The following is a 115,343-nucleotide window of genomic DNA, read 5'->3' on the forward strand; positions in this document are numbered from 1 at the left end:
AGTTTTTCCAATCTTGAGGCATTAAGCTTGGATCATCTAAATCAACCACTTGCGAGTATCGTGAGTTCTTAGACAAGCTCATTGAATATGGGTCTGTTACCAAACGCGTTTCAACGACGCCAGTTGTTGGGTGGTATACCTTAACTTGGTAGCGATAGTATTTGTTGACAACGTTGCTTTGTGCCTCAGAAACCCAGATACCTGTTGCTGGGTCTTCCGTCATGGCAACGGTCGCTTCTTCTGCTAAGTTTTCATCGTAGATTATCAGATCAACATCTTGGGCAGTTGGTGCCCATAGTTTGAAGGTTGCGGCACCGCCTTCCACAATCGCACCGAGTTCTTGACCGATCGCGTTACCTGCCTTGGAATCGGCAAACACCGCATCCAAAACGCCCGGTTTTTGCACTTCAGTTGCAGAAATGACGTCACCATTTGCGTTGTAAGCCACCATAACGATTTGTGACTTCAGGATCGTACGCAAGGTCGCGTCATCGACATCGATACCCGCAGCTTGAAGGCTAGCAAGGTGACGGAAGCGTGATTTCAGACCATCAGACAACTCACCAGCTTTTGTCAGCTCAACCGCTGTACCACCAGAGATTTGCTTATCTTCATCCATTTTGATGTCATTGCTAAGGCTGTAGAACAGCTTCATGGAATCCGCACTGGTCGCCGCTTCCCATGCAATGGTGTTGGCGTCTAACCAATGGGCTTTTTGACCATCAATATCAACAGGGCGCTCTTCTATTGGCTCGTAGTAAAGTTCACTGCTGCCGTGGAAGCCAAACAAACCTTTCGATTCGCCGATTTTCGTCAACTCTACTTTTGAGTTTGCGCTGCCGAACGCTTTCTCATCACCTTTGTGCAGAATGAAGTTCATGCATTCGTGTGGGTCAGAGGCGTCTGGGTTTATTTTCAGTACGTAGTAAGCACCGTAGGTGTCGTTGATGCCATCGAATGGGTGTGGCGCAGACCAATCCGTTCCTGTTCCCGGAATGCCCATTGCGTCTAAATCTGTGCTGGTACAGCCCTCACCGTTCCATAGGTGCAAGCCCCAACCTTCGTAGTCGCTTGCTGTTGAAGCTGATGCTACATCACGTTTGTAATAAATGACGACTTCGTTCTCTCCCGCAGGGTACAAGCCTGAGCCAGGGTTCGTCGTATCTTCGTTCGTGCTATCACTACCACAACCGCTGATTACCGCGACGGAAATCAAAGGCAGTACGGTTTTGGCAATTGTTGATAATTTAAATGTCTTATTGTCCACGTTTACAAATCCATTGTTATTGAATTGATATTGAGCTGCGCGCTGCCTTCGCTGACTCAATCATCAAGAAGGTTTTGCACACGCTAGAAAGGCAGATGCCAAAAAAGGAAATGTTCAATTAGATGCTAATACACTGAATCATCAGCAAAATGTGAGAGCAGGCTGTTAAGTTTTTTACAGGTGCAAATTTTCTGTCACAGTCGATTTTGTTCACAAATTAAATAATAAAACAGGCGCATAGTGAGAGATTCTGCACATCATTAAAATGTAAATTTTTATGGGATGAGTAAGGGGGGATGATAGGGGATGAGAATGTCTCAGCCCCAAAACCGTGATTAAGTTCTATAAAAATGAGGGCTATATTTTTCTTTTAAAAATAAGTTGCAGTGATGTTGAATAAAATACCGCCATTAAGTCTTCGCAGCTTCAGATTTTCGCTAAGTGGTCGTTATATAATGAAGGTAGTCGGCGTTATGTCGGCGCGTAATCATAAGATTTCCCTGAAAGGGAGTTAAATTGGGCCCTGAAACCAAAAGAGGCTATTTATGAGTAGTATGGGCATTGCCATTGCGGCAACTGGCCTTTCACTCGTCCTGATATTTGTGTGGATGATCTCGTTGTCGATGCGGAAACAGAGACTCGAGGCAGAGAGGAAAGCTCGCGAAGCCGCTTATCGAAAGGCGATGCATAAAGCGCGAGAGCAAGAGCGTAAAGAGCGAGAGTTCAAAGCAGAAACCGGGCATATCCCCACCATTTTATTTCTAGCGAAAGAAGCCGAAAAGGACAACATTCGTCAAGCGCTGTATTGGTATGATAAAGCAGCTAAATTGGACAATGTGACGGGGATGTACGGCATTGTTCGCTTAAGTGAACGCATGCGCGAAGATGTGATTTTAAAAGAGCAGGCAAACTTCTGGCGTACCGCAATTGCGGGAATGGAAGGGGATACCGAAGCGAAATTTTCGACGGGCAAGGCCTTGGTCTTTGGTCGAGGAACTGAAAAAAATATCCCAAAAGGTAACCAACTGATTGAAACTGCCGCCGAAGAAGGCTGCATTGATGCCATGATTTATATGGGGGAATGGCAGCTTTCACCAGACAATAGTGCAGGACGCAGTGCAGATGCGCTTTACTGGTTTATGAAAGCGGCGGAAAAAGACAGTGCAGATGGCAAGATCCAAGTCGGCTTATGTTACCTAAATGGCATTGGTACAGAAAAAAGCATGGTTAAAGGTTGCTACTGGCTGGAACGGGCCGCGGAAGGTGGCAGTGCTAAAGCGATGTATCATGCTGGCGAAGCGTGGAAGGATAAAGGTAAAACGGGTAATGCAATTGCTTACGTTTGGCTGTTTCTTTCTGCCAATATGGGCTACCAACCTGCGCGTACGTTGCGTGATGAAGTGGCGACCAATATTGGTGTTGATGTTGTCGTTGGATTGCAGTCCATAGCGAAGCCGTTGCAAAGAAAGCTGGCCTCAGGAATGGTTAGAAAGCACTCTATTATTCGAGCCCTTAACAAAGTGTACAAACGCGAAGCGTATTTTCCTGCGGAAGAGGAGCTCAATGCGGTGTTGAATGATGAGAATAAAGACGCCTCCGAAGCTTGGGAGGAGACATCAACACTAGATTTTCAGCCTAAGATGACAACGGTAACAGCAGAAGACCAGGCAAGCACATCGCCCAACGAAAAAAAACTCTCTAAAGATGCGCTCGATTTCACTCAAAACTTCCTTCAGCCATAACCTATCTTATCCAGAAGCCTCAAGATTGAGGCTTTTCTTTTGCTCTTTTGCCAGTATCTCTATCAGTCACGACAACAGAATGTAAACTTACTTAAGCAGTCATTTTACTGATGTGCATACTATTTATGCGATTTTTCAACATATTTTTAGTACTTAACTAAGATGGGATCTGTTTACCTTAAAAAAGAGGTTTTTCCCTCTTTATTTACTTCCGCTATTGGGCTTAGATCAAGCCTTTTCAATTGATAGTAATAATGATTGAAGAGCAATGCTTGATGCCCCGATTTATAGGTGAATAGTACTCATTACTTTATCTAATAATGTAAATTAAAAAATGTATTATAAATCTTAAATTGTTCTTTTATATTTAGGTGTCGATTATTGATTTTATGATTAATTAGGCGCAAGATAACGTAAAAATAAAATAGCATAGTTAATATGCAGAATTACACTAGGAAGTAACTTTTTCATTACATGTTTCATAATAAATAGAGATAATTTTTTATCTCTGTTTTTATTTATATTAGAGATTTGTGTATGTTGAGAATCATTAGTGCAGATAAATTTATCTCTTCAAGGTTTATCTTAGAGTACAGTAAGGCTGAGTTCGCTTCTTTATTAGGTGTTTCCGTCGCTAAAATAAGTAATATTGAAAGTGGAAAATCTTCAATCCCCCCGGTGTATGATTACGCCATTAATTACTTGTTGAGTGAACATCCATTTAAAGATAGTGCTGTTGATGCTTTATGCTCTCATGAAACGTTAAACTTTGCTCGTCGTATTGATGTCAATACCAAAGTAAAACGCTTGTCCTGTAAGCGTTGCGATAGCCGTAGACTGCACGTTATGGCTGGCATGAGTGGCTTGTATTTTGTCGAGTGCATGGATTGTAAACACACTATGTACTCGTCAGGCATGTCTGTAAAACGTTATCAGCAATGGTCGAATGATGGAGTCAAACTAGATAGTCATTTATTTAATTGAATTGTGTTTCCTTTGCACCTAAAGTAAAAAGCCATCAATACATGTGTTGATGGCTTTTTTATTATGTGTTTAAATTTAGTTAAAATTAAAACATTTATCATTCCTAATAATATAGTCTTAATAATTATATAGTGATGGAAATCTCAAAAAATTATTTTCTTGATATTTCATTTCTAACAACAATGGCTGTGGTCACACAATTTTTAATTATTTTTCCTTTTAAGCCTGGTTTCAATATCATTGGGCTATCAATTGGAAAGTGATGAAGATCGCGAAATTTTAATTCGAGAAAATAAGACTTTTAAATATGAAAATTTAATCACGAAATTTGTTTTTTGAATTTTAAATATCGTTTTCGTTTGTAATATCTGTACCTGTCAATTTTAAAGAACAAAAAAGAGATATTCCAAATGAAACGTTTAATTATAGGTGTTAGTAATTACATGCCAGAAGACTTCAGTTTATTAGCTGAATCTTTAGATGAACAATTTAATCGTCATTTACAACCTTTAGAGCAAGTTGAATTAACCGACGTTGGTGCGGCTATTATTACTTCAGCAGACATTAAAGCAGGTCTGCATAAAATGATTTCTGAAACGGGTTACGGTATTCCAGTTTTCTTAGTAACGGATGAAAACCCAGTTTCGGCAGAAGATTACGTTTGGCTAACTGGCGTTATCGATTTAGAAAGACAATCTATTGAGTACTACTGTCGTCAAATCAACGAAGCAGTAACCAAGTACGAATGTCGTCTGCTTCCTCCTTTCTTCAAGCAATTAACGCACTATGTTGAGATGGGTAACTCAGCGTTTGACTGTCCGGGACACCAAGGTGGTCAGTTCTTCAAAAAACACCCAGCGGGTAAACAATTCTACGATTTCTTCGGCGAAAACCTGTTCCGTAGTGACTTGTGTAATGCGGACGTGGATTTAGGTGACTTGCTGATCCACGAAGGTTCTGCACACCAAGCGCAAGCGCACGCTGCAAAAGTATTTAACGCGGACAAAACTTACTTCGTACTTAACGGCACTTCTGCTTCAAACAAAGTAGTCTGTAACGCGCTGGTAACTGAAGGTGATTTGGTACTGTTCGACCGTAACAACCACAAATCGAACCACCACGGTGCGTTAATCCAAGCGGGTGGTATGCCAGTTTACTTAGAAACGGCGCGTAACCCTTGGGGCTTTATCGGTGGTATGGATGAACACTGTTTCGATGAAGAATACATTCGTGCTCAAATCGCGAAAGTGGACCCAGAACGTGCACGCGATGAACGTCCTTTCCGTCTTGCTATTATCCAACTTGGTACTTATGACGGTACTATCTACAACGCTCGCTACGTAATGGATAAGATAGGTCACCTTTGTGACTACATCCTGTTTGACTCTGCATGGGTTGGTTATGAGCAGTTCATCCCGATGATGAAAGACTGTTCACCACTGCTGCTGGATTTGAAACCAGAAGACGCAGGTGTGATCGTGACTCAGTCTGTTCACAAACAACAAGCTGGCTTCTCTCAAACATCGCAAATCCACAAAAAAGACCGCCATATCAAAGGTCAAGCTCGTTACTGTAACCACAAACGCTTTAACAACGCGTTTATGATGCACGCATCGACTTCACCATTCTACGCACTGTTCTCTGCGCTTGATGTGAACGCGAAGATCCACGACGGCGAAGCAGGTCTGCGTTTATGGCGCGATGCGGTTAAGACAGGTATCGAAGCGCGTAAAGAAATCCTTAAGAGTTGTGAATTGATTCGTCCGTTCATTCCAGATGAAGTCGAAGGCCAACCTTGGGGCAGCTACGACACTGACGTGATCGCAACGAACAAGAAATTCTTCATGTTTGAGCCAAACGCAAGCTGGCACAAATTCGAGGGGTACGGTGAAGGTCAATACTTCGTTGACCCATGTAAATTGCTACTAACCACAGCAGGTATTGCTGAAGATGGCAGCTACGCAGATTTCGGTATTCCTGCAACGCTTTTAGCGAACTTCCTTCGTGAAAATGGCATCATCCCTGAAAAGTGCGACTTGAACTCTATCTTGTTCCTACTCACTCCTGCGGAAGATATGGGTAAGATCCGTCACCTTGTGGCTCAAATTAACCGATTCGAAAAATTCATCCGTGATGATGCCCCTTTAAGTATCGTACTTCCAAGCGTCTACGAAGCGAATAAAGAACGCTACCGTGGCTACACCATCCGTCAGCTATGTCAGGAAATGCATGACATGTACAAAGAGCTGAACGTGAAACAGTTACAAAAAGCGATGTTCCGCAGCGAGTACTTCCCACAAATGGTTCACAAACCTGACGTAGCAACACGCAAATACTTCCGTGGTGAATGCAATTACCTACCACTTAAAGAGGCCGTGGGCTGCGTAGCCGCTGAAGGTGCACTTCCTTACCCTCCAGGTATTATCTGTGTGATCACTGGTGAAGTCTGGACTCAACAGGTGGTGGATTACTTCCTATCTCTAGAAGAAGGCATTAACCGCTTCCCAGGCTTCGCGCCAGAAATTCAAGGTGTGTACCTTGAAGATGTTAACGGTCGCACTACCGCACATTGTTATGTCCTAAAAGATTAATCTACCCGTTCGCACCACGCTCCGGCGTCGGTGCGAACCGCTTATTCGTGGAGAATAATTTATGAGTACTGAAACTAAAAAAATGTCGGTGGTGCAGTTAACCATTCTGACATTCATCAACATGGCCGGCTCCGGCATCATCATGCTGCCAAGTAAACTGGCGCAAGTGGGCACCATTTCTGTGTTGTCTTGGCTGATCACGGCAGCGGGCTCTTTAGCGTTGGCTTACGTGTTCGCAAAATGTGGTCGCTTTAGTAAACGTGACGGCGGTATGAACGGTTACGCGTCTTATGCATTTGGTAAATCGGGTGCATTTATGGCGGGCTGGACTTACGGTTTGTCACTCCTTATTGCGAACATTGCGATCGCGATTACTTGTGTGGGTTACGGCTCCGCATTCTTTGAAGTGACCCTATCTCCGGTCGAAACCTGTTTGTACACTATCGCCATTCTTTGGATTTGTACTTTCGCTAACTTCGGTGGCGCGAAAATCACAGGTCAAATTGGTACATTCACCGTGTGGGGCGTAATCCTACCAGTGTGTTCATTGGGTATTGTTGGGTGGTTCTGGTTTAACCCAACCATGTACATTGAAGCTTGGAACCCACACAGCTTGCCATTTGGTGAAGCGGTGAGTGCTTCTATTGCGATGACTCTATGGGCATTCCTTGGTCTTGAATCAGCTTGTGCGAACTCTGAAGCGGTAGAAAACCCAGAGAAGAACGTACCAATCGCAGTGCTAGGCGGTACGCTAATCGCGGCTGTGGTTTACATTGTATCGACAAACATCTGTTCTGGTATCGTTGCAAACTCTGAGCTTGCCGCTTCTACAGCGCCATTCTCAACCGTATGGACAGTGATGCTAGGTTCTGCTGCTGGTAAAGTGGTTGCGGGTATGGCGGTATTGGCTTGTGCGGGCTCTCTATTGGGTTGGCAATTCACTATCGCGTCAGTGTTCAAATCGTCTTCTGACGCGGGCTTCTTCCCTAAATTGTTCTCTCAAGTGGACAAACGCGGCACACCGATCAAAGGTATGATCGCGATTACTATCATCCAATCAGTATTGTCTCTAATGACGATTTCTCCAACGCTGAACGAGCAGTTCGAAGCACTGGTTAACCTAGCGGTAGTAACAAACGTTATTCCTTACATCTTATGTATGGGCGCAATCTTTATTATGCAGCAAGTGGCGCACGTGCCAGAGCGCGAGATGAAAACCACCAACGTTATCGCTCTGATTGGCTCTCTGTACAGCTTCTATGCGCTTTACGGCTCCGGCTACGAAGCGATGATGTGGGGCTCTATCGTAACCTTCCTAGGCTGGAGTGCTTACGGTCTGATTGCTGCGAAGCATGAGCCTTTAGCAAATTAAAAAACAATACAAAAAGAGCCTTCCCAAACGCGGTGTGGAAGGCTCTTTGTTTTTAGGCATTTACGCCAAACCCAAGTCAGCTCAACGTATTTGAGGCTAGACATCCAATGACGTGAAAACTCATTTTCGACATTTGGAGGACGAAAGATGATAAGTCAACCTGTTAAAATCGGTGACGACACCGCCGTAGTCATTCCAAGCGTAATCCTGGCTCAGCTCGGGATAAGGGAAGGAGATACCCTAGAAATCGCACTGAATAAAGACAAAATGGAAATTAAGAAGATGGTGTTGAAAACCAACGCTCCAACTTACTCTGAAGATATTGAGGAGAATTGAGTTAGAGAATCTTGGTTTGTCGGATACACTACTGGTTTCGCAAAACTGGCGCTTGCCGCTGTCTTTGAACTATCGATAACTACAATAAGAGGTAAGGTACTATGCAAGGTATCCTCTCTATACAATCTCATGTTTCTTTTGGTCATGCTGGTAACAGCAGTGCCGTTTTCCCAATGCAACGCATGGGCTTCGAAGTATGGCCGATTCATACCGTTCAATTTTCTAACCACACGCAGTATCAAGAAGGCTGGACTGGGCGAGCGTTTGCGGCTGAAGACATCAGCGAGTTAGTTCGTGGACTTGGTAACATCGGCGCGCTGGAAAAGTGCCAAGCGGTATTGACGGGCTACCAAGGTAGCGCAGAGCAGTGCCTTGCTGTTGAAGATACCGTGACGAAAGTGAAGCAAGCGAACCCGAACGCACTTTACGTTTGCGACCCTGTGATGGGCGCGCCAGACAAAGGCTGCATTGTGGCTCCGGGCATTGCTGAAAATCTTCTAACGCGTTTGATGCCAATGGCGGACGTGATCGTTCCGAACCAATTCGAGCTAAGTCAATTTGCTGAGATGGAAATCCACTCATTAGACGATGCGATCACCGCATGCCAACGTGCGCTAGAGAAAGGTCCAAAAGTGGTGCTAGTTAAGCACCTTTACTGCCTAGAAAATGGCAGCTTCAACATGCTATTGGCTACGCAAGAAGGCATTTACCTTGCGAAGCGTCCTCAATTTGAGTTTGCTAAACAACCTGTTGGCGTGGGCGATCTTATTTCAGCTATCTTTACCGCGGGACTCTTAAAAGGCTGGTCTCCTAAACAAGCTTTCCAACATTGTCACGACGCGTGTTACGGGGTGTTGAGTGCAACGTACCATGCAGGCGAATGGGAGCTGCAAACTATTGCGGCGCAGCAAGAGTTTGTTGAGCCAAGCAAACACTTCCCGATTGAAGAAGTGGCTCTGGTCACCGCATAATTGAGCGCAATTAAACAAAAAAGGGGAGCCATCATCGGCTCCCCTTTCTATTTGTTCTGTCAGTCTTACTGAGCTTTTTGCTGCTCTGATTTACAAACTGCTGCCGTAAAGACAACGTCTGTTGAGCTGTTTAGTGCAGTTTCTGCAGAGTCTTGAATCACACCGATAATGAAGCCAACCGCTACAACCTGCATTGCTACGTCGTTTGAGATACCAAACAGGCCACACGCAAGTGGGATAAGTAGTAGAGAGCCACCTGCAACACCTGATGCGCCGCATGCAGAAACCGCAGCTACAATACTTAGAAGTAGCGCAGTCAGTAGATCAACTTCGATACCCATAGTGTGCACAGCTGCAAGCGTTAGTGTTGTGATAGTGATTGCAGCACCAGCCATGTTGATGGTCGCACCTAGAGGGATAGATACTGAGTATGTATCCTCGTCCAGTTTTAGCTTCTCACATAGTGCCATGTTTACTGGAATATTCGCCGCACTTGAACGAGTGAAGAACGCAGTTACACCACTTTCACGTAGACAACGGAATACAAGTGGGTAAGGGTTTTGTTTGGTTTTAACGAACACGATCGCTGGGTTTACAACGAGTGCGATGATCATCATTGCGCCAAGAAGAACCGCCAGAAGGTGTGCGTAGCTTGCTAGTGCGCTAAAGCCCGTTGTCGCAAACGTTGAAGCAACCAAGCCAAAGATACCAAATGGTGCAAGACGAATGATAAAGCGCACAATGTGAGACACGCTGTGGCTTAGATCTTCAAATACGGCCTTCGTTGTTGCCGATGCGTGGTGTAGTGCAAGACCCAGACCCACACCCCAAGCAAGAATGCCGATGTAGTTTGCTTCTACTAGTGCATTTACTGGGTTGTCGACCAGTTTAAACAACAATGTGCGTAGAATTTCAGCAATACCTTGAGGAGGCGTTGCACCTTCAGCGCCGGTGACAAGCGTTAAATTGGTCGGGAAAAGGAAGCTTAGAACCACTGCTGATAGCGCCGCGAAGAATGTACCCATCAGGTACAGTACAACGATTGGGCGCATGTAAGTGTGTTGGTTTTTCTTTTGGTTTGCAATTGAAGCGGCAACCAAAATAAACACAAGAATTGGCGCGATCGCTTTAAGCGCACCGACAAAAAGGCTACCAATTAATCCCGCGCTTTCGGCATGGCTTGGAGAAATTGTCGCGAGCAAAATACCAAAGACGATACCGACAAGGATCTGGACGACGAGGTTACCACGAGCATATCGGGCAACGAGGCTGTTGTGTTGCATACATCATTCCTGCAATTTTATGCCAGAGTGGCAGGGCAATAGTCCATCATTACACGGCGATAATGCCCTTGTATTGCAAGGGGTGAGCATTGCTTCTGGTCACTAAGACACATGATTATCAATTATCCTGTTTTTATAAATTCAGCCATTTTCTTGCTGAATATCACATATCTTAGCTTGGTAATATTTTGTGTCTAGTTTTAGTTTGTTTTTGGATTAAATGTTTGCTCAATGTTATTTAAATAAGATTTTTATGTTGAAAATTATCATTAGTTATGAGTAATGGTTTTTAATAAAGTTGTTAAAAAGGAGACTTTCGTCTCCTTTGATTTTATTGACAACTCAAACGCAACAAATTAATAACTTTGTTGGCGCCTGCGCTTATCATTCATGGCATTGCGAGCAAGTTTACCGAATTGTCGACTTTGTGCTCGTTGCTCTGCCAAAGTCGCGCCGTTAAAGGCTTGTTCTCGCGTTAGTTTTTGATAGTTATTGAAACGACGAACCTCAAGTGTGCCATTTGCAATCGCAGTTTGAACTGCGCAGCCTGGCTCAGTTTGGTGCTTACAATTGCCAAAGCGACAACGCTGAGCGAGCGCCTCAATGTCAGAAAATGCCTCACTGACCCCCGATTCACAATCTGCTAGTTGAAGCTCGCGCATTCCCGGAGTATCAATCAAGATGCCGCCATCAGGTAATAGATGGATAGAGCGCGATGTAGTTGTATGTCGCCCTTTGCTATCGTCTTCACGAATATGCCCAGTTGCCTGTTCTTGTTGCCCGAGTAATGCATTAACAAGAGTTGATTTGCCAACGCCTGAAGAACCGATAAAAGCGAGGGTTTGTCCTTCTTTGCACCAGGTCATGAGTTTAGAAGCACTCTCTATTTCTAAGCCGTTGACTGTCTCTATAGCTAATAGAGGGTCGAGCTTCTGTACTTGGCTTTTTAGTTCATCAGTATTGTCACACAAATCGGCTTTGGAAAGCACGATGACGGGTTCGACTTCGGCTTCATGAGCCAAGGAAAGATAACGTTCAATACGACTTAAATTGAAGTCGTCGTTAAGGGAACAGACGATAAACACTGTATCCACATTGGCTGCGATGAGTTGCTCTGCCACTTTGCTGCCAGCGGCTTTGCGGCTAAAGAGGCTCAAGCGATCCAGTAAGCGAACAAATTGCTGATCTTCATTTAAGATTACCCAGTCTCCGACGGTCATATTGGGTAAAGAATGGTGGGCATTAAGATGAACTTGCCCAGTTTCTGTTGCCAATAAATAACCACTTCGGTGATGCGCAATTACACGAGCAAAGATAGTGTTGTCGTAATCGTCTAATGTCAGTTGTTGCTGAAAAAATGGTTTCCAACCCAATTGTTTTAGAGGGTTTGAAGTTGAAACTAATGTGTCACAAAAAGTATGTGTTTGATTCATTATTGAATTATCCCAGACGCAACAAAGCGCCTTAATACAAATCGCATTAGGGTCTAATTCGGATAGAGTTGACCCCGGTGAAGACCGGGCAGAGAAGGGGAAGTTGTGGTTATGCCACAGAGTTGGTGCTGTTAGGGTTACCCTTGCGATGCCCAGTTAGTGTTATTCAATACAATCATCTTGTGTCCTCTTCGTTGGTTAATAAATAAGTGAGTTAATTAAGCCAAAAGAGTATAGCCGCCGTTTTTTAAAGAGGGTAGCTATACTGCAAAAATATTAACTTTGTTTTGTGATGCGCTCTTCCACAATTTGCGAATACGTGTTGGCTTTTAAGCCGTATATAATTTGGACATGACGATCATCCAATATCACGACGCCATGCGCGCCATGATTTTTGAGTGCGTTCTTATCGATGACGGACGTCTCTCTGAGGGTAAGACGCAGCCGAGTCGCACATGCACCAGTTTCTAGCAGGTTCTCTATGCCCCCAATGGCGTCAATGATCGTGTCGACGTCTTGTTCGACATTGGGGTTGGTATGAGTTAGGAAATTGAAAAATTGCTTCAGCACTGACTTAACCGTCATTTGAAGAGTCTTCGGTCGTTAGTTTTGAAATGGCTTCAACAATCGGTGCCGGTGAGAGCGTATGTGGTACTTTAGTGATTAACGTGCCATCCGGCTTCAAGAAGTAAAAGTAAGAGCTATGATCCAGCGTGTATTTTAGTTCCGAGCCTTCCAATTCTGTCTTGCGGAAAATGACACCATAGTTGTGTGCCAAAGGTGTCGTTACATCAAGTGGTGCCGATAGGCCTTCAATCATTGGATGGAAGTAATGGGCATATTTTGCTGATGCATCGGCCTCATCACGCTCTGGGTCTAAAGAAATGAACATCGGGCGTAGTTGCGCTTTTTGCGCGTAGTCAATTTGATTCAGTGCTCCTGCCAGCATTGCAAGAGAAGTTGGGCAAACGTCTGGGCAGCGAGTAAAGCCAAAATAGACGACTCGGATGCGAGGGTCATTCACATCGAAGATATTGACGGCTTGGTTATTTTCCCCAAACAATACCGTTTGTTGAGAGGTGGAACTGTCCACTTGCTCTGGCTTCGTTTTTTGATTATCTAAATAGCTCTTTACGCCAAACCCGAGTGCGAAAGCAGCTACGAGAAATAGGGACCAATTGCGGCTCATAACGATTCCTTATCTTTGCATTTTTATAGCAGGGTAAACGGTACTCTCTCCATCACTGAGTTCACCAACCCAAGTCATTGCATCCTCCGTGCAAACCGGGAGAATGATGTCACCTTGATATTGGCCAGGAGCGATTTGCTTCAGCAAAAACTTAGGCTCACCCATCTCCATTTCTCTTCCTGAAAGACTTAGGATGAGTTGCTTAGCATCGCTTGTATGCCACTCAACATTTAGAGTGGTAGGAACCAAGGGTTGAGCAGTTTCTGAGTTTAGCGTCATCGTAACATTTTCTTGGACGCAAGAGGTTGTAGAGAGAAAGCAGTATTCATCTATTGACTTGCTTTGAGTGGAAGAAGAAAAGCTTTTTATTAGAGTCGGGGCATAAAATCCCGCAACTAATGCGGCTGAAACAGCGGCGATTTGTAACAGTTTCATTAAGGTTCAGCATTTATCACTTAACATTACGAGCATCGTAGCACAGATGCGCCGCTCGCCAACTCGTGACCTCGGTAAATTGTGCGTTATACCTCGGTGACCAGCTTCTTAGTAACGCGACGGACTTTATTGCATCAAATACAGCAGAGTTTTCAATTGAGATGTTTTGCCCTTAGCCAATAGATAAAAACGGAGCCAATTGGCTCCGTTTTTATTTGGTTCAGTATGTGTTTGATACCAAAGTTATTTATCTGAATCTGCGAATTTCTCTAGACCCAAAACCAGAGCAATGGCTGCAAGCATCATCACGACAGCAAGTACTAACTGAGAAGGTTGTGATGTCACGTGTTCAAATTCAAATGGTGATAGGTTGTGCTGTAGCAATGGCACTTGTTCGCCCTTCGAATTGGTGCGCCAAGTGATGGTTTCTTTCCATGGCCAAATCTTTGGCAACGTACCAATCATTAATCCAGTCAAAAACATCAGGGTGAAATCACGGAACTTGCGTAGTAACCACGACAATAAGTGAGAGAAGGACAGTAAACCGATCACGCAGCCAGACAAAAATAGCGCTAATGTATCGACTTGAAAACCTTTCACTGCGGCTAATACAGGAGCATACATGCCAATCAGCAGCAAAATAAAACTGCCAGAGATACCCGGCAAGATCATCGCACAAATCGCGATAGCTCCAGCGAATAAGGTGTTAATGGCCGTTGGTTCCATGTGTAAAGGTTTGAGCACAGTAATACTATAAGCAAACCCGACACCAACGAGCAGAATGACAAAGCGGACAAGATCGCGTTGCTCAACCTGACGAATAATGTGATACACAGAGACCAAAATCAGACCAAAGAAAAATGACCAAAGTGGGATCGGGTGTGTGTCAAGAAGCCAAGTAATCAACTTTGCTAGCGTTGCAATACTGGTGAAAATGCCGGCAAACAGAGCGATTAGGAAGAATCCGTTGATGTGATTAAACGCGGCTTTAACCCCTTCTTTTCGCCAGATAGAGAAAAGTGAGGGGTTAATGCGTCGAATGCTTTCAAGCAGCGTATCGTAAATACCAGTGATAAACGCGATGGTGCCGCCAGATACACCAGGTACAACATCTGCTGCACCCATGGCGATTCCCTTGAAGAAAGTAATTAAGTAGTTCATTGCTCTAATGCTAAGTCGTTTCGATGGCAGAGAGTATACAAACATTGCGATGAAAAAAGTATGAAATAGTGCTGTAACTACTTGGTTTTATATCCAATCTATTGCCTATCTTTATTACCCGCCAAGAGACAATGCCGCCGTAACGAGCTTTTAATGCTTGGTTTACATTTTTGAGATGATTAACTCTACTATCAATTATCAATCTTGCTTGCATTATGCAATTGCAATTGCAATTTGCATTATAGAATTGCATTTTGATAATTTGCGCGTGAATAAATCCAGCTTATATGAGATCTTGTGCCCAAAAATAAGTCTTTGCATTTTGGCATGATTAATGCATAATACTGCTCGACCCTTCTTAAGCCGAGGGTCACCTAGCCAACTGACGTTGTTAGTGAATACAATTTGTTCACACTAAATATAAGCCAATCGCGATTATTGCGGTTGGCTATTTTTTTATATGAACAACGTTACTTACGTGCTTTGCAAATTGCACTTCTCTTTCTGTCAGTCATAAAAAAGGGCTGACGTGTTACGTCAACCCTTGTGTTTTACTTTACGTTTTAACCCGTTTATCGAGCAGTTCAGTATCCCATTAACTGTAGCAAATTTTCAGCTGTCACAATGGCTTCTTTACGATTAGCAATATTAAGCTTTTGGTACAGGTTGCGAATGTGGGTTTTAATTGTCGTACCTGCCACATCCAGCTCTTGTGCGATTTGCTCGTTACTAAAGCCTGAATAAATCAGCCCCAGAACCTGCCATTCGCGTTGTGTTAATGGGCTAGTACGTACTAGCTCTGGCACATTAGGGTGATTCACCAACTTTTCAATAAAGTCTTCATCAAAGTGAATCGACCGGCTACGTTGATTCGATGAAATGTCCTTCATTAACTGTTGAGCACGGTGACGCTCAAGATCGCCCAGTTCATGGCGGAGGCTCAACTTCTCCAGCAGACCGCCAATGGTTGCACCATCAATCAGGAAGTTTCCGACCATGCCAGTTTGGTTCGTCATTACTAATGCTTCTTTTAACAGTGCCTTGGCTTGCTCCTCATCTTTTTGGCGAGCAGAAAGGACCGCTTCAACCACTAAGTTGCGATTAGTATCTGTGATTAGGTTAGTGCGACGAGCTTCACCTTGGAGGAAATCTAACGCAGCACGAGCGTCGGTATATTGGCCTAAGTTAATGTGGGCGCGGGCAATGTTACGCCATTGCAATTGAGAAAAGTGGTTGCATGCCGATTCAGGACGAACCGCAGTGTTGAGCCATTCTTGCATTGCATCGGTATTCCCGCGCGCTTGCCAAAATAGAATCAACGATAGTGAAGCGTTTGCAGTCCAATCTACGTGGTAAGTCGACTGTTTCATCAAGTGCTGTATATGCTCAATGAATTTACCGGCTTTGTCTAATTCACCGCGTCCAATCGCAATACGCGCCAACATCGAATAGCTATGTAAGTGCTTGCTTGGTGAATGGTTTTCGAGAATTTGCAGACCTTTGTACGCGCATTCTTCCGCTTCATCAAGTCGGTTCCAGCACCAAAGTACTTGCGCGCGAATACGCAGCAAAAATTCATGAAGAGGAACATGCTGAAGCTGCTGATCTTCAATCAGACGAAATGCGGAATCTTGTAGTTCAAAGGCAGCTTGCACGTAACCTTGTGCAATTAAAATCTCGCTTTGCTGCAATATTGCCCATAACGCTTGGTGATATACCTGATACTGACGAGCTAGCTTTTCAGTTTGTTGCATCATCGGCAAAGCACGGTCTAGTTTACCTAGCACGTGGTTAACTTCACCAACAACCGAAGTCGCCACAATTCGGCTACGGTAAATTGTGTTATCAAGTTGGCTAAGCGCTAGCTCCGCTAATTCGAGAGCTTTTTCTGGTTGGTTACTGTTGATAGCCACTTGAGCAAGCAACGCGTTTGCTTGACCTTGATAATGAATATCTAACGCAATGTTACGCTTTTTGTGTTCCTCTTCCGCTTCTTCAAGCAGGTGGCCCACTTGGTTATAACGATGCTGACTTTGAGCCAACCATGCTCGGAGCATCGTAAGTTTTGGGTGGCTGAACAACAGATCATCGTCCAACTTGTTAATTGAGCTTTCCAGTGTGCTGAGTTCGCCTTGGTTAAACATCTTCCAGCCGAATTCGTTTAGGATCTCTACCACTAAGTCCTTATCATTCGATTTTTGTGCATGATGAATCGCTTGGTGTGGTGCTTTTTGCTGTAACCAAGCGATAGCAGCATTGCGGTGGAGATCTTTTTCTTGCTGAGGAATACGAGCTTGGCGCTCATGAGACAAGAACTCGCCAAATAAGTTATGGAATCGGAACCAGTTCTGTTCCCCTTCGAGTGGGTAAATGAATAAGCCGTAACGGTTAAGCGATTCAATCATTCCCAGTGCATCTTCGCGTTGGGTAAGGGCAAACACTAGCTCATCATTGAAGTGGTCAAGCACGGATACTTGCATTAAAAAGTGACGAGTTTCATGATCGAGTAAGTCAAACACTTCTTCGACCAAGTAATCCCACAAGTGCGCGTGATTGAACTGCGATACCGACTCTACAGTTTGTGCCAATGTGCGGTTTTGATGTTGGGCTTGTAATGCGATCAACTGCATCGCCGATGGCCAACCTTCAACATAGGTTCTTAGGCTGTTCGCCATGTCTTCATCAATACCATCGGCGATACGCTGGTTAAAGAAGCGAGTGGTTTCTTCGGTATCAAACGCCAACATCTCGTTGCCGATTTCGATCATTAAATCACGAACACGTAAGTTTGCAGTGCCCAGAGGCGGCGCTGCACGACTGGTTACCACAACGGTGAGGTTGTCTGGCATGTGCTTTAAGAAGAAACGCATGGATTCATGGATTTCATCATTCGTGATTAAATGGTAGTCATCAAGTACCACGTAGCACTCTTGATGAAAGTCAGCCATTTCAGCGAATACTTCGCTAAATAGGGAGCGTAAAGACGAGATCTGACGTTTTTCCGCCAGTTTTTGTGCGTTAGCGCAACTGAAGTTGGTGGCTTTGTTTAATGCTTGAAGCAGATAGTTTACAAAGCGAAAGCCGTCGTTATCGCTGTCATCAATGCTGTACCAACCGACGTTTGGCTTATCGGATAGCCACTGCGCTGCCATTGTTGTTTTTCCGTAACCTGCTGGGGATCGGAATAAAACCAATTTGTAGTAAGGCGCTTGCTGTAGTAAGTCCAACACTCGTGGGCGCACGATGGCATTGTGCAGGCGTCCTGGTCGAGTAAGCTTAGATGGAATCCACATTAGTAGTTATGTCCTTATTTGTGTATACCCAAATGACTGCAACGTGATCATTCTAGTAAAGCCCCCCTTGAAAGCCGTCTTACTGAATGATGTCATCAGCATCAAAAACACTGTTTGAATGCCGGATAATGTCGCTACTGTTGGGGCTTGCGTCCGTCTGAAAAACCATTCCATACGGTCACTTAGATATAAAAGCTAGCGAAAACTAGAAATAACTCACATCGCCTAATTCTAGTTTGTATAAAAAGCGTACAATCCTGTGAGCTGAGTGGGATGTTACGACATCAGAAATGTTCGTTACTTTGATCCACTTCCTAATTCTCAAGGGTTGATGGATTTACCATCAACTACGCCCTTTATTTGTGATTGTCGTCACTTAAATATCGTTTGTTTCGTTAGCGTTAAGATCGCGTTGCACATAGATTACGAAAAGTTCTTCTACGCTGACCGAGTTAATGTGACCGATATTACAATTTTCACATCATCAGATGAGTGGACTATAAAAAGCGTCATGAACGGGTTTTAACCTTTCTCACATTCCATTGTGATCAAAATCACTAAGAACTGGTGCAAAGTTCACTTTGTTGAGATTTGGATCACTAACCTAGCAATGGTACCCCCTCTACGCCCTCAGCCCTCCTCCTTCAAAGGATGAGAATTAGGAGGATGTTTATTCACAGAGGTAAATGCACGATGTATGGCAGATGAATTACCAAAAGACGTGAGAATTTCGTAATGAAACCTACTCAACAAAAACAATTTGACAAGAAGTCGTTCCAAGAAAGCGTAAAGAAACACCTATCTGTAACTTACGCTCATACGATTGAAAACGCAGACAGCCGAGCATGGTACCTAGCAATGGGGCATGCTCTGGCTGAATTTACTACTCTAGATTTGCTTGCGACAGAAGAAGATCCGCGCATTAAAAGTGCGAAGAGCGTTAACTACCTTTCGCTAGAATTCCTTATCGGTCGTTTGACTGGTAACAACCTAATCAGCATGGGTCTGTACGAACAAGTAACAGAAGCAATGGCTGAACTAGGTTACAACCTAACTGATCTGCTAGAAGAAGAGCGCGACCCATCATTGGGTAACGGTGGCCTTGGTCGTCTGGCTGCGTGTTTCATGGATTCATGTGCGGCACAAGAATTCCCAACTGTCGGCTATGGTTTACATTACGAATACGGTCTATTTAAACAGTCATTCAAAGATGGTCGCCAGCAAGAAGCACCTGACGCATGGCGCGGTGTAGAGGGCTACCCCTGGGAAATTGCGCGTCCAGAACTTGCGCAAGAGATCGGTTTCTACGGTCACGTTGAAGTGATTAACGAGAACGGTAAAGAAGTTCGCAAATGGGTACCAGGCATGACAGTAAGAGCAATGCCTTGGGATCTGCCAATTGTGGGTTACGAATCAGACACGGTTTACCCGCTACGTCTTTGGGAATGTCAGGCGATTGCACCATTCTCACTAGCAAGCTTTAACAATGGTGATTACTTCGAAGCTCAGCACGCACTGATCGACGCAGGTAACATCACTAAAGTGCTTTACCCGAATGACAACCACGAGAAAGGTAAAACACTGCGTCTAATGCAGCAGTACTTCCACTCAGCAGCGTCTGTACGTGACATCCTACGTCGCCACGAAGCTGCGGGCTACTCGCTAGCGGATCTACCTAAGCAAGAGACTATCCAGCTTAACGATACACACCCAACGATTGCGATTCCTGAACTAATGCGCATCCTGATGGATGAAAAAGGTTTAGCTTGGGAAGCGGCTTGGGAAATCAGCTCTAAGACATTTGCGTACACCAACCACACGCTACTTCCAGAAGCACTAGAGACATGGCCAGAGTCGCTAATCCAGCACCTGCTACCACGTCACATGGAGATCATTTACGAGATCAACCACCGCTTCCTACAAGACGTACGTGCAATGTGGCCGGGTGATGTCGCGAAGCAACAGAAGCTTTCTATCATCGAAGAAGGTTTCCACCGCATGGTTCGCATGGCAAACCTATGTGTAATCGGCTCTTACGCAGTAAACGGTGTAGCAGCACTTCACTCTGAATTGGTTAAGAAAGACCTATTCCCAGAGTTCCACGAAATGTACCCGACACGTCTACACAACGTAACGAACGGTATTACGCCACGTCGCTGGTTGAAGTTCTGTAACCCAGGTCTGTCTCAGCTTATCACTGAGAAAGTCGGCCCAGAATGGCCAGCGAAACTAGAGCAACTTGAAGGTATTGCGAAGTACGCTACTGACGCGACATTCCAAAAAGAATTCATGGCAGTGAAGAAAGAGAACAAAGAACGCCTAGCAACTTGGGTGAAAGAGAACATGGGTATCGAGCTCGATACTAATGCAATCTTCGATGTTCAAATCAAGCGTCTGCACGAGTACAAACGTCAGCATCTAGACTTGCTACACGTACTGTCTCTGTACCACCGTATTCTTAATGAACCAGGTTTTGAGTGTACGCCACGCGTTGTGTTCTTCGCAGCAAAAGCAGCACCGGGTTACCACCTAGCGAAAGAAATCATCTTCGCAATCAACAAGATTGCAGACAAGGTGAACAACGATCCTCGCATCGGTAACAAGCTGAAAGTGGTATTCATCCCTGACTACCGCGTGAGCATGGCTGAAATCATTATCCCTGCGGCTGACGTTTCTCAACAAATCTCGCTAGCGGGTAAAGAAGCATCAGGTACAGGTAACATGAAGATGGCGCTAAACGGTGCCCTAACTATCGGTACGATGGATGGTGCGAACGTTGAAATTCGTGAAGAAGTGGGCGATGAGAACATCTACATCTTCGGTCTAGACGTTGAAGGTGTGAAAGCGCTAAAAGCTCAAGGTTATAACCCATTTGACTACTACAACGCGGATCACCTACTCAAAGCGTCCATGGACCTACTACTGGGTGAAGAATTCACTCTAGGTCAACCGGGCCTACTACGTGCAACGTACGATAGCCTGCTGGATGGCGGTGACCCATACCTATGTCTTGCGGACTTCGCATCGTATGTGAAAGCGCACGAAGACATGAGCGAACAATATAAAGATCAAGCTGGCTGGGCGAAGAAGGCCATTCTTAATACCGCCCTTGTTGGCAAGTTCACGTCAGACCGCTCAATCCGAGACTACGTGAACAATATCTGGAAACTTGAAGCGGTGAAACGCTAATAGAACCTAGTTAAGACCAAGGTAGCCAAGCGCTACCTTTGGTCATTTTCCAAAAGAAGTTATTGATAACAATAAAACCCTACATGGAAGGTGTTGGTATTACCTTCGGAGAAAGCGATGAAAGAACAAACAGCATTAAAGAAAGTCGCGGAAATGGCGAGATTGGCTGATAGCTATGTCAGTGCTTGGGGAGATGAGGCTAAAGTGTCTGAGGAGACGCTACGCCGCTTGCTCGCTTCGCTTGGCTACGATACTAGCAGTGATGAAAAACTACTGGCTTCTGCTGAAAAGAAACATAAAAAAGACGTACTAGCCCCTGTTCTTGTTTTACGCGACGGCGAACCAGTCGAAGTGGAACTAAACCTAGGTACGAGTGCTCGTGAGAGTGAATTCAGCTGGCGTTTAGAAACAGAACAAGGAGAGGTACTTGAAGGCTATCTTCAGTCCCAAATTGTTCGTGATGAGCGTGCTGAGGGTGGCCCTCTAGTGTTTGCATTGCCAAAGAACTTGGCTTGGGGTTATCACAAACTGATCATCAGTCGTAAGCGTCGTAAAACACCTTACGAGATGTCATTGATCATTACGCCGAAAGCGTGTTTCAAACAAGACGATCTAAACCAACACAAAAAGCTATGGGGTCCTAGTATCCAGCTTTACACACTGCGTACTCAGCATAACTGGGGCATCGGTGATTTTGGCGACCTAAAACAACTGGTGAGTGATATTGCCTCTCGTGGCGGTGACTTCATTGGCTTGAACCCTATTCACTCGCTGTTCCCTGCGAATCCAGAAGGGGCAAGCCCATACAGCCCGTCTTCTCGTCGTTGGTTGAACATCATGTACATCGACGTAAGCTCTGTACCTGAATTCGCGCTAAGTGCAGAAGCACAACAGCGTGTTGGTAGCGCAGAGTTCCAACAACGTTTACAAAAAGCGCGAGACTCTCATTGGGTGAATTACACCGAAGTTTCGCAACTAAAAATGAGCGTTCTTCCGCTACTATTCAGTGAGTTTAAAGCTCGCCATTTAGACAAAAACACCGATCGCGCTCGTGCCTTCTTGGACTTTGTTGAAAAAGGCGGCGACAGCTTGCTACATCAAGCTGCATTCGATGCACTTCATGCTGATTTACATGCAGAAGATGCAAACATGTGGGGTTGGCCTGTATTCCCTGAGAAATACCGCACATTCGACGCAGCTGGTACTCAGAAGTACATCAAGGATAACCAAGATCGTGTTCACTTGTACATGTACCTGCAATGGATCGCAGACGATCAAATCAAAGAAGCGCAAGCGCTAGCCGAAGAAAAAGGCATGGCTGTGGGTTTGTACCGTGACCTTGCGGTTGGTGTTGCTGATTCTGGTAGTGAAACATGGGCTGATGAAGGCGCGCTAGTATTGGATGCAAGCATCGGTGCGCCACCAGATGTTCTTGGTCCACTAGGTCAAAACTGGGGTCTACCACCGCTAAACCCACAAGTGTTGGAAGCAACTGGCTACGATGCATACATCAAGCTACTGCGTGCAAACATGAAACACTGCGGTGCGCTGCGTATTGACCACGTTCTTGGTCTACTTCGTCTATGGTGGATTCCAAAAGGCGAGAAAGCGACAGAAGGTGCTTACCTGTACTACCCAGTTGAAGACATGCTAGCAATCCTAGCGCTAGAATCTCATCGTCATCAGTGTTCTGTAATCGGTGAAGACTTGGGTACTGTGCCTGATGAAATCGTGGATATCCTTCGTGATGCGGGTGTGCATTCGTACAAAGTCTTCTTCTTCGAAACATCAAAAGACGACGGCGGTTTTATTTCTCCGAAGCACTACGCTGAGCAGTCTATGGCTGCGCTGTGTACGCACGATATGCCAACACTACGCGGTTTCTGGCACTGTGATGACTTGAAGATGGGGCGTGAGATTGGTCTGTACCCTGATGAGCAGCAGTTGGAAGGCCTATTCGCTGACCGCTTGAAGTGCAAACAAGGCATTCTAGACAGTGTTCGCTGGCATGGCTATTTGCCAGAAGGCATTGGTCATGATGCTCAGTACGTGCCAATGGATTCATACCTAAGCGAAGCGCTGCAACTGCACGTAGCCGCGGGTGACTCTGCACTGCTTAGTGTTCAGCTTGAAGACTGGCTAGAAATGGATCAACCGGTCAATATTCCTGGTACGGTGGATGAGTATCCAAACTGGCGTCGTAAATTGTCGATGAACCTAGATGAAATCTTCAGCCGTGAAGATGTGAACCGTATTTCTAAACGCCTTACTGAAGTTCGTGCACAGGCGAGTAAGTAAGATGCCTAGAGTGGCGTAGATGGACGAGCTGATTACCAATTTTGTTAGCTCAGAGGTACGAAAGTTCCGTCTAGGTCACTCATTCCTAAAACACAATCCGTTAGGATGAAGTACCGTTATTATGCCCGCGACAATAGCGGGCATTTTTGTATTTTGACGCCGTTTACGCAACGAACGTGAGAAGCGGAGTCTTTTTGTGAGTTCACAACGTTGGCTGTGGAGAAACCGATGTTTGATTCAGATCTCTGGTCTTGAAAAGGATGTTGGCTCTAGGGAGAAAGATTTGAAAACCACCAAAACCAAGAAAATAAAGAAACAACACGAACGCGCATACGAACTGCTTGCTGAGGCGGCTTACTCAGATCCATTTGCGGCGCTGGGTCCTTTCATTGACGACGAAGCTTCGCTGAGAGTTTGGATGCCGGGCGCAAACAAGGTTGAACTGCTTGTTAATGGTGAACCTCGCGTGGCGCTTGAGCGTGATGGCGACAGCGGTTTCATCTTAAAAGAGCAACGCGATTTACACCTGACCCACTACCGTTTAGCGGTCGATTGGAATGGTGTTGAACAAATTATTGATGACCCGTACCAGTACCACAATATCTACCAAGAGTACGAGCATCTGCATACGCCAAAAGACATGTATCACTACATGGGCGCACACTTTGTCACGCTAGAACGTGGCGGTGAAAACATCTCTGGTGTGCGTTTCCTTGTTTATGCACCACATGCATCTGCTGTTAGCCTTGTGGGTTGCTTCAACCAATGGGATGGCCGTCGTCATCCAATGCAACGCTTAGACTACGGTATCTGGGGCCTATTCATTCCTGGTTTGGAAGAGGGGGTACAATACAAATTTGAGCTCAAAGGGCCAAATGGGGAAGGGTTGCCACACAAACAAGACCCTTGGGGTTTCTACTCTGAGCAATACCCATCGTTCGCATCCATTACCTACGATCACAAGCGTTACCAATGGCAAGATGCGAAATGGCAAAACCGTGCAGTGACACAAAAGCGTGATGAAGCGTTATCGTTTTACGAGCTACATGCTGGATCATGGAAGCGCGACGAGAACGGTGATTTCCTGAACTACCGCGAACTCGCGGAGCAGTTGGTGCCATACCTTGTGGATATGGGCTACACCCACGTTGAGCTGATGCCTGTGTCTGAGCATCCATTCTATGGTTCATGGGGCTATCAACCTGTTGGCTTGTTTGCACCAACTAGCCGTTTTGGCTCACCTGATGATTTCAAATTCTTCGTGGATGCGTGTCACCAAGCTGGTATCGGTGTAGTGCTGGATTGGGTTCCTGCGCATTTCCCATCGGATGATCATGGTTTAGCTAACTTTGATGGTACGCCTTTGTTCCATGATCCAGATCCTCGTCGCGGTTGGCACCAAGATTGGAACTCCTACATTTACGATTTAGGCCGTGAACATGTACGTCGCTTCCTTGTCTCGAATGCGCTGTACTGGTTTGAACAATTCCATATTGATGGCATTCGTGTCGATGCTGTTGCGTCGATGCTCTATCTCGATTATTCACGTAGCCACGATCAGTGGGTCCCGAACGTTGATGGTGGCAACGAAAACTACGACGCAATCGCAACCTTAAAATGGATGAACGAAGAAGTGTACAAGCACTTCCCGAATGCGATGACGATTGCGGAAGAGTCAACGGCGTTTCCGGGTGTGTCTGCGCCAACCTTTATGGGTGGTTTAGGCTTTGGCTTCAAGTGGAATATGGGGTGGATGCACGACAGTCTTTCATACATCAAAGAAGATCCTGTTCACCGTAAATACCACCACAATACCATCACCTTCCCGCTGGTTTATGCGCACAGCGAAAACTACGTCTTGTCTCTCTCTCACGACGAGGTGGTGTACGGAAAAGGCTCTATCCATAACAAGATGCCGGGCGATGAATGGCAGCAAACCGCAAACCTACGTGCATACTACGGTTATATGTATGGTCAACCGGGCAAAAAGCTGAACTTCATGGGCGCGGAAATCGGCCAAACGGCGGAGTGGAACCACGATGATCAGTTGCAATGGTTCTTGCTGGAATACGAACGTCATCAAGGCGTTCAAAAGCTGATGCGCGATTTGAACCACTTGTACCGAAATGAAGCGGCGATGCACGATCAAGATTGTGTTCCTGCTGGTTTTGAGTGGCGTCTACAAGACGAGGCAGATGCAAGCATCCTAGCGCACGAGCGTATCAGTAAAGAGGGTGAGCGTATTCTCATCATCACCAACTTTACGCCCGTACCACACGAGCGTTTCCGTTTAGGTGTTCCAAATGCAGGTCAATACGAACTGCTGCTGAACACGGACGACAGCAAATACGGCGGAAGCGATTTTAAAGTGCTGACCAGTGTGAAAACGGAACAAGTCGAAAGTGAATCACTGCCTCAATCACTTGAGCTTCGTTTGCCTCCACTTTCAACCGTGTTCTACAAGCTGCACAAATAATTTAGTCTAATCAAATTCTAAGCCCGTTTTACATTGTAAATCGGGCTTTTTTTAACCAAGTTTTCACTAACGATAAACAGACTGCATACTCTATACTTGCATCATATTGTTTTATGAAATCAGGCTAGGTCGGACTTTGAGAAAGATTAAATCCCTTCTGTTCAATATCTTATTGGTGCTTTTGCTTTTACCAGTGATGCTCGTTGGCATAGTGAAATACATCGATCCACCAATTTGGGGATGGAAGATCAGCCGCATAATTTCTCCTCCTGAAGGATTTCCTGAAGAGAGTCAAAATGAATGGGTGCCTTTGAGTGATATTTCTAAACACATTCAACTGGCCGTGATTGCGACAGAAGATCAAAAGTTCCCGACCCATTACGGAGTGGATTTTGATTCCTTGTTTAAAGTGATCTCAGAGTCTGGCGAGAGCGGTCCCTCTCGCGGTGCGAGCACGATTACTCAGCAAACTGCAAAGAACGTGTTTCTGTTTCCTTCACACTCTTATGTGCGCAAAGCGTATGAGCTTTATTTTGCTCTGCTGATGGAAGCAATGTGGAGTAAAAAACGCATTCTTGAAGTGTATTTGAATGTGGTGGAGTTTGGTCCAGGTATTTATGGCGCGGAAGCCGCTGCGCAAAACTACTTTGGTATTCCTGCTAAACAACTTTCAACACGCCAAGCAGCAAGGCTTGCGGTGGTGCTGCCAAATCCGTATCGCATCAAAGTTTACCCTCAGACGTCTTACACCATCAGCCGCGTCAATTGGGCGATGAGACAAATGCGTAACCTTGGTAGCGTTCAGCTTTAAACTCCTTTTTACCCTGCTCATAAGTAGAACTACGCCCCCATAAAAGCAAAATGTGAAGCGTCACAAGCTTTAGGGCGTAGCTTTTCAGAATGATGCGCTCAGTTTTTCATCCATTTACTATTAGTGTGAATAAAACTACAACACGAATACTGCGCCTATGCGCAACCAATGGACTGAACGATGAAACTGAATCTGATTACGACGACCTTATTGCTTGCATCGGCAAGTGCCATCGCCGAGCCAAACATCACCATTTCTACCACGACCAACAGCCGTGACTTTCCTTTAAGTGCAGAGCAACCTTTGGTTGTGCCCTTAACCAAAGACGGATACACGCTCAAAATCACGGGTGTTGAAGGCGACTGTGTCGCGCCTGATGGTCAGAAGGTCAAATTCAACAAACCTATCGCGCTGAACTGCGGAAAACCAACAGAACTGCCGTTAAAAATCCGTTTTACTGGCGATTACTCTTTTGCTTTTGATGCGGAAGCCAAAACTCTACGCTTCAAGCGTGAACCTAAGAAAGCTGCCAAGACAGAATTCAAACGCCCAATCCCACAAGTGCAATGTGAGGTTTACCAAGGCGGCGAAGTCACCATCGCGCTGGGTGACAGTTTCCCCGATGGCACCAAGTTGCGTGATGCCTATTCTGGTCAAATGGTCGAAGTAAAAGATCAGCAAGTATCGCTGACACCAAGCAAAGATTCCGGCGGTTTGGTGCTACTAGAGCCAGTGAAGAAAACCAAAGAAGCAGTACCGTTTGATTACCGTAATGCCAACATTTACTTCGTGATGGTCGACCGTTTTAACAATGCCGATACCAGCAATGATAACAGCTATGGGCGCAAGAAAGACGGCAAAGAAGAGATTGGTACCTTCCACGGTGGTGACCTAAAAGGCGTGATCGAAAAGCTAGATTACATCAAGAGCCTAGGTACAGATGCAATTTGGCTGTCGCCAATCGTTGAGCAAGTGCATGGTTTTGTGGGCGGCGGCGATAGCGGCTCATTCCCATTTTACGCTTACCACGGTTACTGGACGCGTGATTTCACCAAGATTGATGAGAACTTCGGTAACGAAGATGACCTGAAAAAGCTGGTGGAAGAGGCACACAAACGTGGCCTTAAAGTATTGATGGACGCAGTAATCAACCACACCGGTTACTCAACGTTAGCCGATTTGCATTTTGATGGTATTGAGGTGTTAAAACCAAACGCTGAACTACCTAAGAAGTGGGGGGATTGGCAACCAAAAGCGGGTGAAAATTGGCATAGCTACCACCAGAATATTGATTACCAGAGTCCAAACTGGGCGAAATGGTGGGGCGGTGACTGGATAAGAACAGGTCTACCGGGATACCCAGCTCCGGGCAGCAGTGATATCACCATGTCATTGGCGGGTTTGCCTGACTTTATCACTGAATCAGACAAAGCCGTGAAGCCAGCTCAATGGCTATTGGATAACCCTGGCACTCGCGTTGAGGCGCGTGATAATTACACCGTCTCGGACTACCTAATTGAGTGGCAAACTGATTGGGTGAAACGCTTTGGTATTGATGGTTACCGTGTCGACACGGTGAAGCACGTTGAAGGCGATGTGTGGAAACGCTTGAAAGAAGAGGCATCAAGCAGCCTTGAGCAGTGGCGTAAAGAGAACGGCAAGTCAGGTCAGCCATTCTGGATGATGGGTGAAGTATGGGGACATAGCGCTTATCGCAGCCCTTACTTTGACGATGGCTTTGATGCGTTGATTAACTTCGACATGCAGAAGAAATTAGATAAAGGCGCGGCGTGTTTCAGCCAAATGGCAGACACTTACCAAAGCTATGCGGACACTATCGCCAATGAGAAAGACTTTAACCCTGTGAGCTACATGTCTTCTCACGATACCGAGCTGTTCTTCTCTCGCTTCAAAGATTACGGTATGCAGCGTAACGCCGCGAATGCACTGCTTCTGAGTCCTGGTGCTGTTCAGGTTTATTATGGTGATGAAATTGGTCGTAACATTGGTCCTTACGCGGATGATTTCCACCAAGGCACACGTTCTGACATGGTGTGGAAGCTATCGGATGAGAAGCAAGCGCTACTCAAACACTGGCAAACCCTTGGTCAGTTCCGTAAAGCGCACCCAGCGATTGGTGCAGGTCAACATCAAGTGATTGAACAAGAAGGTGCGTATGTGTTCTCTCGCTCGCTTGGCAATGACAAAGTCGTTGTGGCGTTTGTGGGTCGCGAAAAGTAGTTAGAACTTCGTTTTAAGCCTAGATAGAAAAAGCCCTTCCTTGAGTTATCAGGGAAGGGCTTTGTTGTTTTAGTTCGCCAGTTCTTGGTCGATGACTTGTTCTAGCTCGTCAAACGGCACATAGCCAGGAATGACTTGATCATTAATGATCAACGCAGGCGTGCCGCGTAAACCAAGTTGCGTGAAATACTGATAGTTTTTATCAAGCAACGCCTTGGTCTCTTTGTCGTCGACAAGCTGCGCTTCTGTCCCCGTTTTTTTCGCGATTTGATTTAAGGAACGTGCGTCATGTGCGCCCGGTTTTTTCACCAATAACTCATGCACTTGTTCGTACTTATCTCGCTGGTTTTGCCAAACATTTAATGCGTAACTTGCCGAGTTGTAGCCGTTTTTCTCGTATTGTTCTTTAAAAGAGACATTGAGGTTAAGCACTTTTACCTGCGGATATTCCTTACCAACTTTGACCAGCTCTCCTTCTAAACGTTTACAAAAAGGGCAGCTGTAGTCTGTTACGTTAATAATGGTTAACTCAGGGTTTTCAGCACCAAAAGAGGAATGTTTGCCATCACTTAGATATTGACGAACCTCCTTCAAGGTGTCGCCAAATGACTGTTGATACGCAATGTACTCTTGAAGGTTTTGGTGCAATGAATCAAGAATTTGAGGGTTATCTTTTAGTATCTGATTAACTTCCTCTAGCTTTTGTTCTGCGGTCTTTTCTGATGCGAAAGATACGGCAGGTACGATAGCCATCGTTAACGCCAAAAGTGTACGAGTGAATGTCATAATATTTCCTAAAACTTTTAAATTTCGTTGTTTGTTATGTGAAGTGAATAAAATATGTACAAAAGTCAGGCCGAAAGGTCTCTCGCCTTGCTGGCTTTATTCTCTAAACACGCAAAGTTTTAGGTGAACCCGATACTTTTCCGGTATCGGTTCTGTGTATTCCAGATAGCGAATTGCTGTGGTTGTCATCGGCAGCGCCACAATCAAAGCAAACAGAAAAAATGGAATAAGAATATGATCAAACTGATGTTGGTAAGCTTGAACCAGCTTTTCTGAAAGGTCGCAAGATGGTGATAAATTCACGCTTTCATCTTGCTGACTCTGTATTTGGTGAGCCTTCGGGCAGCTTTTCGAGAAACCAGAATTTTGGCTTAAGCATATCATCACCACCCAAAGCACGAGGGCGAGTGTCCATTTGGCTATTTTATATTGTGAGCGTAACAATGGGTCGTATAGTCCTGTTAATTCTGGTTTATGCCGTTTACATATGACCGGGCCATCCTAACCTAAATTTCGTGGCTGAATGTTACTTTCGAGTTAATCGATATTGCCTCAATGCCAAAGTATGAAGTACGTCATGAATGTTGTAGAAAGCAATATTCGTCAGAATAATTTGTTGAGTTGATGAAGAAGTCGTGAGCTATCGACATAGATTAATATACCTAATTGTTAGCACAAATTTTTATTATCTTTCAATTGTGATTGGAATCATAAAACAAAACTTCATAACTGAGTCGCGATAATGTTCGGCAGGCGGATTGATTTTGATCATCTCTCTAGCACATTATTCAGGTGAACATATGTGTTAAGTTCCACATGTGTAGGTAATGTTATGAAAATTCCTGTTCAAACTGAGCGTAAAGTTACACTGGGGTGCTACGTTGCTCTGGCGTTTGCGGTCGTGTTCTTTTCTGGCCTGATGCAATCTAGCGAATGGTACGGTGTATTCGATTTTACAACGCTCAATGGCTCTTTCGGCAAGGTGGCGTATGGTGTCACCGAAACGGCTGACGGTGTGCAAGTTGCAACAACGTCGCTTCGCGGTACTGGTGGTAGCGGTGCTCGCGACGGTTTCATTTTCGCACTTACTTTGATTCCAACTGTTATGTTCGCCTTAGGTATGATCAACGTACTTGAGCACTACGGTGCACTTGAAGCAGCTCGTAAGCTTCTTACTCCTCTTCTACGTCCTCTAATGGGCATCCCTGGTAACTCTGGTCTGGCTTTAATTGCTTCTCTACAAAGTACCGATGCAGGTGCGGCAATGACGCGTCAGCTAAAAGATGAAGGTCACCTAACTAAGCGTGAAACGGACGTATTTACCATGTTCCAGTTCACTGCAGGTGCAACCATCGTGAACTTCTTCTCATCGGGTGCTGTGCTGTTCACACTGACGATGGCTGACGGCTCTCTAGCAGTAACGTCTTCTATTGGTTTAGCAGTTGTGGTGATGTTCGCATTTAAGATCATCGGCGCGAACCTGTTCCGTATCTACCTGAACATGACGGAAGGTAAAGAAGACAAGCAAGACCAAAACAAATCAGAGAACCTAAAAGAGGAGACGGCATAATGGGTGACGTTAAAGCGAAAAAACCAATGGTGACGGATATCTTCGTCGAGGGTGCTAAGAAAGGCTGGGTAATTGCGACTACCTCTACGGTGCCTAACGTATTGATGGCGTTCGTTATCATCAAAGCGCTTCAAATCACTGGCGCGTTGGATCTGATGGGCACGGTGTTTTCTCCAATCATGGCGGTGTTTGGTCTTCCGGGTGAAGCAGCAGCGGTATTGATCGGGGCTTGGATGTCGATGGGCGGCGCGGTTGGCGTAGTGATTACACTGTTTGACCAAGGTATCCTGAACGGCACGCACATTGCGATTCTTGCGCCTGCAATTTACCTAATGGGCTCTCAGGTTCAGTACATGGGTCGAATTATGGGACCTATCGGTACTGAAGGTCGTTATATCCCAATTATGATTGCGATTTCCGTATTGAACGCATTTGGCGCAATGCTAGTCATGAACTTGTTTGTTTAGGGGGCAATCATGCAGTTTTCTCTCAATGAATATCTCGAAGAACTTCGTCCTCTCATCAATGTCGATTGTGGCACGTACACGACTGATGGCATTGAGTTTATCGCTTCTCAATTTGAAGAGAAGTACCAAGCGATGTCAGGTTGGAGCGTAAAACGCATCGACTGTGGCAGAGCGGGCATCGGTCTTGAAGTTCGAAACAAGCCTGAGGCTGAGCAAGTTGACGTGATGCTGATTGGTCACATGGATACAGTGTTCCCTGTCGGCACCGCTGGATTACGTCCTATGTCTCAAGACGCTGACAAAGCGTACGGTCCGGGTGTCTCGGATATGAAATCTGGCTTGCTGAATATTGTGTACGCGATGCGTAACCTCGACCAAGCGGTGTTGGATAAACTGTCGATTTGTATCTGCATGAACCCAGATGAAGAGACGGGCTCTCTGGACTCTGTGGATTGGATTCAATCAGTAGCGAAAAACGCTAAGAATGTACTGGTTGCAGAAGCAGCACGTGCAGATGGCGGTTTAGTGAAAGCGCGCAAAGGCATGGCTCGCTACAAAATGACCTTTAATGGCGTTGCTGCTCACGCAGGTAACGAGCCAGAAAACGGTCGCAGCGCAATCACTGAGATGGCGAATTGGATTCTCGCAGTCAATGCAATGACCAACTTTGAATCTGGTACTACTCTGAACGTCGGTATTATTTCTGGCGGCAACGGTGCGAACATCGTCCCTGAGCACGCTGAAGCGATCGTGGATGTACGTTTCTGGAGCAACGAAGAATACGATGATGTCGACAGCAAGCTAAACGGCATGCTGGAAACACCATTCGTTGATGGTGTGAGTATCGAGTTGGTTCGTGAAGCTTACAAACCTTCTATGGTGCCAAGTGCGCAAACGGAAAGCCTGATGGCATTAGTTGAAGAAGCCGCAAGTGAACTGGCTATCGACATCAACTGGAAAGAAGTGGGTGGCGGCTCTGATGCAAACAATACGGCAATTCTTGGCATTCCAACTTTGGATGGTCTAGGACCTATCGGTGCAGGTTTCCACAGTGACCAAGAGTACTTGTTGCTTGAGTCTATCGAACCACGTATCAAAATGCTGATGCGTGTACTGGAGAAGATAGCTCAGTAGCGCCCTCGGCAACTTAGTTCCCAACATCACGATCCCCAGACTTCGGTTTGGGGATTTTTCTATCTGTGTTTTTGTTTCACTTTACTATCATTTCTTGTTATTAATCTTGCGTTCAGGTTCGATTTATTAATATGTTGGCCACAGTCATAAATTTCGGAGGCAACGATGAGCACAACAATGTCTGTAAAATCGGCGCCGAAAGACGCCAAAGATCAAACGATGCAAGCGCCAGATGAGAAAACATTCTGGCGAAAAATGAAAGGGTCGGTTAAGAAAGCGGGTGAAGAAATTGCCGTAATGGGCATAAAATCATGGCTCGCGATGACAGATTCCAACACCGCCGTTCGCCACAAGGCTATACTAGGTGGCGCGCTGGCTTACTTCGTCCTACCAACAGATATGGTGCCAGACGTACTAGCTGGCGTCGGTTTTACCGATGATATGGCGGCACTTACCTTAGCCGCGAACTCAGTCGGTAATGCCATCACTAAAGAACACGAAGCACAAGCCAGAGAAAAACTGAATTCGATGTCTGATTAAGTTGAAAGTTTATTTTACAGCACTAATAGCCATTTGTGCTGCTCGATAAAGTTTTCCAAATACCATAAGAAAAACGTTTCTAATAAACTTTGCAGACATATCTTCAATTGCTGTTACTGGTTTTCCAATAAACACCAGCATATGGCCTAACAGCCCTTTGACTTGTGATTCTCTTACTTTAGAAGCTTTAGCTACTTTTTCTATATTTCTGGCGAGTATATCATAAAATGTCATTCCAGTAGATACTGTGGCTTGGGCTGCTATTGCTGCAAACAAGCCAGTATCTTTTAATAAGGTTATTAATGCTGCTTGAATTCTTTCTGACCAATATTCTGTAAATGATGCTTGGTTTCTGTGCTCAAACTTAAATCTAGTAGGTGTATACAAGTACTTGTTAGATCTGACTTTTATTGCTCCCCACGTTTCGGAGTTAGCATTATCTAAATACCCTAAGCTTGTTTCGCTAGACATACTATGAGCATTTAAATTAAAGCCAGTACTAGCGTCTAAGCGGTACTCATCGCCATTATGTGGAGCATGAATAAATGGCCAGACAGGTACTTTAGGCACAGGATCTGCGCCGTGAGTACAGCGGTATACTTTGTCGTTGCTTTTACTAGATTTACGGGAATATTGTTCTAAACCAACTCTAGGTGCGCCAAAAGTATATAAATTCACTCTTAATGAATATTCTTCTCTCAGCCAATCAGAACATAATGAAGCCAGAGCTCCTCCTAAGCTATGCCCAACACAATGAATACGGTTAGGTAAATTTTGGCATTGCTGTAAATATTGTTTTATGCTTGGTTTGATACTTGAAAATGAATTAATAAATCCAGCATGAGCGATAGAGCCATTTGGAGAGCCTTTAAGGCCGACATTTAGGTTGGTTACCCAATCATTGGCGTTTTGCGTCCCTCTAATGGAAATTACTAAATCTCCCTTATATTTTCCTTTCCCAATACCAATTACCGCAAATGCTTCAGATGTTCTCATTACACCAGGTACCACTTTTCTAAACAATGGTATACGATCTAATCCTGTGATGCCTCCAGTTCGGCCACTAAAAACATCTTGCTGCGAAAATGCAAAGTGTTTTTCAAAACCTCCTTCTCCCCTAAACGCTAGTCTCCCTTGTCCCTGGTATACTCCATACGGTATGTTCGCGATCTCTGATGCAAGTTTTGGTGTTAAAGACGGCATTATGTATCCTCCGTAAACTCTGTTTTATATAAAAATCCATTTAAATTGCAGTTGCTAATAACCATTAGATCTCGAGCACTTTCTAGATTGATATTTTTGAAAAAATATCGGAATTCTTTATTTTTAAGCTCACAGTAAAGGTTATTTAAGTTATCTTTTATAAATATAGGCGGTGAAACGTAGCTTAACTGAGACTCCCAAATGTACTTCTTTTCTTCATTTATATAGGTATATATTCCGATATATGAATATGTTTGATTCAAAGCTGATTCTTTAAACCGTTGAGAATGTATGACTGGCTTAAAGTGAAATTCACCTAACTCATTAGTAATTGAACTCCTTTTGTAAGCATTCTTTAAAAAATTAGCTTCTAAGTAAACGGTTAAATTTTTTAGAGGTCTTTGATCAAGAACTAAAGTACCTTTTATCTCTGGGCTTAATGTATATTTAAATTTCTTAAAAAAATCGAACATACTTTCGTTGAAACCTAATGCAAGTATTGGAAATGAGAATATGAATAAAAAAAGACTATTTTTAAACATGAAATTATGATGTATGTATCTTAGTACCAACTTAATTATCAGACTACTATCTATCGCGATTTGGTTTTGAACTTTAATTTGATAATGGAATTTGTATCTCTATATGATGAAAATGTCCCTTATATCATTTTCAAAGTGATAAACATAGGCGAGTTATCTTAACCCTCTAGATGAACTAATATAGAATCTAACTACTGACCTATTAGTAATTGAAACAACCTTCGGGGGGACGAGAATTTTATCTAAACCTTTTTGATTTCGGGTTAATTGGAAATAAAAAACCACCTTAGAGTAAGGTGGTTTTTGCTTAGACAGGATAATTTAACTTGGAAGTATTTAAGCTTCCGCGCGCTTCAGATGCACTTCCTCTTCGGCAACGCCTGCCATTGGGTCGTTGAAGCGAGCTTCATCCAATGCACCTTCTGATTTCGCAACGATGACGGTTACTGCACTGTCACCAGTGATGTTTACCGCGGTACGAATCATATCAAGAAGACGGTCAACACCCATGATGAGCGCGATACCTTCAAGTGGCAGACCAACTTGGTTCAATACCATAGCAAGCATTACTAGGCCAACACCAGGGACACCCGCAGTACCGATAGATGCAAGTGTTGCGGTCATGATAACCATCATGTAATCGCCCATAGTTAAATCAATATTGAAAGCTTGAGCAATAAACGCAGTTGCTACGCCCTGCATGATCGCCGTACCGTCCATGTTCACAGTTGCACCTAGAGGAACAGTGAACGATGATACACGGTTCTCAACACCCATGCGGTGCTTTGCTGTTTCCATTGTCACTGGAATCGTCGCGTTCGATGATGCTGTAGAAAAAGCAAACATGATCGCGTCTTCCATCTTGCGTAGGAACGTAATTGGGTTTAGACCAGTGAAACCTTTTAACATCAAGCTGTAAGTGACTAGACCGTGTAGGACAAGCGTACCAGCCAGTACTAAGAAGTACTCTGCCAGATTGACGATCGCGCCCAGACCAAGACCAGTGAATAGCTTCGCCATTAAGAAGAACACCCCATAAGGCGCCAAGTTCATCAAAATCGCGACCAGCTTCATGATCACTTCATTCAGATCAGAGAAGAATGCTGCGATGCGTTCGCCTGGTTTACCCGCTGCACTGATCGCGATACCGAATAGCACGGCGAACACGATAACTTGCAGAGTTTTACCTTCTGCCATTGCGCTGATTGGGTTGGTCGGGAACATATCGATGATCACCTGACCTAAAGATGGCGCTTCGGCTGATTTGAATGAACTTGCTGCCGTTAGATCTGCCCCTGCCCCTGGCTGGAATAGAGTACCCATAGTTAGAGCAAGCGTAATCGCGATAGCCGTTGTCGTAACGTAGAAAGCGAGGGTTTTACCGCCCATGCGACCCAGTGTAGAGAGGTCTTTGAGAGAGCTAGTACCACAAACTAACGAAACAAATACTAGCGGTACAACAAGCATTTTTAAGCTGGCAACGAAGATCTGTCCACCAACTTCGAATAATCCATTAACAATGTATGCGTCGACAAATCCGTTGTCGGCAAAAAGTGTGCGAATTGCAAATCCTGTCAAGATACCCGCAACCATACCTAAAATTACGCGGCTGGTAAGCGACATCGGTTTCTTGGTATTCATGAGAACACTCCTTATAGTTATGCACCTTGAGTTCACTTCAAAGCGGCGAGCAGATTAGCAGCGGAGTGAGAAAATACGAAAGAATAATCCTCTAAATGGTTAATAGATGTGAACTTTATCACTAATAAAAATGGGATTTTAACCAAATATTAACGAATTGGCCGGATGAAAAGTTTGTATTTTAACACTTTTATCGAATATACAACCGATAACAAAGAGGATTTACAATAAATTTTAATAAGAGATAGAGTGCATACTCTCTTTGAGTGGATGCATTTCTGCATAACTATTTAAGTTATATTCAGGCTAGCGGTCGCTTCTTTAGGGATAATTTAGTATTGAGTGTTCATCAGAGCCAACGAACCCTTTATGCTTTCATATTTGTCAATTCAATGATGGTTGGCAAGTGTAGTTAGTTGGAGGTGATCCCAGCTCCAATAACTTTGACTGGTATTTTTAATCCCTCCAACCCAATAGCATTGTTTCGCTCGTATTAAGCCTTCCAAACACTGCTTGCCAGCCTCAGTGATACGGACGCTTTGTTCCCACCAGTGCCTTTCACGTGACTCAATCGTGATCAAAGGTGTTTGACACTGTGCTAGAGGGAGGAGTAACGCGTAAAACATCACGTCTCCTAGGTAAGGAAGAGGTTCTAGTTGTTGATATTGCTCAAACCAATCTTTGATGGGAATTGAACGATTTTGCGAGCTCAAGACCTTTAGTGCGAGGTGTTGTGTCAAGCTCAATCCAGTTTGTGAATTAGGTAACTCTTGCAAATGGCGTTTAAGCACGTTGAATATATTGGGCAAGCAATCCAGGTTATGCTGCTGAATTAAATTAACTATGGAAATAGGTGTTGGTGATGTAATAGCGTGCCAACACCGTTTAGCCTGACTGAATAATTTTGCTGTCACAGGTTTACGGTATCGCCAACAAGAACGAATAGCTTCTTCAGGCAACTGCCCAAAGCCGATGAATCGTTCAGTGCCCGGGAACTGGTTCAACTCAATGATCTCTATCACTTTATTCTCTACATTCTCTAACTGTGTTAGAGCACGAATTAGCATCAATTGATCATAACTGTCATGTTCGACCCAAAAGACGATTCGTTCAAATACATCACTTTGCAACAGATCGAGGTTTGATTGTTCCAATGTGACTATATCTTGAACCGAGTCTTCACGCTTCATCACAGGCAGCAGAGTCTCTACGACATATTGGGCACGAATGGCAAGGAAGTTCTGCGGTGTTGCTGGTATGGGGCCAATACAAAGCGGATCGATCAGGGCTAAAAATGTCCCTTCAAATCCACTGGTTTTAAGCTGTTGTTGTATATCGTGACCGCAACGAACGTGTAGCGTTTTTACTTTCGCATCTAGGGGCGGTTTTTGTTGTTTGATGGCTAGTTTGTGCGCTTCTAGCTCTTCGACATGAGCTTTTAGTTTACTCCAACTGGATAAGCCAAGTTCTCTTGCGAGTGCATGTTGAACGTCAGCCAATTGAATTGTATTGGGAGCCAAAGATTCTGGTTTGGAGTGAAATCGCTTAACTAACTCCAACGTAGCGTCATCGTATAGGCGGATAGCTTTGAGCCTTTTTTTAGCAATGGATTTTTGCTGATTGATATTGATCGAGAAGCTATTTGTAGAGTTCATATTTCACCCTTCTTATTTCTTCCACACTCGCCTATATAGAAGCAAAAAAGAAGGTAAAAACAGATTGTGCCTGCTAAACCAAGCAGGTGAGGATATTGCCGTGAACCGAGTTCTTTCCGCGAGTGTTGGGTGCTTTAGGCATGAGCAGAGTGATAGTAGGTGGTCGCTATCCTTCGTGCAACCTTTTGTGAGAGTGTAGCGTCACAAAATGGCCGTTTCTCTATATTTAGGGAGAATCAATAGCCGATAACACTAGCGATTCAACTCAATACCACTGTTGCTAGACTCGAGTTTCTACACTTTTGAGTAAAGTACGATAAAGCGCTTGAGTCGCAGGACCACTTTTGGCTCCTTTGGGCAAAGTGAGGTGCAGCGCAACTTGATATTGATGGGAGTGTTCGATCTCCAATACGTTAATTTTATCGCTCTTGCGGGGTGCGACTAAGTGCGCTGGTAGCCGACAAAATCCAGCGCCTTGCTCTACGGCGTGAAAAGCGTGGTCGAAGTTATCGACGGTAATACGCTGACGTGCGCGTAACCAACCCACATCTCTTTTCGTTTTGTCTGAATCACCTAAGTCACGGATGACAATTTGGCTGGTGGTTGCAAAATCGTCGATGGAAACATGCGGCTTTTTAGCGAGTGGATGGTGTGCTGCGATTACAGGCAGCATGGTTGTTACGCCAAATGCTTCGGCAGGGTAGTTGGTTATCGGTAAGTTGATGATTGCGATGTCAGCGAGCTCATTTACGACCATTTCGGTTGTTTTGCTCAGTGACGTTTCGACCACTTGAACGGAGGTCGTGTTGTTGTCCTCCAAAAATTGACTGAGTGGTGCATAAAGCCAACAAGGGTCACAAAGATGATCTATTGCGACCGTGATTTGAGATTCCACCCCACTTTTTAACTGCTCGCTGATGACTTCTAGTTCCCGCGCTTGTTCAAGCATGGATTGTGCACGACGCAGTATGGTTTTGCCGTGCTCTGTCAAACCCGCTTTGCGCCCTCGTACTTCGATAAGTTGAATACCAAGTTGGTCTTCTAACTTCCTCACCGAGTAGATCAATGTGGTATGGCTCTTGTTGAGCAGTAAAGCTGCGGATTGAATGCTGCCTTCTTGATTAATCGCTTGTAGCGTTTGCCATTGTTCTAAGGTCGTTTTTAGTCTCATGAGTCAATTTTTTAGACAGTTAATGGCGAAATTATGAACTTTTCTGTCAGTTTTATAAAGGTAATAATCTTGTCATCGAAAACGAGTCAATAAGAAGAGGAGACTCAAGATGGCGAAATTATTACAAGTTGATTTTGAATTTCATGGTCCGTTTGGTGAAGAGATGTCGAATGCTTTGGTCGACTTAGCTAAGTCGATTAACCAAGAGTCGGGCATGATTTGGAAAATCTGGACGGAAAGCGAAAAAGACAAACTCGGTGGTGGTATCTATCTTTTTGAAGATGAAGCCACGGCGCAAGCGTATCTCGAAATGCATGCCGCACGCTTACGAAAAATGGGCGTAGTCGAAGTACGAGGTCAAATTTTCGATATCAATGTGCCGTTAACGACGCTCAATCAAGGGCCTATTAGAGGATAAGGAGATGATGACCAACCGCACTTTTCTAACCGTTCATGGTGTCGTATATACGGTATTCGCTTTTGCGTTGTTTTTTGTACCAACCATAATGTGGCCGATGTATGGAGTACAAATTAACGACCAGTACGCGCTGTTTTTATCGCAGCATACTTCGATCTTTTTAGGTGGAATCGCTGCGGTGAGTTTGATGTTACGTAATGTGGAATCAGGGCATACTGCGAAACAGCTGTTTAAAGCATTATTGATTACTAATGGCTTAGGGGCAGTGATTACTACCTATGCCGGCATTATCGGAGTATTTGTCGGTTTTGGTTGGAGTGACCCAATATTCTTTGTCTTGCTTAGTTTGATTACGTACAAGCAATTAAGAGTGCAATAGAAAAAGCCCTGCTGTTTCTAGCAGGGCTTTGTCATATTTGGTTTAATTAGCGATCTAAATTCAACTTATGATTCGCTTTTGTACGCGTAGTTATAGTAGCCGTATCCATAGCCGTATGAGTTAGATGCCTTTTTCTCAACTGCATTGAGAATCACACCTTTAACTTCAACGCCTGATTGCTCGAAGCGACCTTGCGCGACTTCAATCTCCTTCAAAGTCGTTTGATCAAAACGAGCGACCATCAGAGTTGTTCCTGCAAGCGCGCCAACAATGCTTGGGTCGGTAACTGCGAGTACAGGCGGTGTATCGATGATGACTAGATCGTATTGTGCAGACATCTCGTCAACAAAGCTCTTGAAGCGAGGGTGCATAAGAAGTTCTGACGGATTTGGTGGTACTTGGCCGCGAGTCACAACATCTAAATTATCAATGGATGTAGATTTAATGATGTTGCTAAGGGATGTCTTACCGCTCAAGTAATCAGAAAGACCGTTGTCCCAACGTAGACCGAAGCATTGCTGCAAATAACCTTTACGCATATCCGCATCAATAAGCAGCACTTTCTGACCGGTTTTCGCAGCTACGGCCGCAAAGTTGGTCGATACAAATGTTTTGCCGATAGATGGTGCAGGACCTGAAATCATAAGAACGTTATTCTTCGCTTCCATCATTGCAAAGTGCAAGCTAGTGCGAAGACTACGTAGAGCCTCAATGGAAAGATCAGCTGGGTTAGCTTCCGCTAGAAGGACTAGCTCATTGTTGCTGCCTTTGTTGCGCTTAAGCTTGTTTGCAAATTCCAGTTGTTGAATAGATTTTGGAACGCTTGCGTAAACTGGCATGCCAATCTGTTCAATTTGATCTGGTGTTTCCACACCACGGTGGAATGCTGCACGAATTAATACGAAAGCCACGCCTGCCATACCGCCAAGCAGTGTTGCTAGCACAACGATAAGCGCTTTTTTCGGCTTGATTGGCTTAGAGAAAGATTGAGCGTTATCTAAGATTCGAACGTTGCCAACTGTTCCGGCTTTAATAATGTTGAGCTCTTGAACCTTGTTCAATAGTTGGATGTAGATTTGTTGGTTTACTTCTACATCGCGTGTCATACGTAGAACTTCACGCTGTGTTTTCGGTAACTTTTGAACTTGTTTATTAAGACGTTCTTTCTCTTTTAGTAGTGTTTCACGTTTATCAAGTAGCGACTTATAAGCTGGGTGATCCTGTGTGAAGCGTTGGCTGATCTCACTTTCTTTGAATGTAAGCTCATTTAGCTGTGCTTCTAACTCAACCATTACTTTCAGCGTTGACTGAGCTTCAAGGCCTAAATCGATAGATTCATTTTCTTGACGGAACCGATTTAAAACGTCTTCAGAAGCGGTCAGTTTTGTTTTGATGTCTGGGAGGTGACCTTTCAAGAACTCGAGGCTTTGCTCTGCCTCTGCAGAATTTCTTTGAACGTTTTGTAAGAAGTAGTTTTGGCTAATGTCGTTCAAGATATCTTGAATCTTAGCGCGGTCTTCACCAGAGAAGCTTAAAGATATAATCCCGGTTTGCTTACCACGTTCGCTAATCGATAAGTTTTCTTGAAGTTTATTAATTGCATCTAATTTACTGATTTTGCTGACCGTGAATGAGTCACCAGTTTGAGCCACAAGTTCAGTCGCCAAAAACTGGTATCCATTCTTCTCAAGCAGTTCACCAACTTTACCTTCTAGAATGACGTTATTGTCATCTTCTAAGAGCCTGAACGTCTGTTTTTCAGAATCAATAACTTCAAGAGTTAAAGGAACGCCAACTGCGTAAGAAGGAGCATTAAATCGTGAAACGCTCAGACTGATTTGCTCACCTTGTAGTCGAGCTAGGCCTTTACCAATAATTGGCATGTAGTTTGGAGAAACGACAGTCGTTAAGTTGAACTTATCAACAGTACCGCCCAAGATCATACGAGATTTGATGATCTCTATTTCTGTTGTCGCTGATGATTCTGCTGAAAACAGCTCTCCCATATCACCAACCATCGCTGAAATACCACCTGAACTCTTACTTTCGATTTGGATAAGAGCGTCAGCTTTATAGATAGGTGTTGATAGAATGGCAACGCCGACGCCTATAATTGAAAATAGGACTACGGTACATAGAATGAGCCATTTGGCATCGAGAATGATCCCAAATAACTTTCCCAAATCGATCTCATCGTCGGCTTGACGTGATTGCTTAATAGTTTGTGTTGTCATTACTTTAACTTCTTAAATACCTTGCCATTGGCGTTTATTTAGCCTTGCGGCTTATAGTTTTTGAGACCACGCTTTTGCTGCTTTTTCTATAAGCGTATATGCATGTTCGAAAGCTTCTCTACTTTGTCTGTATGGATCAGGGATGCTTTTTTCATTTATCCACTGTCCAAACAGCATCGTTTTACCTCGTGCCTCAGGAGCGATTTTGGTTAAGGCTTCTAAATGACCTTTTTCCATAACCAATATCAGATCGTATTGAGCGCAAAGCTCAGGTGTTAATTGTCGTGCTTCGTGTCCATCTAAGCTTACGCCATGTTCGTTCGCGATAGTGGTTGCCATCTCGTCAGCAGCTTTTCCCGTTAGATGGCTCTTATCTACTGCGATTCCTGCTGATGCGACATGTTTGTTTGGTAGTAAAGACTGCAAAAGCCGCTCTCCTGTTGGAGAGCGGCAAATATTACCGACACAGACGACAAGAATATTAGAAAACAAATGCTTACCCTACTTTAAGTTGTATGCTTATGATCTCAACTGAATTGCTGGCTTCTTTATATTGCGCAATTGAGCTGAGTAGCTATCGATTACGTGCCGCAAGAGATAATTTTCTTGCGGCACGTTGTTTTACGGCCAAGTGCGTACTCGTAGTACACCTTCGGTTAGTTCATTAAAGCCGGAAATGGTTGGAACGAGCTGAGCAATCACACGATTCCAACGACTAACAGGTGCAGCCGTCACATAGACTATGTCGTAAGGGTTGAGATCAAACTCAGTACCAATCACCAAAGCAGAAGCGTCAGAAACATCTAGCTGATAAATGTCCGCCATTTTAGCTTCTTCTTTTGAACGTCTGATGACAAACACACCGGTAGCATCTGCGGAGATTTCACTGATACCACCAACGCTGCTAAGAGCCTCAGTAAGGCTCATGCCGCTACGATCAATTTTGAGTAATTTCGGATCGTTAACCTCGCCCATAACAAATACTTTTTGCGCATCGTTTCGAGGAATATGAACAATATCGCCAGGCTTTAGAAGGCGGTTTTGAGTTAAATCGCCTTGTTGCATCAGAGCATACAAAGAGACGTTTTCAACAACGCCATTGCGTGTCAGTGTCGCATTACGCCAATCAGCCTCGGCAGCCAGTCCGCCAGCTCTATTCACAGCATCTAGAAGTGTAAGGGGGATGTTTGTAATTGGTTGTTGTCCTGGCTTGTTAACTTCGCCAGTTACATAAGTCTTTTTAGAGCGAAATGCCGCAACGCTTACATCGACCTGTGGGCTCTCAATGTATTTTGCAAGGCGGCTTGCAATGTCTGCACGAATCTGACGTACGTTTTTGCCTTCAACATGTACGACACCTATGTAAGGGTAGAAGATCGTGCCATCCGAATGCACCCAGTTACCCGCTTCGGCTGAGCTTCGGTATGAGCCCGCTGGGATCGTTAGCTCTGGGTGATCCCAAATAGTGATATTTAGGATATCGCCAGGTCCTACTTCGTATTCATATTTTGCGATTTCAATATCTAACTCTGGGTTTGGTTTTGAAAAAGGGTCCACTGAATTTAAAGACGTTACGCGCTCCAAAGTTAAGGGATAAACGGTAACCTGAGACTCTATATCACTCGATTCAGTGCTCATGACTGTTTTGTCACTGACCGAAAGGTGGCTACCAGGCAAAGTACACCCTGTAAGAAGGATAGGAAGTACTGATATCCCCAAAAATTTATTAAATGTGTTCATTGGTTTATAACTACCGAAAGAAAGTTTGCCGACTGAAATTGATTCATTCTAATTGAACTGCATTTCATCAATATTGATGATTTACTGCAGTTTTAAGCCTTTAGAAAGCGAGTCCATTCAGAATTATTTGTGTAATAAACACTCCAAATGGCTGCTAGCGACTTAGAGCTCTTAGTTTCATTAATGAAGGTGTGAAAATCCGACCCACAAAAAATAGTCAACTATTATCCATCTGGTTGCAATAAAGGCAACAAGTTACTTGAAAAAATACTGACGAATACATGACAAAATTGTGTCTATTTAACGTTATTGAGATGAATGCATGATTTTGCACAAGCAAACAGGCAAGAATGTGAAAAAACTCATGCCAAAGTTGTATGCATCCTATTTACACTATATGCAACTGCCGTTATGCTTCCTGTTGCGGTCGGATATAACAACAAATATTGGAGCTAATTTTGAAAATCAAACTTTTAACGGCAAGTGTGGCAGCAGTCCTACTAGCAGGTTGTGGTAGTGACAGCGACCCTGAGGTAAAAAGATACTCAGTTCAGGCTTATGACCCAGCTGTTATCGGCATGAAAGTTCAAGCAGTATGTGGTGGTGAGACATACGACGCGATTGAAAATACAACAAACTATGAAGGTATGGTTGGTAAAGCGCGTTTTGAAAATATCAACGTTGTAAATGCGCCAGGTGATTGTGCTTTCGTATTAACGCACACAGAAGATAGTAAAGACGCGTCAAATGGCAAACCTATTACATCTGACTACAAAATCCCTCAAGGCCTAGCCCAGGCGGATTCATTGGTAACAGGCTCTCCATTTACGACTTTGGTTGCTAACTCTTTAAAAGATGGTGAAGTATACTCTTCTGATATCGCTGAAAAAGTATTCGAGAATTTGGGTATCGATATCAATGCAAGTGGTAAAACAGTTGACGAAATCCTTCGTGATACAGAATCTGTAGTAGCAGGACTTGGCAGTGAGGGTGGTAACAGCGCACTTGCTACTCAGCTAGTTGCAACAGCAAACGTTGTATCAGATATCATCAAAGCGAACCCAACAGCTTCGCCTGAAGCTGTAGCTGTTGCTGCAAAAGCAATCACAGAAGATGTAATCGCGGCGAACCCAAATTATCCTGAGAATGATTCAGGTGACGTTATCTACGTAACGATTCCAGCTGAAGATACTCAGAAAGTTGTTGCTGATGTACAAGAGGCTATCGATAACGACATTCCATTAGAAGATATCGAACCTGACGTACCACAAATTCCAGATGCGGAAGTCGGTGAGCCAATTGAACCTGAAGATCCACCGGGTACAGGCACTGGCGCGACAGGCGGTAACTAAGCAAGCTTTTGCTGACAGATTCTAAAGGCCTCTTCAGAGGCCTTTTTTGATCCTATCGTATTGTGGTCATCACCTTTTAGTGAGCCCTTTTTTGTTTAAGTAAGGCAGGATGTGCGGACGTGATTCGCCAGCCAGTTTACTGGTGACTTCTTGTGACCAAGTACTCTGTTTTTGATTGCTCGAACGGTTTGCATAGTAGTTTTGCATAGTTTGGTCATACGTCTGAATATCATCCAAGTTTAGGTCTTGATACTGATTTTCATGCACCACGACATGCTTAGGTAGGCGAGGTTTTACTTCAGGGGCTTGATCTGGATGACCAAGACACATACCAAATAAAATGGCGGTATTTTTAGGTAAACCTAATAATTCGTCTACTTTTTGGGCATTGTTTCGTAAACCACCAATATACACACCTCCTAGTCCCATCGACTCCGCCGCAAGCAAGCAATTTTGTGCCATGATGCCCGAGTCTACAGCGCCTATTAGCGTTAACTCGGTAAAGTCAGCTTGAACATCTGGGTTGATACTGGCATGGCGCTGGTAATCAATACAAAACACCAAAAACTCAGCCGCGCTTTCAACGTACCCTTGATTTCCGGCATATTGAGCTAATAGCGTGCGTTTTTCTTTGTCGGTCACGCGGATAATTGAAACGACTTGCAACATGCTTGATGAGGATGCCGCAAGGCCGGCTTGAAGAATGGCATATAATTGTTCACTCTCAATCGGTTGTGAGGTGAATTTTCGAATTGAGCGGTGATTGAGAATTGTTTGAATCGTGCTGTTCATGGTGACTTAACATCCCCTGTTACGTTAAAGGCTGAAGACTCACCTTAGCGACATTTGATGAGTCGGTAAACTATCTCAAAAGAAAAACAATGCTTGGTGCATAAGTGTGAAGACGAATCGAGAATACACCACTCGTTCTGTTTGAGAGCGTATATACTGTTTTTAGAATCAATAATTTAAATGCAGTGGAAAATATGAAAGAACTCATTGTTCATACAGTTACGGTGTTTATGGGCTTCTTTGCCATCATGAACCCTATCGCCAATATTCCCATCTTTTTGAGTTTAACTGCTGATGAAGATAAAGAAACCATCCGTTCCATTGCGCTCCGCTCAGTCTTTATTGCATTTATTATCATCGCGATATTTTCTATTGCCGGTAAGTTAATTTTTGATTTGTTTGGTATCACGCTTTATGCATTGCGAATAACAGGCGGTATTTTGGTGTTTTTGATAGGTTTTAACATGCTTCAAGGTGATTCGACGCATCAGAAAACCAAAGAGAAGGCGTATTCACCAGCTCAGCAACGGGCGGCATTGAGTATTGCAGTGTCTCCATTGGCGATGCCAATATTAGCTGGGCCCGGAACGATTGCTACCGCGATGAACTTTGCGACAGCGGGTGGTTTCGATCAAACCATTATTACTATCGTTTCTTTCGCTGTCCTTTGTGTGATCACCTATGTACTGTTTTTGTTTGGAGACAAATTGGTCAAAGCGGTTGGACCAAGTGCTCTAAATGTTGTGACTAAAATGATGGGCTTAATTCTAGCGGTTATTGGTACTCAAATGTTTATTGATGGCGCGGGCGAAGCCTATAAAACGGTTTTCTCCTAGATTTCTCTTAGACCTTGCCACCTTGGTTAAGCCCGCAATTACATTTCTAACGGGTACGGATTTTTTGAACTTTAGTTTTCATTTTCTAAGAGAGAAATAAATAGACTTCACCTATTTCAATAATAAGAATATTCAATTGTTGTGATTGCACGAATTTCATTACTCTTTTGGCAAGGAGAATGGGGGAAATATGGCAACAAAAGCAATTGTAGTAGAAGGTGGCGCGATGCGAGGCGTCTTCGCAAGCGGAGTGTTAGATGCGTTTTTAGAGCAGAGTTATAAACCGTTTGATTTTGCAATCGGTGTATCTGCTGGTGCATCAAATTTGATTGGGTATTTGACCGACTACCCGCATCGCAGTATTAACGTCATTACTAAGCTGGCCACAAGCAAACGCTTTTTTGACCCGACTCGCTTCGTTAAAGGTGGGGACCTCATCGATGTGAAGTGGTTGTTTGAAGAATCTAATCGCTTGTATCCCGTCGATGAAAATAAACTGTTTAATGGCGTTCCTTTTCTCGCAGCGACAACAAATGTAGATACAGGGCAGGCAGATTACTATCGCGTGACACGTGATAATTTTCACCATGCGATTGAAGCGACAACAGCATTACCGATTGCCTACAAGCATACCCCTTGTTTTTCTGGTGGTTGTTATACCGATGGTGGGGTCGCTGATTCTATCCCAGTGCGTGAAGCTTATCGTCGAGGGGCTCGCGACATAACCGTAGTACTCTCTCACCCGCTGAATTATGCCAAAAAGCCAGTTAAGACCACATGGCTGATGAAGAAACTGTTTGCGGAGCACCCCAAAATGGCGGATGCGATGTTAAGACGTGCAGATAACTATAATCAATCATTAGAGTTTATTCGTAACCCTCCACCAGGAACACATGTTAGGGTAATTGCCCCACCAGATAATTTTCATGTTCAGCGCTTATCAATGCGACAATCCGTTTTACTAGAAGGGTATGAAATGGGACTGATTGAGGGGCGAGCGCATCTCACTAGTTTATCTGGTGTTCATGGTTTAGACCGGGAAAATTGTCATTTTTGCGTTTGATTATAAAAGAGCCTCATAGTGAGACTCTTTTGCATAACGTTCAAAGGGTGATTTAGTTGACTTTATCCCAAGCCATCTCCCAGTGTGAACCTATTCCAGGCTCGTAATGGTTTGCGCTTTCTTTCCACTGCATACAGTAACCAGAGTATGGGAAAGGTTTACATTGATAAATGCCCCCGTCGCTGGCAAGCACTTTTGTGCCCGCCGTGTAGTTAGATAGTCCTTCAGGGAAGACAAAATCGTACTCATCAGATGGTGGTGGAGTAACTGACTCTTCTTTTAAGTGAAAGTCGAGTGTTTGCTGATCCACCAAGTTGCCATCTTTATCCTTAATACGTGTTACGAGCATATGGTGACCCGGCTCCGATTTACTTAAAGTGAGCGATATCGCCTCTACCGAGCCGTCTTTCATTTCGTTTGCCCAACTTGCAAGTGGTTCGCGATGGTGGTTGTAAACGGTGAGTTCTGCATTTAAATCGCCTTCAGCAGTTAGTGTCAGATCCAACGTTGTCGGTGTTGACTCAATGATATATTCGTCTGCTAAGCCATCTACTGTGAGTGAGTATTCTGGAACAGGAGTTTCAATGTTATAGCCGATCTCTACTCGCTTAAGGCCGCTATTTGCTTGCAGATACACCGGATTAGTACCATAAACAGGAGTGAATTTATCCTCTGCATACTGCCCGGCTTTCAGTTTTGCTTGTTCTTGGTTTAGCTTAGTCGCGAGTGCGTAAGACCAGTTTTTCGCTTGGCCCATTGCTGCATCGGTAATTTCTAGTTCAGTTCTATACGCTATGTTTTCACCTGCTTGATCAAATACGCGCGTATAAACCGAATCCCCAATATTTAAATCCATTGTAGGAATAATTTGACCGCCTTGCTTCCAATCTGGAATAACGGGACTGTCACCATCAAATTTCACATCGATCACGTTATAAAATGAGGCTGCAGTGTCGCCAACATCCCATACTGCCAGGATGACATGGTATCCCTCGCGAGTAGGCACATTACATTGATGGCTTACCTGTTTCGGGGGTTGAACCATATTGCCGTCGACGACACAGAAAGGAGTTAGATCAAAAGAGTCTCGTGATAGTGAAGCGTTTGGGTTCCAATCAGGCTTGGTGATGTAATATTTCCAGTCGCGCGTCACGTGGTTAGCGGTAAATGTCCATTCAAAAGTTTGTGTGCCTGCTTGAATAGGACGTTTTACCCAACGGTCGGCAGTTTGCTCATCAAGGGCAGCTGCTAAAGCGGTTTCGGCACTCGCTATTTTACCATCGCGAGGCCCTGTTTCGGGAAAGCCATCAGGGCCTTCAACGCTTTGCGGTTCATATTGAATCGCACCGCAGTTATTATTTTTTTCGTTAGTATCTGGCGTTGGATACTTACATAGTGCCGAGCGACTTGCAGCGACACCACCATTGGTTTCTGATACATAACCGTGAGCCGCAGCACCTGAACTAATGCTTGCAAGTGCTAACGCGAGTACGGATTTGGTTGGAAATGATTTCATCACATGTCCTCTGTTATGGCTGACAAACTAATGTCACACCCCGGCGCATGCTGAGCATAAAGCAACGCTACAGCAACTGGACTTCTGTAACACTGCGTTATGGTAACCCCGCTATCATGCGCATTCTTTTAGATTTTTAAATGCTGACAGACCGGAAGCTTTGCGTCCCACCCTTTCGAATGGTTTGCCGAAATGTGATTGAGCAGCCAAAATTTAGCTTAAGAATTTACATGTGGAAAAGTAAACGTCACTGACATGGAATCCTGTTCTCAAATTGAAAGATAACGATATCTTAATCTCGTCAATATTATGCAGTATCGTCTTGCAAGGTATTGATTTTAATTTTGTTTTTATCTTTTTTATAACCATGGCGAATGAGTGGAGGTTTGTTGGGGATAAGTGAAGAGGAATCGTGCTAAGGGTGAAAGAAGTTCTGTCTAAAGGGCGGAGTGTACCGCCCTCTGAATGGTGTTATTTCGGCATGATGACAGTATCAATCACGTGAATGACACCGTTTTTAGCTTTCACATCGGTTGCAATGACATTTGCATCGTTAACCATGACTTTATCGCCCATGGTTTTAATCATCACATCTTGCCCCTGAACCGTAGTCGCTTTGTCTAGCTTAACAACATCGGCAGCCATCACTTTCCCTGGCACGACGTGATAAGTCAAAACAGATACTAACTTGTCTTTATTTTCCGGCATTAAGAGCATGTCGACTGTGCTGTCTGGCAGTTTTGCAAAAGCGTCATCCGTTGGTGCAAAAACAGTAAATGGGCCTTCCCCTTTGAGAGTGTCAACCAAGCCCGCTGCTTTCACCGCAGCAACAAGCGTATTGAAAGAGCCGTTTTCAGCGGCAACGTCGACAATATCGGCTTTCATCATGCCATGCTCATGAGCCTTGACGGGAAGCATAAAAGATAATGTCGCCATCAGTGTAGCCGCGATAACTAAGATACGTTTGAACATAGTGTGTTCCTTACTAGTTGAGGGTACAACGGGTTCCCTGGAGTGTGTTTGCATTTGTACGCATTGTCATTGAAAGATGATCATCGCGTCCTACTTTCTTTTGAGGGTCTAACATGTCGCGCAAGAATTCGTCTGCCTTCTTGTTTCACATCGGCTCGTTTCCGCCACGTCCATAAGCGCTCTCTTGCTGCCTTAGCTGCGTTGTCTGGTGCGATAATAGGTGCAAGGTAACGGCTATCTGGCTGCAATTGATACATGACAGCTTCCATTTGGGTCATTGTCCAGGGCTCGAATAAAAGAGGGGGAGGAACCATTTGTAACTCAGGTACCCACTTGTAGATGAACGTACCGTTAGGATCATGTTCTTGGGCTTGCTTGATCGGATTATAAATACGGATTGTGTTAGTCCCGGTTACTCCTGCTTGCATTTGGAATTGTGGGTAATGAATTCCGGGCTCAAAGTCGAGAAACAGTTGCGCTAAATGCGTTACACCTACTCGCCAATTCATGTTCATGTGGTGAGTAAGAAAGCTAACCAGCATGGCACGCATGCGAAAGTTAATGTAACCAGTGTGGTGCAAACAGCGCATGCAGGCATCAATCAAAGGTACGCCAGTATGCCCGGATTTCCATGCTGCTAACTTTTCTTCATCGAAAGTACTACTTTGTTTAATCAATGGTTCGTAAGCCCGATTAACGCAGTAAAACTCCATGTCGTATTCCGATTCGAATTTTTGGATGAAGTGACAGTGCCAATGAAGCCGTGAAGACAATGCAATTAAGCTGCGACGAAACCCAGCGACTTGCCAGTGTTTCAAAAGGTATTGATACACTTCACGCAAGGATATGTTACCCCAAGCGAGGTATGGAGAAAGTCGAGTACAGGCTGTGCGTGAGGCTGTGGGACTAGAAATGCTTCGATAGTAATCACGACCTCGACGATGGAAAAAGTCCTCTAGTGTTTTCCAAGCGAGCCGGCTTCCTCCCGTTTGCATTCCTTTGCATTTTGATAGCCAGGATGATGGTGGCGAAAACGAACAGCCGAGAGCTTCTGCATCCAATGAATGCAATAAGTCGGTTTGGAGCTCAATAGGGCTTATTGAGGCTCTCATGACAGAGTCCCAATGTTTGTCCCAACCTTGCCGGTTTTTTGCACCTCTGATAACAGCACCGTGTTCGAACTCAAACCAGTCGATGTTCTGCTCATACAGCCAAGCGGCAACTTGTTTGTCGCGCTCAAAGGTGCAGTTGAGTCCTATTTCTTGGTGAGAAAAAACAGCGTTGATTTGATATTGCGCTTGAATTGATTGGAAACATGCTAAGGTATCGTCATACAGCACCGTGATTCGATGCCCATACGCTTTGAGCGTCTCATCCATGTCTTGCAGTGATTGCCAAACAAATCGCCAGTGGCGCTCAGAATAGTGTGGGTTGTTCAATAGCAATGGTTCAACAATATACAAAAGCACAGTTGGGTGCTTTGTTGATAATGCTTGAGTTAGTGGTTGATGGTCAGTCAGCCTTAAATCTCGCTTTAACCACACGACATTGATTGTTTGCATCGGAATCCTCTTTGTTTCCGATGTTGTACGCAAGTAAACCGAAGAAATCTCATCCAATGATCGGTTTTATTCCACAAAACGTAGAGGTAACTTTTAGGGAGGTGACACATGGCAATAGCATTGAGTAAGTTACAAAAATACTTCTATGTGGACAAATTGGTCATTCATTCGCTTGATCTCGCATTGTATCAGGCATCTGTTGTGATTGATGGAGAAGCGCAATTTATCACTGATGACAACGGTATCTTTTTGAGGGCTCATTCCCTGATCGAGATGCAAAAGAAGTGCAGGAATATCAAAGCAAATAAGCAGGTCTTAGTGCATCAAAGTGCTTATGATGAAATGGTGGGGCTACCCGAAGGTAAAAGAGACAATCAACTAGAGGTATTGGTGAGGGATACAAAATTGTATTGAAAGAGTATTGGTGCGCAGTAAAAGCGAGCCACCTTACGGCAGCTCGCTAAATATAAGGAGAGTTAGGCTTAGTCTTGTTTACGCTGCGCTTCTTTTTGCGCGTACTTAGCGGCACGTCGAGCTTCTCTTTGCTTGGCACTTTCACCACCAACATGCTGCTCGCCTCGCTGCTCTGCAAGAACAATTTGTTTTTCACGCTCGCGGAATCGAGCAATTTGTTCTTCTGAGTGTTTGCCGTGACATTTTGGACAGCTCACGCCTTGCTCGAACAATTCTGACTGTTTGTCTTCTTCAGTGATCGGTAGACGACAAGCGTTACATAAATCGTAATCTGCTTTTTCTAGCTGGTGGTTCACTGCAACACGCCCGTCAAATACGTAACAATCGCCTTCCCACATGCTCTCTTCTTGAGGAACTTCTTCAAGATATTTAAGAATGCCGCCTTCTAGGTGGTAGACCTCATCAAAGCCCTGTTCTTTCATGTAAGCCGTTGATTTTTCGCAGCGGATACCACCGGTACAGAACATCGCAACTTTCTTGTGTTTTGCCGGGTCCATGTTTTCTTTTACATAGTCTGGGAATTCACGAAAGGTTTCAGTATTTGGGTTTACAGCGCCTTTGAATGTCCCGATCTCGATTTCGTAATCATTACGTGTATCGACAACAAACACTTCAGGATCAGCAATAAGATCGTTCCACTCTTGAGGTTTCACGTAAGTACCCACTACGTGGCGAGGGTCTATACCTTCAACACCTAATGTTACGATCTCTTTTTTCAGTTTCACTTTGGTGCGATTGAATGGCTGGGTCTCAGAATACGACTCTTTGTATACGGTGCCAGTCAAACGAGGTTCGTTGTTTAGCCACTCCAGTAGCGTATCAATACCTGCACGATCAGATGCAACAGTACCGTTGATACCTTCACTTGCCAGTAGTAATGTTCCGCGAATATGGTGTTTTTCCATCAACGCAAGTAATGGCTCGCGTAGCTCTTGATAGTTATTCAGCTCAACAAACTTGTACAGCGCACAAACTACATACTGACTCATGAGGTTTCCTTTAAAAATACAGGTGGTCAACGACCTTAAAATTTTAGCGGCACGAAGTATACCTGACTAAACTAGTCGGAAATACGGACAAATTATACGGATATTATGAGTAGGCGGGGCCTGGCGGTCTTTGATAGGGGGAGCCTGTCCGCAGGTGAAGCCGCTATGTGTTCAAATTATAAGCATTAATTATAGTGGGTTAGGTAGGTTGGAGCCGATACTTTTGGTTTAAATTTATGCTGTTATTCTCTTTTAGGCCCTTCAAAAAAGTTAGGCGCAAGAAGCACCAAGTAATCACCGGAGTCATTGACAAGGAAAGGACATGTCGCAGTTTTATACATGAGGTTGTGAGGGATAAAGGTTTAGGGACAAAGAGTGAATGACTGATCGCCATTGTTCATAAACCGCTATAAAACGCCTTTTCACCACATACTGAAAAGGCGTTTTTCTAACGTCTGCCGTGCTTATTTCAACGTAGCTGCGGTCTGTTTGCCCATGGCGATGAGCCTATCGAGAATACGTTCACCGTCGGCACGTAAACCGTTGTGCTCGTACTCATTGGTGATCCACGCTTTTGAATTTGGGATTAACGCGAGCGTCTCTCGGCTGATATCCATTTCAACAAACATATCATCGGCGTAAACGGCGCAACTGACAGGCACTTTGTTCTGAGCCAGTTGTGTTTGATCGTACAGCGCAGTCCAATCTTCTTTCGCTGCCAATATTTCTGCGGCGTCTTTTAGTGGCTTGAGGTTAACGTATTGGTCGAACATCCATGGGAAGACCATTTCCCCCGTAAAGTAAAATGGCTTGCCAGATTCATAATTAAACTCTGATCGGGTTTGGCGAACGCGGTGCGCACTCCAATTTGACGCGAAGCTTTGGCAGTAAATCGATTCATGCAAAATGGCGTAGATCGGATTGGTTTGGAAGTTTTGCTGCGCCAACATATCGTTTAAGAACTCATAACGAAGTTGTGGTTTGCCGTTCACTTCAATCAACGCGCTTTCTAGCCAATAGTAAGTTGGTAAGAAAGTATCACTCACACCAAAGTTGATGCCGATTTGTTGAAATTGCTCCACTGTGAAGCGTTGACCATTTGGTAGGTACTCTTCATTTTCCAGCAAGTGATTCGCAATGTTTTGGCAAAGTTGTTGCGCACTTGGAAATTGTTGGAAGAACGCTTGGTTTTTCTCCATGGTGCGTTTGAAAGTGGCTTCATACACATCGTCGGCATGACGTGAGACTGATGGCACGCCACCTGTGATGTAGCTTTGTAGCAAGCTGTCTGGGAACAAAGACAAATAGGTGAGGGAGCAAAACCCACCAAAGCTTTGACCTAAGATCGCCCATTTTTCGACGCCAAATTGCTCACGAATGTATTCCGCGTCGCGCACGATGTTATCCGCTCGGAAGTGGCTCAAGTAGTCTGCTTGTTGCTCTGGCGTGAGGTGAGCAAGCGTCTGGTGATTAATTACGCTGCTGTTGCCCGTACCGCGCTGGTCGAGAAGCAAAACTCGGTACTCTTGCAGGGCGCGTTTTACCCAGCCATTATTGCCGTTTTGACGTGGAGAGGGAAAGCCAGGCCCGCCCTGAAAGTAAACCAACCAAGGTTTGGTCGATTCTTCATCGCCAACTAGGCAAACCGAACGGGCGAAGACTCTAATGGTGCCTTTGCTTGCGTCTTGGTAATCCAGAGGAACGGTAAAACTGTGGGGAGTGTAATGCAATCCTGCGTCGATAAATGATTGAGCGTTCATTGTTATCTTTATTTCCTTATTGAGGGGTAGCGCTACTTTACTGCGAATGGCGCGAAGAACCAACGCTATTTCCCAATTGCCTCTTCAGTTCTATACCTTGGTCAAATCAATGTAAGTTCAAGAAAATGAAACGATTAGCGACTGGTGCAACTGGTTGAGTGAGCTATGCTCAATAGAGTTGCGACAAAGTAAGAGCATGGAGGAAGTCGGATGAAAGTGTCACTGGCTCGATGGACAATTGTGACTTGTTTAATAAGCGTACCTACTTTTGCCGTTGTTACGCCCAACCCACCTCAGTTACAGGCAAAAGGCTACGTATTAATGGACTTTCAATCCGGTGCCATTATTGCCGAGTATAACGGGCGAGCAGGCCTTGCTCCGGCGAGTTTAACCAAGTTGATGACCGCTTATGTAGTTGGACAAGAAATCAAAGCGGGGCGTTTGAAATGGGATGATGTTGTCACCGTGAGCGAAAACGCGTGGTCGGCCAAGTTTCCCGGTTCTTCTAAAATGTTCATCAAACCGAAAGATGAAATTAGTGTTGCGAACTTAATGCGCGGCGTGATCATCCAATCAGGAAATGACGCGTGCGTTGCACTGGCTGAGCATGTTGCAGGCAGTGAACGCGGCTTTGTTGCCTTGATGAATGGTTGGGCGGAGAAATTAGGACTGCAAGACACCTATTTTGTGAACTCCCATGGTCTTGATAGTGATGGCATCCAAACCTCACCAACCGATATGGCAAGACTCATGCAGTCGATCATCAGCGATGTTCCTGATGTGTACGCGCTATACAGTGAGAAAGTCTTCAAGTGGAACGACATTACGCAGTACAACCGCAATAAGTTGTTGTGGGACAATTCCATTGATGTCGACGGGGGAAAAACCGGCTACACCAGCAATGCCGGATACAGCTTGGTGAGCTCGGCCAAAGAAGGAAGAATGCGCCTTATCTCGGTGGTGATGGGTACGCCAAGTAAACAGGCTCGGATCAGCCAATCGAAGAATCTACTCAGCTATGGTTTTCGCTTTTATGACACCAAGCAAGTTGCTAAACAGGGGGAAGTTGAGTCTAAAGTTCGCGTTTGGAAGGGAAATGCTAATCAAGTTGAGGCGATCTTTGCTAAAGATGCCTATCTCACTCTGCCTCGTTCAATGACGGCTGGGCTTGATAAGAGTGTGGTGTTAAATGAACCGTTGATTGCGCCGATCGCGCAAGGAGATGAGATTGGTAAGGTCGTTTGGAAAAGCGATGACAGTACCGTGGCGAGTTATCCCTTGGTCAGCAGCCAAGCGGTAGAAGAGGGCTCGTGGTTTGGTCAGCTTTGGGACAGTTTGGTGCTGTGGGTGAAATCATTCTTTAGCTAGAATAAAAACGAGCAGAAGTTTCTTTCTGCATTCTTTTGTTGATGACCGCCCAGTCATAACGCTGGGCGGTGTCTTATTTAACGGTTTATTCCGACAAGGTGATGATTGGTAAATCGTCCCAAATCTTACTTTCATCCGATGCGCCACCGGAGAAGTTCCAAGGGCCTTTGTTTTGTTCTAGCGGACGGTAAGTTGCCGAAAGGCCGTCTAAGTCCCAAGTCGTCACATAGAATCGAATGCCATCCAGTGAATCAGGTCGACCCAGCGCGTCACTCGCAAAGTCCATCGAAATAGTGTTATTGGCTTTGTCTACTGTCACTGTTGGTGCTGGCGTGACCGCTTCTCCCCATGTCGTCGCATTTGCTCCTTTGGTGTTGTAAATCGAGCTTTGCCAGCCAAAAACAACCGCATTACGACTCCAGGTTCCGCTTGGCATAGAAGCGTTGATCTTCGGTAGCTCAGACAAGTTAGTTGCGGCTTCTTCAGGTAAATCCATAAAGATGGTGAAACCTACGTGGTCGAAGCCGTTTGGTGGCAACCAAGTGTCGGTGATGTTGTCCATGGTGAAGGTCAAACGTACGTTACTGCCAACGGTAAATACCTCAGCTTTGTTGATTGCGAGTTGGCTATTGTTTTTATCGAATGTTGGATCCGTTGGTAGCGAATAGTTACCGTTAGGACCGCCCATGCCATCTTGCGCATCACCCGCGTCATCAATAGTGTCGTCTGGCGTGTTTGACCAGCTTAAGTCCGACACAAAGTTAACATCTTCAATGCCAGCTTTTTTCTCAGTAGAATAAATCGCGAAGCGGTGTTGTTGTTCGCCAATTGCAAAGTGACGAGTCGACAGCGTGACACTAAACTGACCATCAGCGCCTGCAGTAATGGCTTGCGCTGTTTCTAAGTTACCATCGACGACAAGGTTCAACTTCTCGTTGGCGTTCGCACTACCCGCGATAACAATATCACCAGTGATGGTTTTTCCTTCCCAATCCTGCGCCAGTTGGATGTTGAGGTCTGGGGTATCTACCGATTGGGTATCGTTAGTTTTAGAGTAAATCACGGCAGATTTGGCTGGTAGCTCAAGGGTTACGTGACCGTTTTCATCTGCGATTAACTGCTCTGGAGCGTCTACCCAGTTCGACATGATTTGTTGTTTGAAGACGGTGCCACCAACTTGTTCTACATCGAGTTGGTTCATCAACATCGGCGAGTTGGATGTATTCATCACAACCAAGACTTCGTCGTTATCCAACGTTCGAGTAAAGGCGAACACGCCCGCGCCCGCTTTATCGCTGCCAATCACTTTTATTTCACCACGTGTCATGACTTTGTTTTCAGTGCGTAGCTTGGCAAGTTCTTGAATAAACAAGTACATCTCACTGTTTTGGTCGAACGAGTCTACGTAGTTGCCATCTTCACGGTACCCTCCGGCGAACATCGCATCGCGCGCCGCTGACATCGCCTGTTCTGTCCCTTGGTAAATCACAGGGATACCCGGCACAGCCATCATTGTGATCAGCGCTTGCTTCATATCATTGACACTGCCTTGTGATAGAAAACGTGGCATATCGTGGTTATCAATGAAGTTCGGCATGATGTATGGATTCGGGAACATCGCCATCATTTTTTCAAGACGGAAGCGTAGGTAATCGGTCGGTTGTCCTGCTGCAAACACGCGAGTCATGGTTGCTTGCAATGGGAAGTTCAACACCGAGGTTAACTGCTCCGGCGAGCCGCTTTCGCCGATGTAAGTCAGCATCTTCTCTTCGCCTTCTGTGTTGTAAGGCGTAGATGTTTCGAAGACTTCACCAAAGGTCAGGAAGTTATCGCGACCAGTATCAACCGCTTGAGTCATCACACCATCGTCGGCGTGCAGGAAGTCGTTCCAGAAATCGTGCTCAACAAACTTCACGGTATCGATACGGAAACCGTCAACGCCCACTTCGCGGATCCATTTTCGGTAGCTCTCTTTTAAATAAGCGCGTACTTCAGGATCGGACGTATTTAGATCATCCAGATCCGACAGTTGCCAGGTTTTTTCTTGGACGGGATCGTTGTGGTCGGTGATGCTTGGCGTCCAGTGGTAAATGCCAGTACCGTCTTCTTTACACTCATTCATGTTGAGCGGATAAGGCAGTTCTTGCCCTGCTGGCAGCGCATTTTCAATCAAACGGAAACCTTGGCAAGGTAGGCTAGGGTCGTAATAGTATGGGTCATCGTAAGTGAAGAAGTTACCTACGTGGTTGGTCACGATGTCTTGAATCAAGAACATATTACGAGCGTGCACTTCTCGCGCTAACGCTTGGTAGCTTTCCATGTCACCAAAGTGCTCATCCACTTTTTGGAAATCACGCGCCCAGTAGCCGTGGTAGCCGCCGTAGTTTTGCTCGGCATCCCACCATTGGTTTGCCACTGGCGGTGTAATCCAGATAGAGGTAGCGCCTAGGTCTTCGATGTAGCCCAGTTTGTCACTGACACCAACCAGGTCTCCACCACTGAATTTCTTGTCTGAGGTAGGATCGTATTCATTCTGACCTTGATCGTTAAGCGTGTTGTCGCCGTCGTTAAAACGGTCGATCATCAAGAAGTAAATGATCTGGTCTTGCCAATCAGGAGATGCCACGTGGCTTCCTGTATCGGTTGGCGTAGTTTCATCGCTACCACAGCCAGAAAGAGCTAGGGCGATCGCTATAGGGAGTATTTTTATTTTATTCATAGGGTTAGGTAAGGTTTCAAACACGGTTTTTGTCTCCGTTGTGCAGCAATGCGGAAACGATAAATCAAAGGTTTGAAATTGAGAGTGTCATTTCACGCCAAAAGAGACGTGAAATGATGTCACGAAGTGCTGAATTTGAACTGTGCTACATATTTAACTGAGTGGTTGCACAATTGGGTATTGAATCGGGTAATGGTCTTTGGCTAACTCATTACCAGAATGATCATAGAGTCGGAATCGACACTGTTTAGCCGTTTGGGTGAGGGGAAGTTGTAGCGCCCAGCATGTGTAATCTTCTGCATTCTGAGTTTGGCTCATTGCGTGCAGAGCTGGCGCGTCACCCACGTAGCAATCGATCTTCGCTACGTCTTTTAATCTACACGCGAGTTCCACAAACAAGGTGTACTGAGTGCCGAGTTGGATAAGTTGTCTTGTCGGGACAATGTATTCCGTTGCGCCAATTAAAAGCCCCTTGGAGACCACATAGTCACGCTGGTGGTTATTCTCAATGTAACGTTCCCCATCGACTTCATAACAAAGGCGAAAGGTAAGGGGGTGCGCTACCGGAAGTTCGGTCGTTGCCCATAGTTCGGTGCCATGACTTAAAAAACGCTCGAAGAAAGCGGGGTAGCGCCGCCATGCGCCATCACGGTCACGGCATTCTACCGAGACCACTTTCTCAAACGCAATATTGTCCACTTCCATCCAGATTTTGCCGACAGGTTGGTCGATATGGTTATCGTCGAAGGTATTGGCTTTGGCGTAGTACAAGCGGATGGGCTGGTTATTGAGATGAGTGCGGTTATCCAAGCACTGCTGGCGATATTGCATTGGCGAAAACGGATACCAACGACGAAAAGTGCGGTGAAAGTTCGATGGTTCTTCATAACCAAGTTGATAGGCGATTTGCTGCGTTGTGAGTTGGGTGTCGGCAAGCAAAGTGAGTGCTTGATTTCTTTTAGCGAAATCAATGCATTGAGAGTAGCTCATTTGCTTTTCTTGCAGTCGACGTTGCAAGGTGCGTTTGGAGACGCCCAGTTGCCTTGCCGCTTGCTCTAACTTGAGCGCGTAATTGCTGTTTTTGATGAACAAGGCGTTCAAAACACTCAGCAATTCGGGTTGCTCAATTGGTTGGTGAGAAAGCAGCAAGTAAACATGTTTCACCAAATCAAACACGCTTGAACTCGTTTTAGAATCTCGCGTTTCCTCTAGAAAAATATTGGCCGCGAGTGGATTGTTGGCGTGAACTTGTACCTGTATTGATTCGCTTAACTCAAGCATTTCCAACTGCATTTTGAGCAAGCCAAACACCGACTCCGCCCAATTTGGCATATCGCCCGTTCTACATTCGACTTGCAGATGGATTTGGGCATCACCATGTTGCAATGTGACGTACAAACGGCGGTCGAATAATGAGACACTTTTACTCCACCAAAGCAGCCCTTCTTGGAGGTTAGGCGCTTCTTTCAACATCATGCATTGCAAGGCCACCAACTTCTCAATGTGCCAATATTCGCCGGCAATTCGAAGGTGATTGTGACCGAGCTTTTTGCACAGAAAGGATGTAATAACGTTATCTTGAGGCAGCATGAGTTGAGTTTGGTTGCGAGCAAACATGCATTATTGCCGAAAAGATGAAGAAGTTCAGTGAGAACGCTCAAAGCCTTTCTTATCGTTTTATTTTCAAATTTATTTTGAAAATGTTTTTAATCGAAATCGGTTTTTCCCTTTATCTCATGAGGTTATGCTGTTACTCAGCTTAAACTCATTAATTGGAGAGCCTCATGGATATCGTACAAGCTGCAAAATCTCGTTACTCAACGAAAGTGTTTGACCCAACGCGCAAGCTATCTCAAGAAAAAATCGATGCAGTTAAAGAGCTGATTCGTTTTAGTCCATCGAGTGTGAACTCTCAACCTTGGCATTTCATTCTGGCAAGCACAGAAGAAGGCAAACAGCGCATCGCTAAAGCGGCGCAAGAGAACTACGCATTTAACGCGGCGAAGATTCTCAACGCTTCTCACGTATTGGTGTTTTGTGCGAAAACAGGCATTGATAACGACTACATTGAAGCGCTAATGGTGCAAGAAGAAAAAGATGGCCGATTCCCAACTGAAGAAGCGAAAGCGGCTGTACGCGGTGGTCGTAGCTACTTTGTGAACATGCACCGTTTTGATCTGAAAGATGCGAACCATTGGATGGAGAAACAAGTTTACCTCAACGTGGGTACGTTTCTGTTGGGGGCTTCGACGTTAGAAATTGATGCAGTGCCAATTGAAGGGTTTGATCCAAAAGTGCTGGATGAAGAATTTGGCTTGCGTGAAAAAGGTTACACTAGCGTTGTAATCGTGCCGCTTGGCTACCACGCGGAAGATGACTTCAACGCGAAAACGCCAAAGTCTCGCTGGGACGCAGAAACCGTATTCACCGAGATCTAATTCGAGCTTACTTACAGGTGACGTAGAACCCCGTAATCAATATATAAATCGCAAAAGAGTGATAAAACGATGATCCACTTAGTCGCAGAAGTGAAAGCCTATCCAGACCGTAAGGATCAGGTGGCGAATTTGCTTTCTGGTTTACTAGAGCCAACTCGCAAAGAAGAAGGCTGTTGCCAATACGAGTTGTATCTCGACGAGAAAGTTGAAGGCCTATTTATGTTCCAAGAAATCTGGGCATCGCAAGAGGCCTTGGATAAGCATTTGCAAAGCCCGCATATGGCGACGTTTCTTGAAACATTGGAAGAGAATGATTGGGTTGAATATACCCAGATTCGTCCTCTTCGATTTATCGCCTAATTACAGAAGGTTGCCAGCACGTTGGCGCGTTGCTGGCAGCATTTTTGTTGGATAAAGTCGCGGAAAGTCCGAATCGTTGGCGTCAATAATCGACGATCGGCGCACACCATGTAGAGCGGCACTGGGCCGCAATCCCACTCTGGTAACACTCGCACCAATCTTCCCTCGATTAAGTCTCGGCTGATGTCCATCAATGATTTATTCGCAATGCCTTTGCCTTTGATCGCTAACCGGTGTGGCAAGTCACTATCGTTGCTCAACAAGTTACCGCTGACCACGATTTGTTCTTTCTCGCTGCCACGCGTGAGCGTCCATTTGTTGTAGACCGAATCCGCGACCATGTAGCACAAGCAGTTGTGTTGCGTTAAATCGGCAGGAGAGGCGAGTTCTGGATGTGTAGCTACGTACTCTGGCGATGCACATAATATCCGTTCATTTGACCCACATAATGCCAATACGACCAGATTGGAGTCGGCCGGCTCGCCGTAGCGAATCGCAATATCGACAGGCTTGGTGTACATATCCGTCAAGCTATCGGACAGCTCTAGTTTAATGGAAACATTTGGGTAGAGACCGATGAACTCATCCACCCAATCGAGCAACATATTGCGACCAAAATCGGAGGGTGCAGTAATATGCAGTTGACCAGATAACTCGCCACGCGCGCTTGAGATCTGATCCAACCCCTCTTGCAATGTTGCCAACGCTTGCGTGGTTTTGTCTAAAAACAGTTCGCCCTCTGAGGTTAAACGCAGGCTTCGGGTGGAACGCACAAACAGTGGGAAACCGATTTGCCCTTCAAGACGCTTAATCGATGCGCTAATGGCGGCAGGTGTCATGTCCATGCTGTTAGCGGCTTTTGAAAAGCTGCCTTGGCGCGCGGTTTCGACAAAAATATTGAGGTCGTTGAGGGCTTTCATAATGAAAAGGGCTTTTAAGAAGTTTGGGCTACTATAGGGGAGAGTCGTAGGCCAATTCAAGGTTAAAACATTAGGTTGCACGGCGAGTTTGAGTTAGATTAGCGCGAAACTTCACTTTACCGGATCAATAGCATGAGCCAACAGCAGCCGAATAACCCACTTCACGGGTTGAGTTTAGAAAAAATCGTCACCCGACTAGTTGAACACTTTGGTTGGAATGGCCTGTATGAGCGCATTCGAGTGAACTGTTTTAAGAAAGATCCGTCGATCAAATCTTCTCTGAAGTTTTTGCGTAAAACGCAATGGGCAAGAGACAAAGTCGAAGCGCTGTACATCGAGACATTCTGCTAACCGCTCTATAGTCTGCAGCAAGCGGCAAGTAGATTCTTAGTCTCGCTATGGCTCGCTAGAATGACGTAGCTTTTCTTATCGCGTAGGCTAGAAGAGTCGCTCTGCTGTTACGTTTAAAGCGTGATTCAGAATCTACCCTCAGGCTTGTATTGAGTCTATTCATAGCTCTATGGGCCTACAGCAGCGGTAAGTAGATTCTTAGTCTCGCTATGGCTCGCTAGAATGACGCTAGTTTTCTTATTGCGTGGTTTGAATGGTACCTCAGCATCATTCCCGACAGCGATGAAGAATCGCTGTCGGGAACCTCGCCTTTAATCTCTCGTTTCTTGCTACTCCAAATGATGCGTACTACCCACGGTTCCTTCCAAGTCTAAAATCGACTGGCGAACGTGATCTGGAATCGCAGCTTTAACGTTGTTCTTAAAATCGAACATCACACCAGTGGCGGTCGCGATGGTCGCAATTTTACCCCACTTCTTACTCAGCACTTGGTACTCCATCGTGATGCGATCTTCTTGCATGTCGATTACGCGAGAACCGACTAGTAGCGTGTCTGGGTAAGTAACAGGCAATTTGTAGCGGCATTGAGTCTCGCTCAGTACTGGCCCAATTTGCGAGGTCTGCAGGTCGACCAGCAGGTTAATTTTGTTGAAGTAATCTAAACGTGCGGTCTCAAAGTAGCGAAAATAGACCACGTTATTAACGTGTTGCAGAGCATCCATTTCACCCCATGCGACTTTTATCTCTGTGATAACGGGAAAGTCCTTTAACAGTGTGTCCATTTTTATTGCTCCTTTTTCATCTGCTTTGCCACAAATTGCAACGCGACTTATCACTTTGAGCATTTATTCTAGATGTAATCATTTAATATGTAATAAAGTTGTTTTTAAAATGTGAAATGAAATGGTGATTTGATTATGTAAACTAGAAACTTTACATAATCGAGTTGAAGGCGTAAGTTTAACTAAGAGTAACCAGATAGGAGGTGTCTCATGATTGAACTCAAAGGTTTCAACCTCGCAAGAGTTGAGAAACGCATTGATTGGACAGGTGAGCTGTTCAGTTTGAGAATATCTGGCGCGCCTCTTTCCTTTAAAGCTGGCCAATTCACCAAGCTTGCTTTGCTTGATGATGAAGGTAAGCCGATCAGCCGCGCTTACTCTGTGGTTAATGCGCCAAGCGAGCAATTCGATTGGTTGGAGTTTCTAATAGTAGCCGACCCTCAAGGACAACTTTCTCCACGGCTCCAAAAGCTTAAATCTGGTGATAGCATTTATGTCGGTGCCACCGCACATGGCGATTTAATCCATGATTCTATTCCTAAACAGGCTCATGACCTGTGGCTGCTATCTACAGGTACGGGGATTGGACCGTTTTTATCGCTGCTGGATGATATAAACTTACCGCCTCACAATGAGCGCATTGTGCTGGTTCATGCCGTTCGTTTCGAAAAAGATCTGGTTTATAAATACCTAATTGAACAGCTTCAGCAACGATATGAAGGCAGATTAAAGTATATACCGATAGTCAGCAGGGAAGTGGTTGATGGTAAATTACAAGGCCGAATTCCTGAACTCATCGAATCGGGTTTACTGTCCAACGCCGCTGATGCGCCATTCTCAGCTCAGCGTAGCTTTGTCATGATGTGTGGGAATCCACAAATGATCAAAGATACCGTGCCCGTCTTACAAGAGCTAGGCTTGGAAAAGTATCGCCATCAAACCGGGGGAAATATCATTTACGAACGTTACTGGTAGCGTTTTGTTAAATTGATACGGTTATGCTCAAGATGTAATGATTACTTTTGAGATACGACCGCGATTTAGTATGTTCTTAGTTGAATATTATGTTGGCAATACCTAAACTGCGCTCACCATTGCGCGTCTGTACACTCAGTCATTCTCGCTTAACCAATTACATTGAGGTGACTGAAGTCCATGTATGCTTTTATCGCGAGCAAGCAACAGAGAATCATTGCTGGTTTTATCGACCTGCTCTTTGCGATGGTGGTCGTGTTAATCATCGCATTGAGTATTAACTCTTTTCTTAACGACTTTCAGCTCTCTTTAGCAGATAACCTCACGCTTGTTCGTGAAACTCAGGCGTTTTACTTGCTTTCTTTACCAACGGTTTTAATGATCAACTGGAATGCATTGAGTCATGGGCAAACCATTGGTATGCGCATGATTGGTATTAAAGTTGTAATGAAAAATGATAGTAAGGCAACGAAAGTTACAGCAGGGTTAAGGCTTGTTATTAGCTACTTGCTGGAGATGCTCATTCCGGGGATCCCGTTGGTAAATTTGGCATTGTTGTTCTTTCATCCGGAGCGACGATTGTTGCATGACTTGATCGCCAATACTAAAGTTGTCCAAGCTTCCTAATTTTTGATTAAAAAAGCCACGTGAAGTGGCTTTTTTAATATCGATAAAGTTAACCAGATTTACTGTTGATTAACATATTTCTTAAAGCGAGCTTTGGTTTCTGCGTCTGCTTTTTGGTACCAGAAGTGCAGCATCTCTTCAGCTGTCGAATCCGCTTTAACCGCAGTTGCTCTCACTTGCTTCATATCCGCAGGAACCTTTGCAGGAAGCGTGACTGGCTGCATGGTTGCTGCGCCAGCAAAAGCCACGGCTGCTGCACCGCCAGCTTGGTTATAATCTTCGATTTCACGCACGTAATCACGACCGATTTGCATACCCGGTTTGAGCAACTTGTCCTGGTCAACCGCGATTGCGTTGCCAGAATCATCAACCAGTTTCCAATCTAAGTCTTTGATCTTCTCTTCCGCATCACGTAGGTTGCGGTATTCTGGCATTTGTAGAGTGAGTTCGGCATTGGTCGCGTCAAATCGTGTAACGATAACATCGCTTTCAACACTTAAACGGTCATTACCTTGGTTGAAGTAAGGGGCGAAACGAAATACGACTTGGTTAAGGCCATCAGGTAACGTCAGTGTTCTTTCAGAGGCGAAAAAACCACCCGAAAGATCTGCTTTTTCACCGTTAGCCGCTAATACTGAAACGTTGTCAGGAACACTCACGGTTACATCTGCGAATGCCATGCCACTCATTGCGAGAGCAAGCGCACAAGTTAAAGGCTTGATCAATTTCATTGTTTTTATCCTAAGCAAATTAGTGGTCATCGAGAGTGCATCGTTCATTGCCCGATTGCAACTCCCAAGTGTAATAAGTATGAAAATTTAACAAGAACGTCATTTTTATCGTATTTATTACGACGAAACTGTGATCCAAATAGAATCAAACCGCTGAAATGCAGCGGTTTGATATCATAAGTTATAGATTAAATTTCTTTCTAACTTATTGATTTATTAAATACCAGCACCGTGTCCAGGTTCTGATTGGTCATCAGAAGCGTCTTGTTGTTCTGCCATTTCTTCTTGCTGTTGTGCTTTCTCAATGCTCAACCACCAAACAAATAACTCATACCAAATTGCTAGGATAACGGCACCTAAGAACAGACCAACGATGCCGTAGAAAAGCATACCACCGATGGCACCGAGCAGAATCACAGGCATTGGCACGTCGACGCCACGTCCCATTAACATTGGTTTGAACAGGTTTTCAGAAAGAGCCGCAACTACGACCCAAACAGTAAACATGGTTGCTGTTGAGGTGTCTTGGGTCATGTACATGAAGCCAATCACAGGTAGCACTGCGAGCAACGCCGGGAGCTGAGCGATACATAAAATCATTAGAAGCAGTGTGAGTAAACCTGCTGCCGGAACGCCAAATACGAAGAAACCAGCACCGATCAACAGTGCTTGAATCGCCGCTACACCGACTACGCCAAGCAGTACGCTTTTAATTGTCGCAGCGATAAGCGTGGTCCAGCTTTTTGCGTTTTCACCAGCGGTTCGAATCGCGATGGTTCTTAAGCCTGATGCTGCAGATTCAGAGTACGTCATGAAACCTGCTGCAATCGCAAGTGACAAGATTGAAAGCAGTAAACTTCCCAATACGCCCCCCAGTGTACCCAGTAAAGATGTGAGTCCTGCCTTTATTTGTGGCATAAAGGTTTGAATAGCTTGTTCAAGATTAGTAGCGAATAGGGTCCACACTTCGTAGAGCTTATCACCCACGATAGGCCAACCCGCTACGGAAGCTTTTGGCCCTGGTATTTTCACTTGTCCATTTTGTAGTACTTCAAGCGCGTGCGTTGCACCATCCACAATGGAGCCTGATACCATAACAAGTGGCGTGACAAGGAGGGCAATACCAAGTAAAGCAATGGTTGTGGCTGCCAGGCCTCTGCGACCACCATATACACGCTGCAATTTTTGGGTAAGCGGCATTAAAGCGACGGCTATAATAGCGCCCCAAATAACCGGAAGTATGAAGGGTTTGATGATGTCGTACGTAAACATCAGCAAGACAAAGATCAAGCCAATGCGTATTGCTGATTCCACCATATTACTGATGAAAAGCTTACTGTCGATTTTTACCGATTGTTTATCCATTTTTGTTTACCTGATGATCAATGTTAGAACTGACGAGACTTGAAACAACAATCGCCATATAAAAAACACCTGTGATGGCCTCTAAATACACCACGACTTGAGCCAGTGGTGTTAGAGGACTAATGTCGCCATAACCGAGCGTGGTTAAGGTAACGAAACTGAAATACGCTGCATTGGAGAAGTTCTGCCCCCAAGAAATCGCTTCCATACCGGTAAAGGCTTCAGGCGAAAACTCAAGCAGAATGAGGTAGGCAATCGCCCACATCAGACCAAGCAGCAAGAAAAGCGCTACCGAGCCAATGACTTTGTTGCTGTTGACATGGCCGGTGAAAAGAATCTGTCTTGCGATGGATTTAAAAGTGCCGAAAAAGAACGCAAAGGTGAGGGCAAGCATCACCACATTCATCTCTCTGATGTCGAAAACGGTCTTGATCACAATCACAAGAACCCAAACACCAAACAGGCTGTAGAGGAAACGAGACCAGGTTTTGTCAAAGCGAAGGCTCGCAAAACAGACGATAAACGTCAGAACCGTGAAAGCCTGAAGTATGTGTTCAATCGTCCCTTCACCTACTACTTGTGCCATCGCACTCCCTAGCAACAAAATCACTAGCGCTAAGGTTAGATAGAAGAAGTTGTTTTCTTCATTAATGTTTTTGAGGTTTTTACCAATGACCATGGCTCTTCTCACTTAGTTATTGTTCACTGTCTGCGGATGACTCTTTCATCACCATGATGGACGCAGAAAGCCCGAATCGAAGATCAACATCTTCAGGAAGTTCTTGTAGGGAGATTCGCACCGGAATACGTTGTGCTAAGTGAATCCACTGAAAAACAGGGTTTACGTTTGGCAGAAGGTTGTAGCCGACCGTGCCGTCTTTGGGCGCAATACCCCAACCAATCGAGTCAACCGTCGCGTCAATTGGCGTGTCTGGGTGAGACATCAAAGTGACACGCGCTTGGCTGCCAGGTTCGATTTGCGCAAGTTGGTTTTCACGGAAGAAACCAAATACCCAAAAGCTGTTTTTGTCGATCAGTGCGAGCAGTGGTTGGTTTGCGACCGCTTGCGTACCGTTTCTAATATCGAGGTTAGATACAAAACCATCGACGGTCGCATAAACTTTGGTAAAGCTGAGATTAAGGCGTGCTGATTTTAGTTGCTCTTCTGCAGATTTGATTTGCAGTAGCGACTCTTCGTAAGCGATTTCACGACGAATCAGATCCTTATGAGAAACTGCGCCACGGTCTTTGGCACGAATGTCTTTTAAGCGGTCATATTCGATTTTTTTACCGCGAGAGCTAACAATGGAGCGCTCCAGTGCTACTTCGGCTTGAGATAACGCAACCTGGTAAGTCGCAGGGTCGATTTCAAACAGTAAATCCCCCGTTTTTACTTCTTGGTTGTCTTGCACCGCGACATTTACAATTGGGCCTGATACGCGAGGAGCCACTTTGATGACGTTAGCACGCACTTGCCCATCTCGTGTCCATGGGTTATTAAAGTATTCCTCAAACTTTTGATAGCCGAGCCAAGCTGCGCCACCAAGAATGACAAGATTGAGTGCGATTACGAATAGTTTTTTCATCTTGTTTGGCACCTAAAATTGAATATAAAAGCTGTCGATGGCCACCACATAACCGACCATGATGGCAATAAACGTCAGAGACGGAAAAGCGATGAAGCGAGACAAACGTGTCTTGTTCAATATCATCACCGTTATCCACGTGGCCGTGACGGCGAGAAAGAGCACGAGTAGCGTAGGAGAAAAGTAAACGTCTCCCCAAGAGAGTTCATGAGGCATTACCGATCCTCCGTTTTGTTTTCATCACTGGTCTCAGCCGGAGTTTCGAGTCGCAAAGGCGGCAATACGCGGTTTTCTTCATTTAAATAACCATCCCAGTCAGTTCGTTCTGTCATTTGCTTGGCAATAGATTCACTGATGAAAGGCTTGCCTGTTTGGGTTTGCCAGCCTCCACCGAGGGCTTTGTAGAGCGCGACAACTTGGTTCGCAACATTACCTTTGATCGTTGCGTAGCTGTCTTCTGCGCGGGTCATTTTTTCTACCGAGTTAAGCAGACGTTCGAATGAAATTTGTCCGTTTTCGTACTGTGTCATGGATATGTTGAACGCACGAATGGAAGAGTTGACCGATTGCAAGCGTAAATCTTTTTGCTGCAAATACAGGTCATATGCTTCGATTGCATTGGTGACTTCATTAACGGCTTGCAGTACCTTTTTGTTGTAGTTCGTCAGCGTTTCTTGGAAGCGAGCATCTTCGAAACGAATGTTATTTTTCACGCGTCCGTATTGGAAAATGTTCCAACTGAACGTTGGGCCAACCACCATGGTGAGCGAATCGCTAAAACTGAAACTGCTGCCATCGGGAACCGTACTGTCGATACCGATGGAACCGAACAACGAAAAGCTTGGGTACAGAGCGGTTTCTGCCACGCCAATCTGCGCACTTTGCGCGCGAGCTTGCATCTCAGAGACTTGCAAATCCGGACGTCGCATCACTAAGTTAGCATCCACTTGCGTATCCAAAAGCGGTGGACGTGGCACAATGGAGCGCTCGTCGGTGCCCGATAGCGCCGATTTTCTGCCCGTTGATTTGAACTGGGCTTCGTACTCAGCGATTTGCTTGTGCATCCCATCCGACTGTAGCAGTCCATCTACTTCTTCTGGTAACAGACCCAGTAGCAAAGCCAACACAGTACGTGATTGCTTCATTGCCACTTCGAGGCTCGGTAGCGCTGCTTTGGTGGTGTAGAGTTGGTTTTTAGCTTGTTGAACGTCCAATTCTGTAACGTTGCCAGAGTCGAACTGCACCTGTGTAATGCGGACGACACGCTCTTGAATCTCGATATTGCGGCGAGACAGCAAAATACGTTCTTGGAATGTGCGATAGTTGATGTAATTGCGTGCCACTTCGGCGGTTATGGTGACCATGATGTCGTGATACGATGCGATGGATGCGTAGTAACCCGCTTCTGCCGACTCAATACCGCGAGCATACTTGCCCCAAACATCCATTTCCCAAGCAGCATCAAACGACAAAGTGGCGTTATTCACGCCCTGATCATTTACGTAGGCACGCGCTAGGTTTCCTGACATGGTTTGAACTTGTGGGTATTGCAAGCCAGTCGAAATACCAAGCAATGAACGTGCTTGGACAATTCGTAGCCCTGCGGCTTCTAAATCGAGGTTTTGTTTGCTCGCCAACTCAACCAGCTGATTAAGAGTCGAGTCATTAAATTGCTGCCACCATTGTTGTAGCTGTTGCTCTGATTGCTGCGTATCTTTGGCTGCTTTTTGCACCGACCAGTCACTTGGCAGTGGCGCCTGCTTTGGATGAACATAATCTGGTCCTACCGTGGTACACGCACTGAGTCCGAGCAAAGAAAGTATGGCGAGGCTTGGTTTGGTTAGTTTTGGAAGCATCATATCCCCACCTTTAAAAACGCTTCTGTTGTAAGTTCACCCAATCGATATCCTCGTAGGTTTGCTTGCAATGCTTGATTGCTTCGAACACGTTCCGTTTTAAATTCAGCAAGATATAAAAACCGGCTATCTCTGAATAAGCGTAGTCAGATAAATCCAACTCACTAAAAAAATCTTCCAGTTTATCTTCGAATGTTTGGTAATCTTGACTGTATTGGTCGAATACGGAGTCGAGTTCTTGTGTTGCTTGATGGCTGGCTAAAGCGCCCGCCATCAAAGGAATGATGGAATCGCGGTGCTGTTGGCGAAGCTGAGTAATTAGTGGATTGGTCATCAACTTTTTCTCGGCGGCCATTAAGATGTTGATGTGATTACTGAGTACATCACACGCTTTGCTAAACGCGCCAATCGCTTCTGGCGTGGTTTTATCAAAGTGTTTGTGGTTGATTTTCGAACCCCAGACTTTGAGCTTTTTCGATGAGACATTGAGCGTCACCAAGTGTAAGGCCCGTTTGAGCGGCGTAATAACCGAGCTAGACTGCTGTTGATAGGTAGTGAACAGCTCTCGGGTATGTCGGAAGTAGCGTTCTTTTATGGTCAAAAAGAGGTGTTCTGGTCGTGAGCTAAACGGGAAGTAGTGCGCGAAAATAATCATGAACACCACCATGTAGAACAACAGCATGATCGTCATGAGGATCCCGAAGTGATAAAACATGTTGTTGTCTAAACCGAGAACAAACAAGCCAATCATATAGAAAATCGTCACTGGCCCGTTAAACAGATAAAAACCGATAAAGGTGTAGATAAAGATAAACAGGCCAAGTTCTAATCCGAGATCCAATTGCGGAAGGATGAAGACGTAAGAAGGTACCGCGAACAAGAAGCCGAAAGTGAACAGCACAAGCAACAAAATTGGGTGCACAGGCACGAACGACAGCAAAGACATAAACATGGTCGAGAAGACCACGAACGAGTAGCCGCCTGGTGGATTGAAATAAATCCAAATCAGTCCTGCAACCCAATAGGTAACAAAGGTTTTGACCGCAGTTTTAAAGTTTTCTGCGTCCCACCATAGAAACTTGCCTTTCGGTTTCGGCAGTGGCACGTCAAAGGAGACATTGTTCGTCACAGAGTCAATGCAGCTAATGCTCTCCGCTAAACGCGACAAGTTTTGATGCATCAGTTCCAATAGGTGACCAAGCGTAAGCGCAGAGCCTTTCTCTAGGTGAGCTGCATCTTCAAGCAACGCTTGGTTGTATTCGACTTTGAACTCCTGAGCACGATAAGCGGGCTCTTTTTCGTCCCAGACTTGTTGGCAGGTATCAAATAGCGCGTCAATTTCCGCCACGGCTTGATCAAAGTTGCTGATGCTTTCACGGTCTTGCTGGTGGCTAAAGTGGCTGTGCGCCGCGACGGTCAATTGTTGCGTTACTTGCTTGTTCAAATGAACCGCCAAGCGCCACTCTTTCATGTAGGCCGACACGTCACTGCATTCCACACTGACCGTGGCAAAACGCTGTTCGAGCGCATTTTGAGCGGCAAACATCTGTTCGATGAGAGTGTCCACGCTAGGAGGTTGTGGCTCTTCCGCTTCTGGATTTTCTTCTCCGCCTTCTTGAGGAGAGATTTGCCCTGCCGATTTTTGCTCGAAATTTTGCAAGATAGCGGTGAACAACGCGCGTTGTGCTTGGTTGAGTTGTTCGATGAGCTGTCTTAGGTTTTGTTCTGTTTTGGTCGGGAATAAGAAAGTTCCCACGAGTGTGTAAACCACCACCCCAAACACCGTCATATAGGCGCGGTCAACGCCATAAAGGAACGCACCTTCTGCGTCACCGCCATTGGACATCATCAGCGTCATCACACCGGTCAGCATGAGTAGCGTTGGATCTTTTTGATAGGCATTACGGAAGTAAAAAATGAAAGAGACCACAACCGACACGCTCAGCATGTACAGCAAGCGGTCTTGGGCAAACAATCCCACCAGTAACAAGCCAACGACGGCGCCAACCAACGTACCGAACACACGTAAGGTACCTTTGGCGAGGGATTCACGACGACTGCCTGTGGATGCAATCAGCATCACTGTGGTTGCGGCCGTCGATGCTTGCGGCCAACCCATGGCAAACGGGATTAGATAAGCCAGAGTCAGGCTAAGCGATACTTTAATAGCGAATTTTATTTTGTCGTTCATAGTGTCAAAGTTTGCTCAGGCTTATCGTTATAAGTTGATGAATTTCTTATGTGAATAATCAGAATCTTGTTCTGAATAAATTCGGGGGGCGGAATATAGCGGGTGAAAAAGTGTGCTTTGTAAACCCTTTGTCAAAACACAAAGTGCGTATTTGGCTCGATCTCGCGCTAGCCCTTGGCGTTATTGACGAAACGCCTAAAACGAGCAAAATCGCGATCTGTGACGATTCTCACTTTTGAAACAAAATCGTCGTGTTGTGCGAGCCAATTCTCACCTTATATCCTTCGCCTGATACTAAAGCAGGCCACTCGTACCATCTGCAATGAGCTTTGCTGCTTTAAAAAGCATAGATGATGAATGGGTATTTGAGAGGGAAAGTTATTATTTTTTATCGGCTTGCCGATTGTTCGCTTGTTTTTTTGGATCGAGATAAAAAAACCAAAGCGATACCACCAAGAATGATGCCACTGGTTAAAAGTGTATGCAGTGAAAGAGACTCGTGGAGTACGACGGTACCTAACAGCAAAGCAATGGCTGGCACGGAAAGTTGGCTGACGGCGGCTTGAAGTAAAGAGAGCTTACGCATGACTTGATACCAAAGCGTATACCCAAGGCCAGATGCAATGGCGCCAGACGTGATAGCGAGCAAGATTCCGCTCAAAGAGAGATGGATTGAGGACAGCATCAATGGTGATAGGAGTATGCCAATTATAGATGCAGCGATAAACCCCCATGTGATGCCACTACTTGGAGAAGGCGCTTGTTTGCCGAGCGCAGTAAACGCAGCCCAACAAACGCCAGAAATCAACATGAGAAGTGCAGAACTGATATCGGGGCGAGTGGCAGATGGCAACATTAACCAAACAAAGCCAACAATCGAAAGGCCGATACCGATGATTTCGAGAAACTGAAAGCGCTCACCTTGCCACCAATAGATGGCCAGTAACGTCAGTTGCACGGCACCAAACAAAAGCAAAGCACCGGTTCCTGTCGCCAGTTGTAAGTACGCGAAAGAGAAAAGGGCAGCGTAACCAAATAACGCCACGCCAGCAAAAAAGCGAAAGCGAGAAGTTGGCCGATCGGTTTTCCACTGACCTCTCACGACAAGCAATGCGATTAAGGTAATCGCACCGGATATCAATCGAACGAGAGTGAAGCTTCCTGCATCAATTAACCCTTCGGCCAAGGCAAGTCGGCACAATAATGAATTGGCGGCGAACGCCAGCATTGCAATAGCAGTGAGTAAAAAGGTCGACATCCTTGGCCCTTAGCGTGTAAATGAACAGCTAGTGTAGATCCAAAAGAACATTTTTATTAGTTGATAAAGTGATTAGTTATAGCTATCAGAGCAAGAAAGTCATTAAAAATAACCAGAGAAAACCTGACCTTAGCCTGAGTCTTACTGTGGTTGGGAAGGTTGTTTGTACAATGACTTAATGGTGTTTTTCAACCATAGCAATTTGGGATTGTACGCATTGCGTTTATGCCAAATCATGGTAAATGGAATCAGTAACTTGTCTTGTTGAGCTTGGTCTAATGGAATTGGCAAGCACACCAAATCGAGATGCAGCTTTTCTGTGTAACTTTTGCAATAGTGCGGCGCGGTGGTGATCATGTCATGCGTCGGCTGCGCTGCCATAAAAAGGGATTGCTCAAAGTTGGACATCGTCAGCCCGATAGAGCGCTGTAGCCCTAGTTCCGTTAATACTTCATCCAACGCCCAAGTTTCACTTTTTTCCCAAACAATATTGATGTGTTGGTAGCTCAGAAAGGTCTCGAGATTCCACTCTTGCTGTAATGCCGGATGATCTTTATGTAAATACACCATCGGCAGGTCATAAAATAGAATCTCAAAATCCAAGAAATACGGCAGAAGATCCAACGACTCTTTCGATCTCGGGTGACTCTCTCGGCCGGTAAAACCGATATCCGCCTCTCCTCGAATGATGGCGTCGAGTGAATCGTAATCCCAGTTACTGGTTTTTACTTTCGCTTCAGGGTATCGCTGGTGGATAGCGACGATGAGTCTGTCCAGCACTGTGAGCACTAATGGCGACTCAATCGTGATATCAAAACGCACTCCTTTAGGCGTAATATCGCTGCGTTTTTCTGCAATTTGGCTGCCAATTTGCAGCCATTCTGCGAGATCTTGCTCCATGCTTTGTGCCAAAGGCGTTGGCGCAAGACCTTTAGGTGTTTTGACAAACAAAGGATCATCGAACCAATGACGAAGTTTGTTGAGCGACTTACTTACGGTAGAGGGCGTAACGTTCAGCTTTTTCGAGGCTTTCGAGACGCTTTGCTCTTGCAACAATAATTGCAGAGTGAACAGTAAGTTTAAATCAAGTCGCGCTAGGGATTTCTTCATAATGGGTATCGTGAACAGGCTTTGGAATCAATAGTATTAGAGCAAGGCTGATTACGCTACCTAACACCAAGATAAACAACAACATATTCAGTGCACTAACGCCGATGAAACCCATAAACCAAATATAGAACGCGGAACTACAAACTTGAGCAATGCCCAGTAACGAGCTCGCCACGCCAGCTTGTTGAGAGAATGGGCTGAGCGCTTGGCTCATGGCCACGCCAAAGCCACAAGCGAAACCAGCGCAAATCAACCCAAGTCCGAACACATAGTAATGAGATTGTCCATCATGGAAATGGGCAGCACTGAGCACGATGCCTGCACAAGCGAGCAATACTTGAGAGGTGATCATTAAGGTTCGCTGCTTAAAAATCCCCAATGCCAATGGCGCAGAGAACGAAATCAACATACTGATCGTCGCAGTCCCCGCCATGATGGAAGAATAGCCACCGCGATCAAAACCAAGCATACTCATCACAACAATTGGTGAAGCGTTAACAAAGGTCAGGATGGTGGTCACTCCAAGTGCAGTAATGATCAGCCTACTGATAAAAAATCGCTCGAAGAACGTCTCTTGATGGCTCTCTGGCGTTGTCTGTTCTTCACCTTGTTGGCTGGGTAGTGATTCCTTGAGAACAAAAATGGCCAATACACTGACGAGAATGCCCATTCCTGCCATCGTGGTAAACAAACTCGGCCAAGGAAATTTCAGCATAATCAAGTGACCAATCACGGGTGCGATCACTGGAATGATACAGGTGATGCCATTGAGCATCGACAATACTTTCGCGCGGCGTTCATCGTCTAACGTGTCGCGTAAAATCGCGAATGCGACGACATAGCAAGATCCAGCCCCGATGCCTTGGCAAAAGCGAGCAATCAAGAAAGTGTTTGGTTGCTCAGCCATCCCGCCGAGAAAAGACGCGAGCACGAAGATCATCGCGCCGACGACGGCAACAGGCTTTCGTCCCACAGAGTCTGCAATTTTCCCCGCGAATAACATGGTGGTAGCCATGCCAGCTAAATAGATCGAAAACGCAATATGCAACTGAGACTCACTGGCGTTGAGATCTGACGCAATTTGAGGCAAACCAACAAGATACAAATCAATGGCAGTAGGGTAGAGTAAAACGAGTGCAAAACTACAAAGTAAAAAACGGGACATGGAAACCTCTCTATCGAATGGCGAGGATAATAGAGTGCTAAACGTTTGCCTGCGAGTGGGAAATACGACACTAGGTATTTCTATTTACGACATACCCTGTATGAATTGAGCATAAAAACAACAAGGAAGATTATGATTACTATTGAAAAGTATTCGCCTGAGCGACATGAACAAACTTGCGAACTTAGCGTGCTAGAAGAGCAATCGCAGTTTACGGTCGCGGATGTGGGTGAAATGCTTACGCGTCTTGAACCTACAGAACTTCCGCATCTGATTTTGACAGACGATGATGTGGTTGGCTTTTTTCTATTTGATGCAGCTTACAGTGAGAAATACGATTTTTGCCCGGAAAACAGTTTAGGCGTGCGGGCTTTGCTGGTGGATCACCGTCATCAAGGCAAAGGCATCGCCAAGCAAGCCATTCAACAGTTTGCCGATTTCGCCAAACGCCATTATCCCGAGTTTGATGCGCTTTATCTCACTGTGAATTGCCGCAACATACCTGCTTATCAGTGCTATTTAAAATCAGGGTTTGAAGATACCAATGAGCTTTACCACGGCGGCCCAGTTGGACCGCAGCACATTATGAGACAGCCGCTTTAGCTATGAAAAACCAAGGATGGAAAGATGAGAATTGAAATCGACAATTTAGAACGGCCGCAAGTGATTGCGATGTTGGAAGGACATTTACAGGACATGTACGCTACATCGCCACCAGAAAGCGTGCATGCGTTAGATTTAGATAAGCTCAAAGCGCCAGAAGTGACGTTTTGGACCGGATGGAAAGGTGAGCAACTGCTTGGGTGTGCGGCGATTAAAGAGTTGGATGACCAACACGCGGAGCTGAAATCCATGCGCACCACGCCTACGGCAAGAAACCAAGGTGTGGCATCTCAATTATTGATTCATGTGATTGAGCAAGCGAAGCAAAAAGGTTTGCAGCGCTTGAGTTTAGAAACGGGCTCGATGGAGTTTTTTAAACCAGCGCGCCTGTTGTATGAAAAGCATGGCTTTGTGTACTGCGAGCCGTTCGGGGATTACGAACTCGATCCGAACAGTCAATTCATGACCCTAGAACTGAGCTAGGGCCATGAATTTTTAGAAGCTAAATCCAATCGATTTAGAAATTCAGATTCAAGTTGATGGTTGGCGATAGGAGGCTTGAACGCTCGTCAGCCAATCGCTTTCTCTTCTCTTTCAGTCTCTTGGCATTGTCTTTGTCTGGATTGCCATCAAGCTGATTATCGATGACCGAGATTTCAGTATCGATTTGTTGGATGCGTTGCTGGCGTTGATATTCTTGATGACCTAACTGGTAGTTCTCAATGAACTCTTTGCTGCTGCACACACCGTAGTATTCTTTGCCTTCGATACCGACAGTGTACCCATTGTCTGGTGAGCAATATTGGATAGTGCCTTTATCAAAGCCTTCTTTCCATTTCGCTCGGTCGGGTGTCACACCCGCTTCACCACAGTCTTCGGTATAGCTATTGATAATGTTTGGATCGTTGCCATCTCGGCCATCTTGATAACCTACGTTGTACCAGTTCGCCGTTTTGCACTCATCCGGAGACATGCTGGCGCAACCTGAGAGCAAAGTCAGTAAAGCCAGGGGGATTAGCGCTCTTTTCATCAGTGACTGTCCTTTAAATAAAATCGAATTGATAACTTGAGTTTAAAATGAACACTGTTCATATCAATGGTTGAAATCATTGTATTCACAATTGTGGTGACTCATTAATCTAAGTGATAAATTTATTATGCTGAATAGAAGTGTGTTTGATTAGTATTATCCACGAACTGCGCCTTTGCTGCATCAATCCACTAGCCTTGGCCCCAAATTAAGTGATAATACCAACATAAAGATAAACACCGTCAATGAGGCTAAGACATTGAGCGAACAACCCACCGTCCTTATTATCGAGGATGAATCTGCCATCGCAGAGAACCTGATTCATGTATTAGAGATGGATGGCTACCACGCAGAGTGGTTTGCAACGGCAGGAGAGGGCTTGGCCTTTTTGCAGCATAACTCTGCAGCGTTACTTGTGTTAGACGTAGGCTTACCGGATGGCAATGGTTTTGAATTGTGCAAAACCATCCGTGAGTTTTCTGATATTCCCATTATCTTTCTCACCGCAAGAAGCGATGAAATTGACCGCGTAGTCGGCTTGGAGATTGGCGCGGATGATTACGTGACTAAGCCATTTAGCCCGCGTGAAATGTTGGCTCGCATTAAACTTCGAATCAAAGCTAAAGCGCCAATGATGGAGCACAAACCAGAACCTGTAGCTGTTCCAGAACAGCCTCAATTGAACCAAGATTTAGTCGCGCAAAACTTCGATTATGGTGTTGGCGGGCAAATGCTTGGGTTAACTGCGGTGGAGTTCAAGATCCTCGATAAACTGATTTCTGTCTCTTCCAATGTATTGAGTCGAGAGCAACTTATGATCGCGGCAGACATGGCGCCAGAGGCTGCGTACGAGCGCAATATCGATACCCACATCAAAGCTATTCGCCATAAGTTGAAGCCGTTTGGGATGTCTGAACGTATCTGTACCAAGCGTGGCTTTGGTTACTTCTACTGCATTAAAGGTGAATGATGAATCGCTGGCCGAAGATCCCGCTTGGACTCAGACTGTTTTTTCTCTACTTCATCTTAGTCGGGATGACGGCTTACATGGTGAGCAAAACGGTCGTCCAAGAACTCAAGCCAACCGTGCGTCAAACCACTGAAGAGACGCTGGTGGATATGGCGAACTTGCTCGCGGTATTGGCAGAAGAGGACGTTGCAAACGGAAAGTTGTCTGAGAGTCGCTTCTCCAAACTATTAGCGGCTTATGGGCAGCGAGAGCCTCAAGCGCGCATTTGGGAAATTGGCAAAAAAGCGATCAACCATCGAATTTACATTACCGACAAACAAGGCATTGTGATTGCGGATTCTTGGCAGCAAGACGTAGGCAAAGACTACTCGCAATGGAACGATGTTTATCTCACGTTGCGTGGTCAATACGGCGCGCGCAGTACCATCGAAGACCCGAAAGATCCGCTCTCAACCGTTATGCACGTGGCTGCGCCCATTTACCACAAAGGTGAAATCATTGGCAGCGTAACGGTGGCAAAATCCAATCGCTCAGTACAACCTTTCATCGATCTTTCTAAACGCAATGTATTGTTTTGGATGGTGTGGATGAGTGGTTTAGTGCTATTGGCAGGGGCATTGTTTGCTTGGCGAATTCACTCGGCACTGAACAAGCTAGAAGACTACGCGACCAAAATGGGTGAGGGTGAAAAGGTCTCTAAGCCGACATTTCGTATCTTTTATGAGTACGGCACGCTAAGCGACGCATTGGAGAAAATGCGCAATCAGCTCGATGGTAAACAATATGTGGAAGAGTACGTACAGACGCTGACTCATGAGCTGAAAAGCCCGTTATCAGCGATTAAAGGCGCGAGTGAAATATTGCAAATGCCGTTGCCTGAAGAAAAGGTCACGCGCTTTGCTGGCAACATTGAGCGAGAAAGCGACCGCATGCAGTCATTGATTGATAAGTTGCTAGAACTTGCTCGTCTTGAAAAGCGCCCTGAGCTAGAACAAGTCGAAGCTATCTCGCTAAAACAAATGGTCAATGAAGTGGTTGAATCGGCGGATGCGCGCTTGAGTGCTAAGTCGGTCACTGCCAAAATCCAAATTGATGACCATCTCTCCGTGTTTGGTGATGCCTTCTTGCTGAAACAAGCCGTTTTTAACTTGATGGACAATGCGCTGGATTTTGTTCATTCAGAGGGCCGTATTGAATGGAAAACTGAGGTCACGAAAGAGAAAGTGTGCCTGTCGATTTTCAATTCAGGTTCTCATATTCCCGACTATGCGATGCCTCGTTTGACCGAGCGCTTCTATTCCCTTGCTCGGGAAAATGGCGTTAAGAGCACTGGGCTCGGGCTGAATTTTGTTGAGCAAGTGACCAAGCTACACAAAGGTAAGTTGCAAGTCGAAAACGTCGATTCTGGCGTGAAAGTGACCCTGATTTTACCAACTCCATAGAAACTCCACATTAGCTCCATTCGTTCTCCAAATTGCTGATTTAGATTACTTCCATCAGCAAATGGAGAATGAAACATGAAAAAGATCCTCAATAACCAACTCGGCACGAAGTTCGCTTTCGTGCTGTTTTTGTTTGTCTTACTGCAAATCCCGCTTTCAATGGTCACAGGACTGATCTCAGAACGCTCATATCGCCAAGATGAAGTCAGAAACGACATCGCACGCAGCAGCAGCGGCGAACAGCGCATCATTGGTCCATTCATCATGGTTAACTACACCGAAACCAGTTACCGAGATGACAAAGTACAGATTAAAGAGCGTCGTAAATTCCTCCTACCTAGCACTTTTGATATGAGCGCGAATCTGGACAGTTTTGAAAAGTACCGAGGCATTTACCGCGCGCGTTTATACAAAGCACAAGTGGCACTGAAAGGCACTTTTGATGCAGACGATCTCGCGGCGTTGCAGGGGCTTGATATTGAAAACATGAGCCTAGTGGTTGGCATTGAAGACAGCCGTGGATTGATTCGTTTGGATGACATGACCATGGCGAGTGCTGATATCGAAGTCGCACCGGGAACGGGGTTAAATCAGTTACCACAAGGCTTCCACAGTGATCTGACACTTGCAGACCTAAACGCAGAACAACCTTTGGCATTCGATCTTAACTTCTTGTTGCAAGGGATGGGGCAGCTTCAAGTCACACCAATCGGCAGTCAAACAACGGTTGAGCTCTCTTCAAAATGGGCGCATCCAAGCTTTATCGGTGATTACTTACCAGTGTCGTCAGAGGTATCTGAAGATGGATTTAACGCACAATGGGCGAGCAATAACTTCTCTACCAATATCGCGCAGCTGTTCCAAAGCTGTTTGTCATCGAATCACGCTTGTCACGAGCTTGAACAGCGACAAATGGGCGTAGATTTGATTGACCCCGTTGATCACTATTTGAAGTCCCATCGAGCTGTGAACTATTCACTGTTGGTTATCACATTAGTGTTTGCGAGTTTCTTCTTGCTGGAGCTGTTCCAAGCGCGTCCGGTTCACCCAGTACAATACGGTTTTATTGGTCTGGCTTTAGCGCTTTTCTATCTATTGCTGATTTCGATGAGTGAACACCTCGGCTTTAACTGGGCGTATGTGGTGTCAGCAGTCGCATCGACGGGGCTTTTAAGTGTGTATGTGAGCGGTATGTTGAGCAACACCAAACACGGCGCGATATTCGGAGCGTGTTTACTTACTCTCTACGGATTACTGTTTGGCTTGCTACAAGCAGAAAGCTACGCATTGGTCATGGGTACATTACTGTGTTTCGCGATTCTGAGCTTCACTATGGTTATTACACGCAACATCGACTGGTACGCACGAAATAAGAAAGCAGCAGAAAGTGCAAAGGCGAATCATGAAGATGTTTAAACGAGTCACTCTTACTGGTCAACCAAGCAATATGGTGGAAGAAACGTGCGCTATCCACCTGCGATTTTCGGTAAAAAATGGACTGAAAAGCTTGGTGTGTTTTATCGCATTGGTCGTTATTGCGCTCTATGTTCGAGACAGCTTTATTCGTCCGACAGTTGGTGATGTTCTCGTTGTGGTTTGGCTCTACTACTTTCTTGCAAGTATGTTCTCTATGCCCGTTAACTGGCTGGTTTCATTGGTGGTGTTGATTGCGTTTGCTGTCGAGTTGGGGCAATTGCTTCAGGTTGTAGCTTGGCTTGGTATCGAATCTTCATCGCCTCTGGCTGTAATTTTGGGCGCTACATTTGATTGGAAAGATCTGCTGGCTTACTGCATCGGAGGTCTACTGTGTTGGTGGATGGAAAAGAAATGAAAACCGAGATGAAAGCTATTGCGCTACCAGACCGACGTCGACATTCCAAACGAGGTATTCGTAAAAGGATCAAAATCAGTTTACTCAAGCGCGTGTACCTTTGGTCACTGACCAATAGAGAACTGCTGTAAACCTCACCTGTTTATATGAAATACAAAAGGGAATCTTAAACTCACCGGCGCACAGGGTGAGTTAAGATTCCCTTTATTATTCATTGAGACGTCTAGCTGCTACTTTTAATTAGCTTTCAAATGAAAGTTTCTCGCCGAACGTCTCTTTCCAGTCTTTATCGAACTGTTCAACCGCCGGTTTTACTGCTGGGTGAGCGAACATTTGTGCCGCCACATCAGTTGGTAGAGTAATGGCTTCGATACCCAGTTTCATCACCTCCATCGCTTGTTGAGTGTTCTTGAAACTGGCTGCCAAAATCTTCGCTGGTAGTTGGTTTTGATCGAGCAACAATTGAAGATCCGCGACCACTTCAACACCATTGCCGTTCATCGCATCAATGCGGTTTACGTAAGGCGCTAGGTAGTCAGCACCGCACAGTGCCGCTAGGAAACCTTGTTGAGCTGAATAGATAGCAGTAGCAAGAACCTGAATTCCCTCTTTTTTCATTAGCTTAATTGCTGCCAAGCCGGTTTCTGTTGCTGGCACTTTTACCACCATATCGTAAGGCAATTCATTCAGTTGGCGCGCTTCTGCCACCATACCTTCGACGGTTGAACTCACGACTTGAGCGTGAAAGCGAGGTTTACCGCCAAGTGCTTCTTGCATGCCTGCTAGGGTTTCATTCAGTCCCTGTTTTGACTTCGCCAAAATGCTTGGGTTTGTCGTCACGCCTTTTAGCGGTAGGCATTGGTTAAAGCGTTTTACTTCTGCCACATCAGCAGTATCTAAATAAAGTTCAATCATGGTTTCTACCTTAAACAAAATCTTCGTTTTGATGATGGGATCACTATAGATCTGACAATCGAACGAGATCTTGATTTTGATCAATTGAAATTTCATTTGAAACTATAATAATTTCATTAAATGAAAGTTAAGTGAAACTTGTAAAGGGTCAAATGAAGCTTTCAGTTCGAACAAAGAAAAGCCGCTGATAAGACTTAACCAGCAAGAAACAGATTAAGTACACAGCGGTAGCACAGACCAAGAGGCAAGCAGAGATGTATTTCAATATCCAACGATTCTCTACCCATGATGGCGATGGCATTCGTTCCATTCTTTTTCTTAAAGGATGCAGCTTGTCTTGCCCTTGGTGTCAAAACCCAGAAAGCCGCAGCGAAAAGCATTCACTGTTGTTTGATCAGCGAAGCTGCATGGAAGATTGCCAGCTGTGCGTTTCTGCGTATCAAGCTACGACTCAAACCACGGCGGGTAGTGAAACGGTGAGCGATGGTATTCAACGCATCGACAACCAGATCATCATCAATCGCAAAGCCATCAAAGAAGACCAACTGATCGCGCTGCGAAACGTATGTCCTACGCAAGCACTGACCGTCTGTGGTGAAGATGCAAAATCAGACATGCTGTTCGACACCTTGATGAAAGACAAACCTTTCTACGACCAAAGCCAAGGTGGCGTGACCTTCTCGGGTGGTGAGCCACTCATGCAAGCGGATTTGGTGGCAGAACTCGCGCAGCGTCTGCATGACAACCAAGTCTCTACCGCTATTGAATCGTGCATGCATGTGCCGTGGAAGAACGTCGAAAAAGCCGCGCCGCATATTGATTGCTGGTTGGCGGATTTAAAACATACCGACGAAGAAAAGTTTCTTAGCTGGGCGAAAGGTTCACTAAAACGCATCAAAGACAATTTCCGAAAACTGGCACCTATCGCGAAACGCATTGTGATTCGCGTTCCAGTGGTACCGGGGTTCAATGACACCATCGAAGAGTTGAAAGACATCATCGATTTTGCGGTTTCACTAGAAAGCTGCCAAGAACTTCACTTGCTGCCGTACCACACGCTCGGCATCAATAAATACCGTTTGCTCGATATGCCTTACGAGTGTTCTGACAAGCCATTAAACAAACCAGAACTGCTAGAAAGCGCCATGCAATATGCAAGCGAAAACACCCAACTTAACGTGATTGTAAGAGGTTAACTATGGACCTGAATTACCTTCCTGAGCGTATCAAAGCGCACAAATCGGCACTGGTAAATATCGTAACGCCACCTGTCTGTACCGAGCGTGCAGAGGCATACACTCGTGCTTATCAAGCAAACGAAGACAAACCTGTAATTGTCCAACGTGCGCTGGCGCTGCAAGAGCACTTACGCACTCGTACTATTTGGATTAAACACGATGAATTGATCGTCGGTAACCAAGCGAGCAAAGTGCGCGCTGCACCTATTTTCCCTGAATACACAGTACGTTGGATTGAAGCGGAAATTGATGAGCTAGCCGACCGTCCTGGTGCAGGCTTTGCGGTCACTGAAGAAGATAAGCAAAGCATCCACAGCATCACACCGTATTGGCGTGGTAAAACCGTTCAAGACCGTTGTTATGGCTTGTTTACTGATGAGCAGCAAGAGATCTTAGCTAGCACCATCATTAAAGCCGAAGGCAACATGACTTCGGGTGACGCGCACCTTGCGGTGGATAACGAAAAAATCTTGAAGCTAGGCATGAACGGCTTGCTAGAGGATGTTCGTCAGCACCGTGCTAACAATGATGTTTCGACCTTTGAAGGCTTGAAGAAAGAGCAGTTCTACAAATCGGTCGAAATTGTACTGCTTGCCATTCAAGACCACATGGTGAGCTACGCTGAATTGGCGGCAAAAATGGCGCTAGAAGAGACGCGTCCGCTACGCAAAGCTGAGTTAGAAAGCATTGCGGCAAACTGTCGTCATGTAGCAAGCCACGCACCAGAAAACTTCTGGCAAGCACTGCAATTGAGCTACTTCGTTCAGTTGATGTTACAAATCGAATCGAACGGTCACTCGGTTTCTTTCGGTCGTATGGACCAATTCCTCAACGAGTTTTATGTTCGCGATATCGAAAACGGCGCGATTGAAAAAGACTTTGCACTAGAGTTGCTACAAAGCTGCTGGTTGAAGTTGCTTGAAGTAAACAAGATTCGCTCTGGCGCGCACTCAAAAGCCTCCGCAGGTTCTCCGTTGTATCAAAACGTGTGTATCGGCGGTCAGAAGTTGAATGAAAAAGGTGAGCCTGAAGATGCAGTGAATCCACTTTCTTGGGTGATTCTGGAATCTTGTGGTCAGTTACGTTCGACGCAACCTAACTTGAGTGTGCGTTACCATGAAGGTTTAAACCAAGAGTTCTTAATGGGCTGTATTGAAGTGATTAAATGCGGCTTCGGTATGCCAGCGTTCAACAACGATGAGATTGTTATTCCTGAATTCATCAAGCTTGGTGTAGAGAAAGAAGACGCTTACAACTACGCATCTATCGGCTGTATCGAGACCGCAGTTCCGGGCAAATGGGGTTACCGTTGTACGGGCATGAGCTTCATTAACTTCGCCCGTATCTTGCTAGCTTCATTGAACGAAGGTGTGGATGCAACAACGGGTAAAGCTTTCTTGCCACACGATAAGTCATTAGCAAAAGGCAACTTTGAGAACTTTGAGCAAGTGACCGCTTCTTGGGCAGAGCAAATCCGCTACTACACCCGTAAATCGATTGAGATTGATACTGTAGTCGACAGCGTACTTGAACAGCAAGCTCAAGACATTTTCTGTTCAACGCTGGTGGATGACTGTTTGGCTCGCGGTAAAACCGTGAAAGAAGGTGGCGCGAAATACGATTGGGTATCTGGTTTGCAAGTCGGTATCGCGAACTTGGGTAACAGCCTAGCTGCCATCAAGCACCTTGTTTTCGATGATGCGCAAATCACTCAGCCCCTTATCTCACAACAACAGCTAGCAAAAGCATTGGCAGAAGATTTCGATGGCATGGAGAACGAACAGCTTCGCCAACGTCTTATCAACTTTGCACCAAAATACGGTAACGATGATGACGCGGTAGACCAACTATTGGCAGACGCTTACCAAGTGTACATTGATGAGCTAGAGCAGTTCGTTAATACGCGTCATGGGCGTGGTCCAATTGGCGGCGGTTACTACGCAGGTACATCAAGTATCTCGGCAAACGTCCCATTCGGTGCTTCAACCATGGCAACGCCAGATGGTCGTAAAGCGAAAACGCCATTGGCAGAAGGTGCAAGCCCGTCATCTGGCTCAGACCGTTTAGGTCCAACGGCAGTGTACAACTCGGTTGGTAAGATTCAAGCGAATAAGATCCTTGGTGGCGTGCTGCTTAACCAGAAGTTAAGCCCGGCAGCAGTTGAGTCTGAAGGGGACAAGCTCAAGCTTTCTATGTTGATTCGCACCTTCTTCAACCACCACAAAGGCTGGCATGTTCAGTACAACATCGTCTCTCGCGAGACCTTGCTAGCAGCGAAGAAGAACCCTGAACAATATCGTGATCTGGTTGTGCGAGTTGCAGGCTACTCAGCCTTCTTCACCGCGCTATCACCAGATGCTCAAGACGATATCATTGCTCGTACCGAGCACGAGCTGTAAGTACACTCACTAACTAAAACGAAAGGCACCGATTGGTGCCTTTGGTTTGCATACTTAATCCGCAAATGACTATACCTGAACGCATTAAAGCTTGTGCAAAATGGTCACGCATTTCTTCGTGATGTTGTCGTACTCTTTCGTCATGTAAGCGGTAGTGATCGCGCCCTCTTTCATGATGCAAATGGCATCGAGTAATGCAGCGTTGTCTGATTTGAGATAGTGATGAATTAGCTCTCTGACTTGCTGCTTATGGTAGCGGCAATACGTTGCGATCTCGCCACTGTCGTCACTGAATTCCGCGGACGTATTGATGAAAAAGCAACCGCGAAACTCGCCCAACTTTTCTTCAGAGCCATGAAACCAGCCGTTGAGTGCTGTAAATAACTGATCGATCACCTCCGCGCACGTTTGTGCTGAAGAAAGCTTTTCCTCCAACCATTCCATAAATACTTGGTGGCGTTGTTCTAATGCGGCGATGATAAGCGCTTCTTTGCTCTCAAAATGGTTATATAGCGTGCGTTTAGCCACGCCGGAAACATTGAGGACTTCATTGATGCCAATAGAGTTGATGCCTTGTTTATAAAACAGTGACAAAGCTGTGTCGATCAATAACTGTTTCTTTTTGTTCATAACTACGTCCTCAAAAAGTTCCATAAACACATATTGACAAAGGTAGACAGATTTGTCTATTTTATTTTGTAGACAATTCGGTCTACTTTGAGGTGTTTATGAATAATTTAATTTTATCGTTGGTTGCCGGGCTTGGCGCTACGTTGGCTATTGGCGTATTGTCCTACGCTGAGGTATCACTGACGGAGGTTGTACTCCTGATGGCACCATTTGGTGCTACCGCAGTACTGGTGTTTGGGGTGCCTAGCAGCCCTCTCGCTCAACCAAAAAACGTGATCATTGGTCACTTCATTACGGCATCTATCGGTATTGCGTTTAGCCAGTATGTTGACGTCACGCCGGTCACGCTCGCGATTGCGACGGGGCTAGGTGTGTCTGCGATGCTGATTACGAAGACCACTCATCCACCTGCGGGGGCAAATCCAATTTTGATCATGGCGTCTGGGCAGGGATGGAGTTTTCTCTTCACGCCTGTCCTGATTGGCGCGGTAGTGATTGTTCTGGTCGGTAAAGGGTTACAGTTGCTACAAAGTCAGTACTTAAACCCTCGACTGAATGGTCAGAAGACCTAGTCGGATTGTAGTTAGAGCCGCGAAAGGGAGTGATCTCTTTTGCGGTTTTATCTTTTGTCGGTTTGCAAAAACAAAATCTGATTCTCTCTTGGTATTCAGTCGTATACATCAACATGGTAGTTAAATTGGTACAATGCGATGAACAGAATCCACCCTAAGAAACTATTGCACAGTAAATGGACGGCAATTTCACCTAAAAACAAAGAGAAGCATTTTGTCGTGACGGAAATGGAACTAGATGAAGATGGTAACGTTGTGAGATGTGTCATCGAGGCAGTCATGAGTAAACGCGACCGAGAGATGAACTGGCAAGACCTAAAAGACTCTGAGCAATGGATGCAAGGGTGGAAGTGAGTGACGCTTCGTTGTTGGGCGAATCAAGCAGAAACGTGCGTTGCGAGTAGGCAAAAGTGGTGCTATCTGATACGTTGATAATTCGTTCTAACGCCCACTCAAAGGATTAATTATGATTGATTTCGACAATTCCTCTGTATTTAAGCTTAAGCCGATTGACGTTTCTAATGCCAGAGAAGACTTCCTTAAGTTCTTGATTGATGGTGAGACTATTTTCGCTGCTTTTAAAACAGTTCGTGACCAAGTGGTGTTTACGAACAAGCGAGTGATAGCGGCAAATGTGCAAGGGATTACCGGCTCAAAAGTGGATTACACTTCTTTGCCTTACAGTAAGATCAATGCATTTTCTATCGAGACCTCTGGTACTTTTGATTTGGATTGTGAAATCGAGTTCTTCATGAGTGAGGTGGGAAGAGTGCGTTTTGAAATTAAAGGCTCGTTTGATTTGATTTCTTTCAACCGTATGGTTAGTGAGTATGTACTAGGTTAAGGGATTAGAAATGATAGCTTCGCTGAGAGACAAAATTATAGAGGTCTGTGACAAAAAGATCGCGAGTAAAGGTGAATTGGTTGGTCTCTCATTTTATGCGTTTTTCGCTAATAAAAATGACGACCCAGAGCTGTTGATGGAAGCGGCTACGTGGTGGATTCAGACTCATCAGCTCGACCACTTCGAAAAAGCAGTAAAAATAAAATCAATGGTCGAGTCGGGGAGCTAAATTAAAAAAAAGAAGTAAAGAAAGCAGACAAATGCTAATAACGTTGCGGACAAAACAGGGTAGATAATGTAAGAGTCCTGCTTGTTGGTTCGTTGAAAACATAGCGAAACAAGTAAGACGTTATAAACAACAAGTAACAAGCTGATCATGGTTCCGCTGTTTAGTGTCATACTTGATAGCTGAGTTAAGAAAAACGCCAATAAAAGGTAATCGAAGACAATGAGCCATAAAAAGGCTTTCTTTAGTAAGTCGCTTTTTCTTTTTTCGGATGATGTTATGTGCATATAGAACTCAACTAAAAAGTCACAGTAACAGAGGCTTTGGTTAGAGAGGTCACCATCAGAGTGGTGACCTTTTAAGATTATAATTCTTGAATTTTTACTTCGCTGGTGGCGGTATCGCCGGAGTAATTGATGACTTCTTGACGAATGACTGGTTGGTTGAATTCAGCCTTATCTTTCGCTTTTTGCAGTTCGCTTTCTTGGTGGTTGCCAAAAAGGGTCTCAAGCACTTTAGCGGCAGGAGTCGTTAAAACAAACAGCTCAATACGACGGTTTTCGCTAGAATCTGGCTCATCAGGATTAAGCAGCGCTCTATCTGACATACCCGTTACCTGCATTACTCTATCATCCGGCATACCGCCTTCAACTAACGTATTTCTTGCTACGTCTGCTCGAGAGGCTGATAACGCCCAGTTAGATTGACGACCAAAACGCTTTTTAAATGGAATTGCATCTGTGTGTCCGCTGATGATCAGAGGGTTGTTAACACGATGAAATACAGGTGCTAGTGCGAGCAGTAAATCTTCAAAAAAAGGAGTAAGTTCTGCACCACCACGGCTGAACATATGCTGTTTGTAATCATCTTGAAGGACGATACGCAAACCTTGTGGTGTCACCGTGACGTTTACATTTCCCTGCGCATTAATTTGGGCAGTCATTTGCTCAATTACTTTCGCTAGTGCGGCAAGTTGCTCTTGAGTATCGAAGTTACCAGGAATCAAAGAATCAATTTCTGGTCCATCCCCATCACCTTTAAAGTAAGAGCTTACTACATGGTTGGAGTTGTGTTTACTTGGCACAGAAGAGTCCTGTGCCAAGTCGATAGGAGAAATACTTTGTGACGTATCAAATGGGTTGCCGTAACTCTTGTCGAATACGCTTGAACTATGCAAGTGGGCAACAATCGCTTTACGCTCTTCTTTGTCTACCACCTGCATAACCCAAAGTACAAGAAACAGCGCCATTAGGGCGATCATGAAGTCAGCAAACGCGACTTTCCACGCGCCGCCATGAGACGACTCATCATGGCTGTATACTTTGGCACGTTTGAACACTACATGCTCTTGTTTTTGCATTATCCCTCCTGTTCAGCTAACCACTTCTCCATTTGGTTGAATGTTGGTTTGATGTCTAGCTGAATATGTTTACGACCAGCGTCAATGGCGAGCAATGTCGGCTTTTTCGCTACGTAGGCAACCAAGGTTGCACGAACGCACTCAAAAGCAGTCATATTACGTTTTACTCGCTGAGCCATGGCGTTACTTAGTGGATCTAAGCCACAGTAACAACCGAAAATACCAATGAATGTACCAACGAGAGCTGCCGCAACGTGATAACCAATCATAGCGATTGAGCCATCAATAGCTTGCATGGTGATAATGATGCCACCAACTGCTGCAAGAATACCGAAGCCAGGTAGTGCTTCTGCTGTACGCTGTAGTGAGCGTGAAGGTAAAAGCATTTCGTTCTGTATTGCTTCGATTTCTTGCTCTAGCAGTCCCTCTAATTCATGAGGCGACATCTGTCCCATTGCCATTAAACGTAAATTGTCAGTAATGAAAGAAATTAGGCGATGATCTTCTGCGATCGTCGGGTAAGCGAGGAACATAGAGCTTTGCTCCGGAGCCTCAATATGAGAATCCAGAAACTTGTATCCGCGGTTTCTCGCTGTCTCTAGCAAGTTGTTGAGTAGTGCCATTAATTCCATGTAGTACTCATGCTCTTCTGTTGGACCTTTAATGGTCGCTGGCACTTGGCGACGCATTTCTTTCAGTACATGAGGCGGATTACCGATGATCAAAGAACCAGCAGCGGCGCCAATAATGATAAGGAATTCGGCTGGCTGCCAGATAGCACCTAAGCTACCACCGGCCCACATATATCCACCGAAGACGCACACCAGGATAGTGAGCACTCCAAAAAACTTTTGCATCTTGTGACTCCTAAGAGGACATTAATTGGTTGAGTTGTTTCAGCGCTTGTTTGTGAAGCTGACATATACGAGGTGGTGTCAGATCCAATACCAGAGCTATTTCGTGTAAGTTGAGTTCATGTTGATAGAACAGAGTCAGGAGCAGTTGATCGCGCTTAGGTAATTTACCCAAAGCACTGTCTAAACTACGACGAATATGTTCATGTTCCATGCCATCGTATTGCCCGCCAATGTAGCTATCACCGCTGCTCTCCATCAGTTGGTCAAGGCTTTGCATCTCGCCTGCGAGAGCGGCATTTTGGCGGTTGTAATAATCTTGCTCATTCGTCCCTAAAGCCTGGATGATTTCGGCATCCGTTGGCATTCGACCTAACGTTCGAGTGAGATCTCGAGTCACGTCGTTGAGCTCGTGGGCTTGTTGACGAGTCTTACGTGAACGCCAATCTAGTCGGCGTAATTCGTCTAAAATAGCTCCCCGAACTCGACAAACGGCGAAAGCAGGAAAGTGAGGATCGTCAACATCGCCATATCGGCGTCCAGCCTCGACTAGAGCGATGAGGCCTATCTGCTGCATATCTTCAATACTACAGTGAGAAGTGGCATGAACGCGCAGCTGGTTAACTACGCGTTTTACCATGACCTGATGACGTTGTAGCAATGCGTTTTCATCAATTGGTCGTGACGGTGTTGTCACTTCCTCTTCTGTGGTGTAAGTGTCTTGTACATTCATGTCTAACATGGTTGTGCTCCGTTATTGCACAACATATTTAGTCAACAAAACATCGTCGATTTCTCGGACGATGTCTGTTTTTGCAAAAGCGAGTAGAAGCGTTTGCTTCACTTCGTCTTGCAGAATATCGATGGCACCCGCTTGCTGTAACTGATCAAACGTTTTGTCACTAAACAGTTTTAATAGAGAGTTTTGTACCATAGGCATGTATTCATCGATCTCTTTGATACGCTCTGGGCGGCGTGTCTCAATTGCCAGTTCTAGCATCACAAAGTGAGTCTGTTTCTTGCCTTTAACGGTCAAAACGACTTTGTCCAAAGGATGGAAGCTAGGACCTTTGCTTGTCGGTTGTTCTGTGACCAAAAAAGACAGTGGGGAGTCTTCGATCAGTGAACCAGAGTCAGGTGACTCTTGAGCGTGTTTGTTTAAGTACCAGATTCCGCCCATAATTGTGACGGCCGAAACGAGGGCACTGGTGATGATCATGGCGATAAACAGGGCGATCATTTGTTGTTTGGTCATAACCTTTTTCCTCGAAGATTCACTAAGCTTGAGTGCTTAGCCAGTGTTCTGAATAGTTAGTTGTTGTCGTGGTTTGGAATGCACCAGATTCTCGTGCGGCGAAAATATTGGCGTCTTCTTCGTTTGCATGTGGGTCATTTCGACCTTGGTTTTGATCAGAGCCAACATTGACATCGACATGAACGAAGTTTTGCTCTTGTAACTCAGTACGCAATCGTTCCGAAACTTGCATTAAAGCTTCTCGTGTTGCTGCGGCATTGGCGTTGATGTGGACACTCAATCGGTCACCTTCAACACGTACAAGTAAATCCAGTTTCCCCAAGTCTGGTGGGTCTAGGCGGATTTTTGCTTCTTGTACATTTTGTTGAGCTTGGAGCGTCACGCGATCATGTAAAACTTGCATCATTTGCTCCCCCCACTTTCCGGCAGTGGTATCAACACGCACCGCTGCCCACTCAGAGCCTTGAGCTTGAACATGACTCGTCGCAACCGGTGAATGTGCAGGTTGTGTTGTAGGAGCTTGTGCTTGAAGTAGAGATGCGGTTGGTTGCCCTTGAACAGGTTGATTCAAAAGAGTTTGAAACTCAGCACCGGAGATAGGCAAACGCGAACTCGATGAAGTCGGCAGACTTTGCTTCACATCTTGTTTTGATGATGTGTTTAACATAGCGTTAGACGAATCTTGAGTAACAGACTTAACTTCGCTCGCAGCCATTAAAGATGACGCTTTTCCTAGTTTCTCAGCCTGCTTCTCTGCCATGGTAATCATACCCTGGGTTAAAGCTTGAGCTTGCGCTGCAAGATCAGTCGATTCTGTTAACCCTGGTGTACTGGTCAAGTTGGCATCCGGATCTGAAGCTGAGCGGTCATCAGTATCAAAACCATGACTTTGTACTTTGTTTGCGCTGTTCAAAGTAGAGGCCGTAAGGTGAAAACTCGGTACCTCTGACGCAGAGTTAAAGTCTTGCTCACCATTCTGCTTGTTCCCTGATTTAAAACCATGAGAAAAGCCGTGTACCGAGCTCGCTTGCTTGATGTGACCCTCATTGTTAGCTGGCGAATTAACTGAGTACTGAGTTGAAGAAGGTATGATCATTGAGTTAGCTCCATGGTCATTGCTAATTGATAGGCCATAGCGCGTTCTTGATGGTCATTGACCATGTTCATCTCTTTTTTCAACTCGTTGGTCGACTTCTCTAATACTGCGAAGGCATTAGCGTGCACTGTTTTCGCTCGCTGGATTTCAGGTGCAAGCTTAGGATCTTTCAAAAAAGGCTTGTGACTGATCAAAAGCTCTCGCAACTGCAAGTCGTACCGCTTGAGCGCATGCCAATCGGCCGTTTTTGCGGCGAACTGGATGAGCTGAGATAAATGACGGAATCGCTCTGGCGATACTTTATGCTTGTTGTCCAAAATTCATCCAACCTTCACGAATGTTACCCATTACACGCTCAACGTTAACCAAGCGATTTGCATCGTTTTGCACGCTAGCGTAATAAAGTTCGACTTGGCAGAAGTCATACAGCTGGCGTAGGTTTTCCGCAATTTCACCGCCGTTTTCATCATCTAAAGCACTTGTTAGTCCAATCAAGATGTTCATGCATTTGTTGATTCCATTCCCTTTCTCGGCCAAACGATTTGCGGCTAGGTGGCCGCGAATACGTTCAACTTCATCGAGTAGGCCATCGATTAACATGATGACCAATTGGTGTGGATTTGCTGCTGCCGCTTGAGCGTCGAGATCGACTTGTTGGTACGAATCGTAACCAGAATCCATAAGCATGAATATTTCTCCTAAATTTGGAACCAAATGTCTTATTTTTGAGCTTTAAACATGGACATGGTTTGGTTCATTTGGGTCATAATTGAATTCATTTGAGTGAATTGTTTGAGGTAGCGGTTGTACGACATTTCGTACTTACGCTCTAAATTGGTTTGTTTATCTTTGATTCGGTCTAAGCTTGACTGTATTGCGTCTTTACGCGTGCTGAAGGTACCTGATGAGAACTTCAAGAAAGGCTCTACCATCGCGTCAAGAGAATCTAGCAAAGCGTCATCCCCATTAAACAACGCCTCTAAGCCTGCGCTATTTGTTTGTTGAGCTTCTTTGAACTTTTCTTGATCAACTTTCATTTTACCGTTGCGGTCTAGGCTCACGCCGATTTCGCTTAGGCGCATACCATTGTGTTCACCTCGGATTAACCCCGTTAACTGACTCTCAATAGAACGCAATGTCGAGTCGCTAGCGAGCACGCCGCGTTTCTGATCTTCACCGCCAATTTGGGTGTACTGATCGATAGTCGAAACAAGGGCATTGTAGGTTTCCACAAACTTATCTAGTTGTTCTTTAGTGCCTTCGCTATCAGCTCCAATTTTTAAACCGATTGGCGAATCTCCCGCGGCTTGCGGTTTAGATACGGTAATGTCAACACCGTCGATGACACCTTCAAAAGTATTACTTGCGTTGGTTAGTTTCAGGCCTGAGTCTTTTGCACCTAGCCACATAACCGCATCTTGTGGAGCGTTAATTTGCTTGAGGTTGGTGAAGGCGTCTTCAAACCACGCTTGGCCAGTACCCGTTGCAGATACGTTGATCTTATTTTCGACACCAGTCTCAGTGCTCGATAGCATAAAGTGTGTTTGACCATTCGAGCGAACTAGAGTGGCGTTAACGCCAGGGTTATCCGTGTGATTGTTAATCGCGCTTGCTAAATCACTGATCGTTGCAGTGCCGTCACCATTAACATCAACGGAGGACAAGTCTAGAGTCATTGTTTCACCGTTGATGGTGAATTCTAAAGATCCAGTTGTTGGTACTTCTGTCGTTGCCTCAAGGTCTGCAGGCATACCTGTAGATACTTGATGCGCCGTTGCCACTTTTTCTACAAAAATCTGATAGTTACCCGTTAGCGCTTTAGCATCCGCGTTTGCAGTAAAGTTACCTTCTTGAGAGAGTGTCGCACTGTTTTTGATGATGCTGTTTGTGCTGTTATTCATCTCTTTCATTGCAGTACGAAAATCACGTAGTGCGCTTTCAACTTTATTAAAAGCTGACAGTTGTGACTGGTACACATTAGCTTGCGCTTGGTAACGGTTTTTGAATGGGTTTGTGTCCAATTGTGCGAATTGGGTTGCCATTTTTACTGGGTCTAAAGAACTCATGAGGTGTGCTCCTCTCATCTCTTATTGGCTTGAATACTTTGAATGCTACGCCTTAGTTTAATTATCAGTGGCAAGATACGTGCCGTATATTAAATTCAATTAAAACAAAGGTTTAAAGCTATTTTGTTTTCTTGGGAGGAAGTGGTGTTTCCACCTTGTTTGTTCCGCCTTCCTCCATGGAAAAAGTAATTTCCTTATAAGAAAAGGCGACCTAAACAAAGAAAATATTTAATTGTATTGACGGTTCTAATTAGGAGAGATGTTTTAATTGGACGTTATATTCAGCCTTTACTTCAGCTTGATTCAGATAATTCTTACAGAGTGCATTAATTGCGTTCTGATATTATTTTTGATAGTGCGAAGTGCAAGTGTTCTCACTAAAAATTAAATTTTTTACGTTTCAAAGAATGTCAGTTATGAATGAATTTGCGTTGCGATTGATGAAATGTGCTCGTGCATATGAAGAGTTCATTAACAAAAAACTATTAAGTAAACAGAGCATCAATTCTGATGAGATAGCTAGTATCTTAAAGGAAGCTAAGTTCAATTTTCCTGAACTTAGAGATAGTAAAATAGGAAGCAAATTAGAGACGATAGAATTAGAACTGTTTAATAAGGTTTTATTTAATATTATGTTGAAATTCGGATTCAGAGTGCCTGAATCTCACAAAGATAATACGAGCTCTATTTATATTCGTAGATAAAAATAAAGCCTTCCATAGGAAGGCTTTATAATTAAGACGATTTAAATTAAGCGCACTATTAACTAAGTAATTAGCGTAGTAGTGACATTGCCATGCTTGGAAGCTGGTTAGTTTGAGACAGAACAGTTGTACCTGCTTGCATCAACATTTGGTTCTTAGTCATGTTTGAAGACTCTACTGCAAAGTCTGTATCCATGATACGACCTTTAGATGCTGTAACGTTTTCTACCATGTTACCAAGGTTAGCCATAGTGTGCTCAAGACGGTTGATGTTCGCACCGAAGTCTGCACGAGAGCTACCAATTTTTTCTACTAGACCGTCAGCGCCGCTGATTTTGTCTAGTGCTGCTTTTGCTTTAGTCGCGTCATCGATACCATCTGTAATTGCTGCATCAGCAAGAATAGTAGTGATTTCACCGATACCTGCGCTTGCGCTTACAGTCAATGTTTCAGCAGAAGATGCACCGATTTGGAATGTTACGTCACCTGCACCGAAGCCGCCGCCTTTAAGAAGGTTTTGACCACCGAACTTAGTGTTGTCTACGATGTTGTTTAGTTCTGCAGTAAGCTGTGTGAACTCTTTGTTAAGAGACGCACGGTCTGTTGCACTGTTTGAACCGTTCAACGATTGTGTAGCAAGGTCGTTCATACGGTAAACGATGTTTGTCATTTCATCCATCGCACCTTCAGCAGTTTGCATCATAGAGATGCCGTCTTGTGCGTTACGCATTGCTACTGACATGCCGCGTGTTTGCGCTTCTAGACGGTTAGCAATTTGAAGACCAGCAGCGTCATCAGCAGCTGAGTTCACACGGTAGCCTGTGCTTAGACGTTCCATTGCTGTGTTTAGAAGTCCGCTTGTTGTGTTCATTGTGTTTTGAGTTACAAGCGAAGCGTAGTTAGTGTGCATTGATAAAGCCATCTTAGTCTCCTTAGTTAGTCACTATATCTTTCAGGCCTCGGGATATTCCCTTGTCACTAACTAGAGGCGGTCGGTCGGCTTTAATGATTAATTTGAAAATTAAAAAATTTCTAAAAAAGATAAAAATTGATGATTTTTAGTGATTTGTATTCCATGAAAACCGGGAAAATCATCATATAAGCCTAAATTTTTTAGTTAAGTTAAAGAAACTATTGCCCAATGATCTTGTGGTTATCCGTTATAAATAAAAAAACAGCACGAATAAATCGTGCTGTTTTAAATATAAATGGTTGAGTTTCAACTATTCCTCATCAAAAGACTGAAAGGAGAGAGAGGTTGGGATATCGCTGAAATAACCAAAATAATAACTGGCACCCAATAAACGATAGCGGTTAAGTTCAGTTTGACTCGCTACACGTCCGGCAACCCAAGTATATTTATGCTTTCTTAAGAACTTGGCAATAGGTAGGAAAGCGTGTCTTTCTTCTTTATCCTCTAGTGTGACTGACAATTTGATCATATCGGGACTAAAGTCTGCGACGCGCTCGAAGTTCACTTGCGATGTCGCGACTTCAAACCAAAGTGAATATGCATTCTCTTTTAACTTTTTGGTGAGTGTGGCGACTTTATCACTATCACATAACGTTTCATCAGCTTGAAGAGAAGGAATCACATGTTGAAAAGCAGAAGAGTGGAATTGAATCGTCTGTTCGAGAAAATAAACCCCAGGCTCCCACAGTAATGCATCCACGCGAATCGGCACGACAACATTACTAATCAAGTCGTGATGAAAGGCTTCTAACTGAAATTGTGTTTGTCTTAGTGCAAGGTAAAGACTGAACAAATCCAGGCAGTACTGCATTTGTTCAGAGAGTTTGAATTGATAGACACTTTGTTCTCCACGCATACCAAATCTCAACGTCAGGTGTTGGAATTCTACTTCTCCTGATTGAGCTTCCCTAATTGCTTGGCATGCGTGTTGGACATCATTGTGTTTTAAAGCATCAAAGACTAATTGATCGTCATCCGTGACGATGTGTTGTACTGCGAGACCAACCAAATGTTCGTACATCGCATGTGTTGAAATAAGATTAACCAAGGTTTCCTACCACATTGATTTGTTTGTTTTCTGGGATTTCGTTGTAAGACAATACTGCCAGCCCTTGTGTAAATGTACGAGCGTAACGCGCTAGAAGAGGGCGCAGCTGTGGCATAACGAGAAGGATCGGAGGTAGCCCCTGTTGCTTAAGCTGTTGTCTGATCAATGGCAAGTTTTGTTGGAACTGACCAAGAATGTTTGGCTCAATTGGGAAGCTATCTAGTGTTACCGTACCAGAAGATTGTGCTTGTTGCAGTGAAGTTAGTAGCATTTGTTCTAACTCATCAGACAGTGCGTAGACATTTAACTCGTTCTTTTGCCCTGCAATTAAGTTAACAAGCGTACGCTTTAGTGCACAGCGCACATCAGATGCAAGTAGGATCGGGTCCTTTGTATTTTCCGCGGATTCCAACATTGTGTTGGCAATCGTGCGAATATCTTTTAGTGGCACTTGGTCCAATAAAAGCTGACGATATACTTTCAGCTGCTGCGCTGGATTAAGTGCTGCTGCTAATGCTTCTGCTAGTTTCGGGGCTTGTTGTGTCAAACGCTGGGTTATTGCTTCCACATCGTCGTGCGTAAACAACTCTGCAAGGTTTGTCTTCATGATTTTACTAATATGAGTGGCAATAACAGTGCCATCATCGACAACTTGGTAACCCATATTAAGTGCTTTTGCTTTATCTTGATGCTCAATCCACACAGCTGGCAACTGATAAGCAGGATCGCTACCCAAAATGCCATCTACCTCACCGTAAGTTTCGCCAACCGCTATCGCCATTAAACGCTCTGGTTCAATAAAGCCTTGCTCAATGACTTCGCCATTTAGAGAAATTGTGTATTGGTTTGGCTTGAGGCTCAGGTTGTCACGAATACGAACTTCAGGTAATAAAAAGCCAACTTGTTCAGAAAGGTTTCGACGCACACCGCGGATACGTTGTGATAAAGGAGCCCCTTGTTCTTTGTTGACTAGATGGACGAGTCGGTAACCAAGCGCAAGTGATAATGTTTGGACGTGAGGAATATCATCCCATGTCAGCGGTGTATCATCGTCTTGCATCGCTTGTGAAAGTGCTTCGACCTCTTCAATCTGGGAGTCTTGCACTGGCTTCTTGGTTTGACGCCACCCTGCGAACGCTAATGCGCCAGCAAACGCAAAAAAGGCTAGGTGTGGCATACCCGGTACCATACCGATTACCGCCATAATACCTGCGACAGTAAATAGCGTTGCAGGAGTTGCCAGTAATTGCTTTTGCATGGTTTCCGACATGCCATTATCGCTATCATTAATTCGCGTAACGATAATCGCGGCAGCCGTTGCCAATAGTAGTGAAGGAATTTGAGCAACTAGACCATCACCGATTGTGAGTAGGGCATAAGTTTTAAAGGCGTCAGACGCAGCGAGTCCATGCTCGAAGACACCAATACTGATACCACCAATGATATTGATAAACAGAATCAACAAACCTGCGATGGCATCGCCACGCACAAACTTTGATGCACCATCCATCGAACCATGAAAATCGGCTTCGTTGGCGACTTCTTTACGGCGTAAGCGAGCCGTTTCCTGATCGATAAGGCCAGCGTTTAAGTCGGCATCAATTGCCATTTGTTTGCCTGGTAAAGCATCCAACGTAAAGCGGGCTGAAACCTCAGAAATACGTTCACCACCTTTGGTGATTACGACGAAGTTGATGATCATCAAGATGACGAACACCACCATACCAACGACGTAGTTACCGCCAATGACGACTTCACCGAATGCTTGAATGACCTTACCCGCTGCGTCACCACCATTATGTCCTTCTAGGAGTACAATTCGCGTAGAAGCCACGTTCAATGTGAGACGTAATAATGTTGCGACCAGCAAAATAGTTGGAAAAACAGAGAAATCTAATGGTCGCTTTGCGGTTGTGCTGACCAGCAATACTAGGATTGCTAAGACGATATTAAAGGTAAACAGCGCATCCAGTAGCAGAGGAGGCAAAGGAAGAATCACCATTGCTAATATCATTAGCAAGACGATTGGAATGCCAACGTAGCCTTTGGTTGATGTTTGAAGTTGTTTTAACCGGTTAAGCATACTTTCGTGTCCTTGGATAAACGCGGGTTAATCAGTGCTGCAAATGTTTTGGAATCGAAAAATGAGGTAAAGGAATTGGCTCTTTTCCCTCACCTTTACGAAAGGCTTTCAATTGCAAAACGTAAGTAAGAATATGTGCCACTGCGATGTACAGTTGGCTTGGGATTGCTTGTTCAATCGCCGTCGTGTGATAAATCGAACGGGTAAGTGGCGGGGAGTTAATGATTTCCACTTTGTTTTCTCGGGCGATACGTTGAATGTGCATAGCAGTTTCGTCTACGCCTTTTGCGACGACAAAGGGCGCGTCAGAAAGCGAAGGCTCGTATTTCAGTGCGACTGCGTAGTGCGTTGGGTTTGTGATGATCACGTCAGCCGTCGGCACCATTTTATCGATCTTACGGCGTGCAAACTGTTGCTGTATTTGACGAATACGTTGTTTTACTTCCGGACGACCTTCATTATTTTTAAATTCCTCTTTCAATTCTTGTTTCGTCATGCGGAGTTCTTTTAGGTGTTCCCAACGCTGATAAGGAATGTCGATAACCCCAAATAACAACAAGGCGAAGCCCATTAAGAGTAAGCCTTCAAACAGAATTGACATTACTAGAGAAAAACCTTGGCTGAGTGGGAGGTTTTGCATGCCAAGTAATGGCTGTAAGTGGTTGTCTAAATAGCCATATAAGATGCCGAAGATCACGGCTACTTTGAACGTCGACTTTAAGAGCTCAACCACTGAGCGGGTCGAAAAAATGCGCTTTATCCCGCTCAAAGGATTAATTTTGCTGAGCTTTGGCATCACGTTCGCGGGACGGAACATCCAGCCGCCTAGCACAAGGCTACTACCACAGGTCACGATAATAATGACGGTAAACAATGGTAATAGCATGTCGATGATGACCGCTAAACTTTGTCCCAATTGCTCGACAAGTTGTTTAGGATTTTCTAGGTCGGCTCGCGTCAGCATCATGTTGTAGCGAAAGATACCCGACATGCTTTCCCAAATACTATTAAGCTGAGAGTAAAAGTAGAGCGCCACCGCTAGAAATATCACCGCAGTAGTAAACTCTTTCGCGCGAGGAATTTGTCCTTCCTGGCGGGCTTTCTTTACCTTCTGCGGTGAGGCTTTTTCAGTTTTGTCTTGAGAAGATTGATCGCTCATGCTCCCCCCAACATAAAGTTACTCAAGTGTCTAATGGTGTCGTGAACGAGCGCCGTGTAGCGACCAGGAACACCAGAAACTGAGATTAATACGCTGAACAGACCCAGCAGCATCGTCATAGGAAAACCTAACGCATAGACATTAAGTGATGGTGCGGCTCGGTTCATTACACCAAAACTGATGTTGGCTAGAAGCATGGAAACAATAGCGGGCAAAGCCAAAGCGAGTGAAGAGGCAAACATCCAACCGAAAATATTGACAACACCTTGCAGAGAAAGCGATGTGATACCAGATCCGACAGGCCAAACAACAAAGCTTTGAATCACGATATCTATGACGAGTAAGTGTCCTTCTAGCGCGAGGAACAACAAGGTTGAGAAAATCAGAAATATGCGTCCCAAAATGGCGACAGAAAGCCCGTTAATAGGATCATTCATCATCGCCATACCTAAGCCCATTTGCAGAGAAATCACCTGGCCAAGCATGGTGAAAACGTTAAAGAGCATGTGCAAAATTAACCCAAACATTACTCCCCAAATAGCTTGCTCAAAAGCAAGGAACAGGGAAGTCATAGAGAATAACTCGACTTGTGGCATGGGTGGCATTAACGGTCCAGTAATGACAACGATCGAGAGGGCCAGTAAAGTACGAACCCAAACAGGAATAATCGCATCACCAAAGAAAGGCATTGAAATAAATACGGCTCCCACACGAAAAAACGGCCACCAGAGTTGACCGAGTATCGCCGAGAGCTCTGCAAATGTGATGGCCATTAGCCAATCATCCCTGGTATGTTGTGGAACAAGAAATCAAACAGTTCCATGATCTTACGTAGCATCCAGTGACCTGCAAAAATCACCATTAATAAGGTAACGAGCAAACGTGGCAAAAAGCTGAGTGTTTGCTCGTTGATTTGTGTGGCAGCCTGAAATACGGCGATACACAAACCGACAATTAAGCCTGGAACAACCAATACGGCAACCATCAAAATGATCAGCCATACTGCATCGGAAAATAACGTTACGGTTAGTTCTGGGGTCATAACTGCTCCTAGTTAACCGAAGCTGGCAGATAAGGTGCCAACTGTCATTGCCCAACCATCCACGAGTACAAATACCACCAACTTAAAGGGAAGTGAGACAATTAAAGGTGATAGCATCATCATACCCATTGCCATCAGGACACTGGCGACAACCAAGTCGATGACCAAAAACGGGATGAAAAGCATAAAACCAATTTGGAAGGCGGTTTTCAGTTCACTAATGACAAATGCAGGCAAGACAACGGCAAATGAAATATCCTCAACGTTTTGGTCGAGAGGCTCATTGGCAATACGTAACATTTGTTCAAGAGAGCTTTGGTGCGTCTGTGCCAACATGAACTCTCTCACTGGTTTCTCTGCAACAGAAAAAGCCTGTATTAGCGTGATTTCGCCGTTGTCGTATGGCTGAAACGCATTTTCATAAATATCGCTCCAGACAGGGCGCATAATCAGTAACGTCAATGCGAGAGCGATCCCGACCAACACTCTGTTAGGTGGGCTTTGTTGAAGACCAAGAGCTTGGCGCAAAATCGCAAGGACAACGACAATTCGAGTAAAGCTCGTCGCCATCAAAATAAATGCTGGAAGAAAACTGAGCGCCGTCATCAACAACAGAATTTGCAGTTTAACGCTGTATTCTTGTTGTGTGTCGCCATCAGAAACGGACAAGATAGTTAAGCCGTTGTCAGCCGCCATTGTTGGGAAAGCAAACAAAAGTGACACCAATACCAAAAGAGGTAACCAACGGTGCCAAGCGCTCAGATTTTTCATTGTGATGCCTACCTAAGATTATTGACCAACGCCACTCAATGCAGAGTCATGTACATCGATCAGACGAAGTCCATACTTATCATTGACAACGACAACTTCAGCGTGGCCCATAAGAGAACCGTTTACTTTCACGTCTAAAGGCTCGCCATTGAGCTTTTCCAACTCGATAACCGTGCCTTCACCCGCTTTCATTAAGTCCCCAAGTGGGATCTCCTTACTCGCAACTTCCAGCGTGACTGTGACAGGAATGCTTTTGAAAAAGCTAAGGTCACGTTCCGCAGTGGCTGGTTCTTGTTGGAGCGTATCTTCGGCTTCAAAGTCTTCTAATTGAAAATCATCAAAGTTCAGTTCTTCTGCGTCGAATGCATTAGTTTCTAGCGCTTCGCTCATCGCTGCGGTTCCTTATCAGGGTTAAAGATCAAAACAAGTTGGCCGTCTTGCTCGGCAATACGACCTGTAAATAGAGATTGGTTGCCAATGCTTACTGGAACCGTGTTAAGAAGCTCAATAGGTAAAATATCGTTGGGTTGTAAGCCAACCACATCACTTAAAGGCATCTTCTTTTTACTTAGAACAACGTTCAGTCGAACGGGGGTCGTCTCTAAAGAACGACAGAAAGGTTGAAACAAATCGGTATCAGGCTGCAGTTCAAGCTGCTCGATCAGCGTTTGAATAAGATGACCATCTAGCTTGAGATGAATTGAGCCTTGATGATCGTCAAACGCAATGTTTAATTGAACGTTAATGCCAATTCCTCTAGGGGTCTCATACTCACCCGTGTCCCACATTTCACCAGGAGCAAGCCAACCGATGATGATTCGACTGATGCGCTCTTGTAAACGTAAGTCACTGGCCGTCAGAGTAGCGGCTGAACGCTCTGCACTTGCACCATAAAATCTATCAGCCAACTTTATTAGCGTGTGAGGGTTACCATGGATGAATACCATGCCGCCTTCCTGATGTTGATAGGTCGACGTTTGCTCTTTGTCCATCTCAACCGATGTAAAGCGGTGCAAGTCTACTGAGGTTAAGCTAGCTTCCACTTTTCCTGTGCTGAGCCAATTTTGTAATTCAGTCGTAAGGTTTGAGCAAGATTCTGAAATTAAATTATCGAGCTTCTCACGAATGATATGAATAGGTTTGCCTAATAATTCTACATCAAGTAGTTGACTATCAGAAATAGGCTCGCTAACTCTATTTTCCATTTATATTTTACCGTGCGTTAACAATCGAAAGTGTTTTAACTTAATGGCGTGTAGTCTACACAGAAATTTTAATGATCTTTTAGCTCCAAACTCTAAGATTGTGACTTTAGTTCACATGTTGCTTTGTTCATATAGTCATAATCTTTTAATGAAATTTAAAAAGAGTTAGTTTTCTTTATAAATCGCTTAATAAATAAAATAACAATGTTGAGCGTTTTAGTTGTTATAGCTTTTTTAAATTGCCTTTATGGCGTAACAACAACTTCAAATAAATAAATTATAAGATACTGTTTTTTATGCTTAAAGCTTCCGTTGGAGGCTAAGCGTGCTCTCTTGAGCGTTTTGTAACCAATTTTAATATTCAGAATAGGTAATTAAAATGATTAGCTATGCCAGTTCTCTCGGCTTGGTGGCATATTTAATTAAACGGTTTAAGTCATGGGAATGTAAGATATACATGAATCATGTCCGTTTGATAATTTGTAACACAATTATTGTTATCAGTTTTATTTTTTCAAAAGTGTCATATTCAGAAGAAGTCTTAACAATCCCTATGGACCTCTCTAAATGGACATATGAGGGAAATAAATTCAAATGCAACCTGTTGCAATCAAATAAAGACTATGGGAAGTTTTATTTCCTAGCGGAACCTAATAATAAATTCTATTTTATTTCCGATATAGAATATGAAAACAATAAATGGAAAACGATTGCTTTAACAACTCAAAATGCTCCTTGGGGTGGTGAGCTTTATAGAAAAGAATTTGGTTCCCTTGAATTTACTAAGCCGTCTCAGCGTTTCATCTTTAATAAAGGCGCTGAAGAATTCATGGATTCAATTGCTTCGGGTAGTTGGGTGACGCTGTCACTTAAAGGAAGTAATGCTTCCTCTGTTTCAGAGATTGTGATTCCTACTCTTCAAATTCAAAACGCATTGAAATCATTTAATGCGTGTCGCGCGCGATTGCCTAAATTGTCTTTTTCAGAGGCAAGGGATATGGCGCTCTCATTTGAGTTTGGTCAGAAGACGTTAAGTCGTGGACAGAAAGCAACACTAGAAGCGCTGTATAGCTATGTATCTGTGGATGATCGAGTGACCAAAATCCTCATCGACGGTCACACCGATAACGTTGGTTCAAGTTTAACGAACCTTTCTGTGTCACGTACTCGAGCAGAGCAAGTCACCAATGCTTTGATTGAGCTTGGGGTCGACGAGTCGATGATCGAAACACGAGCTCATGGTTCACGTTACCCAATTGCCAGCAATAACTCGGTTAATGGCCAAGCAAAAAACCGACGTGTCACCCTGCGTTTAGTGAGGGACAACGAGTATACGGCTACGAAACACCACCCAGATCTACAATCACAAAATCAACAAACGAAAGTTAAGGTTCAATGATGACGAAAACGAAAATTTTGTTGGTTGAGCCAAATGAAGCTCTTGCTCAACCAGTATTGGATGTGTTGCAAAATGCAGGTTACACCGCGAAACACACTCGTACTGGTCGAGGCGCTTTGCTTGAAGAGCGAGCAGAAATCACTTTAGTGAGCTCTACGCTGCCGGATATGTGTGTTCGTGAGTTTGTCGCGTGTCACCAAAAGCAGCGAAATTCGGGTGTTGTTATTGCGATTGTCGACCAAGAACAAGGCATCTTGGCTGCTGAGACGATGAAAGCGGGCGCTACTGATTATCTATTACGCCCATTTGAATCTAATCAGTTGGTTAATCTGCTTAAACGTGTTGAAGCGTTAGGTAAGCCAATGGCCAACATTGTTGCGGAGTCTTGGAGAAGCAAACAAGTTCTGCAATTAGCGCATCGTGCAGCATGTACTAACGCGAGTGTGCTTATTACAGGTGAATCGGGAACGGGTAAAGAAGTGCTGGCGCGATATGTGCATGAGCACTCTCCGCGTATCAATGGTCCATTTGTGGCGGTTAACTGCGCCGCCATTCCAGAGTCAATGTTAGAGGCTGTGCTATTCGGTCATGTAAAAGGCGCGTTCACCGGAGCGACAAATTCTCAAAGCGGTAAGTTTGAAGAAGCAAATGGCGGGACGATTCTGCTTGACGAGATTGGTGAAATGTCACCTGCGGTTCAAGCTAAATTGTTACGCGTCCTTCAAGAGCGTGAAGTAGAACGTGTTGGTAGCCATAAAGCCGTTCAGCTCGATATTCGTGTTATTGCGGCAACCAACAAAGACTTACGTGAGGAAGTTCAAAAAGGCACGTTCCGTGAAGATCTTTATTATCGATTAGATGTGCTGCCTCTGCACTGGCCGCCTTTGCGTGAAAGAAAAGAGGACATTCTACCAATTAGCCAATTCTTTATTGAAAAGTATCAAGATAGCAGCCGCTGTCACCTATCCCAAGATGCGATTAGTGCGCTGAGTCAGTATCACTGGCCGGGCAATATTCGTGAGTTGGAAAATGTCATTCAACGCGCTTTGGTCATGCGTCATGGTGATTACATTACAGCCCATGACCTGATGCTGCCTATTGAGCTTGTCGCGTCAGTTCCTACAGCAGAGCCAACTTCAAGTTTTGGTCATGTAGAAGCGAAGAAGCAAGCTGAATATCAGTTTATTTTGGAAAAGTTACGTCAGTTTGGTGGAAACCGAACGAAAACCGCAAACGCGCTTGGAGTCTCTACTCGAGCGCTACGCTACAAGCTCGCAGCAATGCGAGAACATGGTATTGATTTACAGTCGGCACTAGGCTCGGCTGCCTAATAGGAGAAAAAATAGATGGCAAGTCAACCTACTCATGCGGTCTCGGCAGAGCAACTTATGTTGTCAAAAATGCAGGCGATGCAGGCACAAGTGCAGCCGCCAGAGTTTATCGTGAGTGCAAATCCTTTAGATCAACAATCACTAAACGCACCTTTATCGTTCTCACAAGCGATGACAAATGTGTTGGATACAGTGAATCAACATCAATCAGTGGCTAGTCAAAAAATGACGGCCGTAGAAACAGGAAAAAGTGATGACCTAGTTGGTGCAATGGTCGCGAGCCAAAAAGCCAGCTTGTCCTTTAATGCTTTGATGCAAGTGCGCAACAAAGTCGTGACCTCATTTGAAGATATTATGAAGATGCCGGTGTAATTCATGTCAGAACTAACCCCCCAAGTCGCCGGAAACACAGCTATGGCTACCGGCACAGCACAGACATTTTCTACTGCCAACGGCATGGACGATGTGACAACGAAGCTGAAGCAAATCTGGTCTAGCAGTCAGAGAAACTTAGTGCTATCTGCGGTGTTAGCTGCGATTGTTGCAGCGATTATTGTGGTTGCACTATGGAGTTCCTCGCAGAGCTTTCGTCCGCTATATAGCCAGCAAGAGCGTTTTGATATCGGCGAAATTGTGTCGGTATTAGAAAGCGAAGGCGTAAGCTACCGCATGCAAGAGCAAAATGGACAAGTTCTTGTACCAGAAGGTGAGGTTGCGAAGGTACGCATGTTGCTTGCATCAAAAGGTGTCAAAGCTAAGCTGCCGACAGGTTTGGATTCGCTCAAGGAAGATAGCTCTCTTGGTACGAGCCAATTTATGGAAACGGCGCGTTATCGTCATGGTTTAGAAGGTGAGTTAGTACGTACTATCATGTCTTTGAACTCAGTAGCGAACGCGCGTGTTCATTTAGCAATACCTCGTCAAACTCTATTCGTCCGCCAAAACAGTGAGAATCCTTCAGCATCTGTCATGCTTGAGCTCAAACCTGGTGAAGACTTAAAGCCTGAACAAGTTGAAGCGATCATTAACCTAGTGGTCGGCAGTGTCACGGCAATGAAGCCAGAATTTGTTTCTGTCATTGACCAGTATGGCCGTCTTCTTAGTGCGGATGTCGCTTCTGCGGAAGCTGGTAAAGTAAATGCGAAATATCTTGAATACCAGAAGAGTGTTGAAAAACAGATCATCCAACGCGCAGCAGATATGCTTACGCCGATTGTGGGGCCGAGTAACTTCCGAGTACAAGTCGCTGCCGATCTGGATTTTAGCCAAGTTGAAGAAACACAAGAAATTTTGGATAACGCGCCGGTTGTGCGTAATGAGCACACCATTCATAACAACTCGGTTGATCAAATTGCGTTGGGTGTTCCTGGTTCTCTAAGTAACCAACCGCCAGTGACAGGATCTGGTGAAGTGGAAACGAACGACAGCCAAAACACGAATGCGCGATCTGAAGTGAATCGTCAATATGCTGTAGGTAGTAGTGTTCGTCGTACTCAATACCAACAAGGCCAAATAGAAAAGCTTAGTGTCTCGGTTCTGTTGAACTCCAAAGCTTCGCCAGATGGTGTGGCGTGGAGTGAAGCCGATAAAGAGCAAATCTCAAACATGATCATGGATGCTGTTGGTATCTCTGCCACACGAGGTGACAGCTTAAGTTTAATGAGTTTCAACTTCACCCCAATCGAAATTGATGCTCCTCCTGCACTGCCGTGGTGGCAAGACCCTACAGTACAGCAGCCAATACGCTACGTTATTGGTGGCTTGTTAGGCTTGGCGATGATCTTCTTCGTACTGCGTCCATTAATCATGCACCTAACTGGCGTTGATAAACCTGTGCCTGAGCTAAATTTTGCTGAGCCTCAGGAAGAACCTGACTACGAAAACTTGCAAACGCGTGAAGAGCGCGAGCATGAAGAAGTACTTGACCGCCGCCTATCTGAAAAAGGCATCTCAGCCTCTTCAGGTTTAGATGTAAACAGCGACATGCTACCACCAGCAGGTTCGCCATTAGAAATTCAATTGAAACACCTACAGCTTATTGCTAATGAAGAGCCAGAGCGCGTAGCCGAAATACTGAAACAATGGGTAAACATCAATGAACACAGTTCTATCAAAGCAGACGCTTAGTTATGTTGAACAAACCGCGCTCGTGCTATTAGGCATGGGCGAGGATGCCGCAGCGAAGGTTTTGCAACACTTTAGCCGTGATGAAACCCAGCGTGTGACTCGTGCAATGGCGAAGTTAAATGGCATTAAGAGCGATTCTGCTCGTGGTGTTATTCAAACTTTCTTTGAAGATTTCCGTGAGCACAGCGGTATTCGAGGAGCCTCTAAGGAATACCTATCTAATACATTGCGTAAAGCATTGGGTAACGATTTGGCAAAAGGGTTATTAAATACCTTATATGGCGATGAAATTCGCAACAATATGCAGCGCTTACAGTGGGTGGAAGCAGAAACTCTCGCTCGTTTCATTGTGAACGAGCACCCACAAATGCAAGCAATTTTTCTAGCGTATTTGCCAGCAGACAGCTCTTCAGCGGTATTGAAGCACTTGCCACAAGATTACCATGACGAAATCTTGTTCCGTATTGCTCAATTGCAAGATATCGATCATCAAGTTGCCGTTGATTTGCATGAACTCGTTGAGCGTTGCATCGAAAAAGTATCCGCAAGTCAAAGCACGCCGTTATCAGGTGTTAAGCAAGCAGCAGATATCATTAACCGCTTTGAAGGTGACCGTGGTTCATTGATGGAAATGCTGAAGTTGCATGATGAAGATGTTGTTAATGCAATTGAAGAAAACATGTTCGACTTTATGGTTCTTGGCCGACAACGCGAAGAAACTATGGACATGTTGGTGCAGCAAATCCCGCTAGAGTTGTGGGCAGTTGCGCTAAAAGGTTCCGATATTACCTTACAACAAGCTATTAAGCGTTCAATGCCGCAACGTATGGTGAAAGCGCTAGAAGATGACATGGACGCACGCGGCGCTGTTGCGTTAAGTCGAGTTCAAAAAGCACGTCAAGACATCATGCAAATGGTACGTGAGCTGGATGAATCTGGTGAAGTTCAGCTGCTTCTCTATGAAGAGCCAACGGTGGAGTAAGGTCATGCTAGAGACAAAATCAAGTACTATGCGATTGCCTCCGAACGGGTATCGTTTACACCGTTTTCCGCCTTTAGCGCAACCTAAGACTATCGAAGACGAATTCGGGCTAGATAACCAAGGCTGGCAAGAACCTCAAATTGATATCCAACAGCAACTTGAAGAAGGTTTTCAACAAGGTTTGCAACAAGGACATGAGGAAGGCTTACGCCAAGGTATCGAACAGGGCAAGCAACAAGGTCTGTTGGAAGGCCAAAAAGAAGGTTTCCAAAAAGGCTTTGTTTCCGGTGAGCAGTCTGGAAAGCAAGGCTTTTTGGAGGCGGCGAAGCCTGTCAATGAACTTTTTCACGCCCTTTCTCGTTGGCAAGATGAAAAAGAACAGCAACAACGCCATATGATTTGTGAACTGGTACAAAAGGTAGCTCAGCAAGTGATTCGTGCCGAGCTCACTTTAATGCCTCAGCAGATCCTAGCTTTGGTGGATGAGACATTGTCTGCCATGCCTGGTAAAGCGGAAACAGTAACTGTGCATTTAAATCCGCAAGATTTAGAGCGCATTACTCACATCAATGCTGATTTGCCGCAATCTTGGAAACTGGTCCCTAATACGGAGCTTCCTATTGGTGGCTGTCAGTTAGTGACTGATGACGCAGAAGCGGATGCGAGCTGCGACTCTCGTTTGGAAGCCTGTATGGACAATGTAAAGCAACACCTTTTGGATGAAGTCAGTATTCCACAGGTAGAGTCTGAGCATGAGTAATACCCTAAGCCATGAACTATTAAGTGAGCGTTTGAGCGAAGCCTTGGCTTCGCTCGATTCAATCCCTGTTGCTCGCGTAACAGGGCGATTGATAAAAGTAAACGGCTTAATGTTACAAGCCGTAGGGTGTCGGTTTAAGCTTGAGCAGCGTTGTCTCGTAGAAACCGCGGAAGGCGATATGATCGAAGCGCAAGTTGTGGGCTTTGAACACACTATTGCTTACCTCATGCCTATCCGCCGTTTAGGCGGTCTGTTTGCAGGTGCAAAAGTCATCCCTCTTGATGGTGATAGTACCGTGCAGCTAAGCTCTCAGTGGTTAGGACGCGTACTGAATGGTTTAGGTGAGCCGTTAGATGACGGGGCACCGCTTAAGGGGGGTGATCGAGTTTCACTTGAACCAAAACCGATTAACCCACTGAAGCGACGCCCAGTTGATACGCCACTCAACGTAGGCGTGCGTGCTATTAATGGACTATTGACGGTAGGCAAAGGCCAACGTATTGGTTTGATGGCTGGCAGTGGCGTCGGTAAAAGTGTGTTAATGGGGATGATCACCAAAAACACGGAGGCCGATGTAATTGTGGTCGGGCTTATCGGTGAGCGAGGCAGAGAAGTACGTGAGTTTATCGAGAGAAACTTAACCCCAGAAGCGCGCAAGAAAGCGATCATTATCGCGGCTCCTGCTGATGAATCCCCGCTAATGAGGTTAAGAGCGACACTACTTTGTCATCGCGTTTCAGAGTATTTCCGAGACCAAGGCAAAGACGTTCTACTTCTGATGGACTCTCTAACCCGATACGCCATGGCACAGCGCGAAATCGCTCTTTCGCTCGGTGAGCCTCCAGCTTCTCGTGGTTATCCGCCCTCAGTCTTCAGCGTGTTACCTCAACTCCTAGAGCGAGCGGGTAACAGTGAAAATCAACATGGTAGCTTAACGGCAATTTATACCGTATTGGCAGAAGGGGACGACCAACAAGATCCTGTCGTGGATTCCGCGCGCGCCATCTTAGATGGGCATGTCGTTTTATCGCGTCAACTGGCTGAGCAAGGGCATTATCCCGCGATAGATATCAACGCGTCTATTAGCCGTTGTATGAATACTTGTACGCAGGACGCACACAGCACGATTGCGAATAACTTCCGTCAAATGTACTCCAACTACCTTCAGGTTAAAGAGTTACTGCCATTAGGGGGTTATCAACCAGGACAAGATCCTGAGTTAGATCAATCTGTTGCTATGTATCCAAATTTGCGTGCATATCTACAACAAGCTGCCAACGAGTCTGTAGATTACCCAACCAGTTTGACCGAGCTCGCGCAGCTTTTTCAAAGTGCTTAATCAAATGGGAGTGACAAGGCTGAAATGAAATCCAAGTTAAAAGCCGTAGGCAAGTTACAGCAAATGGAAGAAAAACAGCGTGACCGTGTGGGTCAACAACTTGATGCCATGCGTCAGCGTCACTCCCATCTTTCAATGCAATTGGAACAGTTGTCGGCGTTGAAAGGCCACGCTGGACAATCAACCCGAACCGGCCCGACGCTGACGAGCGCGGCTTTGATGAACTTTAATCGTGTTGACCAAATGCTACAAAGAATGCTTCGTCACCACGAGCAAGAGCAAGCCGTTATGCAAGCGGAATGTGCATCTGTACAGAAAACGCTAGAACACAAGCACGCACGCGTTCAAGGGTTAGAAAAAGTGCTTGATCGTTGGCGTACTAAGCAGAACTATGAAAAAGCGAAAAAAGAGCAAAAGATGATTGAAGACATCATTAACTCTCGCGTTAAGCGCAAGATATTATGATGTCTTGTTGACGCTACTAGGAGCGCGAATAATTTCTGCGGTGTCTTAGCCAACCAAACCAGCCTCCAAGCATGATCAACCCTGATCCGAGAGCACCGCCGCCACTGCTGCCGTTGTTACCAAAGCCAGATGTGTTGGTATCGACAGGCTCAAAGCCAGAGTCCCCTTCGCTATGATAATCTTCCGAACTTGCTAAGAGGGCGTTATAACTGGTTTTTACACCTGAGCTGGTTTGGGTCTCAATCCATGTTGCATAGTTCAAAATCTCGGTAAACACACTTGGAATCGCAGCGGATTCGCAAACTGAAGAACCGTAGCTCACAATGCCAATTTGCTGATACATGCCATTATTGTCTTGATAGGTGAGAGGACCGCCTGAGTCACCACGACAGATACCAGTGTAGCTTCGTTCAGGAAATCCATTCGCACATAAACTTTCCTGAGCGTTAAACCCTGTTACCAACGAAGCGCATTGGGTGTCGGTAAGGGGTTTTACTTCTGCCCAGCGTAAATAGTTAGGGGGGCTTTCATCATTGGTTGAGGTCTGACCTAAACCGAATATCTGATAAACTGACTTGCTGCTGTAGTCTCCAAAGTCTTGCGGTAAAGTGATGGATTGGACGTTATCGGTGATAGGTCTAGTCAATTCAAGGACAGCGATGTCATTAATCCATAAATCGCTAGGCACATAATCAGGATGAATCGTGATAGAGCGAACATCTTTGAATTCTTCAACAAACACGTCATTCATCGTAGGGTTTTTGACTAACACTCGTAGGTCGTTGACTGTCCAGCCGTCAGTAAAAACGCTTGGTTCTACGCAGTGAGCCGCAGTTAAAATGAAGCGGTCGTTTACAATGGTTCCCCCACAAATATTGGCAAACTGATTAGCGCCAGTTTTATGTAGAATAAGACGTGCAAAAAAAGGAAGTTGGTTTTGGGTAGCCTGCTGAC

Annotated in this window: 109 protein-coding genes and 1 riboswitch (2 of these 110 running past the window's edge); of the genes, 49 read left to right on the forward strand and 60 right to left on the reverse strand. The window is 45.0% G+C overall.

What is annotated here, in order from left to right; translation table 11 throughout:
* Positions 1 to 1,267, reverse strand: partial view of a pullulanase-type alpha-1,6-glucosidase gene (gene pulA, locus R8269_RS07210; protein WP_170889943.1) — the beginning only. 2,723 nt of this gene lie to the left of the window's left edge; 1,267 of the gene's 3,990 nt are visible here — the first part of the coding sequence; its start codon is at positions 1,265 to 1,267; its stop codon lies beyond the left edge, outside the window.
* 545 nt (positions 1,268 to 1,812) lie between these two features.
* Here pulA and R8269_RS07215 point away from each other — a divergent pair.
* The 6 genes from R8269_RS07215 (at position 1,813) to pdxY (ending at position 9,263) form a co-directional block, all read left to right on the forward strand.
* Positions 1,813 to 3,009, forward strand: a complete 1,197-nt coding sequence (locus R8269_RS07215; RefSeq protein WP_005374795.1) for a tetratricopeptide repeat protein — start codon at positions 1,813 to 1,815, stop codon at positions 3,007 to 3,009.
* A 537-nt stretch (positions 3,010 to 3,546) separates the two neighbouring features.
* Positions 3,547 to 3,993 (forward strand): helix-turn-helix transcriptional regulator, encoded by a 447-nt coding sequence (locus tag R8269_RS07220; RefSeq protein ID WP_005374797.1) that lies wholly within the window; start codon positions 3,547 to 3,549, stop codon positions 3,991 to 3,993.
* 410 nt (positions 3,994 to 4,403) lie between these two features.
* A complete protein-coding gene (gene speF / locus R8269_RS07225; RefSeq protein WP_005374800.1) occupies positions 4,404 to 6,584 on the forward strand; it encodes an ornithine decarboxylase SpeF in 2,181 nt (726 codons plus the stop codon).
* A 61-nt stretch (positions 6,585 to 6,645) separates the two neighbouring features.
* Positions 6,646 to 7,956, forward strand: coding sequence for a putrescine-ornithine antiporter (potE, locus tag R8269_RS07230; protein ID WP_005374814.1), 1,311 nt, complete (start codon positions 6,646 to 6,648; stop codon positions 7,954 to 7,956).
* Between the two features lie 147 nt (positions 7,957 to 8,103).
* The gene (locus R8269_RS07235; RefSeq protein ID WP_005374817.1) at positions 8,104 to 8,292 is read left to right on the forward strand and encodes an AbrB/MazE/SpoVT family DNA-binding domain-containing protein; all 189 of its coding nucleotides are present in this window, start codon (positions 8,104 to 8,106) and stop codon (positions 8,290 to 8,292) included.
* Between the two features lie 101 nt (positions 8,293 to 8,393).
* A complete protein-coding gene (gene pdxY, locus R8269_RS07240) occupies positions 8,394 to 9,263 on the forward strand; it encodes a pyridoxal kinase PdxY (RefSeq protein ID WP_042522192.1) in 870 nt (289 codons plus the stop codon).
* A gap of 65 nt (positions 9,264 to 9,328) precedes the next feature.
* Here pdxY and sstT read toward each other — a convergent pair whose 3' ends face one another.
* The 7 genes from sstT to malT form a co-directional block, all read right to left on the reverse strand.
* The gene (gene sstT / locus R8269_RS07245) at positions 9,329 to 10,546 is read right to left on the reverse strand and encodes a serine/threonine transporter SstT (RefSeq protein ID WP_005374821.1); all 1,218 of its coding nucleotides are present in this window, start codon (positions 10,544 to 10,546) and stop codon (positions 9,329 to 9,331) included.
* Positions 10,547 to 10,902: 356 nt separating this feature from the next.
* Positions 10,903 to 11,979: a ribosome small subunit-dependent GTPase A gene (rsgA, locus tag R8269_RS07250; RefSeq protein ID WP_005374823.1), complete on the reverse strand. Its 1,077-nt coding sequence runs from the start codon at positions 11,977 to 11,979 to the stop codon at positions 10,903 to 10,905.
* Between the two features lie 276 nt (positions 11,980 to 12,255).
* Positions 12,256 to 12,564, reverse strand: coding sequence for a glucose PTS transporter subunit EIIB (locus R8269_RS07255; RefSeq protein ID WP_005374825.1), 309 nt, complete (start codon positions 12,562 to 12,564; stop codon positions 12,256 to 12,258).
* Positions 12,554 to 13,168, reverse strand: a complete 615-nt coding sequence (locus R8269_RS07260; protein ID WP_065275515.1) for an SCO family protein — start codon at positions 13,166 to 13,168, stop codon at positions 12,554 to 12,556. Before R8269_RS07260 ends, R8269_RS07255 begins: the two co-directional genes overlap by 11 nt.
* A 9-nt stretch (positions 13,169 to 13,177) precedes the next feature.
* The gene (locus R8269_RS07265; protein WP_031778871.1) at positions 13,178 to 13,603 is read right to left on the reverse strand and encodes a hypothetical protein; all 426 of its coding nucleotides are present in this window, start codon (positions 13,601 to 13,603) and stop codon (positions 13,178 to 13,180) included.
* Between the two features lie 243 nt (positions 13,604 to 13,846).
* The gene (locus tag R8269_RS07270) at positions 13,847 to 14,764 is read right to left on the reverse strand and encodes a DUF368 domain-containing protein (RefSeq protein WP_031778872.1); all 918 of its coding nucleotides are present in this window, start codon (positions 14,762 to 14,764) and stop codon (positions 13,847 to 13,849) included.
* Between the two features lie 584 nt (positions 14,765 to 15,348).
* A complete protein-coding gene (gene malT / locus R8269_RS07275) occupies positions 15,349 to 18,057 on the reverse strand; it encodes an HTH-type transcriptional regulator MalT (RefSeq protein ID WP_005374834.1) in 2,709 nt (902 codons plus the stop codon).
* Positions 18,058 to 18,792: 735 nt separating this feature from the next.
* On the opposite strand from malT, the gene R8269_RS07280 reads away from it, so the two are divergent.
* The 5 genes from R8269_RS07280 to R8269_RS07300 all read left to right on the forward strand — a co-directional run bounded on the left by R8269_RS07280 (position 18,793) and on the right by R8269_RS07300 (position 29,072).
* Positions 18,793 to 21,246 carry a glycogen/starch/alpha-glucan phosphorylase gene (locus tag R8269_RS07280; protein WP_215810071.1) on the forward strand — a complete coding sequence of 818 codons (2,454 nt, stop codon included), beginning with the start codon at positions 18,793 to 18,795 and terminating at the stop codon, positions 21,244 to 21,246.
* A gap of 117 nt (positions 21,247 to 21,363) precedes the next feature.
* Complete coding sequence (gene malQ, locus R8269_RS07285) at positions 21,364 to 23,544, forward strand: 4-alpha-glucanotransferase (protein WP_005374838.1); 2,181 nt, start codon at positions 21,364 to 21,366, stop codon at positions 23,542 to 23,544.
* Positions 23,545 to 23,827: 283 nt separating this feature from the next.
* On the forward strand, positions 23,828 to 26,020 hold the full coding sequence (gene glgB, locus R8269_RS07290; RefSeq protein WP_224721283.1) for a 1,4-alpha-glucan branching protein GlgB: 2,193 nt from the start codon (positions 23,828 to 23,830) through the stop codon (positions 26,018 to 26,020).
* Positions 26,021 to 26,156: 136 nt separating this feature from the next.
* Positions 26,157 to 26,831 (forward strand): monofunctional biosynthetic peptidoglycan transglycosylase, encoded by a 675-nt coding sequence (gene mtgA, locus R8269_RS07295; protein WP_031778873.1) that lies wholly within the window; start codon positions 26,157 to 26,159, stop codon positions 26,829 to 26,831.
* A 180-nt stretch (positions 26,832 to 27,011) separates the two neighbouring features.
* Complete coding sequence (locus R8269_RS07300; protein WP_170889947.1) at positions 27,012 to 29,072, forward strand: alpha-amylase; 2,061 nt, start codon at positions 27,012 to 27,014, stop codon at positions 29,070 to 29,072.
* Positions 29,073 to 29,141: 69 nt separating this feature from the next.
* Here the strand turns inward: R8269_RS07300 and R8269_RS07305 are convergent, their stop codons facing one another.
* On the reverse strand, positions 29,142 to 29,858 hold the full coding sequence (locus tag R8269_RS07305; protein ID WP_170889948.1) for a DsbA family protein: 717 nt from the start codon (positions 29,856 to 29,858) through the stop codon (positions 29,142 to 29,144).
* A gap of 96 nt (positions 29,859 to 29,954) precedes the next feature.
* Positions 29,955 to 30,242 (reverse strand): hypothetical protein, encoded by a 288-nt coding sequence (locus tag R8269_RS07310; RefSeq protein WP_049872671.1) that lies wholly within the window; start codon positions 30,240 to 30,242, stop codon positions 29,955 to 29,957.
* A gap of 448 nt (positions 30,243 to 30,690) precedes the next feature.
* Here R8269_RS07310 and R8269_RS07315 point away from each other — a divergent pair, with 448 nt between their 5' ends.
* From R8269_RS07315 to R8269_RS07330, 4 genes are all read left to right on the forward strand, one after another.
* Positions 30,691 to 31,428: a nucleoside recognition domain-containing protein gene (locus R8269_RS07315; protein ID WP_005374846.1), complete on the forward strand. Its 738-nt coding sequence runs from the start codon at positions 30,691 to 30,693 to the stop codon at positions 31,426 to 31,428.
* Positions 31,428 to 31,895, forward strand: coding sequence for a YjiG family protein (locus R8269_RS07320; protein WP_053303905.1), 468 nt, complete (start codon positions 31,428 to 31,430; stop codon positions 31,893 to 31,895). The genes R8269_RS07315 and R8269_RS07320 overlap by 1 nt, the downstream gene beginning before the upstream one ends.
* Positions 31,896 to 31,904: 9 nt before the next feature.
* Positions 31,905 to 33,029, forward strand: a complete 1,125-nt coding sequence (locus tag R8269_RS07325) for a M20 family metallopeptidase (protein ID WP_170889949.1) — start codon at positions 31,905 to 31,907, stop codon at positions 33,027 to 33,029.
* 165 nt (positions 33,030 to 33,194) lie between these two features.
* Positions 33,195 to 33,569, forward strand: coding sequence for a YkvA family protein (locus tag R8269_RS07330; protein ID WP_042522180.1), 375 nt, complete (start codon positions 33,195 to 33,197; stop codon positions 33,567 to 33,569).
* 9 nt (positions 33,570 to 33,578) lie between these two features.
* On the opposite strand, the gene R8269_RS07335 is transcribed toward R8269_RS07330, so the two are convergent.
* The 5 genes from R8269_RS07335 to R8269_RS07355 all read right to left on the reverse strand — a co-directional run bounded on the left by R8269_RS07335 (position 33,579) and on the right by R8269_RS07355 (position 39,781).
* A complete protein-coding gene (locus R8269_RS07335; protein WP_005374861.1) occupies positions 33,579 to 34,772 on the reverse strand; it encodes a lipase family protein in 1,194 nt (397 codons plus the stop codon).
* Positions 34,772 to 35,245 carry a DUF6795 domain-containing protein gene (locus R8269_RS07340; RefSeq protein WP_232284613.1) on the reverse strand — a complete coding sequence of 158 codons (474 nt, stop codon included), beginning with the start codon at positions 35,243 to 35,245 and terminating at the stop codon, positions 34,772 to 34,774. Before R8269_RS07340 ends, R8269_RS07335 begins: the two co-directional genes overlap by 1 nt.
* Positions 35,246 to 35,650: 405 nt before the next feature.
* The gene (locus tag R8269_RS07345) at positions 35,651 to 36,955 is read right to left on the reverse strand and encodes a dicarboxylate/amino acid:cation symporter (protein ID WP_169628759.1); all 1,305 of its coding nucleotides are present in this window, start codon (positions 36,953 to 36,955) and stop codon (positions 35,651 to 35,653) included.
* 389 nt (positions 36,956 to 37,344) lie between these two features.
* Positions 37,345 to 38,610 (reverse strand): DUF1835 domain-containing protein, encoded by a 1,266-nt coding sequence (locus R8269_RS07350; RefSeq protein WP_042521728.1) that lies wholly within the window; start codon positions 38,608 to 38,610, stop codon positions 37,345 to 37,347.
* Between the two features lie 280 nt (positions 38,611 to 38,890).
* Positions 38,891 to 39,781, reverse strand: a complete 891-nt coding sequence (locus R8269_RS07355; RefSeq protein WP_256901179.1) for a LysR family transcriptional regulator — start codon at positions 39,779 to 39,781, stop codon at positions 38,891 to 38,893.
* A gap of 109 nt (positions 39,782 to 39,890) precedes the next feature.
* Between R8269_RS07355 and R8269_RS07360 the strand changes: the two genes are divergently transcribed.
* Positions 39,891 to 40,199 carry a monooxygenase gene (locus tag R8269_RS07360; RefSeq protein WP_005384613.1) on the forward strand — a complete coding sequence of 103 codons (309 nt, stop codon included), beginning with the start codon at positions 39,891 to 39,893 and terminating at the stop codon, positions 40,197 to 40,199.
* 7 nt (positions 40,200 to 40,206) lie between these two features.
* Positions 40,207 to 40,578, forward strand: coding sequence for a hypothetical protein (locus R8269_RS07365; protein ID WP_017634450.1), 372 nt, complete (start codon positions 40,207 to 40,209; stop codon positions 40,576 to 40,578).
* Positions 40,579 to 40,643: 65 nt separating this feature from the next.
* Here the strand turns inward: R8269_RS07365 and R8269_RS07370 are convergent, their stop codons facing one another.
* The 3 genes from R8269_RS07370 to R8269_RS07380 all read right to left on the reverse strand — a co-directional run bounded on the left by R8269_RS07370 (position 40,644) and on the right by R8269_RS07380 (position 44,552).
* Positions 40,644 to 42,812, reverse strand: coding sequence for a polysaccharide biosynthesis tyrosine autokinase (locus tag R8269_RS07370; RefSeq protein WP_005374875.1), 2,169 nt, complete (start codon positions 42,810 to 42,812; stop codon positions 40,644 to 40,646).
* A 51-nt stretch (positions 42,813 to 42,863) separates the two neighbouring features.
* Entirely contained in the window at positions 42,864 to 43,304 is a 441-nt protein-coding gene (locus R8269_RS07375) for a phosphotyrosine protein phosphatase (RefSeq protein ID WP_025768627.1), read from the reverse strand.
* A gap of 129 nt (positions 43,305 to 43,433) precedes the next feature.
* Positions 43,434 to 44,552 (reverse strand): polysaccharide export protein, encoded by a 1,119-nt coding sequence (locus R8269_RS07380; protein ID WP_017820139.1) that lies wholly within the window; start codon positions 44,550 to 44,552, stop codon positions 43,434 to 43,436.
* Positions 44,553 to 45,010: 458 nt separating this feature from the next.
* Here R8269_RS07380 and R8269_RS07385 point away from each other — a divergent pair, with 458 nt between their 5' ends.
* Positions 45,011 to 45,904 carry a hypothetical protein gene (locus R8269_RS07385; RefSeq protein WP_005374885.1) on the forward strand — a complete coding sequence of 298 codons (894 nt, stop codon included), beginning with the start codon at positions 45,011 to 45,013 and terminating at the stop codon, positions 45,902 to 45,904.
* A gap of 69 nt (positions 45,905 to 45,973) precedes the next feature.
* Here R8269_RS07385 and nfsA read toward each other — a convergent pair whose 3' ends face one another.
* Positions 45,974 to 46,696 carry an oxygen-insensitive NADPH nitroreductase gene (gene nfsA, locus R8269_RS07390; protein WP_215810072.1) on the reverse strand — a complete coding sequence of 241 codons (723 nt, stop codon included), beginning with the start codon at positions 46,694 to 46,696 and terminating at the stop codon, positions 45,974 to 45,976.
* 194 nt (positions 46,697 to 46,890) lie between these two features.
* Between nfsA and R8269_RS07395 the strand changes: the two genes are divergently transcribed.
* Positions 46,891 to 47,532, forward strand: coding sequence for a MarC family protein (locus R8269_RS07395; RefSeq protein ID WP_005374889.1), 642 nt, complete (start codon positions 46,891 to 46,893; stop codon positions 47,530 to 47,532).
* Positions 47,533 to 47,722: 190 nt separating this feature from the next.
* Positions 47,723 to 48,595, forward strand: coding sequence for a patatin family protein (locus tag R8269_RS07400; protein ID WP_017634445.1), 873 nt, complete (start codon positions 47,723 to 47,725; stop codon positions 48,593 to 48,595).
* A 52-nt stretch (positions 48,596 to 48,647) separates the two neighbouring features.
* Here R8269_RS07400 and gbpA read toward each other — a convergent pair whose 3' ends face one another.
* The 3 genes from gbpA to R8269_RS07415 form a co-directional block, all read right to left on the reverse strand.
* Positions 48,648 to 50,111, reverse strand: coding sequence for an N-acetylglucosamine-binding protein GbpA (gene gbpA, locus R8269_RS07405; protein WP_318222492.1), 1,464 nt, complete (start codon positions 50,109 to 50,111; stop codon positions 48,648 to 48,650).
* 98 nt (positions 50,112 to 50,209) lie between these two features.
* A riboswitch (cyclic di-GMP riboswitch) is annotated at positions 50,210 to 50,310 on the reverse strand.
* A 272-nt stretch (positions 50,311 to 50,582) separates the two neighbouring features.
* Positions 50,583 to 51,083, reverse strand: coding sequence for a fasciclin domain-containing protein (locus tag R8269_RS07410; RefSeq protein ID WP_318222493.1), 501 nt, complete (start codon positions 51,081 to 51,083; stop codon positions 50,583 to 50,585).
* 80 nt (positions 51,084 to 51,163) lie between these two features.
* The gene (locus tag R8269_RS07415) at positions 51,164 to 52,645 is read right to left on the reverse strand and encodes a cryptochrome/deoxyribodipyrimidine photo-lyase family protein (RefSeq protein ID WP_158155513.1); all 1,482 of its coding nucleotides are present in this window, start codon (positions 52,643 to 52,645) and stop codon (positions 51,164 to 51,166) included.
* 108 nt (positions 52,646 to 52,753) lie between these two features.
* On the opposite strand from R8269_RS07415, the gene R8269_RS07420 reads away from it, so the two are divergent.
* The gene (locus R8269_RS07420) at positions 52,754 to 53,059 is read left to right on the forward strand and encodes a DUF6482 family protein (protein WP_017634442.1); all 306 of its coding nucleotides are present in this window, start codon (positions 52,754 to 52,756) and stop codon (positions 53,057 to 53,059) included.
* A 68-nt stretch (positions 53,060 to 53,127) separates the two neighbouring features.
* On the opposite strand, the gene R8269_RS07425 is transcribed toward R8269_RS07420, so the two are convergent.
* Together R8269_RS07425 and R8269_RS07430 are read right to left on the reverse strand one after the other, a co-directional pair.
* Entirely contained in the window at positions 53,128 to 54,108 is a 981-nt protein-coding gene (locus tag R8269_RS07425) for a rhodanese-related sulfurtransferase (protein WP_017820145.1), read from the reverse strand.
* Between the two features lie 464 nt (positions 54,109 to 54,572).
* Positions 54,573 to 55,868 carry an alpha/beta fold hydrolase gene (locus R8269_RS07430; protein WP_238967389.1) on the reverse strand — a complete coding sequence of 432 codons (1,296 nt, stop codon included), beginning with the start codon at positions 55,866 to 55,868 and terminating at the stop codon, positions 54,573 to 54,575.
* Between the two features lie 210 nt (positions 55,869 to 56,078).
* Between R8269_RS07430 and R8269_RS07435 the strand changes: the two genes are divergently transcribed.
* Entirely contained in the window at positions 56,079 to 57,236 is a 1,158-nt protein-coding gene (locus tag R8269_RS07435) for a D-alanyl-D-alanine carboxypeptidase family protein (protein ID WP_085569404.1), read from the forward strand.
* 85 nt (positions 57,237 to 57,321) lie between these two features.
* On the opposite strand, the gene R8269_RS07440 is transcribed toward R8269_RS07435, so the two are convergent.
* Together R8269_RS07440 and R8269_RS07445 are read right to left on the reverse strand one after the other, a co-directional pair.
* A complete protein-coding gene (locus R8269_RS07440; protein ID WP_258643563.1) occupies positions 57,322 to 59,979 on the reverse strand; it encodes an alpha-amylase family glycosyl hydrolase in 2,658 nt (885 codons plus the stop codon).
* Between the two features lie 129 nt (positions 59,980 to 60,108).
* Positions 60,109 to 61,572, reverse strand: a complete 1,464-nt coding sequence (locus tag R8269_RS07445) for a helix-turn-helix transcriptional regulator (RefSeq protein ID WP_238967391.1) — start codon at positions 61,570 to 61,572, stop codon at positions 60,109 to 60,111.
* 167 nt (positions 61,573 to 61,739) lie between these two features.
* On the opposite strand from R8269_RS07445, the gene nfsB reads away from it, so the two are divergent.
* On the forward strand, positions 61,740 to 62,393 hold the full coding sequence (gene nfsB / locus R8269_RS07450; RefSeq protein WP_238967392.1) for an oxygen-insensitive NAD(P)H nitroreductase: 654 nt from the start codon (positions 61,740 to 61,742) through the stop codon (positions 62,391 to 62,393).
* Positions 62,394 to 62,462: 69 nt separating this feature from the next.
* Entirely contained in the window at positions 62,463 to 62,753 is a 291-nt protein-coding gene (locus R8269_RS07455) for a putative quinol monooxygenase (RefSeq protein WP_017820150.1), read from the forward strand.
* Here the strand turns inward: R8269_RS07455 and R8269_RS07460 are convergent.
* Positions 62,750 to 63,673: a LysR family transcriptional regulator gene (locus R8269_RS07460; protein ID WP_042521707.1), complete on the reverse strand. Its 924-nt coding sequence runs from the start codon at positions 63,671 to 63,673 to the stop codon at positions 62,750 to 62,752. The two genes, R8269_RS07455 and R8269_RS07460, sit on opposite strands and share 4 nt — an antisense overlap.
* A 132-nt stretch (positions 63,674 to 63,805) precedes the next feature.
* Here R8269_RS07460 and R8269_RS07465 point away from each other — a divergent pair, with 132 nt between their 5' ends.
* On the forward strand, positions 63,806 to 64,024 hold the full coding sequence (locus tag R8269_RS07465; RefSeq protein WP_025768615.1) for a VF530 family DNA-binding protein: 219 nt from the start codon (positions 63,806 to 63,808) through the stop codon (positions 64,022 to 64,024).
* Positions 64,025 to 64,353: 329 nt separating this feature from the next.
* Here the strand turns inward: R8269_RS07465 and R8269_RS07470 are convergent, their stop codons facing one another.
* Complete coding sequence (locus tag R8269_RS07470) at positions 64,354 to 64,806, reverse strand: acyl-CoA thioesterase (protein ID WP_005374933.1); 453 nt, start codon at positions 64,804 to 64,806, stop codon at positions 64,354 to 64,356.
* Positions 64,807 to 65,016: 210 nt separating this feature from the next.
* Here R8269_RS07470 and R8269_RS07475 point away from each other — a divergent pair, with 210 nt between their 5' ends.
* Both R8269_RS07475 and R8269_RS07480 read left to right on the forward strand, forming a co-directional pair.
* Positions 65,017 to 65,781, forward strand: coding sequence for a ferredoxin--NADP reductase (locus R8269_RS07475; RefSeq protein ID WP_005374935.1), 765 nt, complete (start codon positions 65,017 to 65,019; stop codon positions 65,779 to 65,781).
* Positions 65,782 to 65,961: 180 nt separating this feature from the next.
* Positions 65,962 to 66,408, forward strand: a complete 447-nt coding sequence (locus tag R8269_RS07480; protein WP_005374936.1) for an RDD family protein — start codon at positions 65,962 to 65,964, stop codon at positions 66,406 to 66,408.
* A 59-nt stretch (positions 66,409 to 66,467) separates the two neighbouring features.
* Here R8269_RS07480 and R8269_RS07485 read toward each other — a convergent pair whose 3' ends face one another.
* The 10 genes from R8269_RS07485 to R8269_RS07530 all read right to left on the reverse strand — a co-directional run bounded on the left by R8269_RS07485 (position 66,468) and on the right by R8269_RS07530 (position 77,670).
* Positions 66,468 to 67,139 (reverse strand): DUF2057 domain-containing protein, encoded by a 672-nt coding sequence (locus R8269_RS07485; protein WP_017634411.1) that lies wholly within the window; start codon positions 67,137 to 67,139, stop codon positions 66,468 to 66,470.
* A gap of 216 nt (positions 67,140 to 67,355) precedes the next feature.
* Complete coding sequence (locus R8269_RS07490) at positions 67,356 to 68,504, reverse strand: AI-2E family transporter (RefSeq protein ID WP_258476612.1); 1,149 nt, start codon at positions 68,502 to 68,504, stop codon at positions 67,356 to 67,358.
* Positions 68,497 to 69,183, reverse strand: a complete 687-nt coding sequence (locus R8269_RS07495) for a potassium channel family protein (RefSeq protein ID WP_017634413.1) — start codon at positions 69,181 to 69,183, stop codon at positions 68,497 to 68,499. Before R8269_RS07495 ends, R8269_RS07490 begins: the two co-directional genes overlap by 8 nt.
* A gap of 16 nt (positions 69,184 to 69,199) precedes the next feature.
* Positions 69,200 to 70,090, reverse strand: coding sequence for an HlyD family secretion protein (locus tag R8269_RS07500; RefSeq protein WP_318222494.1), 891 nt, complete (start codon positions 70,088 to 70,090; stop codon positions 69,200 to 69,202).
* A gap of 12 nt (positions 70,091 to 70,102) precedes the next feature.
* Positions 70,103 to 70,306: a DUF1656 domain-containing protein gene (locus R8269_RS07505; protein ID WP_005374946.1), complete on the reverse strand. Its 204-nt coding sequence runs from the start codon at positions 70,304 to 70,306 to the stop codon at positions 70,103 to 70,105.
* A complete protein-coding gene (locus tag R8269_RS07510) occupies positions 70,306 to 71,949 on the reverse strand; it encodes a TolC family protein (protein ID WP_318222495.1) in 1,644 nt (547 codons plus the stop codon). Before R8269_RS07510 ends, R8269_RS07505 begins: the two co-directional genes overlap by 1 nt.
* A 10-nt stretch (positions 71,950 to 71,959) precedes the next feature.
* Positions 71,960 to 74,137 carry an FUSC family protein gene (locus R8269_RS07515; protein ID WP_005374950.1) on the reverse strand — a complete coding sequence of 726 codons (2,178 nt, stop codon included), beginning with the start codon at positions 74,135 to 74,137 and terminating at the stop codon, positions 71,960 to 71,962.
* A 388-nt stretch (positions 74,138 to 74,525) separates the two neighbouring features.
* Positions 74,526 to 75,395 carry a DMT family transporter gene (locus R8269_RS07520; RefSeq protein WP_318222496.1) on the reverse strand — a complete coding sequence of 290 codons (870 nt, stop codon included), beginning with the start codon at positions 75,393 to 75,395 and terminating at the stop codon, positions 74,526 to 74,528.
* A 141-nt stretch (positions 75,396 to 75,536) separates the two neighbouring features.
* Positions 75,537 to 76,505, reverse strand: a complete 969-nt coding sequence (gene yidZ, locus R8269_RS07525) for an HTH-type transcriptional regulator YidZ (protein ID WP_005374957.1) — start codon at positions 76,503 to 76,505, stop codon at positions 75,537 to 75,539.
* Complete coding sequence (locus R8269_RS07530) at positions 76,480 to 77,670, reverse strand: MFS transporter (protein ID WP_033906686.1); 1,191 nt, start codon at positions 77,668 to 77,670, stop codon at positions 76,480 to 76,482. Before R8269_RS07530 ends, yidZ begins: the two co-directional genes overlap by 26 nt.
* Before the next feature lie 132 nt (positions 77,671 to 77,802).
* Between R8269_RS07530 and R8269_RS07535 the strand changes: the two genes are divergently transcribed.
* Complete coding sequence (locus R8269_RS07535) at positions 77,803 to 78,273, forward strand: GNAT family N-acetyltransferase (protein WP_033906687.1); 471 nt, start codon at positions 77,803 to 77,805, stop codon at positions 78,271 to 78,273.
* A gap of 24 nt (positions 78,274 to 78,297) precedes the next feature.
* Positions 78,298 to 78,756 (forward strand): GNAT family N-acetyltransferase, encoded by a 459-nt coding sequence (locus R8269_RS07540; protein ID WP_033906688.1) that lies wholly within the window; start codon positions 78,298 to 78,300, stop codon positions 78,754 to 78,756.
* 34 nt (positions 78,757 to 78,790) lie between these two features.
* Here R8269_RS07540 and R8269_RS07545 read toward each other — a convergent pair whose 3' ends face one another.
* Positions 78,791 to 79,303, reverse strand: a complete 513-nt coding sequence (locus R8269_RS07545; RefSeq protein ID WP_005374970.1) for a DUF2799 domain-containing protein — start codon at positions 79,301 to 79,303, stop codon at positions 78,791 to 78,793.
* Between the two features lie 259 nt (positions 79,304 to 79,562).
* On the opposite strand from R8269_RS07545, the gene R8269_RS07550 reads away from it, so the two are divergent.
* The 5 genes from R8269_RS07550 (at position 79,563) to R8269_RS07570 (ending at position 83,677) form a co-directional block, all read left to right on the forward strand.
* Positions 79,563 to 80,273, forward strand: coding sequence for a response regulator (locus R8269_RS07550; RefSeq protein ID WP_318222497.1), 711 nt, complete (start codon positions 79,563 to 79,565; stop codon positions 80,271 to 80,273).
* On the forward strand, positions 80,273 to 81,715 hold the full coding sequence (creC, locus tag R8269_RS07555; RefSeq protein ID WP_262665819.1) for a two-component system sensor histidine kinase CreC: 1,443 nt from the start codon (positions 80,273 to 80,275) through the stop codon (positions 81,713 to 81,715). The genes R8269_RS07550 and creC overlap by 1 nt, the downstream gene beginning before the upstream one ends.
* 75 nt (positions 81,716 to 81,790) lie before the next feature.
* Positions 81,791 to 83,131 carry a cell envelope integrity protein CreD gene (gene creD, locus R8269_RS07560; protein WP_318222498.1) on the forward strand — a complete coding sequence of 447 codons (1,341 nt, stop codon included), beginning with the start codon at positions 81,791 to 81,793 and terminating at the stop codon, positions 83,129 to 83,131.
* Positions 83,118 to 83,546 carry a DUF2809 domain-containing protein gene (locus R8269_RS07565; RefSeq protein ID WP_318222499.1) on the forward strand — a complete coding sequence of 143 codons (429 nt, stop codon included), beginning with the start codon at positions 83,118 to 83,120 and terminating at the stop codon, positions 83,544 to 83,546. The genes creD and R8269_RS07565 overlap by 14 nt, the downstream gene beginning before the upstream one ends.
* Positions 83,543 to 83,677 (forward strand): hypothetical protein, encoded by a 135-nt coding sequence (locus R8269_RS07570; RefSeq protein ID WP_281419932.1) that lies wholly within the window; start codon positions 83,543 to 83,545, stop codon positions 83,675 to 83,677. Before R8269_RS07565 ends, R8269_RS07570 begins: the two co-directional genes overlap by 4 nt.
* Positions 83,678 to 83,786: 109 nt before the next feature.
* Here the strand turns inward: R8269_RS07570 and R8269_RS07575 are convergent, their stop codons facing one another.
* A complete protein-coding gene (locus R8269_RS07575; protein ID WP_079401666.1) occupies positions 83,787 to 84,461 on the reverse strand; it encodes a fructose-6-phosphate aldolase in 675 nt (224 codons plus the stop codon).
* A gap of 254 nt (positions 84,462 to 84,715) precedes the next feature.
* Here R8269_RS07575 and R8269_RS07580 point away from each other — a divergent pair, with 254 nt between their 5' ends.
* Together R8269_RS07580 and R8269_RS07585 are read left to right on the forward strand one after the other, a co-directional pair.
* A complete protein-coding gene (locus R8269_RS07580) occupies positions 84,716 to 85,657 on the forward strand; it encodes a glycyl-radical enzyme activating protein (protein ID WP_318222500.1) in 942 nt (313 codons plus the stop codon).
* Between the two features lie 2 nt (positions 85,658 to 85,659).
* Entirely contained in the window at positions 85,660 to 88,098 is a 2,439-nt protein-coding gene (locus R8269_RS07585) for a formate C-acetyltransferase/glycerol dehydratase family glycyl radical enzyme (RefSeq protein ID WP_025768601.1), read from the forward strand.
* An 84-nt stretch (positions 88,099 to 88,182) separates the two neighbouring features.
* Here R8269_RS07585 and R8269_RS07590 read toward each other — a convergent pair whose 3' ends face one another.
* Positions 88,183 to 88,728, reverse strand: coding sequence for a TetR/AcrR family transcriptional regulator (locus R8269_RS07590; RefSeq protein ID WP_025768600.1), 546 nt, complete (start codon positions 88,726 to 88,728; stop codon positions 88,183 to 88,185).
* A 98-nt stretch (positions 88,729 to 88,826) separates the two neighbouring features.
* Here R8269_RS07590 and R8269_RS07595 point away from each other — a divergent pair, with 98 nt between their 5' ends.
* The 4 genes from R8269_RS07595 to R8269_RS07610 all read left to right on the forward strand — a co-directional run bounded on the left by R8269_RS07595 (position 88,827) and on the right by R8269_RS07610 (position 90,373).
* Complete coding sequence (locus R8269_RS07595; protein WP_005374998.1) at positions 88,827 to 89,300, forward strand: HPP family protein; 474 nt, start codon at positions 88,827 to 88,829, stop codon at positions 89,298 to 89,300.
* Between the two features lie 138 nt (positions 89,301 to 89,438).
* Positions 89,439 to 89,654, forward strand: coding sequence for a TIGR02450 family Trp-rich protein (locus tag R8269_RS07600; protein WP_005374999.1), 216 nt, complete (start codon positions 89,439 to 89,441; stop codon positions 89,652 to 89,654).
* A gap of 112 nt (positions 89,655 to 89,766) precedes the next feature.
* The gene (locus R8269_RS07605; protein ID WP_005386881.1) at positions 89,767 to 90,144 is read left to right on the forward strand and encodes a PH domain-containing protein; all 378 of its coding nucleotides are present in this window, start codon (positions 89,767 to 89,769) and stop codon (positions 90,142 to 90,144) included.
* A 10-nt stretch (positions 90,145 to 90,154) separates the two neighbouring features.
* Positions 90,155 to 90,373 (forward strand): DUF6500 family protein, encoded by a 219-nt coding sequence (locus tag R8269_RS07610; protein WP_318222501.1) that lies wholly within the window; start codon positions 90,155 to 90,157, stop codon positions 90,371 to 90,373.
* Here the strand turns inward: R8269_RS07610 and R8269_RS07615 are convergent.
* The 9 genes from R8269_RS07615 to fliD all read right to left on the reverse strand — a co-directional run bounded on the left by R8269_RS07615 (position 90,370) and on the right by fliD (position 97,001).
* The gene (locus R8269_RS07615) at positions 90,370 to 90,657 is read right to left on the reverse strand and encodes a hypothetical protein (RefSeq protein ID WP_005375002.1); all 288 of its coding nucleotides are present in this window, start codon (positions 90,655 to 90,657) and stop codon (positions 90,370 to 90,372) included. The genes R8269_RS07610 and R8269_RS07615 overlap by 4 nt on opposite strands.
* A gap of 77 nt (positions 90,658 to 90,734) precedes the next feature.
* A complete protein-coding gene (locus R8269_RS07620) occupies positions 90,735 to 91,730 on the reverse strand; it encodes a flagellar motor protein MotB (protein ID WP_005375003.1) in 996 nt (331 codons plus the stop codon).
* Positions 91,730 to 92,587, reverse strand: coding sequence for a flagellar motor stator protein MotA (gene motA, locus R8269_RS07625; RefSeq protein ID WP_005375006.1), 858 nt, complete (start codon positions 92,585 to 92,587; stop codon positions 91,730 to 91,732). The genes R8269_RS07620 and motA overlap by 1 nt, the downstream gene beginning before the upstream one ends.
* 10 nt (positions 92,588 to 92,597) lie before the next feature.
* Positions 92,598 to 93,326 carry a FliA/WhiG family RNA polymerase sigma factor gene (locus R8269_RS07630; RefSeq protein ID WP_005375008.1) on the reverse strand — a complete coding sequence of 243 codons (729 nt, stop codon included), beginning with the start codon at positions 93,324 to 93,326 and terminating at the stop codon, positions 92,598 to 92,600.
* Positions 93,327 to 93,338: 12 nt separating this feature from the next.
* Entirely contained in the window at positions 93,339 to 93,839 is a 501-nt protein-coding gene (gene fliL / locus R8269_RS07635) for a flagellar basal body-associated protein FliL (RefSeq protein WP_005375011.1), read from the reverse strand.
* Positions 93,840 to 93,861: 22 nt separating this feature from the next.
* Positions 93,862 to 94,935, reverse strand: coding sequence for a flagellar hook-length control protein FliK (locus R8269_RS07640; protein ID WP_042521681.1), 1,074 nt, complete (start codon positions 94,933 to 94,935; stop codon positions 93,862 to 93,864).
* Positions 94,932 to 95,252, reverse strand: a complete 321-nt coding sequence (locus R8269_RS07645) for a hypothetical protein (protein WP_005375013.1) — start codon at positions 95,250 to 95,252, stop codon at positions 94,932 to 94,934. The genes R8269_RS07640 and R8269_RS07645 overlap by 4 nt, the downstream gene beginning before the upstream one ends.
* Positions 95,236 to 95,622, reverse strand: a complete 387-nt coding sequence (gene fliS / locus R8269_RS07650) for a flagellar export chaperone FliS (RefSeq protein ID WP_005375014.1) — start codon at positions 95,620 to 95,622, stop codon at positions 95,236 to 95,238. The genes R8269_RS07645 and fliS overlap by 17 nt, the downstream gene beginning before the upstream one ends.
* A gap of 32 nt (positions 95,623 to 95,654) precedes the next feature.
* Positions 95,655 to 97,001 (reverse strand): flagellar filament capping protein FliD, encoded by a 1,347-nt coding sequence (gene fliD, locus R8269_RS07655; protein WP_042521679.1) that lies wholly within the window; start codon positions 96,999 to 97,001, stop codon positions 95,655 to 95,657.
* A 416-nt stretch (positions 97,002 to 97,417) separates the two neighbouring features.
* Here fliD and R8269_RS07660 point away from each other — a divergent pair, with 416 nt between their 5' ends.
* A complete protein-coding gene (locus tag R8269_RS07660; protein ID WP_005375016.1) occupies positions 97,418 to 97,705 on the forward strand; it encodes a hypothetical protein in 288 nt (95 codons plus the stop codon).
* A gap of 70 nt (positions 97,706 to 97,775) precedes the next feature.
* On the opposite strand, the gene lafA is transcribed toward R8269_RS07660, so the two are convergent.
* The 9 genes from lafA to R8269_RS07705 form a co-directional block, all read right to left on the reverse strand.
* Positions 97,776 to 98,627, reverse strand: coding sequence for a lateral flagellin LafA (gene lafA, locus R8269_RS07665; RefSeq protein ID WP_005375019.1), 852 nt, complete (start codon positions 98,625 to 98,627; stop codon positions 97,776 to 97,778).
* Between the two features lie 301 nt (positions 98,628 to 98,928).
* Positions 98,929 to 99,699 (reverse strand): EAL domain-containing protein, encoded by a 771-nt coding sequence (locus R8269_RS07670; protein ID WP_017633491.1) that lies wholly within the window; start codon positions 99,697 to 99,699, stop codon positions 98,929 to 98,931.
* 19 nt (positions 99,700 to 99,718) lie between these two features.
* The gene (gene flhA, locus R8269_RS07675; protein ID WP_005375024.1) at positions 99,719 to 101,809 is read right to left on the reverse strand and encodes a flagellar biosynthesis protein FlhA; all 2,091 of its coding nucleotides are present in this window, start codon (positions 101,807 to 101,809) and stop codon (positions 99,719 to 99,721) included.
* A gap of 31 nt (positions 101,810 to 101,840) precedes the next feature.
* Entirely contained in the window at positions 101,841 to 102,968 is a 1,128-nt protein-coding gene (gene flhB, locus R8269_RS07680) for a flagellar biosynthesis protein FlhB (protein WP_005375025.1), read from the reverse strand.
* The gene (gene fliR, locus R8269_RS07685; RefSeq protein WP_005375027.1) at positions 102,965 to 103,741 is read right to left on the reverse strand and encodes a flagellar biosynthetic protein FliR; all 777 of its coding nucleotides are present in this window, start codon (positions 103,739 to 103,741) and stop codon (positions 102,965 to 102,967) included. The genes flhB and fliR overlap by 4 nt, the downstream gene beginning before the upstream one ends.
* The gene (fliQ, locus tag R8269_RS07690) at positions 103,741 to 104,010 is read right to left on the reverse strand and encodes a flagellar biosynthesis protein FliQ (protein WP_005375036.1); all 270 of its coding nucleotides are present in this window, start codon (positions 104,008 to 104,010) and stop codon (positions 103,741 to 103,743) included. Before fliQ ends, fliR begins: the two co-directional genes overlap by 1 nt.
* A gap of 12 nt (positions 104,011 to 104,022) precedes the next feature.
* A complete protein-coding gene (gene fliP / locus R8269_RS07695; protein WP_005375037.1) occupies positions 104,023 to 104,781 on the reverse strand; it encodes a flagellar type III secretion system pore protein FliP in 759 nt (252 codons plus the stop codon).
* An 18-nt stretch (positions 104,782 to 104,799) separates the two neighbouring features.
* Positions 104,800 to 105,171, reverse strand: coding sequence for a flagellar motor switch protein FliN (gene fliN / locus R8269_RS07700; protein WP_005375038.1), 372 nt, complete (start codon positions 105,169 to 105,171; stop codon positions 104,800 to 104,802).
* Positions 105,168 to 105,986 carry a FliM/FliN family flagellar motor switch protein gene (locus tag R8269_RS07705; RefSeq protein ID WP_005375039.1) on the reverse strand — a complete coding sequence of 273 codons (819 nt, stop codon included), beginning with the start codon at positions 105,984 to 105,986 and terminating at the stop codon, positions 105,168 to 105,170. The genes fliN and R8269_RS07705 overlap by 4 nt, the downstream gene beginning before the upstream one ends.
* Positions 105,987 to 106,365: 379 nt before the next feature.
* On the opposite strand from R8269_RS07705, the gene R8269_RS07710 reads away from it, so the two are divergent.
* Genes R8269_RS07710 through fliJ form a run of 8 tightly spaced genes read left to right on the forward strand, consistent with a single transcriptional unit; the run spans position 106,366 to position 114,389 of the window.
* Entirely contained in the window at positions 106,366 to 107,385 is a 1,020-nt protein-coding gene (locus tag R8269_RS07710; protein ID WP_053307937.1) for an OmpA family protein, read from the forward strand.
* Positions 107,385 to 108,716 (forward strand): sigma-54 interaction domain-containing protein, encoded by a 1,332-nt coding sequence (locus R8269_RS07715; protein WP_031778880.1) that lies wholly within the window; start codon positions 107,385 to 107,387, stop codon positions 108,714 to 108,716. The genes R8269_RS07710 and R8269_RS07715 overlap by 1 nt, the downstream gene beginning before the upstream one ends.
* Positions 108,717 to 108,731: 15 nt before the next feature.
* The gene (gene fliE, locus R8269_RS07720; RefSeq protein ID WP_005375045.1) at positions 108,732 to 109,088 is read left to right on the forward strand and encodes a flagellar hook-basal body complex protein FliE; all 357 of its coding nucleotides are present in this window, start codon (positions 108,732 to 108,734) and stop codon (positions 109,086 to 109,088) included.
* Between the two features lie 3 nt (positions 109,089 to 109,091).
* Positions 109,092 to 110,843, forward strand: coding sequence for a flagellar basal-body MS-ring/collar protein FliF (fliF, locus tag R8269_RS07725; protein WP_005384024.1), 1,752 nt, complete (start codon positions 109,092 to 109,094; stop codon positions 110,841 to 110,843).
* Positions 110,812 to 111,825 carry a flagellar motor switch protein FliG gene (locus R8269_RS07730; RefSeq protein WP_005375048.1) on the forward strand — a complete coding sequence of 338 codons (1,014 nt, stop codon included), beginning with the start codon at positions 110,812 to 110,814 and terminating at the stop codon, positions 111,823 to 111,825. Before fliF ends, R8269_RS07730 begins: the two co-directional genes overlap by 32 nt.
* Positions 111,826 to 111,829: 4 nt before the next feature.
* Positions 111,830 to 112,585, forward strand: a complete 756-nt coding sequence (gene fliH / locus R8269_RS07735; protein ID WP_017820534.1) for a flagellar assembly protein FliH — start codon at positions 111,830 to 111,832, stop codon at positions 112,583 to 112,585.
* Positions 112,578 to 113,924 carry a flagellar protein export ATPase FliI gene (gene fliI / locus R8269_RS07740; RefSeq protein WP_005375057.1) on the forward strand — a complete coding sequence of 449 codons (1,347 nt, stop codon included), beginning with the start codon at positions 112,578 to 112,580 and terminating at the stop codon, positions 113,922 to 113,924. The genes fliH and fliI overlap by 8 nt, the downstream gene beginning before the upstream one ends.
* A gap of 24 nt (positions 113,925 to 113,948) precedes the next feature.
* A complete protein-coding gene (gene fliJ / locus R8269_RS07745) occupies positions 113,949 to 114,389 on the forward strand; it encodes a flagellar export protein FliJ (RefSeq protein ID WP_017820533.1) in 441 nt (146 codons plus the stop codon).
* A gap of 16 nt (positions 114,390 to 114,405) precedes the next feature.
* On the opposite strand, the gene R8269_RS07750 is transcribed toward fliJ, so the two are convergent.
* On the reverse strand, positions 114,406 to 115,343 hold the 3' portion of the coding sequence (locus R8269_RS07750) for a S1 family peptidase (RefSeq protein WP_054579359.1). It continues 121 nt past the right edge of the window; 938 of the gene's 1,059 nt are visible here — the last part of the coding sequence; its start codon lies beyond the right edge, outside the window; the stop codon is at positions 114,406 to 114,408.

It is taken from the genome of Vibrio sp. Vb0667, from assembly GCF_033391095.1.

What these genes read in the sequence shown, in the direction of transcription:
- R8269_RS07215 (WP_005374795.1), top strand. Translation starts at nt 1,813, where the DNA reads ATGAGTAGTATGGGCATTGCCATTGCGGCAACTGGCCTTTCACTCGTC.
- R8269_RS07220 (WP_005374797.1), top strand. Translation starts at nt 3,547, where the DNA reads ATGTTGAGAATCATTAGTGCAGATAAATTTATCTCTTCAAGGTTTATC.
- speF (WP_005374800.1), top strand. Translation starts at nt 4,404, where the DNA reads ATGAAACGTTTAATTATAGGTGTTAGTAATTACATGCCAGAAGACTTC.
- potE (WP_005374814.1), top strand. Translation starts at nt 6,646, where the DNA reads ATGAGTACTGAAACTAAAAAAATGTCGGTGGTGCAGTTAACCATTCTG.
- R8269_RS07235 (WP_005374817.1), top strand. Translation starts at nt 8,104, where the DNA reads ATGATAAGTCAACCTGTTAAAATCGGTGACGACACCGCCGTAGTCATT.
- pdxY (WP_042522192.1), top strand. Translation starts at nt 8,394, where the DNA reads ATGCAAGGTATCCTCTCTATACAATCTCATGTTTCTTTTGGTCATGCT.
- sstT (WP_005374821.1), bottom strand. Translation starts at nt 10,546, where the DNA reads ATGCAACACAACAGCCTCGTTGCCCGATATGCTCGTGGTAACCTCGTC.
- rsgA (WP_005374823.1), bottom strand. Translation starts at nt 11,979, where the DNA reads ATGAATCAAACACATACTTTTTGTGACACATTAGTTTCAACTTCAAAC.
- R8269_RS07255 (WP_005374825.1), bottom strand. Translation starts at nt 12,564, where the DNA reads ATGACGGTTAAGTCAGTGCTGAAGCAATTTTTCAATTTCCTAACTCAT.
- R8269_RS07260 (WP_065275515.1), bottom strand. Translation starts at nt 13,168, where the DNA reads ATGAGCCGCAATTGGTCCCTATTTCTCGTAGCTGCTTTCGCACTCGGG.
- R8269_RS07265 (WP_031778871.1), bottom strand. Translation starts at nt 13,603, where the DNA reads ATGAAACTGTTACAAATCGCCGCTGTTTCAGCCGCATTAGTTGCGGGA.
- R8269_RS07270 (WP_031778872.1), bottom strand. Translation starts at nt 14,764, where the DNA reads ATGAACTACTTAATTACTTTCTTCAAGGGAATCGCCATGGGTGCAGCA.
- malT (WP_005374834.1), bottom strand. Translation starts at nt 18,057, where the DNA reads ATGTGGATTCCATCTAAGCTTACTCGACCAGGACGCCTGCACAATGCC.
- R8269_RS07280 (WP_215810071.1), top strand. Translation starts at nt 18,793, where the DNA reads ATGAAACCTACTCAACAAAAACAATTTGACAAGAAGTCGTTCCAAGAA.
- malQ (WP_005374838.1), top strand. Translation starts at nt 21,364, where the DNA reads ATGAAAGAACAAACAGCATTAAAGAAAGTCGCGGAAATGGCGAGATTG.
- R8269_RS07300 (WP_170889947.1), top strand. Translation starts at nt 27,012, where the DNA reads ATGAAACTGAATCTGATTACGACGACCTTATTGCTTGCATCGGCAAGT.
- R8269_RS07305 (WP_170889948.1), bottom strand. Translation starts at nt 29,858, where the DNA reads ATGACATTCACTCGTACACTTTTGGCGTTAACGATGGCTATCGTACCT.
- R8269_RS07310 (WP_049872671.1), bottom strand. Translation starts at nt 30,242, where the DNA reads ATGATATGCTTAAGCCAAAATTCTGGTTTCTCGAAAAGCTGCCCGAAG.
- R8269_RS07315 (WP_005374846.1), top strand. Translation starts at nt 30,691, where the DNA reads ATGAAAATTCCTGTTCAAACTGAGCGTAAAGTTACACTGGGGTGCTAC.
- R8269_RS07320 (WP_053303905.1), top strand. Translation starts at nt 31,428, where the DNA reads ATGGGTGACGTTAAAGCGAAAAAACCAATGGTGACGGATATCTTCGTC.
- R8269_RS07325 (WP_170889949.1), top strand. Translation starts at nt 31,905, where the DNA reads ATGCAGTTTTCTCTCAATGAATATCTCGAAGAACTTCGTCCTCTCATC.
- R8269_RS07330 (WP_042522180.1), top strand. Translation starts at nt 33,195, where the DNA reads ATGAGCACAACAATGTCTGTAAAATCGGCGCCGAAAGACGCCAAAGAT.
- R8269_RS07335 (WP_005374861.1), bottom strand. Translation starts at nt 34,772, where the DNA reads ATGCCGTCTTTAACACCAAAACTTGCATCAGAGATCGCGAACATACCG.
- R8269_RS07340 (WP_232284613.1), bottom strand. Translation starts at nt 35,245, where the DNA reads ATGTTCGATTTTTTTAAGAAATTTAAATATACATTAAGCCCAGAGATA.
- R8269_RS07345 (WP_169628759.1), bottom strand. Translation starts at nt 36,955, where the DNA reads ATGAATACCAAGAAACCGATGTCGCTTACCAGCCGCGTAATTTTAGGT.
- R8269_RS07350 (WP_042521728.1), bottom strand. Translation starts at nt 38,610, where the DNA reads ATGAACTCTACAAATAGCTTCTCGATCAATATCAATCAGCAAAAATCC.
- R8269_RS07355 (WP_256901179.1), bottom strand. Translation starts at nt 39,781, where the DNA reads ATGAGACTAAAAACGACCTTAGAACAATGGCAAACGCTACAAGCGATT.
- R8269_RS07360 (WP_005384613.1), top strand. Translation starts at nt 39,891, where the DNA reads ATGGCGAAATTATTACAAGTTGATTTTGAATTTCATGGTCCGTTTGGT.
- R8269_RS07365 (WP_017634450.1), top strand. Translation starts at nt 40,207, where the DNA reads ATGACCAACCGCACTTTTCTAACCGTTCATGGTGTCGTATATACGGTA.
- R8269_RS07370 (WP_005374875.1), bottom strand. Translation starts at nt 42,812, where the DNA reads ATGACAACACAAACTATTAAGCAATCACGTCAAGCCGACGATGAGATC.
- R8269_RS07380 (WP_017820139.1), bottom strand. Translation starts at nt 44,552, where the DNA reads ATGAACACATTTAATAAATTTTTGGGGATATCAGTACTTCCTATCCTT.
- nfsA (WP_215810072.1), bottom strand. Translation starts at nt 46,696, where the DNA reads ATGAACAGCACGATTCAAACAATTCTCAATCACCGCTCAATTCGAAAA.
- R8269_RS07395 (WP_005374889.1), top strand. Translation starts at nt 46,891, where the DNA reads ATGAAAGAACTCATTGTTCATACAGTTACGGTGTTTATGGGCTTCTTT.
- R8269_RS07400 (WP_017634445.1), top strand. Translation starts at nt 47,723, where the DNA reads ATGGCAACAAAAGCAATTGTAGTAGAAGGTGGCGCGATGCGAGGCGTC.
- gbpA (WP_318222492.1), bottom strand. Translation starts at nt 50,111, where the DNA reads ATGAAATCATTTCCAACCAAATCCGTACTCGCGTTAGCACTTGCAAGC.
- R8269_RS07410 (WP_318222493.1), bottom strand. Translation starts at nt 51,083, where the DNA reads ATGTTCAAACGTATCTTAGTTATCGCGGCTACACTGATGGCGACATTA.
- R8269_RS07415 (WP_158155513.1), bottom strand. Translation starts at nt 52,645, where the DNA reads ATGCAAACAATCAATGTCGTGTGGTTAAAGCGAGATTTAAGGCTGACT.
- R8269_RS07420 (WP_017634442.1), top strand. Translation starts at nt 52,754, where the DNA reads ATGGCAATAGCATTGAGTAAGTTACAAAAATACTTCTATGTGGACAAA.
- R8269_RS07425 (WP_017820145.1), bottom strand. Translation starts at nt 54,108, where the DNA reads ATGAGTCAGTATGTAGTTTGTGCGCTGTACAAGTTTGTTGAGCTGAAT.
- R8269_RS07430 (WP_238967389.1), bottom strand. Translation starts at nt 55,868, where the DNA reads ATGAACGCTCAATCATTTATCGACGCAGGATTGCATTACACTCCCCAC.
- R8269_RS07435 (WP_085569404.1), top strand. Translation starts at nt 56,079, where the DNA reads ATGAAAGTGTCACTGGCTCGATGGACAATTGTGACTTGTTTAATAAGC.
- R8269_RS07445 (WP_238967391.1), bottom strand. Translation starts at nt 61,572, where the DNA reads ATGTTTGCTCGCAACCAAACTCAACTCATGCTGCCTCAAGATAACGTT.
- nfsB (WP_238967392.1), top strand. Translation starts at nt 61,740, where the DNA reads ATGGATATCGTACAAGCTGCAAAATCTCGTTACTCAACGAAAGTGTTT.
- R8269_RS07455 (WP_017820150.1), top strand. Translation starts at nt 62,463, where the DNA reads ATGATCCACTTAGTCGCAGAAGTGAAAGCCTATCCAGACCGTAAGGAT.
- R8269_RS07460 (WP_042521707.1), bottom strand. Translation starts at nt 63,673, where the DNA reads ATGAAAGCCCTCAACGACCTCAATATTTTTGTCGAAACCGCGCGCCAA.
- R8269_RS07465 (WP_025768615.1), top strand. Translation starts at nt 63,806, where the DNA reads ATGAGCCAACAGCAGCCGAATAACCCACTTCACGGGTTGAGTTTAGAA.
- R8269_RS07470 (WP_005374933.1), bottom strand. Translation starts at nt 64,806, where the DNA reads ATGGACACACTGTTAAAGGACTTTCCCGTTATCACAGAGATAAAAGTC.
- R8269_RS07475 (WP_005374935.1), top strand. Translation starts at nt 65,017, where the DNA reads ATGATTGAACTCAAAGGTTTCAACCTCGCAAGAGTTGAGAAACGCATT.
- R8269_RS07480 (WP_005374936.1), top strand. Translation starts at nt 65,962, where the DNA reads ATGTATGCTTTTATCGCGAGCAAGCAACAGAGAATCATTGCTGGTTTT.
- R8269_RS07485 (WP_017634411.1), bottom strand. Translation starts at nt 67,139, where the DNA reads ATGAAATTGATCAAGCCTTTAACTTGTGCGCTTGCTCTCGCAATGAGT.
- R8269_RS07490 (WP_258476612.1), bottom strand. Translation starts at nt 68,504, where the DNA reads ATGGATAAACAATCGGTAAAAATCGACAGTAAGCTTTTCATCAGTAAT.
- R8269_RS07495 (WP_017634413.1), bottom strand. Translation starts at nt 69,183, where the DNA reads ATGGTCATTGGTAAAAACCTCAAAAACATTAATGAAGAAAACAACTTC.
- R8269_RS07500 (WP_318222494.1), bottom strand. Translation starts at nt 70,090, where the DNA reads ATGAAAAAACTATTCGTAATCGCACTCAATCTTGTCATTCTTGGTGGC.
- R8269_RS07505 (WP_005374946.1), bottom strand. Translation starts at nt 70,306, where the DNA reads ATGCCTCATGAACTCTCTTGGGGAGACGTTTACTTTTCTCCTACGCTA.
- R8269_RS07510 (WP_318222495.1), bottom strand. Translation starts at nt 71,949, where the DNA reads ATGATGCTTCCAAAACTAACCAAACCAAGCCTCGCCATACTTTCTTTG.
- R8269_RS07515 (WP_005374950.1), bottom strand. Translation starts at nt 74,137, where the DNA reads ATGAACGACAAAATAAAATTCGCTATTAAAGTATCGCTTAGCCTGACT.
- R8269_RS07520 (WP_318222496.1), bottom strand. Translation starts at nt 75,395, where the DNA reads ATGTCGACCTTTTTACTCACTGCTATTGCAATGCTGGCGTTCGCCGCC.
- yidZ (WP_005374957.1), bottom strand. Translation starts at nt 76,505, where the DNA reads ATGAAGAAATCCCTAGCGCGACTTGATTTAAACTTACTGTTCACTCTG.
- R8269_RS07530 (WP_033906686.1), bottom strand. Translation starts at nt 77,670, where the DNA reads ATGTCCCGTTTTTTACTTTGTAGTTTTGCACTCGTTTTACTCTACCCT.
- R8269_RS07535 (WP_033906687.1), top strand. Translation starts at nt 77,803, where the DNA reads ATGATTACTATTGAAAAGTATTCGCCTGAGCGACATGAACAAACTTGC.
- R8269_RS07540 (WP_033906688.1), top strand. Translation starts at nt 78,298, where the DNA reads ATGAGAATTGAAATCGACAATTTAGAACGGCCGCAAGTGATTGCGATG.
- R8269_RS07545 (WP_005374970.1), bottom strand. Translation starts at nt 79,303, where the DNA reads ATGAAAAGAGCGCTAATCCCCCTGGCTTTACTGACTTTGCTCTCAGGT.
- creC (WP_262665819.1), top strand. Translation starts at nt 80,273, where the DNA reads ATGAATCGCTGGCCGAAGATCCCGCTTGGACTCAGACTGTTTTTTCTC.
- creD (WP_318222498.1), top strand. Translation starts at nt 81,791, where the DNA reads ATGAAAAAGATCCTCAATAACCAACTCGGCACGAAGTTCGCTTTCGTG.
- R8269_RS07565 (WP_318222499.1), top strand. Translation starts at nt 83,118, where the DNA reads ATGAAGATGTTTAAACGAGTCACTCTTACTGGTCAACCAAGCAATATG.
- R8269_RS07570 (WP_281419932.1), top strand. Translation starts at nt 83,543, where the DNA reads ATGAAAACCGAGATGAAAGCTATTGCGCTACCAGACCGACGTCGACAT.
- R8269_RS07575 (WP_079401666.1), bottom strand. Translation starts at nt 84,461, where the DNA reads ATGATTGAACTTTATTTAGATACTGCTGATGTGGCAGAAGTAAAACGC.
- R8269_RS07580 (WP_318222500.1), top strand. Translation starts at nt 84,716, where the DNA reads ATGTATTTCAATATCCAACGATTCTCTACCCATGATGGCGATGGCATT.
- R8269_RS07585 (WP_025768601.1), top strand. Translation starts at nt 85,660, where the DNA reads ATGGACCTGAATTACCTTCCTGAGCGTATCAAAGCGCACAAATCGGCA.
- R8269_RS07590 (WP_025768600.1), bottom strand. Translation starts at nt 88,728, where the DNA reads ATGAACAAAAAGAAACAGTTATTGATCGACACAGCTTTGTCACTGTTT.
- R8269_RS07595 (WP_005374998.1), top strand. Translation starts at nt 88,827, where the DNA reads ATGAATAATTTAATTTTATCGTTGGTTGCCGGGCTTGGCGCTACGTTG.
- R8269_RS07600 (WP_005374999.1), top strand. Translation starts at nt 89,439, where the DNA reads ATGAACAGAATCCACCCTAAGAAACTATTGCACAGTAAATGGACGGCA.
- R8269_RS07605 (WP_005386881.1), top strand. Translation starts at nt 89,767, where the DNA reads ATGATTGATTTCGACAATTCCTCTGTATTTAAGCTTAAGCCGATTGAC.
- R8269_RS07610 (WP_318222501.1), top strand. Translation starts at nt 90,155, where the DNA reads ATGATAGCTTCGCTGAGAGACAAAATTATAGAGGTCTGTGACAAAAAG.
- R8269_RS07615 (WP_005375002.1), bottom strand. Translation starts at nt 90,657, where the DNA reads ATGCACATAACATCATCCGAAAAAAGAAAAAGCGACTTACTAAAGAAA.
- R8269_RS07620 (WP_005375003.1), bottom strand. Translation starts at nt 91,730, where the DNA reads ATGCAAAAACAAGAGCATGTAGTGTTCAAACGTGCCAAAGTATACAGC.
- motA (WP_005375006.1), bottom strand. Translation starts at nt 92,587, where the DNA reads ATGCAAAAGTTTTTTGGAGTGCTCACTATCCTGGTGTGCGTCTTCGGT.
- R8269_RS07630 (WP_005375008.1), bottom strand. Translation starts at nt 93,326, where the DNA reads ATGTTAGACATGAATGTACAAGACACTTACACCACAGAAGAGGAAGTG.
- fliL (WP_005375011.1), bottom strand. Translation starts at nt 93,839, where the DNA reads ATGACCAAACAACAAATGATCGCCCTGTTTATCGCCATGATCATCACC.
- R8269_RS07640 (WP_042521681.1), bottom strand. Translation starts at nt 94,935, where the DNA reads ATGATCATACCTTCTTCAACTCAGTACTCAGTTAATTCGCCAGCTAAC.
- fliS (WP_005375014.1), bottom strand. Translation starts at nt 95,622, where the DNA reads ATGCTTATGGATTCTGGTTACGATTCGTACCAACAAGTCGATCTCGAC.
- fliD (WP_042521679.1), bottom strand. Translation starts at nt 97,001, where the DNA reads ATGAGTTCTTTAGACCCAGTAAAAATGGCAACCCAATTCGCACAATTG.
- R8269_RS07660 (WP_005375016.1), top strand. Translation starts at nt 97,418, where the DNA reads ATGAATGAATTTGCGTTGCGATTGATGAAATGTGCTCGTGCATATGAA.
- lafA (WP_005375019.1), bottom strand. Translation starts at nt 98,627, where the DNA reads ATGGCTTTATCAATGCACACTAACTACGCTTCGCTTGTAACTCAAAAC.
- R8269_RS07670 (WP_017633491.1), bottom strand. Translation starts at nt 99,699, where the DNA reads ATGTACGAACATTTGGTTGGTCTCGCAGTACAACACATCGTCACGGAT.
- flhA (WP_005375024.1), bottom strand. Translation starts at nt 101,809, where the DNA reads ATGCTTAACCGGTTAAAACAACTTCAAACATCAACCAAAGGCTACGTT.
- flhB (WP_005375025.1), bottom strand. Translation starts at nt 102,968, where the DNA reads ATGAGCGATCAATCTTCTCAAGACAAAACTGAAAAAGCCTCACCGCAG.
- fliR (WP_005375027.1), bottom strand. Translation starts at nt 103,741, where the DNA reads ATGGCCATCACATTTGCAGAGCTCTCGGCGATACTCGGTCAACTCTGG.
- fliQ (WP_005375036.1), bottom strand. Translation starts at nt 104,010, where the DNA reads ATGACCCCAGAACTAACCGTAACGTTATTTTCCGATGCAGTATGGCTG.
- fliP (WP_005375037.1), bottom strand. Translation starts at nt 104,781, where the DNA reads ATGAAAAATCTGAGCGCTTGGCACCGTTGGTTACCTCTTTTGGTATTG.
- fliN (WP_005375038.1), bottom strand. Translation starts at nt 105,171, where the DNA reads ATGAGCGAAGCGCTAGAAACTAATGCATTCGACGCAGAAGAACTGAAC.
- R8269_RS07705 (WP_005375039.1), bottom strand. Translation starts at nt 105,986, where the DNA reads ATGGAAAATAGAGTTAGCGAGCCTATTTCTGATAGTCAACTACTTGAT.
- R8269_RS07710 (WP_053307937.1), top strand. Translation starts at nt 106,366, where the DNA reads ATGATTAGCTATGCCAGTTCTCTCGGCTTGGTGGCATATTTAATTAAA.
- R8269_RS07715 (WP_031778880.1), top strand. Translation starts at nt 107,385, where the DNA reads ATGACGAAAACGAAAATTTTGTTGGTTGAGCCAAATGAAGCTCTTGCT.
- fliE (WP_005375045.1), top strand. Translation starts at nt 108,732, where the DNA reads ATGGCAAGTCAACCTACTCATGCGGTCTCGGCAGAGCAACTTATGTTG.
- fliF (WP_005384024.1), top strand. Translation starts at nt 109,092, where the DNA reads ATGTCAGAACTAACCCCCCAAGTCGCCGGAAACACAGCTATGGCTACC.
- R8269_RS07730 (WP_005375048.1), top strand. Translation starts at nt 110,812, where the DNA reads ATGAACACAGTTCTATCAAAGCAGACGCTTAGTTATGTTGAACAAACC.
- fliH (WP_017820534.1), top strand. Translation starts at nt 111,830, where the DNA reads ATGCTAGAGACAAAATCAAGTACTATGCGATTGCCTCCGAACGGGTAT.
- fliI (WP_005375057.1), top strand. Translation starts at nt 112,578, where the DNA reads ATGAGTAATACCCTAAGCCATGAACTATTAAGTGAGCGTTTGAGCGAA.
- fliJ (WP_017820533.1), top strand. Translation starts at nt 113,949, where the DNA reads ATGAAATCCAAGTTAAAAGCCGTAGGCAAGTTACAGCAAATGGAAGAA.